Origin of the sequence: Mucilaginibacter sp. SG564 (assembly GCF_013149275.1) — a bacterium.
In the GTDB taxonomy this organism is placed as follows: domain Bacteria; phylum Bacteroidota; class Bacteroidia; order Sphingobacteriales; family Sphingobacteriaceae; genus Mucilaginibacter.
This window is the reverse complement of sequence record NZ_JABGNA010000004.1, coordinates 230,686-346,028: the sequence shown is the minus strand read 5'-3', so window position 1 is coordinate 346,028 and position 115,343 is coordinate 230,686. Positions and strand designations below refer to the sequence as shown.

Sequence of the window (115,343 nt, the reverse complement as noted above, 5' to 3'; positions counted from 1 at the left end):
ACCGAAGGGATCAATTATACCTATCTTGATGCTGGCGGCGAAAGCCTGACCGCTTATTTGACCGCTAAAACGGGTATCACTACGTATATAGATAACGACTCCAGCCTGATAGCCCTGGCCGAACAGAAGTTTGGTATAGCTAAATCACAAAACGAAGTTATGGTGATCAACCTGGGATGGGGTATAGGTTTGGGGATGATTGTGAATGGTAAATTGTTCCGCGGTTATAATGGTTTTGCCGGCGAACTAAGCCATATACCCTTATCGGAAGATGGGGCGCTTTGCGAATGCGGTAAGCGCGGCTGTTTGGAAGCGGAAGCATCCATGCTGGTAGTAGCCCGGAAGGCGATTGCGGGCATTCAGCAGGGGCGTATCACGAGTTTAAAATATAACAGTAACGATAATGACCATTCTAAGCTTATGGGTGATGCTGTACTGGAAGCTGCTAATAATGGTGATCAGTTTGCCATTGAGCTGCTATCAGACGCGGGTTATAAAATAGGGAAGGCCCTGGCTATCCTTATTCACATCATGAACCCCGCTAATATTGTGCTGAGCGGCAGAGGAGCTAAAGTTGCCAAGATACTGATGGCGCCAATACAGCAGGCATTGCACAAATATTGTATCCCGAGATTGGCCGGTGGTACCGAGCTACTGGTATCCGAACTTGGTTTTGATGCCGAACTGATTGGTGCAGCCGTGCTCGTAATGGAGAATTTTGACAAAAACTTAAAAGCCAAAATGAGCAAAGCGGCTAAGGCTTTGGCGTAATAGATATGTGGATAAGATCAGATGTGCAGATTTCAAATGTGCGGATGTACTGATTAAAAAATCAAATTATCCTTAAATCATTTCATTTGCACATCCGAGTATTTGCACATTTACCCAAAAACTTTTCCTGAATAATCTATAGCCTCCTGAAATTTGGCCAAATCAAGCCCCAGGAGCTCATGTTGTGATTGAAGGTATCTGATTAGGTTTTCGGTAGCGATATTGCCTGTGAGATCGTCTGCGGCCATTGGGCAGCCTCCATATCCTTTCAGTGCAACGTCAAAGCGTTTGCAGCCGCTTTCATAGGCTGCGGCTATCTTGGGCTGCCAGGTATCGGGCGTAGAATGTAGGTGGATGCCGAACTCTGTTTCCGGGAATTTACGGCACAAATCGGGATAAATACTACCGATTTGCTCTGCCTGGGCAATGCCAATGGTATCTGCAAGGGCTATGTTTTTGATGCCCAAATCAACAATCTGTTCTGTCCAGTGTTCAATAATGCCGGTATTCCATTCGTCGCCATATGGATTGCCGAAGCCCATAGACAGGTAAACCAACAACTTTTTACCGCTGTTATGGCATAACCCGTTGATCCTTTTTACATTTTCAAAAGCCTGAGGTAATTTGGTATTGGTATTACGGATCTGGAAAGTTTCGGATATGGAAAAAGGGTAGCCCAGGTAGGTGATCTCCTCGTGTTTAACCGCGTCCTCAGCACCGCGATAGTTGGCGATGATGGCCAATAGCTTTGATTGAGTGTTGCTCGTATCCAGCTTTTTTAATACTTCGGCGGTATCTTGGAGCTGAGGTATGGCCTTTGCCGATACAAAGCTGCCAAAGTCGATGGTATCAAAGCCCACTTGTAACAGCAGGTTGATATAAGCCGCTTTGATATCGGTAGGTACAAAATCATGCAGGCCCTGCATGGCATCGCGGGGGCATTCGGTTATTTTTATGCTCATTTCAAATGCTAAGTCTGAGGTCTATAGTCCAAAGTTAGCTTTTAAGTCTGAAACTTTGGGACTACTTAAAGACTTTTGACTTTCGGCTTAAGACTTAATAAATCAATCAACTGTATTGGGTAAATGTTCATCTTCGGTAAGACCCTCGCGTTCAAACTTGCGGATTATGAGCCTTGTACCACCGTTATAAGTGATATAGCTGGATACCCAGTTAATAAATACGATAACCTTGTTGCGGCCGCCTAAAAGCGATATCAGATGGACGAACAGCCATACCAGCCAGGCAAAAAATCCCTGAAATTTTATTTTACCCAGATCGGCCACGGCTTTGTTCCGACCGATAGTAGCTAATGAGCCTTTGTCGAAATATTTAAAGGGTACCGTTGGTTCATGGTTGATCAGCTGTGCGATGGTTTTGGCTACATGTTGGCCCATTTGTATGGCCACCTGCGCCACACCAGGATGTCCTTTAGGAGTTTCGTCAGTTATCATGGCGGCTACATCGCCGATGGCAAATATGTTCTGGGTTTCTATTACACGACAAACGCTATCCGTCCTGATCCGGTTGCCACGCTCAATAAAATTAGGGTCGATACCTTCAGGGACAACACCCATAACGCCGGCACTCCAGATCACGGTTTTGGTGCGGATAGTTTTACCGCCTTCAAATTTGATTTCCTCGCCATCGTAGCTATCTACTTTTACACCTAAAAGTACTTCCACGCCCATTTTGGTCAAAAACTCTTTGGTGGCGGCAGAGGCTTCCTCAGAAAAAGGCCCGAGTACTTTGGGCAGAAAATCAACCAGGTACACTTTCATATCCTCTTTTTTGAGTTCGGGATAATCTTTGGCCAGGATATGGTTGCGTAATTCGGCCAGTGCTCCGGATAGTTCCACACCGGTTGGACCGGCACCTACCAGAACAAAGGTGAGATAAGGGTCGCGTTCTTCTTTGGTGGGTTTTAGTAAGGCTTCCTCAATATTTTGCAGAATGGCATATCGCAGGTTAAGCGCCTCAGGAACTGATTTCATGGGCATCGAAAACTTTTCAATATCCTTATTTCCGAAAAAGTTGGTGGTTGATCCTGTGGCTATCACCAGGTAATCATAGACTATTTGGCCAATAGTGGTATCAATGGTGTTCTTTTCCGCATTTACCTTGGTTACCTCGGCAATCCTGAACCTAAAGTTTTTTTGGCTGGCAAAGTTCTTACGTAATGAAAAAGCGATGGATTCCGATTCAAGACTACCTGTGGCCACCTGGTATAAAAGCGGCTGAAAAGTGTGGTAATTATGTTTATCGAGCATTAAGACCTCAACGGGCTTATCCTTGAGATGTTTGGCTACCTGGAGCCCGCCAAAGCCCCCGCCTACAATAACTACCAGTGGAAATTTTGAGCTGTCTGTTAAGTTCATAGCACGGGTGTTTTAACCTCCTTTAAATCTCCCCCGATGGAGGAGGGTTTTAAAAATATTATTTTAAAACCCTCTCCCTTTGGAGAGGGTTTGGGTGAGGTGTTTTTTATATAACAAAAAAGGCCCCAAAAGTTCTTTGGGGCCTTGCAAATAAATTTATAGAGTTTATTATCTCAGATCTTTTTTACCAAAGTCAACTATAACCGGTGTGGCTACGCAGATAGATGAGTATGTTCCGAAGATCACACCGATCAATAACGCGAATGAGAATCCTTTGATCACATCGCCACCAAATATGAACAACACGATCAATACGAATACCACAGTTAAAGCGGTAATGATGGTACGGCTTAGCGTACTGTTGATAGCCTGGTTGATTACTTCTTCAGGATCATCAGTTTTGGCATGGTGAAGTTCCAGGAACTCGCGGATCCTGTCAAATACTACCACCGTATCGTTAATAGAGTAGCCGATAACTGTTAGTATAGCTGCGATGAATGCCTGGTCAATATCCAGGGAGAATGGAAGTAATCCTCTGAATAAAGAGAAGAATGATAGTACCAGCAAGGCATCGTGAGCTGTAGCCACCATCGCACCTAAGCTGAACTGCCATTTGCGGAAACGGATCAGGATGTAAGCCGAGATCACAAATATGGCGAACAATACGGTATAGATAGCTGATGTTTTTAATTCATCGGCAACAGTGGCACTTACTTTTGAGAAACCAACGATATCTTTATCGGTTATACGGGTGGCTTCTTTTGAACCCAAAGCCTGGATCAATGTATTCCTTACTTTAGCGTCGGTAGCTGCATTGTTATCCCGGATCAATAAGTTGGTAGTGATGCTCATTTTATCGGCACCAAATGTTTTAACCTCAGTACTACGACCCAATGTAGCGTCAACGGCATCATGAATAGCTTCTGTTGTAACAGCTTTGTTAGGGAAGGTAACAATATAATTACGGCCACCCTCAAAATCCACACCGTAGCTAAATCCGCGTGTAAAGATGGATATTAAACCTGCTAATATGAATATGCCCGAAAAAGCGTAAAACTTGAAACGGTTTTTAACGAATTTAAAATTTGCGTTTTTGAAGGTATGTGAGCTCCATGGGTTTGAGAATTTGATATCCCATCCTTTGTCAAGCATCCACTCAAATATAACCCTTGAGATCAGTAGTGAACAGAACAATGAGGTAATGATACCGATCATCAATGTGGTAGCGAAACCCTGGATTGGGCCCGAACCAAAGATAAACAGGATTACACCGGTTAAGAATGTACTGATCTGTGAATCGAGGATAGATGGTAAAGCGTGTTTGAAACCATCAGCTACAGCTATTCTTAATGATTTGCCTAAGCCCAGTTCTTCACGAACGCGTTCATAAACCAGTACGTTGGCATCAACCGCAATACCCAATGTGAGCACGATACCGGCAATACCAGGCAAGGTTAATACCGCGCCTAAGCTGGTTAATACGCCCATCAGGAAAAATATGTTGATGACAACCGCTACTACCGCTACAGTACCTGCACGATTGTAATAAGCAATCATAAATATCAATACAACAACCAAGCCTAATATACTTGAAGTAACACCGGCATTGATAGCTTCCTGACCTAATGACGGACCTACTACCGATTCTGATATGATATGCGCAGGAGCAGGTAAACGACCAGCTTTTAAAACGTTGGCCAAATCCTTGGTATCCTCAATAGTAAAGTTTCCAGAGATAGAAGATACACCACCAGAGATCTCGTTCTGTACGTTTGGAGCAGAGTATACGTTATCATCCAATACAATGGCTACCGCTTTTTTGTTGGTACCTGACGATGCCTCGGCTGTAACAGTACGCCATTTCTGGGCACCCTCTGAGTTCATGATCATCACAACCTCTGGATTCCCTTTTGGATCGTTATCGGCACGGGCGTCAGTGATCACGTCGCCTGATAATACCGGGCCATTGTCGGCGCCTGTTAATTTGATGGCGTATAGAGCAAATGCTTTGTCCTTGTTATTTTTTAATGGCTTTACCTCCCAAAGAAATTTCAGGTTGCGTGGTATTACCGCTTGTACATCGGTGCTATGGAGGTAAGCGTTAACTTTGGCGGTATCTCTTTGTGGTGAATAACCAACAACAGGACCCTGACCTAATTGCTGCTGACCGCTGGCATCCTGGCCAATGTTTGGAGATAACACAGAAAATAGTGGGTGTAACGCCGTAAATTGTGTTTTATTAGCCAATGCTGCTGCGGACGTATCTTTAGCGGCATTTTTTTGAACCTTGCTCAATAACGAACCTGCTTTGGCAGCGGTATCAGTTTTAGCAGCAGCTGTTGTTGCGGTAGCTTTAGCTTTTGATGAATCAGCTTTAGCTGTTTTGTTTTTTGCAGCCAGTAAGTTGTCAATATTGATCAGGTATTGATAAGCTTCGGTGTTGTCATAAGTTTCATAGAATTCCAACTTAGCAGAACCTTGTAACAATTTACGAACACGCTCCGGCTCTTTTACACCTGGTAACTCAACCAAGATACGGTTTGAGCTTTGCTCAAGCTGAATGTTAGGTTGTGTAACACCAAACTGGTTGATACGGGTATTTAAAACCGTGTATGATTGTTTTACCGCTGTATTAGCCTGATCTTTCAAATAAGCTGTAACCTCGCTGTTTGATGCGTTAAACTTTAAATGATCTTGGTTATCCTTTGTTGAAAAGATAGCGGCCAGCTTACCGTTCGGATTTAGTTTCTCGTACTCACTAACAAAAAGTGTGATGAAATCCTTTTGAGTGGTTTGGGCGTTCGCCTGTAATTTGTCGGCATTAGCCAAAGCTTGATTAAACGCAACATCAGGATTGTTGTTGGCAATTTTCTTCACCAACTCATCGAGCGAAATTTGCATGGTAACGTTCATCCCGCCTTTAAGGTCAAGGCCCAATGCAAGTTCTCTTTGCAGTACGTATTGATAATTGTGTTTAAACACCGGATATACCGGTTGTGTTGACATAGAATCCAGATACGCTGTTTCTCTCGCAGGGTCACCCTTTGAATATACCTTGGCATCACTTTGAACTTTGCGCGCCACCCACGTGAAAGATAGCTGGTATAAGCATACTACAGCCAGCAGAATGGCGAAAAATTTAATAACCCCTTTACCTTGCATCGAATTATAATATGTAATTAATTAGTTTATAAGCTTTTTTTAAATAAGACGGCAAATCTAATAAAATTTCGCAAGCATGAAATTTTAAATTAAAACAATTTGATGACAAAAAATGTTAGCCGCGTTCCAGCGTGATGAAGGAGTAGCTGTACTTGTTTTTTTCGTCGGGCTCAAAGTTTTCCCGTTCTGTCTCTTTCCATTCCTGCGGATCCAGCTCCGGGAAAAAAGTATCCCCATCAAAATCCTGATCGATCACGGTTAAATAGATACGATCGGTAAGCGGAATAGCTTGCCGGTAAATTTGGGCGCCACCAACAATAAATACCTCATCCTCGCCGGCGCAAAGCTCCAGGGCATCTTCTATAGAGCCTGCAACTTCACAGCCTTCAATAGTGATGGACTGCTGGGTTACTACTATGTTACGGCGTTTGGGTAATGGCTTGCCAACAGACTCATAGGTTTTACGCCCCATGATCACGGTATGCCCGGTGGTGACATCTTTAAAATGTTTCAGATCGTTGGGCAAATACCAAAGTAATTTATTGTCTTTGCCTATAGCGTGGTTTTTGGCTGTGGCAACTATGATGGATGTAGTCATTGGTTCATTAGTGTTATTAGTTCAGTAGTTCATTAGCCTTGGCAGCTTAATTTATTTTCTTAACTTTTTCAGTCAGCCATAATTTTATACCGTCGAAATTTAATTCTCCTTTACTTGCTGATATTGTCATATCATACTTTTCATCTTCAGTGGCAGTGAGATCAATTTCAAATTCAAGAAGTGTTAGCCTGAGTAAAGCATAAGCAGTTCTTTTGTTGCCATCAAGAAAAGGATGATTGATGATAATGCTTTCAAAAATAGCAGCAGCTTTGTCGATGGCTTCCGGGTACAGATCCTGTCCGTCAAAGGTTGCATTGGGGCGAGCTATAGCAGCCTCTAATCCCCCCTGGTCTCTTATTCCTTTAACGCCTCCAAACTTTTCAATTAAAATATTGTGGATTAAAAGGGTTGTTTGAATGTCGATCATTGAGCAAGTCTTTGCAATAAGCCTTTATCTTCAGAAAGGATTTTTCTTAAATTATTAGCAAGCTTGATTTGTTCGGGTGATTGTGTTTGTAATTCTTTTACAAAATCTAAAATATCCTGCAATACAGTTTCAGGTACCTGGTCAAGTACCTTTTGTATCTCGTTTTTTATTTGAACCGAAGTCATAGTCAAATTTACAAATTTTTAAAGTAACGGCAAGCAGTGCCCTAATCTACACTGCCACCTCAGCCTTGATGTGCGGCCACGGATCATAATTCTCTAAAGCGAAATCTTCAAACTTAAAGGCGAAGATGTCTTTCACTTCAGGATTGATCTTCATGGTTGGTAGGGGACGAGGTTCACGGCTCAACTGCAGGCGGGCCTGATCCATGTGGTTGTTGTACAGGTGAGCATCGCCAAAGGTATGAATGAAGTCGCCATAATCCAGATCGCAAACCTGTGCCATCATCATCGTGAGCAATGCATAGGATGCGATGTTAAATGGTACCCCCAAAAATATATCGGCACTGCGCTGATACAATTGGCATGAAAGTTTGCCTTTTGTTTCGCCCTTGTCCTGGTTGGGGGGCTCCACGTAAAACTGAAACAAACTATGACAAGGCGGTAAGGCCATCTGATTAACGTCGGCCACGTTCCATGCCGATACGATCATACGGCGCGAATCGGGATTGTTTTTAATTTGGTTTACCACCTGGGTTATCTGGTCGATATGACTGCCGTCGGGCTTTGGCCACGAACGCCATTGGTATCCGTACACCGGTCCGAGATTGCCTTCGGCGTCGGCCCACTCATCCCAGATGCGTACGCCGTTTTGTTTAAGGTAGCTGATATTGGTATCACCGCTCAAAAACCAGATCAGTTCATGGATGATAGATTTGAGGTGCAGTTTTTTGGTGGTCACCATCGGGAAACCATCCTTAAGGTTGAAACGCATCTGGTAGCCAAACACACTTACCGTACCGGTTCCTGTCCTGTCATGCTTCTGCGCTCCGGTTTCCATCACATGGCTCATCAAATCGAGATACTGTTTCATTTTTGTAGGTTGATTAAGTTACTTGTTGATTAGGTGAGTGGTTGGATTGGGTTGATTAAGTTAGAAGAACTTAATCAACTCATGAACCAGTGAACTAATGAACAATTTTAAAAGGCAAAGAAAAATAATCTAATTTTGACATCCTAATCGATGTGCAAAAATACACGCGGTGTTAGTCTTTTTTTCTATGATCCTTTTTCCCAACGCAAAAATAAACATTGGCCTTAACATTACCGAACGCCGGCTCGACGGCTATCATAATCTGGAAACCATTTTTTATCCTATCAACATCAAAGATGCGCTTGAAGTTGTAGAGAGTGATCAACTGAGCTTTGAATCCTCTGGTTTGGATATCCCGGGCAGGGCCGAAGATAATCTTTGCATCAAGGGGTATCATCTTTTGAAAAATGATCACAACCTACCGCCGGTGAGTATCCACCTGCATAAAAGTATCCCGATAGGGGCTGGTCTGGGTGGAGGCTCGGCTGATGCCGCTTATTTTATCAGGCTGATGAACCAGCAATTTGAACTTGGGCTGTCTGTGGAGGAAATGACGGGATATGCCCGCAAGCTTGGCGCCGACTGTGCTTTCTTTATCGAGAATAAACCGGTGTTCGCCTTTGAGAAGGGCGACGAGTTTGAATCGATTAAATTGGATCTGTCCAAATATAAAATTGCCCTGGTCATGCCGGATGTTCACATATCAACCGCCGAAGCTTACCGGGGGGTAAAACCTGCGCTGGTAAAAGAATCACTGTTTGATCTGATTGCAGAGCAGCCCATCACCGAATGGAAAAGATATATCAAAAATGATTTCGAGCTATCAATTTTCAAAAACCACGCTGAGATACGGGGCGTAAAAGCGGCCTTGTACGAAGCTGGTGCTATATACGCCAGCATGAGCGGGAGCGGTGCCTCGGTGTTTGGTATATTTGAGCAAACGCCCGATCTGCAGCATCTGGAAGCAGATAATGAAGTGTTTTATGATGTGTAGTTGAATTTTGAACATCCAAATCCGAAATAAAAAATCACACTCCCGCATCTTCGCTCACGCCGCGTCCAACAGCCTCTGCCCAGTCAGTCTCGCTCCAGCCTTTTGCCATGGCGCTTAATAAGCGGCTGTGTAAGGTGTTTACAATCGGCATGGGTGTCTGGCTTGCCTGGGATAGTTTAAATGCCAGACGCGCGTCCTTATAGCCTAATTTCGACTTGAAACCTACCGGCTCATATTGCTTGTTGGCGATGACCCGGCCATAGTTTTGAAAAATGGGAACGTTGAATAGCGTCGATCCAAAAAAGTTGGCCACCTGCTCCCTGTCTAGTCCGTTCTTCTCGGCAAGGGTATATGCCTCTGCCATCATCTCCATCGAGGCCATGATCATAAAGTTGCCCGCAATTTTTACCACGTTTGCTCCGCCTGCAGATTCTCCGAAATCTATCACACCCTGACCAAGGCAATCCAGTACGGGCCTGGCCGTATCCTTGGAATGCTGATCGCCCGATACACAGATCCAGAGTTTGCGGGCAGCGGCTGCTTCAGTCCGGCCAAAAACGGGAGCTGCCAGGTAGTGGCTGCCCGCCTCCTCATGAAGCTGGGCAAGCTGCTCTGAGGTTTCGGGCGAGACAGTACTCATGGAAATATGGAGAGCATGCTCGGGTAACTTCTCCAGGATGCCCCGCGTGCTCAAAGTTATTTCTTTCAGTACTTCGTCATCTGAAACTACGGTGATCACGATGTGGGCACCTTCGGATGCATCGGCAGGCGTTTGGCATTTGGTGACGTAGTCAGGATCGAGCTCATCTGTTTTTGAATGGGTACGATTATAAACCTGTAAGTGATAACCCGACTGGATAAGATTTTGGGCTATGGGCATGCCGATGTTACCAAGGCCGATAAAGCCGATTTTTTTTTCCATGGTTGTTAGGTGGATGTTAGCTGATGTACTCTCTGTCCTCGTCGCTTAGTGTATTGGGATCGTCTTTCTTATGGATATTGTCATGATAGCCTCCGATATCAAATTTTGCTTTTTTGGGTCGGCCGACAAGCCAGCCTAAAATAAAAGCCACGACAGCTACTACCGCCATCATCATTAATTTGGAAACATAAAAATTCGCGAATAAAAAAGCGAACGGAACCTTGTCTGTGTTTTGCGCCAATGCTGCTGTAAGCAAAATGGTGACGACTATTATGGTGATTGTTTTAATACTCATGATAAGTTGATTTAACAGTTTATACAATATCCGGTTTTTAAATCTTTATTAAAAATCAATTTCATTAAGCGCTTTGTGAAAACTGAAAAACATGGCGGGAGCGGATGATTAAAAGTAGGGTTCCTGGAAAAGTGATTTTTAATTTTCGTGAAGGATTGAAATGGATTTTTGATGGGGCCAAATTTTAATCCTGATAAAAAAAAATGAACGGAAGGAAATTTCAATTCTAAGAAATTCATGATCGCCAAATGGAAGCCTCATTCCATGAGTTATGGTTCTTCTGTTTTTTGGCTTTTTCTGCCTCTTATATTATCAAGTCCTGGGTCGAAAATCAACCATCGCTGCTCAGCCGAGAGTTCGAAAAATTTCATGGGATTTAGTTTTTTGTATACAAGTGGGAGGGATGTGCCTGTTTTATTTCATCCTGTATTTTAAGGTTCATAACACTATCATTAGATACCCTTTCTGAATTCATTATGTTTAGTATTTATTTATATAGTACTTTATATTTATCTGAATATGAAATATATGTATTCTGTATTTAAGGGTTGTAATTTTGATTGCTAATATTTTTAGTTTTTTGATGTTTTAGTTAACTCAATTTTGTTTAATTTTTACTTTTGGTAAACTATATAAATATTTCATTATTAAATTATTATAAAATTTAATTAATCTTTATTTTTAAAATTTAATGATAAAATTAAAAGCTAAAAAGTGGACAAGATAAAAACTTCATGTAATTGCTATGATTTTTATTTGGTACACTAACTAAAAAATGAATTTTGCGCCTGTTGTGTGAGGTGATGTTTAAACGGTGCTAAACCCGTTAAAAAATAATAATGCCTTACAGGGCTTAAAAATGGCCTTTAGAATTGTGGGCTTTCTATCCCCTATCGGGGTAGGTCTGTCTCAAAAACAGAAGGAATTGAGGGCGATTTTGTCGCGATGCGGAGGACAATATAAGGGGATAAATAACCTGGCAATTGACAGGAAAGGTGTCGTCTCAGGAAGCGGAAAAGAAAAAATTACAATCTTGCTTTTCGTTTGGCGATTTGCTTTTGAGCCACTGGATATAGAAATATTGTGGATAAAATAATGACCGCCCCAGCCCAAAAGCCGAGTGTCATTTTATTCATATCACCAAAAAAAATGAAGGACATCAGGATGCCATAAACTGGTTCGAGGTTGGTGATGAGGGCTACTTTGAATGCCGAAAGTTCGCGCATAACAGATACCCCGGCAACGTAGGCAAGTGAGGTGCAGATGGTGCCAAGCAGTATCAGATAGCCAATGTCTTTAGGTTTTAAAATGAGCGATTGGTTGAATCCGCCAGTCAATAAAAGGTATATCGATATCCAAAAAAAAGCTCCGGTTAGCTCATGAAAAGCAATGATCGGGGCTTCGTGTTTTTTTATGAATTTGGAATTAATGATCGAAAAAAGGCTTGCGCAAACCGCGCTTGCGAGGCCCGTTATGATACCCTTAGTGTAATGCGATTCAAATTTAAATATCAAAACGATGCCTGTTATGATCAGTAATCCAGCCAGGATCTCCAGTTTGGAGATCTTTGTTTTATTCAATAGAGGCTCAAATATGGCCGTAAATAAAGTGATGCTGGAGAGGCAAACCAGCGTCACCGGAACCGTAGATAATTTGATCGACGCGAAAAAAAGCACCCAATGACCGCCCACTAAAGCACCTGTTGATGCCATTTTCAGGAACGTTTTTCGATCAACCCTGATGGTTGTTTTGCTAAAATTGAAGTATAAAAACAACGAAATAACAGCAATAAGCACCCTATACCAAACCAATTGTACAGCAGAAATGGTTATCAAATTACCCAAAATGCCGGTAAATCCCCAGATAAAAACAGTGAAATGGAGTATGAGCAGGTTCTTGTTGAGGCTTTCTTTGTTGCTTTTTGTAACCACTATTTAGGCGCTTTTAGGAGTAAATAATAGCCGAGCAAACCAAATGTAGTATTAGGAATAAAGACCGTAAAGATGGGCGGAACGCCACCTTTTATAGAAAATACAATAGCAAAACGCTCTACAATAATGTAGGTAAAACAGAGTATAATGCCAATTCCCAAGGGTAAACCAACACCGCCCCGCACCTTACGTGACGACAAAGCTACGCCCACAACGGTTAAAACGTAGGCAGATAAAGGGTATATAAACCGATGGTATTTTTCGTAGTAAAGGTTGTTTAGCACCTCTGGCCGGCGTAGTTTTTCTTTATCTATATTCTTATTCAGGTCTTTTAAAGACATGGCCGCGTATACATTATCATATACAACAAAGTCGGTAGGGTGCATATCAAGCACCGTATCTTTTTGCGGAATATCCTTAAAAAATTGCTCTTTTAAGCCATTTATGTATTTAACAGAATAGTTTTTTAATGACCAGATCCTTTTAACCGAATCATAAGTAACCTGGTTGGCAATCAATTTTTCGCGAAGCGTATCGCCGTTAAACTTCTCCATAATAAACTGATAGCCAGTATGTACGGTAGGGTCGTAGTTTTGCAGATAAACAAATGTGTGCTTATCTATCTGCATATGTACCTCAATTTTGGTAGGGTCGTTATCGGTTATGCCATTGGCGTTCTCAAAGTCGTTTTTTAGGTGATTGGTATACGGAATGAGGTATACATTGGCAAAAAAGGATACCACAAATATAATGGTGGAGGCTATAAAATATGGCCTTAAAAAGCGGTTAAAACTAGCCTTACCACTCAAAATAGGTACAATCTCTGTTTGATTTGCCATCTTAGCAGTAAAGAAAATTACGGCTAAAAAATTAATCAAAGGCGATAGCATATTCAGGTAAAAGGGCACGAATCCGGCATAGTACTGGAATATGATATCGTGTAGCGACGCATGTTTATTGGTAAAATTATCCAACTTTTCAGACACATCAAACACAACAGATACCGCTGCGAAAATACCCATGGTAAACACAAAAGTGCCCAGGTATTTACCCATAATAAACCTGTCAATAACTTTCAGATGCCGGTGAATAAATGCCTTCATTTTTTGTTTATTAGTTCATTGGCTCATTGGTTCATTGGTTTCATGTGAGCTGTTATTAATGTGGTTAAGACTAATAAACAAATGAACCGATGAACTGGTGAACGGCTATAATCGTTGGCCAAGTTGCTTAACCATGCTATTTTTCCAGTTATAAAACTCGCCGGATATGATCTTTTTACGTGCTTCTTTAACCAGCCAAAGGTAAAAATGGAGGTTATGCAAGGTAGCGATCTGCGCTCCAAGCATCTCGCCCGAATGTATTAAATGGCGTAAATAGGCTTTGGTGTAATTCTTATCAGCAAAGAGATCACTATCACTTTCAATAGCCGAAAAGTCATTTTTCCACTTCTCGTTTTTGATATTAATGATACCATTTTTAGTAAAAAGCATGCCATTTCGGGCGTTACGGGTAGGCATAACGCAATCAAACATATCAATTCCTAAGGCTATATTTTCCAATATATTAACCGGTGTACCTACACCCATTAGATAACGTGGTTTTTGCTCTGGTAATATATTACACACAATTTCTGTCATGGCATACATTTCTTCGGCTGGCTCGCCTACCGAAAGTCCGCCTATAGCATTGCCCTCACGTTCAAAAGAAGCAATAACTTCTGCCGATTTTACGCGCAAATCTTTATAAACAGATCCTTGTACTATAGGGAAAAGTGTTTGGCTATAGCCGTATTTAGGCTCCGTATTATCAAAGCGGTCGCAGCAACGTTTTAGCCAGCGGTGGGTCATGTCGATAGATCGCCTGGCATAATTATAATCGCAGGGATAGGGGGTACATTCATCAAAAGCCATGATGATATCAGCACCTATAATCCGCTGAATATCCATCACATTTTCTGGTGTGAACAGGTGTTTTGAACCATCAATGTGCGAACGAAACGTAACACCTTCCTCCTTAATTTTACGTACTTCGGTTAAAGAATATACCTGATAACCACCGCTGTCGGTTAAAATGGGTCCGTCCCAGCCATTAAATTTATGCAATCCTCCTGCCTGTTCAAGCGTATTAAGGCCCGGTCTGAGGTATAAATGATAGGTATTGCCTAAAATAATCTGAGCCTCTATGTCATTTTTAAGTTCGTGCTGATGCACTGCCTTTACTGTGCCGGCAGTACCAACAGGCATAAATATAGGGGTTTGTATGGTGCCGTGGTCGGTGGTAATTTCACCTGCGCGCGCTTTCGAAAGCGAATCTTGTGCTGTTAAATTAAATTTCATTTTGAGGTTGCAAAATTAACAAATAAAGCGGATAAAGGACGAAAGGATAAAGGGGCAGGGATTAACAAACAAAAGATAAAAATTTGACAGGTTTACGTTTCGTGTATATTATCTTTTTTCATCGTTTATAATCCTTAATCTTTGTTCCTTTATCGTTACTCCGCCCCAGTGTGGAAAAAAACAGGCGAGTGTGTGTAATAATCACGAAATAAACCTATGTTGACCACTTTTATTCCGGCGATTTTTAACAAATTTGCCTGATATTAAAACTGATTGGAAACTTATATTCACAACGCCCTCTTCATTCTTTTTCAGCTGTGTTTTATCGTTCAGCTGTATTACCTGATAAGTAACCATAGCCGCCTTTCACGATATAAACCAGCGGATAAGTTACCCGAGGTATTGATACCTGTTTCGGTAATTATAAGCGCACGAAATGAAGCCAAAAATCTGCAGGAAAACCTGCCTTTTATACTCAAGCAAAACTATCCGGATTTTGAGGTAGTTGTGATCAATGATTGCTCTTATGATTCATCAAATGATGTTTTGGATGATATGCAGCGGGAGTATCCACATTTAAAAGTGGTAACCATAACCGAGCACGATCGCTTTAAAACCGGGAAAAAATTTGCTCTTACTTTGGGAATAAAAGCCGCCAAAAATGAATATATGCTGTTTACAGATGCCGATTGCAAACCCGCCTCTGAAAACTGGATAACGCGGATGGCGGTTAATTTTAGCACCAAGGCTCAAATCGTGTTAGGGTACTCTCCTTATTATAAAACCCGTAATTTCTTAAATCCGTTTGTGCGTTTTGAGACTATTAAAACTGCAATAAACTATTTATCAGGAGCACTCAACGGAGATCCGTATATGGGCATTGGGCGTAATTTGGGCTATACTAAAACCTTGTTTTTTAGTCAAAAAGGCTTTGCTTCGCACATGCATGTGATCTCCGGAGATGATGACCTGTTTGTAAATCAGCATGCTACGGCCGATAATACGATTATTGAGATACACCCCGATGCGTTTACTTATACCAGCGCGAAAACAACTTTAACCTCCTGGTACAGGCAAAAAAAACGACACATGGGGGTAGGTAAATTGTACAAAAACAAACACAGGCGAATGCTCAGTTTTGATGCTATGAGTGGATTTCTGTTTTATATTTTACTTATAATATCTTTTGTTCTTAAATATGAACCTCTACTGGCACTAGGTTTGTTTGGTTTCAGGCTGATATTGCAGCTTGTTATATATAGTAAGATATTTAAAAAGCTTGATGGCAAAGATTTGATATGGTATTTGCCATTTTTTGATATTATATATTATATGTATTTAAATGTTTTTGGGCTGATCGGGACATTTTTAAAAACAACCCAATGGAAATAAACGCCAACTTTACCGATAACGCGAAGAATGATTTTCACCTGGTAGTTAGGGCTCGCGAAGGCGATCAAAAGGCCTATGCCGATTTGATGCACCGGTACAAGGACTCTATTTATTTTATGGTTTTAAAAATGGTTAACAATAAGGAAGATGCTATGGATCTTACTGTTGAAACCTTTGCCAAAGCTTTTGAAAAATTGGATAAATACCAACCCGATTATGCCTTTAGTACCTGGTTATTTAGGGTGGCTACCAATAACTGTATCGATTTTATCCGTAAAAAGAAACTGAATACCCAGTCTATCCACGGGATGACAGACGATGATGGGGATGAAAAACCGTTGCAAATAAAAGCTGATGTGTTGAATCCCGAGGAAACATCGATCAAAAAACAACAAACGCAGGAGCTTAAATTATTAATCGAAAGCTTACCGCATCGTTACAGAAATCTGATCACTCTGCGTTATTTTGATGAGTTATCATATGAGGAAATAGCACAGCAACTCGATCTGCCGCTGGGGACAGTTAAAGCACAATTGTTTAGGGCCAGGTATTTACTGGGTAACATTATTAATCGTTTTAACAGGGATGACATCTGATATCGTATTCAAATATTTTCCGGAACTGACCGATAGACAATGCTCTCAAATTGAACAATTGCCGGAGTTGTATAACCTATGGAATAGCCAGATCAATGTGATATCACGTAAAGATATCGACCTTTTGTATGAGCGCCACGTATTGCACTCGCTCGGAATAGCTAAAATAATGTCCTTTTTACCGGGTGAAAATGTATTGGATGTAGGCACAGGAGGCGGTTTCCCAGGTATCCCGCTAGCTATTTTATTTCCCGGAACCCGGTTCCATTTGGTTGATTCTATTGGTAAAAAGATAAAAGTAGTACAAGAGGTAGCTAAAGCTTTGGGTTTAAGCAATGTGAAAGCGTCGCATCTGCGGGCCGAGCAACTGAATGAAAGGTTTGATTTTGTAGTATCTCGTGCGGTTACTCAACTTAAAGATTTTTATCCCTGGGTGAGGGGTAAATTCAATAAAGACTCAAAAAATACTTTGCCTAACGGAATCCTGTATCTAAAAGGTGGTGACCTGCTGCAGGAAATCAAGGAGTCGGGCCTGAAAGTGCAACAATATCATCTTAAAGACTATTTTACCGAAGAGTTTTTTGAAACCAAACAGGTTATCTATGTGAAGGGATAGGACTATAATGCCTTTACATGGAAAAATGCCGAAGCGGTTTTAGCCGTTCAGCAATTTGTTTAAAGGGTGCAATATACCTGGGCAGGCTTATTGTTTTGTAGTTACATAGCCAGTTACAACAATTTGATTCATAGATGATTTTGGCGAGTGGTCTTTGTCAACATAGTCATCTTTGTTTTTTAGCGTATAGTTTTCAGGTGCGTGCGCTACTTGGTTGTCATGCTCATCAAGAAGCGTAAATGCAACAGGCAAACTATAATATCCAGATTTTATACCTAATGGGCCATCATAATTTTTAAGCACTCTTATAACTTCTGCATCAGTTTCATTGGTTAGCGACCTTGCAAGTTTTACATCGTCTATTTTTCCATTGTTAATAGTAACTGCGAGTATAACGCGACCTCCTATCCGATTATCATGCGCAACTTTCGGATATCTTACATGTCTTGCGATGTATTTATACAGACTATCAAATGGGCTTTGTGGCGGCGGTGGTGGCGGCATAAGTTTGGCATCCACCATTTTAGCCGGTTTTGTAGGCGCAGCAGGTGGTGGCGGCGGTGTTTTTTTATCTATTATATAAGTAGGTTTTTTTACCGCCGGAGGCGTTTTACCTAATCGAGGGGCAGGTGGTGGGGGAGGCGGAACGGTGTATCCAAGGGCCCCTATCACGAAGGTATTAATTTCGACGCCTGATTTTTGTATATCGGCTTCATATTTAGGTGCTTGGGCATAATAATCGGTAAAAAAGCTGATGGCAAATTTGTGTTCACCGGCTTTGTCGGTAACTGAACCGTTAAATGATTTGAATGACGCTAGTACCACTTCGCTAAAAGCGTTGCCGGTACTTTTTACGATACGTGTGTTGGATATTTTATGGTCTGAACCTACATTAAATGCTACGATAACCAAGCCTGGTTGTTTGTTTTTTAGCTCTGCTTTAGGGTACTTTTCAGTCTTATTCAAGTGAGCAAAAAGATCATCGTATCCATTTTTTACCATGATAGGCGGCGGTAGATACTGCATTTTTGATTGCTTTACCATGGCCGATGAGTCGACAGCATAGCGCTGTGGTGCCAGATCAACCAGTGCATAAGTTTTGCTGAAACCCAGCGTGGAGGCGCAAAGGGCCGCCGTACAGATGGGCACTGCTACGAGGTATTTTAGCCTGGCTAAATTCCCCGAACGTTTTTGGTTTAACATAATGATCCTCTTTTTTAGTAGATTATAATTGAAAAATGAATGTGTAACTGACGAGCCATTTAGGCCATAGGCATTATTTACCAGGAACGAAGAATAGGAAAGAGTATCACTTTCAAAAGCCGCGGTTTGTTCATCCGCGATGTATTCATGTACCGTTTTTAGGCTATTTTGAAGCAGGTAAACAAAAGGATTGAACCAATTAATGATCTTGATGAACTCCAGAAACAGCACATCCAGCGTATGTTTTTGACGGATATGCACCATTTCATGCCTGATAATGATGTCGGTGCCTTTCATTTTTGAACCAATAAACAGGTAATTAAAAAAGGAAAATGCAGTATTGGAATCCTCAATAGGCACAATTTTATACTTGTCGTCGGCTATTTTATTAGCTGTTCGGGTCATTTGCGCCAGTTTGTATAATTTGAAGATGAGTATCGTTATCAATACAATAACGCCAAGGCAATAGGCATAAATCATTAGATCCTGGAAAGTAACTGAAAAGCTTGATACTTGATTTATAGTTGGTTTTAATCCACTTGGTACAATATAAACCGCGCTAACTGACCCTTGCTCTACTGGCTTTAGCCTACCTATTTGAATTAATGGCAAGACAAAAGATATAATACAACTTAGTAACAGATAAATCCTGTTTAGTGTATAATAGGTTTCTTTATTCAGAAATATGCAGTACCCTGCATAAAATACAGCAAGGTAGATGTTTGCTTCGAGCAGATAATGCAGCCAATTCATGATTTTTGGTTTTTAAGTTGATCAATCAGGGAAGTTAATTCGTCAAGCTCTTTTAAACCCAGCTTTTTTTCATCAACAATAAATGATACCAGGCTTTGGTATGAATTGCTGAAGTAGTTCTTCATCATCTTATCAAATGTGAACTTTTTGTATTGATCTTCGGTGATAAGGGGGTAATAAACATGTGAGTTACCGTAGGCTTTATGGTCAATAAAACCCTTTCCCTCCAACACCCTTACCACCGTTGATACCGTATTATAAGCGGGTTTGGGATCAGGCATTTGCTCAATAATATCTTTCACAATCGCTTCTTTAAGTTGCCAAAGTATCTGCATTACTTGTTCTTCGGCCTTGGTTAGTTCTTTTAAATTCATGGTAAACTATTTTTATAGTTGGGTTAAATAAAGGTATAAACTATTTTTATAGTTTGCAAACTATTTTTATAGTTTTTTATTTATGCTAATTTTTTTAGGATTATTTTTATACTTTAGGTGTAAATTGAATGACGGACCTCAAAAGAGAATCTAATCGTTTTAGAACCGGAATTTGCAACCTATTCATATGTCATTATTACACAGAATCGCTTTATCATTAGTGAAAAACCTGGGGCCGGTATCGGCTAAATCCTTGATCGCTTATTTAGGCAATGAGCAGGAGGTATTCAGATCCTCCGCAAGGAAAATGACCAGGATACCCGGTATCGGCGATAAAAAAGTTGCCCAATGGGATTTTGATATCGCACTTAAACAAGCAGAAAAGGAGTTGCTATATATTGAGAAACACAATATAGAACCCATATTTTATACCGATAGCAGGTATCCGAAACGACTAAAAAACTGTGGCGATTCGCCTATATTATTATATGCAAAGGGCAATATGGACCTAAATCCGCAGTATGTGATAAGTATTGTAGGTACCCGTAATGCTACTGATTATGGGCGGTTGCTATGTAAACAGCTAATAGAGGAATTACAACAATATAATGTTTTAATAGTAAGTGGTTTAGCATTAGGCATTGATGTAGCTGCCCACAAAGAATGCCTGAAAAATAATATACCCACAGTTGGTGTTTTAGGGCACGGGCTCGACAGACTTTACCCCAGTCAAAACCGGGCGACAGCCGATAAAATGCTGGAGAATGGTGGTTTGCTTAGCGAATATCCATCAGGGACTATACCCGACAGGGAGAATTTTCCGCAACGCAACCGCATCGTAGCGGGTATTGCCGACGCCACCGTGGTGATAGAAGCTGGTATAAAAGGAGGGGCATTGATAACCGCCGAAATTGCTAACTCCTATAACCGGGATGTATTTGCTTTCCCCGGACGCCTGGATGATAAATATTCTGAGGGGTGTAACTTCCTGATACGTAATAATAAAGCGGCTTTATTAACCTGTATGGCTGATCTGGCCTTTAGTTTGGGTTGGGAAAAAGCTGATAAAGCCAAACCCGCTGATCAGTTTGTATTACCCATTGATCTTTCGAGAGATGAACGCTTGATATTTGACATTTTGCAACAACACCAATCACCATTGGCCATTGATGATCTTACCATAAAAGCCAATATGCCCATGAGTATGTTAGCGATGAATTTATTGAATATGGAAATGCAGGGCTATATCCAATCCTTGCCTGGTAAAACTTATAAAGTAAGTTAGCTTTTTTCCTTAAACTACCCCTTCGGCGAATCATAGAACGACAGATGTCCGTCTTCGCTGCTGATGGAGCGCCAGTCATCATTATCAAAGCTGATCAAAGCGACAGCGCAGGTAGGCACATCCCGTAGCTGGCCTGTCAGATAATGTAATAACTGGCTTATACCTGGGTTATGGCCAACTAAGCCTATGTAGCCATGCTCATTAGGCAGATTATTGACTACGTTTACCAGAGTACGTTCACTCGCCTCGTATATTTTTGTATCGGTTTGGGATGGAGGCAATTGCAAATGCTCAGTAAATATTTGCGCCGTAGTTAAAGTGCGTAGGGCCGGACTGGTTACTACTATTTCCGGAACAATGTTTCTATCTTTTAAAACGTCGGCCATTAATAAGGCATCCTGCATTCCGGATTGTTTTAGTGGGCGATCAAAATCAGCATAACCGCTTTCATGAGTTGCCTTGGCATGGCGAATTAAAATTAGTTTTTTCATGGTTTCAGTATAGGTCTATATATAAAGATAACAGCTAATCTTTAATAAGTTTTTGATATTGTAAATAAAAAAGAGGGTCTGAATAAACCCTCTTTTTTGTCAGTTTTTGGATAGACCGGCTTAAAATGCGTAGCCTATCGAAACACCAAATACGCGGTTTGTAAGTTTAACACCGCTTAAATTGGTAACATTGGTTAAACCCCAATCATAGTTAGCATTGATCAGGAAGCCGGTTTTAAATTTAAAGCCAACAATAGCGTTTACACCGGCATCGGTTCTTTTGAGGTCATCCTCGCCGCTGCCGAATTTAATGTCCCCGGAATTGCCCTGGTCATCCTTAGCTTTACCCGAAATACCCATAGCAAGATAAGGGCCTGCGCCAAAGTAAAAGTCGCCAACAACTGCCGGTACATGATAAACAAGGTTTACAGGCACCTGTAAATAATAAAGTCGCACTTTACCCGATGACACGCTTTCGTCATCAATAGCTGTACTTGATGAACCACCTTTACCAGTAAAGTTTAAGGCCGGCTGAAGGGATACATTGCCAAATTTAAAATCGACAAAAGCGCCAACATTAAAAGTAGTTAAAGAACCGGAGCTTCCTGAACCACTTATACCATCAATGCTTGCATGGAATTTAGCAAAATTAGCACCACCTTTAATGCCGAATGTTGGTAACTGGGCAAAGGTTACGAGAGATGTACCCGCGAAGAGCAGAGAAAGTAGGAGTTTTTTCATAAAACTGTGATAAGATTAATAATTACCAACAAATGTAAATAAATTAATCAATCACCAAAACATTTTATCTTTCGGGTGCTGTTTTAAGTATTTGATTAATAGGTGTTTATTATTTATTTGAAAATTGAATGATATCATCTTCGGGCATATCATTCATGCATTTGAAATGACCCAGGGGACATTTTTCCAGGCCGAATTTAGAACATGGGCGGCAGGGTAACTCAATACCAGCTACCAGTACATCCTTAACCATATAGGGTTGTACACCCAGAAGATCGGGAACAGTACCTCCCCAAACAGATACGATGGGTTTGTTAAAAGCCTCGGCAATATGGGTAAGTCCGGTATCAAAACCAATAATGCTTTTAGCCTCAGATACCAGGAAAACGGACTCATCAAGCGAGGTAATACCACAGGCATTATAAACTTTAGGGCCAATTGCGCCTGTTATAATCTCGCCATTAGCTTTTACATCATTACCTCCTAATAATACTACTGGTTGGCTCAGTTGCCCGCAAATGCTGATGATCTTATCATTGGGCATACGTTTGGTGAAATGTGTTGCGCCAATTACAAATGCCACATATCCGGCCTGATGCGACGGTGGTAGTAAACTATTTAACTGATGATCGGCCTTAATATAGTAGTCAATAGGTTGTCCGTCATTAACCACGCCTAAGAATTTAACCGCTTTGAGATAGCGATCCACCAAATGAGTAGGGGGTATCAGCTTGAGTTTAAATTTAAGGCTAAGCCATTTTTTTAGGGGCTGTTTTTTATAGGTTGACGACCTGACACCAGTGCGTAATTTGATAATAGCAGTACGCAGATTATTGTGAAGATCAATGATATAATCATATCGTTCAGCTTTTATTTCATCAATAGTTGCTGATAATGTATGTTTTAGCAGCAGAAGTTTATCTACATAAGGGTTATTATCATAAATGTACTGGAAAGCCGGTTTGGTCAAAAAATGGATCTCCGCATCAGGAATCTGCTTTTTGAGACAGCGCACAACCGGGGTAGTATAAATAATATCCCCCATAGAGCTAAAGCGGATCACCAGTATCTTCATTTAATTAGTGCATTAGTGAGTGGTGAGTTGCCAGTAGTGAGTTTTTGACTTTTAACTTTTGATTTTTCACTTGTTCCCCGCCGCTCTCTTTTTCTCAAATACCTTGGTGATCTCTGGTAATGATAAGGCGTTGAGGCACATTTCTTTATACAAACCACCTTTGCGTGCGGCTAAAACACCAAAACGCATATCCAGGAAACCATCCACACGATGGGCATCGGGGTTGATGGACAGCCAAACGCCTTTTTCCAAGGCATATTGGTGCCAGCGCCAGTCGAGGTCGAGCCTTAGCGGGTTGGCATTAATTTCGATCACCACATTGTTAGCCGCACAGGCATCGATTACTTTTTTATAGTTGATAGGATATCCACCACGGCTTAATAATAAGCGGCCGGTAGGGTGACCGAGTATTGTTGTATACGGATTTTCAATAGCTGTTATCAGTCTTGAAGTAGCTTTTTCCTCATCCATTTTAAGTATGGAGTGCACGGATGCCACTATGAAATCAAACTTTTGAAGTATTTCGTCTGGATAATCAAGTGAACCATCATACAAAATATCCGATTCGATACCTTTAAATATATGGAAACCATTAAGCTTTTTATTCAAATGATCGATCTCTTCCTGTTGTTGCAAAACACGCTCAATACTCAGGCCTTTTGCATAAAACGCGCTTTTACTATGATCGCACATGCCCAGGTATTCTAGTTTTAGGTTATCGCGGCAATAAAGCGCCATTTCTTCTACCGTGTTTACACCGTCGCTCCAGGTACTGTGATTGTGCAGACTGCCTTTCAGATCATGTGTAATGATCAACGTAGGCAGCTCATTTTTCTCGGCCTTTTCAATAAAGGTAGTACCCTCCCGCAGCTCGGGCTGTATCCAGGCTAAGCCAGCTTTGGTGTAAATGAGTTCCTCGGTTTCAGGTTGTTCCAGGGGCACATTAATACGTTCTAATACGGCCTGAACATGGTCGTCTGTACCCGTGTTGATGAACAATTCTTTAAAATAATCGGCTTTATCAACGCAAACAATATCAACCAGTAAGCCATTTTGAAGTTCGCCTGCTATATGGTTTTCATTCAATGAAACGTTATTCAGGATCTTTGATTCTAACAAAGCATTATAGGCAACTTCCTGGTTTATGCTCCCTACAACTATCACGATTTCGGTGATAATCTCACTTAACCGGCGAAATTCCCCGGCAAAATGTTTCAGCGCATCGGGGAAAATGGCTTTTATTTCGTCCATTAGCTCATTGGCTTCCTGCTCTACCTGGGCAAACAAGAACTTGCCGTTGCTGGCCATCCTGAATTCGATAGCCTTGCGTATTTCTTCCTGGGTTTTAAGGCCAAAGCCTTTGGCTTCAATAAGGCGGTTCTCGTTGCAGGCGTAGAACAATTCACCCGTATTTTCAATGCCCAGGTCTTTCCAAATAATGGCTACTTTTTTGGGGCCGATACCTTTGATCCCCATCATTTCAACCACGCCAGCTGGTGTATTATCCAGTAATTCCCGCATTTCGGCAATGGTACCGGTTTCAAACAGTTCAACGATCTTAGATGCGATGCTTTTACCTATACCATCCACTTTTTCCAATTGCTCCAGCGTTTTACCGGCAATAGGGAAGGGTAGTTTATCAACTTTAAAAGCAGCATTGGCTACCGATTTTATTTTAAAAGGATTGCCCTCATGCAGTTCCATGAGTTGCGATAGTAAGCGAAGCGTACGGGCTATGGGTTTATTTTCCATAATAGAATTGAGATGGTAAAAATACAAAAAGCCATTGGAAATATTGGTTCACTGGTTCATTAGTTCATTTGTTTATTAGTGGTTTATTCCATAGCTACTCGCCGCAAAATACCGCTGAACTAATGAACCGCTGAACTAATGAACCAATACTTTTTAAACCTTAAATTTTAACACTTTTTTACTCAAAAAGGGACTAAAAACGGTTCAAAAATATTTTAAAACCCTCGTTTTAACATTTTTTAACAAATTTTAGCGTGGTTTTTAGTGTGTTTTTGAAACTTTAAAAAGTATTAATTTGCTAACTGTCAAATAACTATATGCCAAATGGCCAGTTTTTGTTCTGTATTTCTCTTTAACTAAACAGCCCGGTTTTTCTTTTTGAGGAGAAAAACCGGGCTGTTGTATAAACAAAGATACGGAATATTAGCGGGGATACCTACTCATACCTGAAATAGAAACCTGGTTTGCGATCAGTTATAATTATATGGGGTGTATATTTTCAAAACCTTTTTTGTCATATTTTTATCCGGCCAAATTTCTATCCGGTAAAAATCTTCTCCTTCATCACCCTCTACCGATGCAAGGTTTGAAGAATAAATCCTCGCCCTGTAAAAACCTGGATCAACTTCAACCTCCAATTGTACCGTCCAATCGGGGCAATTAATAATTTGAATAGTACCAGATTTGACCTCGATACCTGCTTCCACAATATGATCATAGCTATCCGGATCTGTAATATTTACGCTCGTGTTTAAAATTTCCAGTTCTGCTTTAACCGGGCCATAGCATTCAGTTCCAACGCCAAGTACGCCTGTTTCAATCGCTAACCTGTCATTAAAGGCATCGTTAGTCCAAAATGTATCAGAAGCGGTAGCCCCTTCTGAATCTTTATCATAAATATAAAACTGGGAATATGAGGTGTAAAAGTCTAATGGGAATTTCATCTTTTTACTCTTTATGCTAAAAATAAAAAAAGCTGCCCATACAAGCAGCTTGAAATTAAAATATAAACTGGATAAGAAAAGTTTTGAAAACTATCAATGCCTTAATAGCCGGCGATAGTTCCGTTTTCGTCAATTATTAATGGTTTTGATGTTGTTATGCTGTTTGCCAACGGAAATTTCCAGCTTTCGTTTCCTGTATTGGCATCCAGTGCATAAAAGAAACGACCGCCGCCGCCACCCGGAAATACGTTTCCGTTGGCAACAGTAGGTATGGCCCCATTGGCGTAGATCTGTTTTTTCCAGATAGCACCTCCTGTGGCAGCATCAACAGCATATACGTTTCCATCATCGCTATTAATAAATAATTTGCCATTAGCATATGTTGGGCCCGATGTGAAGCCCTGATCATTAAGACCTTTCCAGATCTGGCTTCCATCACTTTCTTTGATGGCGTAAAGACTGCCTGGTTTCTTATCGTTATCAATATCATACCAGCTTGCTACGTAAACAACGCCGTTATTGATTATTGGTCTTGAGTGTTCCATCGATATTCCTCCGGTACTGAAACTCCATTTTAACTGGCCATTAGCGGTGTTTACCGCGTATAGATTTCCATTCCTGGCGCCAACAAATACAACACCATTGGATATGACCGGGCTCGATTCAACTATCAGGCTGCCGGTGTAATACATCCATTTAATGCTCCCTGTGGCACCATCAAATGCATAAAGATAGCCATCGGCGCTGCCTATATAAACGATACCATTTTCGGCAACCGGACTTGAGTCGACATTTTGGCTGGTGAGGTATTTCCATTTCAAATTTCCCGAAACGGCATCAACCGCGTATACATAATGATCGTCGCTGCCAAAATACACCGTACCATTGGCAACTACCGGGCTTGAAATGGTAGTGCTTCCGGTTGCAAATTTCCATTTTACAGCACCGGAAAGCGGGTTCAGCGCATATAGGTTATGGTCAACATTGGTAGTATATATGGTACCGTTTACCAATGTTGGCGTTGAATAAGAGAAATTGCCCGGCGAAGCGTATTTCCAAAGCACTGTGCCTTTTTTGGCATTCAGGGCGTAGAAGTTATTATCCTCGCCGCCAAAATAAACAACATTCTTTAACTTATCTAAACGTACCGAGAAGATGTAGGTTTTAGTGATACTGCCTTTTGTAACCGTAAAAGTAACCGGTTTAGAAAAATCTTGCCGCACACCGCTTTTAGGAGTAATGATAGCACCATCGGCTTTAATGTCAGGTATCAGTTTAGTAACATCGGTGGTGGCGGGTAAAGTTATTTTAACACTGTCGCCAACGGTATTAATAATAATATCATCGTTATCAAATAAAGTACTATCTGTTTTTCTGACAGAATAAGTAGCTGTGATTTTGTCTGTGGGCGTCTCCGGATTTTTTGGCGTGGATTCTTTTTTGCATGACATAGCAAAAGAGATGAGTAGTAAAACGGCAACGGTAAAAAGGGTCTTGTTTAAAGGTAGGTAAGGTTTTTTCATTTGTGATAGATAGTTGTTTTTAAAACTGTTTCTTCATCAATATATTGTGGTATTTATAAAATATACGACTAATAATAAATAGGAGGGTTTAACGCAGTTATGAATAAAAAAAGCTGCCCATACAAGCAGCTTTGATTAAAATATAAACTGGAAAACTTATTTTATTTCGATGCTATAAGGCATGCGTGCCTGTGGGGTGCGCATCATTTGGGTAACGCTTTTTATTTGTTCGTAAACTTTGTAATTATCACCCAGTTCCGATTGTAATATCCGGCAGCGTGCCTCGGCGGTTACATCGCCGCTGAGCTGGTTCAGGAAACTTTTTTGCTCGGGGTAGGCTACCAGGTTGTAGTTTTTAATGTTGGCTTTTTTGGCGGCTGATGCTATAGCATCATTGATATTGCCTAAACGATCAACCAGGCCATTTTTTAATGCTTGTTCGCCTGTCCATACCCGGCCCTGGCCTATGCTGTTAATATATTCCTGGGTTTTGTGTCGACCTTCGGCAACTGCTTTGGTAAAATCATCATAACCCCGGTTCACATTATTTTGTAATATCAGCCTTTCTTCGGGAGTTAGGGGGCGGCCAATATTACCCAGGTCGGCATATTTTCCGGTTTTTACACCATCAAAGGTAACACCCAGCTTATCGTTAAAAAGTTTTTGCATGTTGGGCAAAATGGCAAAAATACCTATAGAGCCTGTAATGGTATTGGGTTGTGCTATGATAGAATCGGCCGCGCAGGAAATATAGTAACCGCCGGAGGCCGCCACATCGCCCATCGAAACAATGATGGGTTTTACTTTTTTGGTGAGCATTACCTCGCGCCAGATAACATCCGAAGCCAGTGAACTACCCCCGGGAGAGTTTACACGAAGCACCACTGCTTTTACCTTATCATCAAGCCTTACTTTACGCAAGGCTTTTGATATCCTTTCGGATCCGATAGTGTTATCATCACCTTCGCCGCCCGAAATTTCGCCCGAGGCATAAACAACCGCTATACGGTTTTTAGAAGAAGCGGCATCATCTTTATTATCTTTATCAGAGCTGCTCTTGGTATAGTCGGCCAGTTCAACGCTGTTCAGGTCGTTTTTATTTGGGGTGCCGGTGCGTACTTTCAAATCATTCAGTATCTCGTCTTTGTATTTTAATCCGTCAATCAGCTTTAATTTAACAGCATCCTCTGGTAATTGTACCAGGCCGTTGTTGGCGTAATTAAACAAAGAATCCTTATTGATACCCCTGCTTTTGCTGATGCCGGTTAAAAAATGATCATATAACGACCCCAGATAAGAGGTAACCTGCAGCCGGTTGGCATCGCTCATCTTAGTTAGAAACAGAGGTTCCACAGCACTTTTGAAGGTGCCTACTTTAATAATCTGCACTTCGATGCCCAGTTTATCAAGCGCGCCTTTTAAAAAAGTAACTTCAGAATTAAAGCCCTTGAGCTCAAATATGCCTTTGGGGTTCATATAAACCTTATCGGCCACGGATGCCAGGTAGTAAAAGCCTTGCGTATATATTTCTGAGTAAGCGACAATGAATTTGCCCGACTTTTTAAAATCGATGAGCGCGTTGCGGATCTCTTCGGTAGTAGCCTGGCCCGATACCATATAGCTTTCGTCCAGATAGATGCCTTTGATATTGCTATCGGTTTTTGCCTTTTTTATGTTGGCCAGTATGTCATTAAGTCCGGTTGATTTATCCTTATCTAATCCTAAAATTCCTAAGCCAGCCAGTGGGTTATTGGGGGTACGCTCTGTTATCGGTGCGGTAAATGCCATATGTAACACCGAATTGGGTTCAACATCTACTGTTTTATCACTGCCAGCAGAAGCGATAAGACCACCTATGATAGCAGCTACTATGATAACGATGACGATACTGGAGACTATTACACCAACAATGGTGGCCAGAACGAATTTGAAGAATTGTTTCATTAATGTTATAAATCTTTTTATCTATGCAAACTTAGTAATTAGGTATCGATAATGGTAAGAGCCGTTTCTATAATATTTGTTACAACATGAATAACATTTTTTTGCTTTTAGGTAGTAATCTTGGCGACAGGAAATTGTTTCTGAAACAAGCGATTAACCATATTGAAGCTGAAATCACCCCGGTTGTAAAGTTATCGTCGGTATTTGAAACACAATCATGGGGCAAAACCGATGCGCCCGACTATCTGAACCAGGTAGTGCAGCTGCATACATCATTATCAGCAAGGGAATTATTAGAAAAAATACTGGCTATTGAAATTATGCTGGGGCGTGAGCGTAAAGAAAAGTGGGGGGCACGTACTATTGATATCGATATTTTATTTTATGGTGATGAGATTGTTGATGAACCCGATCTGAAAATTCCGCACCCCGAACTACATAAAAGGCGGTTTACACTGGAGCCATTGGCCGAAATTGCCGCGGCTTTTGTCCACCCGGTGCTGCATAAGGATATTTTACAGCTAAAAAATGAACTTGTAGACGACTTGATTGTAAAAAAATATAAATTAGGTGAGTATTAGGTGAGTGGTTGAATAAGTTTTATATTAGGATGGGAAACCAGTCAACATAATCAACCACTCAATCAACTACTCACAAAGCAACTTTTAACAAATATGGCCGATATTTCACCAAACCAGGATCTTGATCTTTCTTTTTTGTATGAAATTGCCGATGGCAGTACAGAGTTTATTGTGGAGTCGATAGGTATGTTTCTGCAGCAGACCCCGGAATTGCTTGGTGATATTGGAAGTGCCTTAGCCGGCAAAGACTGGAACGCGAGCGGGCAAGCCGCGCATAAGTTAAAGCCCAATCTGGGTTTTTTTGGCATGCCCATAAGCCAGGAAATTATACAGGAGATAGAAATAGCCTGCAAGGAAAGCGCACCCAACGGCGACGAGATTATGAAGAAATTTAACCGGGTAAAGACATTAATAAATGCCAACCTGATAACTCTTCAGCAAATAAAAACCGAAAAAGAAGGGGAACTATAAAGGGAGGCGAAAGGCAAAAGGTTATTTTGAATGCTTAATAGCAAGGTAAAAAGATAAAGGTGAAGGGTAAAAGGTTTGTTTTGAAAATATCGAATTCAAAATAAAAAGTTAGTTAGTCGGCCTAGTGCAGATCAAAAAACCTTTAGCCTTTTACCTTTCAGCTTTTACCTGATAATTATACTGCTTGTACAGTAAAAGTATAGCTTTCCATGATCAGGTTGGCTAGCAGATTTTTGCAGGCCTGATCTACTTTGGCGTGTGCTGTTTCGGCGCTGTCGGCTTCAATTTCGAGGGTAATGTGTTTACCGATGCGTACATTTTGTATTTCGGCTAAACCAAGATTTTTCATGCTTCCGGTTACTGCTTTTCCTTGAGGATCAAGAATTTCTTTTTTGGGCATTACGTCTATTTCAGCCTGGAACTTTGTCATTTGTGAATTTAAATTGAATTAAAGATAAAGTGATGTATATAAATATCACCACCGGAACTGCCACAAATTTAAAAAATAGAATCAGTATTGCCGAAAACAAGAGCAGTAAATAACGGAAAATGTTTTTATTAAAGTCGCGATTCTTGAATTTAAGCGACATCAGCGGTATTTCGGATACCAGCAATACACACATTACTACTACTAAAACAGTAAGCACGTAAGGGTTCAGTATATAAACATCCAAACCGTGATATTGCTGCATAATTAATGGCAACGACGCAATAAATATAGCATTGGCTGGTGTTGGCAGGCCAATAAAACTATCAGACTGGCGGGTATCATTGTTGAATTTAGCCAGGCGTAAAGCCGAAAATACCGTTATTAAAAATGCGACATAACACAAATAAGGGCTTATGTGGTCAATTTGCGGTGCTTTTAAATATAACTCATATAATATGGCCGATGGTAAAAAACCAAAGCTTACCATATCGGCAAGTGAATCCAGATCTTTTCCTATAAATGAATAGGAGTTAAGAACCCTCGAAGCCAGTCCGTCAAAAAAATCGAATATAGAAGAAAGAAAGATAGCGTAGGCAGCTATGATGAGGTTGCCCTGAAAAGCAAATACTATTCCTATACAGCCGCTAAACAGGTTGGCACAGGTAATGGCATTGGGGAGATGTTTCTTAACGCGCTTCTTCATTATCAGGCCATGAAGTTATCAGGATTTTATTAAGTATTTATGAAGTTACAGATAATAATTTTATTTGCGGAATCAAGTATCAAGTAGTTAGTATCAAGTATCAAGATTTTTTAAATCATTATCGCCTTTCGGGAAACTGTCTTGATACTTGATACTAACTACTTGATACCGTCCATATCTATAACTTCATAAATGCTAAAATATTACGAGTTCATGGAAATCAAAAACTCTTCGTTGGTTTTGGTGCCTTTTATCTGGGCCTGTAAAAACTCCATTGATTCCTGTGAATTCATATCGGCAAGGTGGTTACGTAGTATCCAGATGCGTTGCAGGGTTTCACGATCAAGCAGCAAGTCGTCGCGGCGTGTGCTTGACGCGGTAATATCGATAGCCGGGAATATACGTTTGTTTGAAAGCTTACGATCCAGTTGTAACTCCATGTTGCCTGTACCTTTAAACTCTTCAAAGATAACCTCATCCATTTTTGAACCGGTTTCGGTAAGTGCTGTAGCAATGATGGTTAATGAACCGCCATCCTCGATGTTACGGGCGGCACCAAAAAAGCGTTTAGGTTTGTGTAGCGCATTGGCATCAACACCACCAGATAATATTTTACCGGATGCAGGAGCAACGGTGTTATAAGCACGCGCTAAACGGGTGATAGAATCAAGCAGGATCACCACATCATGACCGCACTCTACCATGCGTTTTGCTTTTTCCAATACGATGTTGGCAATTTTTACGTGACGCTCGGCAGGTTCATCAAAAGTTGATGAAACCACTTCGGCGCGTACGCTGCGGGCCATATCGGTTACCTCCTCAGGGCGTTCATCTATCAGTAATATGATCAGGTAAACTTCTGGGTGATTTTTAGCTATAGCGTTTGCCACATCTTTTAACAACATGGTTTTACCGGTTTTTGGCTGGGCCACAATTAAACCGCGCTGACCTTTACCAATTGGCGAAAACAGGTCCATGATGCGGGTTGAATAGTTGCCGGCATCTGTAAACAGGCTCAGTTTTTCTGACGGGAAAAGCGGCGTAAGGTGATCAAATGGCACACGGTCACGTACTTCGGCCGGGATACGGCCATTAATCGCTTCTACACGTACCAGCGGGAAATATTTTTCGCCCTCTTTTGGCGGACGGATGCTACCACGAACAGTATCTCCGGTTTTAAGGCCAAATAATTTTATTTGTGATTGTGATACATAAATATCATCGGGAGAGGTAAGGTAGTTATAATCTGACGAGCGTAAGAAACCATAACCATCGGGCATAATTTCCAGTACGCCTTCATTAACGATTACATTATCAAAATCAAGGTTAATGGCAGGTTCCTGGCTTTTTTGCTGGGTTTGATTGCCATTACCATTGGCACGCCTGTCAAATTTTTGCGGGCGGCCTTCAGTAGCGGGCTCTTCGCTTCTGGTTGCACTTTCGCCTGGCTGAACCAGTGAAGCATCCTCGGCAACTGCTACTGCATGTATTTCGTTCTCGGTTTCTTCAGCTGGTTCTTCATCCTGTACATCAAACAGGTTGGTGTCATCTAAAGGTACCTCAACGCGTGGTTGTGTTTTTGGTTTTAACACACGGGTTCTTTTGCGTGTTTTATCTCCTGTTTCGGCGGCCGGGGCGTTAGTAGGAGTATAGTTTGACTCAACAATGTTTTGTTGGGCTCGGGCAGCCTCAATAAGCTGTTGTTGTTCAATGATGCGGGATATTAGCTGTGGCTTTCTGAGCTCGTCGGCCTCGGCAATACCTAAATTTTTTGCAATTTCGCGCAACTCAGAAACGAGTTTGTCGTTCAATTCTATTTTATCAGACATGATATGAATTATAGTTCAATGGGATTTTTAATGTTGTAATTTGTTTTCTTGACGGTAATAAAGCCCCATGCGCATTTGGTGGTTAAACATGAAGAATTATTAAAAGAAATTATCTTGAAACTTTGTATAAGTAAACATCCAAATCCAGGTAAATATTGTTGTAATAAATAACGTGGGGTTTTAAATTGTTTCTTTAGTGCAAGAAAAATTCAAAGGAAAACGCTGCAATTGTAATCAATTAATTTATAATTTCAAATTAATTGAAATAAATATCTCATAATTGACCATATATAAGCTAAATTTTTAGTTTTTTTGACATTCAAAATAGTAAAGCATTAATGATTTCACGCGCCCGGTTAATAGAACAGATCAAACAAAAAAAATCATTTTTATGTGTTGGTTTGGATACTGATATTAATAAGATCCCCGAATTTTTAAAAGATTACCCCGATCCGATACTGGAATTTAATAAAAGGATCATTGATGCCACTAAAGATCTTTGCGTATCCTACAAACCCAATGCCGCGTTTTATGAGGCCTATGGTATAAAAGGGTTGCAGAGCCTCATTGATACCTGGAAATATTTACCCACGGATACTTTAAATATAATAGATGCCAAACGGGGCGATATCGGTAATACCTCAGATAAATATGCGCAGGCTTTTTTTGATGAAAAAGCATCGGGTATGAGCTTTGATGCCATCACCATTACACCTTATATGGGTAACGACAGCGTAACCCCGTACCTGGCTTATGAAGGTAAATGGATCATTTTGCTGGCGCTTACCTCATCTGTAGGCAGCAAGGATTTTCAATATCTGCAAACCGGCGATGGCTATCTGTACGAAACCGTGATACAAAAAGCTAACACCTGGGCCGGTGCCGACAGGATCATGTATGTAGTTGGTGCCACCAAAAGCACAGAATTTACCAATATCCGCAAATATGCGCCTGATAATTTTTTACTGGTGCCAGGAGTTGGCGCGCAGGGCGGTAGCCTGGAGGATGTTTGCCGTTATGGTATCACGAAGGATTGCGGTTTGTTGGTAAATGCGTCCCGCTCTATTATCTATGCCGGAAACGGAAAAGATTTTGCCGATGCCGCCCGTGCCGAAGCACAACGTATGCAGCAACAAATGCAGATAGAGCTGGAGAAAGCAGGAGTGATATAAGAATAGGAGATTTTGTCTGAACCCGATAAATTCGGGTTCAGATAAATTATGCTTTGGTCAGAATCATGTAAATCATTAAATCCTGATAATTATGGTTCAGACAATTGTTCGGCATAATTACTAAATTACGTCCGCTATATGGCTATACCGTATGAAAACAACCTTCTTATCCCTTGTTGCCCTGTCTATTTCCTTTTGCGCGTTTGCCCAACAGGGAAAAAAGCCCCTGAAGCCCATTGATTTTTACCGCATACCCGCCGTGAGCGATCCGCAGCTTGCTCCCGATGGCAAGTGGGTAGCTTATACAGTATCAACCGTTGATACGGCTAAGGATAAACGTGTATCGCACCTTTGGATGCAAAGCTGGGATGGCAAAGAGTCTATAGAGCTGACGCATGGCGACGAAGCCGCTTCATCACCCAGGTGGAGTCCCGATGGTAAATACCTGGCTTTTCTTTCGTCGCGCGATTCCAAAAATGGGTCGCAGCTTTGGCTGATAGACCGCAGGGGAGGTGAAGGCTTTAAGCTCACTGATGTAAAAGGCAGCCTGGGCGAGTATGCCTGGTCGCCAGATAGTAAGAAAATAGTGATGGTGATAGGCGATCCCGAAAACAAAGGCAAGGAAGAACCTAAAACCCCCAAACCAATTGTGATCGACCGTTATCATTTTAAGCAGGATGTGGAAGGTTATTTACAACAATTGCATGATCATTTATACTTGATTGACGTAAATACTAAAAAATTAGATACCCTCACCAAAGGCGATAAGGATGAAACCTCGCCGGTATGGTCGCCGGATAGCCGGACAATAGCCTTTGTAAGTAACCGTACCGTTGATCCGGATAAAAACCAGAATAAGGATATTTTTACTATCGATGCTCACCCTAATTCTACCATGTTACAGCTAACAGATTGGAAAGGGCGCGATAGCAATCCACAATGGAGCCCCGATGGCCGGTATATCTCATACCTGCGCAGCACAAGCGATGCCGATTATATGATGTATGATCAAAATGTGATATGCATCATGGATGCTGTCGGCTCCAACAACCGGGTACTGACAGCACAGCTCGACCGACCTGTTTCTGCTCAAACCTGGGCCAGGGACAATAAAAATATCTCATTTTTAGTAACTGATGACAGGCAGCGTTACCTGGCCAGTATCAATATCAACAATGGCAAAATAGCAACCATAAGTAAAGGAATGTTCGGTATTACCGATATCAATGCCAATTTATCCGGCAATTGGGTAGTAAGCAAAAGTGATCCCTATACGCCCGCTGAGATATTTGCTTTAGAAGGTGAAAAGCTTCGCCGTTTAACCTTTCATCATCAGAATTGGTTAAATACGGTAAAGCTGGCCCATGTATCCGGTTTTCAATCGCGCAGTGCCGATGGTACGGAGGTATCAGGTATATTGTTTACACCAGATAGCGTTGCCGGTAAAAAATGGCCATTGATATTATTTATACACGGCGGTCCGGTAGGGCAGGATGAATACACCTTTGATGCCACCCGGCAAATGCTTGCCGCGGCCGGATACGCGGTAGCCGCTGTGAATTATCGCGGCAGCAATGGCCGGGGACTTGATTATTGTAAAGCCATATACGCCGACTGGGGCAATAAAGAAGTAAAAGATCTGTTGGGTGCTGTTGATCACCTGGAAAGAATGGGCATTGCCGATCCCGATCATTTAGGCATTGGCGGATGGAGCTATGGCGGTATCCTTACCGATTATACCATCGCTTCTGATACCCGTTTTAAAGCGGCTGCCAGTGGTGCAGGCAGCGCGTTGCAGCTATCGGTTTACGGAACCGACCAGTATGTATTGCAGTATGAAAATGAAATTGGCCAGCCCTGGAAAACCGCTGATAAATGGATCCAGATATCGTATCCGTTTTTTCATGCCGATAAAATAAAAACGCCGGTGATGTTTATGTCGGGTTTGAGGGATTTTAATGTGCCTACCGTTGGCAGCGAACAAATGTACCAGGCGCTGAGATCGCAGGGCATACCAACAGAATTGATATTGTACCCTAACCAGTTTCACGGTCTTACCAAGCCAAGCTACCTGGTAGATAGGCTGCAGCGCTATGTAGACTGGTATAATAAATATTTGAAATAGGTCCCCCTGCCCCCTGAAGGGAGAGTTTTGATTTGCAATACGATATTGAAGTATCCGAATAGTTGATATAATGAATACGAAGACTTTATTATTTATTTTAGTTGGGCTCTGCAGCAACGCTTTGGCCCAAACGGTTAAAAAGCCGTTTAAACCAACCGATTTTTATCATATCCCCACTTTGGATGAGCCGCAGCTTTCGCCCGATGGTAAATGGATAGCCTATAGTTTGGCCGAGGTTGATTCGGCTAAGGACAAAAGGGTATCACACATCTGGATGCAGAGTTATGATGGCAAACAATCTATTCAGCTTACTTTTGGCGATGACCCGGCTTCGACACCAAAATGGAGCCCCGATGGTAAATATGTATCCTTTATATCCGAAAAAGATTCCAAAAACGGCGGACAAGTTTGGCTAATGGATCGCAGGGGCGGCGAAGGGCATAAGCTAACCGATATAAAAGGGGAATTGCAGGATTATGTATGGTCGCCGGATAGTAAAAGATTGGCACTTACCATTAAAGATCCTGAAAATGGTGGTAAACCCGAACCCAAAACGATCGCTCCCATCAAAATAGACCGTTATCATTTTAAGCAGGATATTGAGGGCTATCTGCAGCACAGACATACGCACCTGTATGTTTATGATATCGACACTAAAAAGTTGGATACCCTAACCCGGGGCGATATGGATGATGATTCGCCGGTTTGGAGCCCGAATGGTAAAACCATAGCTTTTGTAAGTAACCATACCGATGATCCGGATAAAAACGAAAACTCAGACATTTTTACCATTGAAGCCAAAAGCGGAGCAGAAGCCCAGCAACTGACCACTTTTACCGGGCACGATATTAAACCACTATGGAGCCCCGATGGTAAGTATATCGCTTATCTGCGCTCAACCAGCGATGCCGATTATTTTATTTACCAGCATGATGTGCTTTGTATTATGGATGCTGATGGTAAAAATAATAAGATACTTACCGCGCAACTGGACAGGCCGGTGAGCAACCATGCCTGGAGTAAGGATAGTAAGAACATCATTTACCTGGTAAGTAATGACCGGATCCGGTACGTGGCCCAGTATAATCTGTTGCTCCGTAAATCTACTATAATTAATAAAGGTAACCAATGCAGTTTTGAAACTCTGATAGCGCATTCGCCGGGCAATTGGATAGCTAAGATGACCAATCCGTATATGCCGCATGAATTGGTGGCTATTGAAAACGGAAAGATCCGCCGGCTTACTTTTCATCAGGATAAATGGCTTAGCAAGGTGAAGCTGGCTTATGTAAAAGGTTTCCAATCGTTCAGCAGCGATGGTACGCTGGTATCGGGGATATTGTATACTCCGGATAGTTTAGTAACCCAAAAACTGCCTTTTATCTTATACATACACGGCGGCCCAACAGATCAGGATGAGTTTGAGTTTGATGCCACCAGGCAAGTATTAGCGAGTTCTGGTTATGCCGTTGCCGCAGTTAATTATAGAGGGAGTACAGGCCGTGGATTGGAGTACACCAAGGCCATTTATGCCGATTGGGGCAATAAGGAAGTGAAGGATCTGCTGGGTGCGGTTGATGAATTGGTGAAAACAGGCATTGCCGACCCGCAACGACTGGGGATAGGCGGCTGGAGTTATGGGGGCATATTAACAGATTATACCATAGCTACCGATCCCCGTTTTAAAGCCGCGGCAAGCGGGGCGGGCAGTGCCTTGCAACTATCCATTTATGGCAGCGACCAATGGGTGGTTCAGTATGATAACGAGTTGGGTGTTCCGTGGAAGAATGCCGATAAATATATTAAACTATCGTATCCGTTTTTTCATGCCGATAAGATCAAGACCCCAACTCTGTTTATGTCGGGCTTAAAGGATTTCAATGTGCCAACCTCTGGTGGCGAGCAGATGTATGAGGCACTCCGTTCGCAAGGCATACCAACGGAGCTGGTGCTTTACCCGGGACAATATCATGGCATCAGTATACCGAGTTACCAGGTAGACAGGGTGCAGCGTTATATTGATTGGTTCGGGAAGTATTTAACCCCCCAGCCCCGATTTTAGATGTGGGTCTGAGATGTGCGGATATGTAAATGTGCGGATGTGCAAATTGAAAAATTAAATCATCAATAAATTATCCTCATCTGCACCCCCGCACATTTACATATCTGCACATCTGAGGCCCATTGTTAATATGTTAAAAATATCCATATTAAATAACTATTGGTTAAGTATAATTTTACTTCATGACTAAACACCGCCATCTGTTTTACCTGTTTGCCATGTTTTTTGTGCCGCTGGTACTAACATCCTGCCATTCGCGTAAGGCAGCAATGAAAGGGCAGCCCGGCGAAATTGTGAAACCGAAGACCGAAATGGCCGATAAGTATTCACAAATTATGGGCGTGGATAGGAGTGATATTCAAAATGGCAGGTTATATACATTCATTGATCAGTGGATGGGGGTTCCCTATAAATTTGGTGGCCTGGATCAGAATGGTGTTGATTGTTCGGGGCTTGTTTTTTTACTGGAACAGCAGGTTTATGGTATTACCATCCCGCGGATGACCAGCAAGCAAATCACCGTGATCAAACGTAAATACGAAGAGGATCTGAAAGAAGGAGATCTGGTTTTCTTTGATTTTGATGGCAAACAGTTTAGCCATGTGGGCGTATATCTGCAAAATGGATATGTGGTGCATGCCAGTTCCAGGCGTGGAGTGATCATCGTTCGCCTGCGCGATCCTTCCATGTATAAATATTTTTCGCGTGCGGGTTCTATTATAGCAGATACGAGCGTTACCGACGCCAGTGCGGGTAAATAATCAGTCGGTTTAAGATTTTCTTTTGGTTATGCTTTTCTTCTTAACCGGTTGTGCCGCGGTTTTTCTGCGGGATCTGAGGAGCCGGAAGAGTATAGGTGCAGAATTGTTTTGATCCGGATAGTATTTCCTGTTCAACCCGGCTACCAGTATGCCATACACACCTACAAAGTACAATAATATTTGCGAATCTAATTTAAGCCAGATGATGAGTGCCATACATGCAAAACCCAAAGGCACGATAACAAAATTCAGACGTTGTACCTTCCATCTCAGTACAGCTTCCATATTATTGGTATTTAAGCATAATGAGGCTTTATTTATAATGAGATAATAGCCGATCATGGTTTGCGAGAGATTCACCAGGAATATAATGCCGATATAGGAAAATAGCCCCCAGCTGTACTTTATAATGTCAAAGCCTGCGGTTACAAAAGTTACCGCGAATGGAAACATGGAGACACAAAAGAGAAAGAGCAAGTTCAGGATGATGAGGTTAAGATTGTAATCTTTCAGAAAACTGAATAGCTGTAAATGCCTGTACCAGTAATTACCGATTAAAGCAAAACTAAATGCGTAGCCTAAAAATTTGGGTACCAGTTCTTTAAAAGCCTCATTTATTTGTTGGGCATTGGAATGATGCAAACCTTCGGGCAATTTTATCTCCAAAACCATAATGGTAATGATGATAGCGAATACGGCATCGCTAAAAAGTATAACACGCTCTAACTGAAATTCTTTTTTTATTTCGTTTTCTTCATTTACCATATCTGTATCCCGTAGTTTTAATTTAATTGGTAATTTTGCCGCATTATGTCAGATCAAAAAGAGAATTACTCCTTCTGGACTAAATATAAGCGTTTTGCAGGTAACGAAATTTTGCTTTACCTGGTGATGATCATCGGCATTATACTCGGTATTGTGATATTTAGTTACCTTTAACCAGGGTTACATTATTATCGTCACTCTCTACAATAGCCTGGTAAAAATCTATCAGATCCTGATAAATATCCTTACTGTAAGTTCCGTCAATAAGCTGCACACGGCGTTTATAAACCAATTCGTTTTCCTTTACGGTTATAGTTGCCGAAAATTTGCCAAATGGCTTGTTAATGGAAACATCGGTTGGCCGCAGGTCTACGTGATAACCTGCCGGTAGGGCATAAACTATCTCGTCTTCGTCGGTATAACCCCGGTTAATGTACACCTCGTTACGCCGGTTCCGAACCTCACGCGGAACGGTGTGGGCCCTATTGGTGGCATTGGCCAGGAAAGTTATTTTACCATCGTTTACAGACCCATACTCACCGGCGCTCAGTTTAATGGTTTCGGTAGTTACGGGTTGCAGGCTCTTATCTTGTTTAAAATCGGCCTTTTCAATATTCATATTGTTGATGGCATATTCTTTTTGCAGGTTTTTTACCCGCTCTTTGGGGGCCTCTTCAATTATACCTTCCCGGTTATCATATTGAGTGCCTTTAAAAACGGTTTGCATCTGGCCCGATAAATTGCCTTGCGCATCTAAAATGAAAGAGGCTTTACGCTCCTGCAGATTATTTTGAGCAGTGTATTTGGGGGTATGCAACAATTTGCCACCCTCTGGTGTACAGGCTAATACGTTACGATCGTCGGTAAAATCACTCAGGAAGCCAAAAGGTATTTTCTGGCTGGTACATTCTAAAAAAGTAGTATCATTTTTAAAAGGCAGGCATAAAATAACATGGTTGAACTGATCCATGCTGGCAAAATCATTTAAGGGGCTCTTTTTGGTACTGCCCGCTTTTACAATACAGTAATAGGAGTCGATGTTTACCGTTTTGAGCAGGGCCTGGGTATAATTTACCAGAGCTTTGCAATCGCCATAGTTTTGTTGATCTACATCGGCAGCCAAAAAGGGTTGATAGCCACCAATACCCACCTGTACGCTGATGTAATGGGTTTTATCCTGCATATACTCGTATATCTTTTTGGCTTTCAATTTAGGGTCTGTAATGCCATCGGTGAGCTGTTTCATGTATGCTGCTGTAGTAGCAGGTACCTGTAAACGGCTAACCAGTAGTTTATCATACATCCATTTTCCCATCTCTTTCCAATTGCTGAATGCGCCGGTAACTCCTTCATAGCTGAATTTTTGGGGAGCTATCCTAACGCTGCTTAGATATTTATCAGCATTAGGGCTATAAGGTTCATCCTTAACGGCTTTTAAGTTATTGATTTGCCAGGTATAGGTTTTATAGCCATCCTTGTTTGTACCTATGGCTACTTTGGTGGGTATATTGGTCTCTTTATACCGGATACCAAAATCGGGTTTGCAGCTAAAAGTGTATGAACTTTTTTCAACGGCTTGCCCGGTGGTGGAGTTAGGCTCCCAGCTCTCAAAGAAAAGCGATTGTTTTGATTTTACTTCATATTCATAAACAATGGTGTAGGGGTAATCGGTTACCGCGGGGTTGTAATGTTTAACCTTCAGATCCCAGAATAACGAAAACCCGTCATGAGCGTTTACATCTTCAAAATCACTTTCCGAAAACTTTTTAACCGGTTTGCCAAACTGGTTGTAAACTATGCCTTTAATGCCTTTTATGATATTGGTTTTATCATGCCAAACCACTATGTCGGCTATATTATTGCCATTTTTATTTAAAATAGTAACCGCGGTTTTGATGTGATAAAGTGTATTATCATAATCCTTTACCTCAACGTTCACTTCGTTATTACGCACCACCGCGCTGGCATAGGGCAACAGATCTTTGGAAATCAGTGAAACATCATAGTTATCCTGTGCCCCGGCAGCCATGCTTATGATCAGTAAAAAAAATAGTAATAAACTTGTTCTCATTATTTTTTCTTGAAAACCATGTCCGTTTTTTCGGTAAGGACAATCTTGTTATATAATTCTTTGAGATAAGGATATTCTTCGGGGAAATAAATAGCCTTGGTAAACCGTGTGATATTTGAAAAGGAAAACTCGTTATCGTGGCTATCAAAATTAGTGGCAAACATACCGCCGTTATTGGGTAAGGCAAAAGCCACTACCTGGGGTGGGGTTTCAATGGCATATTGTGCAGGCAGGTGCATATTTAATACCATCCTGTTGTCGCTCGCCATACCCCAGTCAACCGGGTAGTCACGTTCGGCAAGTTTAAAGGGATTGGTAGTTCTTTTTTCCCAAAAGAAAGGATTAAATACCAGGCGGGCCTTGTTCATATTTTCAAAAGCATCTATTTCAACTTCAAGTATTTCGCCCAGCGGTTGATTAAGGCTATCCAAATTGCTGATATTTGATTTTAATATCTTGATTTTGGGCAATTTCGCGTCAAGATCCTCTATATATTCATCAACCGAGTTGAATTTTTTGATCGCTTTACGATGCGTATATGCATTATAGCCATTATAATAATTGGTGATGGTGCCTTTGATCTTCCCGTTATCAAGCAGGGTAAGATCAAGTGTGTGGATCTCACTGGTTTTTTGTAACGAACTTAGTTCAACCCAGTATGATGGTTTGTCAAGACTTATCACCCGGCCTTTATCATTCAAGCATTTAAGTTGAAGCAACCCGAAAGACAACAGAGGATCAGTAGCATCCAGATAATAGGATTTTCCATCAATATTGGCTTTAGCTATTACATAGTTAAAATCGCTTATTACAGGATAAAGCGTATTGATATTACCATGTTCGCGGGTTGATAACAGCACGGCTTCGGTATTAACACCAGCGGCATTTAAGGCAGTGATCAAGGTTAGGTTGATATCAGCTATACTGCCTGTGTGGGCATCCATGGCGCGTTTAATACCATCGGGACTATAAATTCCCCAATAGTCGTTCCATTTATACCATTTTTGCAGATAGGCATATATGGCTGTGGCCTTGTCCAGTTCGGTGGTTTTACCGGCTATTACCGCTGCCATGCGCTCTTTCATCAGGTCTTTTCGCTTTAGCTGTGATCCAAACGCGTCTTCGATCTTAAGCTGGCGGTCTATATCTTTCCATTCCTTACTCACCAAAGTTTTAACACTGGTATAAGGGTTTGTCCACTCTACTAATTCAAAATATATGGCCGATAAAAAATTCTTTGGCGAGGTCATGTAATCCTCGGCCACAAAAGCCGGAATATCTTTCATGGCATAAGTCAGGTGAGAGCAATCGCTTTTTGACCCGTGCGAGGTAAAGCATTCGCGTTCCAGTTCGGAGGTGGTTTTTGTGAGTTTATACGGGCCTCTTAGTGAGGCATTGAACGTCCAGAAACCAGGGATATGCACTTCGTACTGGGAGTAGATCTTGGGTATCTCGTCCTGGAATTCCCATTTACGGAAGCTGTCCCAATAAGGCGATATCAATGTATACCTAAACTCAATAACACAGCCGTTACGCAGGCCAGGCAGGGCGAATTTAACGGTACTACCATATTTATAGTCTTTTGTCTTGAATACCTTTTTAGGGTCAAGCTCAATTTTTTGCATTAGTCCATTGTCATCCTTATAATAAGTAGTACCGGTTATATCCGTCACTTCTTCGGATACATCGTCACTATTGTGTATAGGGATCTCGATAGTGCCATTAGAGAAACCCTTATTGTCGAGTATTTTTATTTTGGCGTGGTATTTATAAATAAGCCTGATGTGGTCGTCACCGGCGATATCGATCCTCGAATTGCCAAATTCATTTAAGTACACGGCGTGTGCAGCGGTATCTTTATCATACCGTTGCATGTCTACTTCTTCCTGTACAAAACCTTCTTTAAAGTCTTGTGCCGAAGCAAGGTGTTGTAAACCAATGAATAAAAGGGTAATAAGTAAAAGTTTCTTCATGTGCTATTGTGATAAAATAGGAAGGTATTAAATTAAAAATAAAACGTTTATATTAAATAAATTAAAAAATTTATTCTGCTAATTCTTTTTAGGACATTTGCGACCTTTGTACTATCTACCATTGATACTTTTAAAATGAAATTAAATTTAAAACGCCCTCTTGCTTTTTTCGACCTGGAAACAACGGGTACCAATATTGGCGCCGACCGTATAGTTGAAATCTCTGTAATAAAACTAAACCCGGATGGGAGCGAGGAGGTAAAAACCTGGCGCGTTAACCCTGGAATGCCTATTCCCCTGGAGTCGTCGCTGGTACATGGTATCTATGATGAACACATCAAAGATGAATTGTTATTTAAAGAAATAGGGCAGGCTGTAGCAGAATTTATTGGCGAAAGCGATTTGGCGGGTTATAATTCTAATAAATTCGATATCCCCATGCTGATGGAGGAGTTTTTGCGTGCGGGAGTTTCATTTAACCTGGACGAGCGTCATTTTGTGGATGTGCAAAATATATTTCACCAGATGGAGCAGCGTACATTAAAGGCCGCCTATCAGTTTTACTGTAATAAAGTTATTGAGAATGCTCACTCTGCCGAAGCGGATACCCGCGCCACCATGGAGGTATTACTGGCACAAATAGAGCGTTATGAAAATGTTCAGTGGGAGGATAAAAAAGGAAATGTTACTGTACCGGTTGTGGGTAATGTAGAGGCGCTGCATAATTTTACCAATTTAAGCAAACCGGTTGATTTTGCTGGTCGTATGGTTTTTAATGACCAGGGCGAAGAGTTGATCAACTTTGGTAAACACAAAGGTAAACGCGTTGAGGACGTATTTAATGTAGAACCAAGCTATTATTCCTGGATGATGCAGGGCGATTTTCCGCTGTACACCAAACGCAAACTCGAGGAGATTTATACCCGTTGGAATGGTAAAAAAGCGGCGGAACGCCAGGCTAAAGCGGCAAATCAGCCAAAATCAGAGCAACAAATCCCTAAAGCGGATACCCCAAGAACCGATTACCCTAAAAAAGAATTTACCAAGCCCGATCATACCCGTACACAATATCCTCCTAAACCTTTTAAAAAGAAGGAGGAACCCGCTAAGCCCGTTGATGACGATATGCTGCAGCAATTAGCTTTGAAGTTTAAAAAGGGATAAGCTGTCTGAATCAGAATTCACAGAATTAGAGGATTTTCAGAATTAGAAATACAGAAGTCTCCTACAAATTTAATTTATAGGAGACTTTTTTTGTCACATTCAATATGTTTTATAATTCTGTGAATCCTGATTCAGACAAATTACTATTTACTCAAAAAATCAATATTTCGTTTGAGTCCGGTGAACTTGGTACGCTTTACAGCAGAGTTTTTAAACACTTTTTGAAAAACGTCCTGGGTTATTTCCTGCCAGTCATCGGCTTTAAGGTGCAATAGTTCGGGGTGAGGGGTAAAGGCTGGCTCATTGTTCAATATCGAGAACCTGTTCCAGGGGCATACATCCTGGCAAATATCACAACCAAACATCCAGTTATCCATTTTGCCTTTAAATTCGGCCGGTATCTCATTCTTTAGCTCAATAGTGAGGTATGAGATGCAGCGGCTGCCATCAACCACATATGGGCCAACAATGGCATCAGTAGGGCAGGCATCGATACAATTGGTACAGGTACCGCAATGATCCATCGTCGGGGCTATATCATATTCCAGTTCCAGGTCGATGATCAGCTCTGCCAGGAAAAAGAACGAGCCAACTTTCTTATTCAACAAGTTGGAATTTTTGCCTATCCAGCCCATGCCTGCCTTTTTGGCCCATGCCCGGTCTAAAACCGGGGCCGAATCAACAAATACACGCCCGCCAACTTCGCCTATCTTTTCGTTGATGATCTGTAAAAGCTGGCGTAATTTGTCTTTGATGATGGTATGGTAATCCAAACCATAAGCGTATTTGGATATTTTGGGAGCGTTGGGATCTTGTTGTTTATTATCGGTATAATAATTAACTCCTAATGATATCACCGATTTGGCTCCGTCGACCAGCAAACGCGGGTCGAGCCGCTTATCAAAATGGTTTTCCATGTATTGCATTTCGCCATGCATGTTCTTTTTTAACCAGGTTTCTAAGCGGGGAGCTTCCTCTTCAAGAAATTCAGCTTTGGAAATACCACAAAACAGAAAGCCAAGCTTTTGTGCTTCGCTTTTAATCAGTTGACTATATGTTGTCCTGTTTTGTGTCATTTGATGCAAAGATACTATAAAATAAAATTCATAAATCAGCAAGGATTTACCCATCTATTCAGCATCAGAGACAGATGCTTATCGCATTTTTAATAAAAAGTGTAGTTTTTTTAATTATTGGTGTGGTATTTGTAACTAATCGTTATAAAATATTACAAATAGATGCTTGAACACATGAATTATCTGCCTTCACATGTGTTAGGCATGCATGCAGTTGGCGACGTAACTATTAACGATTATCAGAAGGCCCTTTTACCACTGCTTCAGGAGCAGGTGAAAAAAACTGGGAAGATCAATTTTTTATTAGTTCTGGAAACCAATATTCAGAATTTTACGGCTGGGGCCTGGTGTGGCAATGTGCAGATAGGCCTTAAATTTTTTATGCGGTGGAACAGATTGGCCATAGTAACCGATCAAAAAGGAGTGAAAGAATTCAGCCACCTGTTTAAATACATTATTCCGGGTCAATATAAAGGCTACTCCTTAGAACAGCTGGATGAGGCGGTGAAATGGGTTACGGGGAAATAGCGTCAATATAAAAGTCTTTAGCCTTAAATCAATACTTTTTTTTAAGGAGATCAGTTGAAAAACTGTCTATTAAAAATCACGATTTATATTACCCATCAGATTTTTAGCATTCCAATGCCCGCTATCAATGATCCTCCTGATGGTCATTAGAGGATCGCCGGGATAACGTTTCGTGGAGAGTTGAAAAGCAGCCTTAAACCCTCTTTTATGCAGTTCTGGCAGCCCTTTTTTATCCCATAATCCAAAAGGGTAGGCAAAATACTTAACCGGTTTGCCTGTTATTTCCTCTAGTTTTTTTGTAGGCTTATCCAACTGAATCTCCCAGTCTTTACCGCTAAGTTTGGTAAACGGATGATGATCCCAGGTGTGGCTTCCTATAATATTGCCTTCATCAGATAATTGTTTGATCTGGGCCTTGGTCATATAATGCGGCCGGCCGATAGATACCGTCATGATAAAATATACAGCCTTGAAACCGTATTTCTTCAGCTCAGGTGCAGCTATAGTGAACTGATCAAGGTCTGTATCGTCAAAAGTGAACATAATGGGTTTAGATGGCAGCGGCGCACCTGTGGTGAGATAATCATATAACTGATCGGGCAGGATACTGTGATATCCCTGGTCGGCCAGCATCTTGATATGCTCTTTAAATGCCGCTATTTGTACAATATCATCTTTTGCGCTTTTAGAATCTGTAGAGCGCCAATCCCTTATCTGGTGATAGCATAAAACGGGGATCTGCTTGCGTTTCATAATAGCAGCAGTATCAACAGGTGGTGTGCCTGTTGATACTGCTGGTTTTGCAGCCGGCTGTAGAACTACAGCAGCTTTATGAGTTGAGTTTGACTGACATGCTATAATGCCCGAAGCAAGTAGCAGAAACAGGGGTTTTAATAACATGTTGATAAGGTTGGTTTAGGGCAGGGCGACTAAAAGCTATTTCTTACGCTATTGCTGAAAGTTTTAGTGGTCCAGTAGCCGCTGTCTAATATACGTCTAACGGTCATCAACGGATAATCCGGATCGCGTTTATCGGCCAATTGGAATGCTATTTTGAAGCCTTTTTTCTGGATCTCTGGTAAAACCGGTTTTTTCCAGATACCGAAAGGATAGGCGAAATAATCTATTTTTTTACCGGTAATTTCTTCCAGCTTTTTGGTAGGCTTGTCTATCTGGGTAACCCAATCGTCAACCGGACGGGTAGTTACTTTACCATTTTTACCGATGATCTTCAGGGTTGAGTTATGAGAGTATTTATCAACCCGGTGATGATCCCAGGTATGTGAACCGATCACATTACCTTCATCAGAAAGCTTTTTAACCATATCGGCAGTCATATAATGCGGGCGACCGATAGATACCGTCATCACAAAATAAACTGCCTTAAACCCGTATTTTTTTAGTGTTGGGTTGGCGATAGTGAACTGGTCCAGATCGGTATCATCAAACGTCAACATAATAGGTTTTTTAGGCAAGGGGGCACCGGTTGTCAGGTAGGCGTACAACTGATCGGGCAGGATAGTATGGTACCCACTGTCGGCCAGCATTTTGATGTGTTCTTTAAAAGCAGCTATTTGTACAATATAATCCTTGGCATTTTTTGAATCAGTCGCTTTCCAGTCGCGTATCTGGTGATAGCAAACAACAGGCACCTGTTTGCGGGCCATAATTGCGGCGTTATCAATTTTACCGCCGATTGGAGCGGTAGGATTACTTACGTTTTTATCAGCAGCCGCAGCTGTTTTATCGGTAGGTTTAGACTGGCATGACATTGCGCCTAATGCACAAACGGTTAACCACACAAAAGCTTTTTTTAACATATGACAGTAATGATTTTAGATTATAACTAACGGCGAAATTAATATTATAAATGTGCAGGTTTGCAATTTTATAAATAAATTATTTAACCAGCTATTACAAAACTATCCTTTTACCTTCTTTAATGGATCTTTTGGCGGCATCCAATATCTGCATCACGATCATGTTATATTTTAATGATGAGCGGTCATTGCGTACCTTGATAGGGTTTTTAAGCGCTGCGGTAAAGTAGGGTACAGGTGCACTCTCCATTAAGGCAAGCGGCGGCGCTTTAAATTCTTTTACATCGTTGTTAATACGTACCTGAACCTTATCCGGATCAAAGGTATGGATGTAACCTTTAGCCCCGAATATTTCCATATCCTTAATGCTGAATGGCCAGTTCCATGATGCTTCGATCATGCCGGTTGCATTGGCATATTCTACTATAATAGTGGCATCATCCTCAACTTTTGGATATACCGATGGCTTGTAATGGCGGGCTATGGCCGTAACCGCGATGGGGCGCTGACCCTGCATGAACCAGGTCATCATGTCGGCGCCGTAGCACCCAAAATCGTTTAGTGCGCCTGCTCCGTTAAGCTCAGGATCGGTTAGCCAGCTTAAAAAATCCTCACTACAACCAATCTCCCGAGGGCCCTGGTGACCATCATGGAAAACCATTTTACGGATAACGCCTATGCTATCGGTTTTTACCGTGTTATAAGCACTTTGTACCGACGGGTACCAGGTGGTTTCATAATTGGTGAGCAGGTTGATATAATATTTAAGTGCCAAAAATTCCATGCGTTTGGCTTGATCCAAGGTAGCTGCCAAGGGTTTTTCGACCATTACGGAGATACCCAGTGGTGCGCAGGTTTCCACAACGTCAATATGTTTGCCAACGGCGTTGTAACCCAGCACAATGGTTGGTTTACGTTTCTGGCACATGGTTTTCAGGTCCTCAAAAAATAATGAATCTGGCAGGTTATATATTTTACCAAATTTTTGCCAAAGCTTTTTATCAGGTTCGGCTATGCCCACAATGTTCACATTGCCATGGCGGTACTCATTTAATATCAGGTGTATATGGTCATGATTCAATCCGGCAATACCCACTTTGGTGCCGGTAGCTATTCGCCGCGTGGCAAGGCTATCTGCTGCTTTGATTTTAGCCAGAGAGTCGGCTTGGGTAGTCTGGGCTTGGGTATTAAAGGAGTAAAGTGTGCAAATAACAATAATTGCTAAAAGCATTTTGCAATGAAAACTAAAGCTTTGTTTGGGTTGTGTTCTCATGGTTTAATATGGTAATTTGGTGGTTTACTAAAATAATGACGGGTTGCCGCCCAGTTTTATTTTGCCTAAATGTTTATAGGCACTTTCTGTAGCTTCGCGCCCGCGGGCGGTACGCATCAAAAAGCCTTCCTGTATCAAAAAAGGTTCGTATACTTCTTCAATAGTGCCTTCATCTTCGCCAACGGCCGTAGCAATGGTTTTTAAACCTACCGGGCCTCCTTTAAACTTATCAATAATGGTAACGAGTATCTTGTTATCCATCTCATCCAAACCATGTTCATCTACATTCAGGGCGTTCAGGGCATATTGTGCTATATCGGTATCGATATTGCCGGTGCCTTTGATCTGGGCAAAATCACGTGTGCGGCGTAGCAAAGCATTGGCAATACGCGGGGTGCCACGGCTGCGGCGGGCAATTTCGTAAGCACCCTCGTCTGTAATAGGGGTTTTGAGGATAGATGCAGAGCGCAATACAATAGTTGTAAGCAGCTTGGCATCATAATATTCCAGACGCGAATTAATGCCAAACCTGGCCCTTAGTGGTGCAGTAAGCAAACCCGAACGTGTGGTAGCACCCACGAGAGTAAATGGATTGAGCGATATCTGCACCGAACGGGCATTAGGGCCGCTCTCCAGCATAATATCGATTTTAAAATCCTCCATGGCCGAGTATAAATACTCCTCAACCAACGGACTTAAACGATGTATTTCGTCAATAAACAGGATATCGCCGGTTTCCAGGTTGGTCAGCAATCCGGCAAGATCGCCGGGTTTGTCCAGTACGGGGCCCGAGGTGATCTTTATGCCCACGCTCATTTCGTTGGCGATGATATGTGATAGGGTAGTTTTGCCTAAACCCGGAGGGCCATGTAATAAAACATGGTCAAGCGCCTCGCCGCGCTGGCGGGCGGCCTGTACAAAAACTTTTAAATTGGCTAATATTTTATGCTGACCGGTAAAATCCTCAAATTGCTGCGGACGCAATACCCGCTCAATATCGCGCTCGGTATTGGTTAATCTTTCTGCTCCGGGGTCAAGATGCTCGTTCATTGCCAACGAAATTAGCTTTTTTATTTCGGAATTCGGATTTTCGATTTCGGATTTAAAGAATTTTTATCGGGATTGTTACAGTGCCATTATATGGTTGGACTTATAATGATGTGGCGATCAAAATTGAAAATAGTAGATCAAAATAAATCCGAAATCGAACATCCCAATTCCAAAATCAATATCATCCTTCCGGGTACTTCCTGAAAATACTGTTGATCTTCATTTGGATCACCCCAAAAAACGCTTCTTTAAATATACCGGTCGACATTTTGGAAGTGCCTGCGGTGCGATCGGTGAAGATGATGGGGACTTCAACCAGTTTAAATCCGTGTTTAATACTGGTATATTTCATCTCTATCTGGAAAGCGTAACCTACAAATTTGATCTTATCAAGGCGTACGGTTTCCAGCACTTTACGTTTATAACACATAAAGCCGGCTGTAGAATCGCGTACGTCAATACCTGTGATGAATCGTACATATACCGATGCGAAATAGCTCATCAGTACGCGGCTCATAGGCCAGTTCACCACGTTTACACCATTACTGTATCGCGAACCGATAGCAGCATCCGCACCGTCGATACAGGCCTGACGAAGTTTGAGCAGATCTTCGGGATTATGCGAAAAATCGGCATCCATTTCAAAAATATAGTCGTAATGGCGTGCAATGGCCCACTTAAAGCCATGTATATAGGCTGTGCCAAGGCCTTGTTTACCCGCTCGTTCTTCTATAAAAAGACGCTCGGGGAAGGAGTTCATTAATTCCTTAACGATGAGGTTGGTACCATCTGGTGATCCATCATCAATAATAAGTAAATGAAAATCATGAGGCAGGGAAAACACTTTGCGAATCATTCGCTCAATATTTTCCTTTTCATTATAGGTGGGTATTATAACAATGCTATCCGGCACTTAAAAAATATCAGGTAAACAAAAGGCAAAAATAATTGATTTAAACCCGGTTTTAAAATAAATAAAGCAGTTAAATAATATTGTTACCTAACTGCTTTATCATATGGTTAAAAATTATAAGTTAGTACTATCAGCAATAACCTGATTATCTACATAAGGATCTGTAATGTAGTTGCGCTCTTTTAACCGTGGTGCAACAAAAAGAAATACCAGGATAAATACGCCAATGAAAATAACAAAGAACCATTCATAGTTTGCGCCTTTAAGGTTACGTGCCCACCAGCCGCCGTCTTCTATTAAGCCATTAACAAGCGCGGTAATCAAATTACCGAACGATACGACCAGGAACCAGATACCGGTCATGGTACTTTTCATTGATTTTGGCGAGTGTGTATAAGCATATTCCAGACCGGTGATAGATACGAGGACTTCGGCTGCCGAAAGTATCATAAACGCAAACACTTGCCACCAGATGGTAGGTTTACCGCCATGATCCAGACTGGTGTGTATGATGCCGATTACCACGAATGATAAAGCGGTTAAAATCAGGCCGACACCAAGTCTGCGAAGCGGGGTTGTTTTTAAACCAATCTTGTCGAACCATGGATATACTACATAGTTGAAAAATGGAATGAACAACAGCAGGAACACCGTATTAACAGTTGATAACTGACCAGGCAGTACAGTGAACGAGGTAAAACCCAGGTTAATTACACGGTCCATTCTATCGGCATATAAGGTCCACTCAGACAAGCACTGATCCCAAACAGCCCAAAATGCCAGTGCGAAAAAGAATACCGACATCACCCGGTATACTGCCGTCACACCTTCAACGCGTTCGGGATCATAGGAATCTTTGGCAACATCAAGCATGGATTGACCAGGTTTGCGCTGACCTAAATGCGTTAGGGCATACCAGGTTATAAATACCAGGTTATTGCGATTAACGCCTTGTGGAGGAACCTTTACGTATTTTTTACGGCCCGAAAAAAATATGATGGTAGCCAGCGCCATAAGCAAACCGGGGATACCAAAAGCCCACCTGGGGCCAAAGTGCTCATAAGTCCATGGGATGGCAACGGTTGAAATCATTGAACCGGCATTGATACTAAAATAAAACCAGCCGTAAACTTTCGAAAGCAGATCCTGGTTGGTAGCATCAAACTGATCGCCCACATTAGCAGACACGCATGATTTAATACCGCCGGCGCCGATGGCTACCACAAGTAAGCCTAATTCAAAGCCGCCAAGGCCACCATCAAACATGGCCAGCATTAAATGCCCCAAACAGTAGATCATCGATACATATAATATCAATTTATATTTGCCGGTAAACCAGTCGGCTATCATACCGCCTACAAACGGCAAAGCATAGGCTACCATCACAAACAGGTGGTGAAGCTTATTGGCTTTAGCGTTGGCCACGTCGTTTAAAGTGTCGATATGGTTGGGATTAAAAAATTGGTTTACCAAAAAAAGCGTCAATACGGAACGCATGCCATAGAAGCTGAAACGCTCCGCAGCTTCGTTCCCGATAATATAGGGAACGCTCTTGGGAAATCTTGATTTTGGAGTAGCCTTTACGGCTGGGCTTTCTTGCATTATTATGTTTTGTTAAAAATAGTATAAATATTGTAAATCAGAATTTTATACTTAAAAGTGTTACAAATGATGGGTTAATTATTTCGATATATAAATTATTAGTTGGAGTGTATCAAAGTCTTGTCTTTCGCGGCCTGTTTTTTAGGGTCTACGTATTCTGCATCACTATTACTGGGGATGTTGCGCATATCCAGATTTTCTACATACGCCCAGTGGCCATCTTTTAGCTTATAGCCATCGTAGGTGAGGTCGGGGCCAAAAGTTTCGGGTTGGTCTTTCATCTTTTTATCAGGCGGAGCCAGGTGGTCAAACACGATGAGGTTTTGATCAGATACATATCGCAACAGCATAGATACCTGGCGGGCATATTCAAATATTACCCTTTTGCGGCTTTTTCCATTACCCTCAAAAACGGGCATACCAAATGAAGGCTTTTCGCCATTATTAAATGACAATACCTCCAAAACTTTTTTAGTTGATTTTACGGTATTGCCCTTCCAGCCCAGTAACACATAATATGGTTTTTGCGCGTACACCGGGATGATTTTATAATACTGTGCTCCATACCATTTGCGGTTATCGGTTACCGAGTCCTCCGGGTTTTTAAGCAGGGGGGAGTAATCCTCTAACGGGAACATTTTAAGCGGCCCGCCGCTATTAAGCTGAATAGTGCCATAGAAGCGGTAACTGCCATCCTGGTTCATCACATGCCAGCTCATGATCCGGAAACGATTATCGGGCGAATTGAGGATGCTGATACTTTTAACCGAATCAAAAGGAAAAAGGAACGAATTATTGATCTTGAGTGCACTTACCAATGTTTTGATAAACCGGTAATTGGCGTTTTTGCGCTCCAGGTCGTTTTCATCATTCACCATTTTTTTACCCAGCGAGGCAAGGCTATCCTGGTAAATATGTAATTGTTTTATGCGTGAACCCTCGTCTGCCTGCCCAAAAACATGGCCGCAAATAAGTAGGGAGGTTACGAACAGAAACATGCGCCTGGCTACCATACCGGGTATTTAAAAATTAACATGATGTTGCCGCTAAATTAAATAATTTATCCTAATAGCCGTTGTAACTTATAGTTGAACAGCCGGTTTGTTTAATTTAACGTAAATTTTCAATAACCATTGCGCTGGCGCCACCGCCACCATTACAAATTCCGGCAGCGCCGTATTTGCCTTTATTTTGCTGTAAAACAGAAAGTAAGGTAACTATGATGCGAGCTCCTGAAGCACCCAGTGGGTGACCCAATGAAACCGCGCCACCATTAACATTAACCTTAGCCGGATCGAGCTTTAAAAGCTGGTTGTTGGCTATGGATACTACAGAGAATGCTTCATTAATCTCAAAAAAGTCTATCTGATCTGCTGATAAGCCCGCACGGTGTAAAGCCAGTGGGATAGCTTTAGATGGGGCAGTGGTAAACCATTCCGGGGCTTGCTGTGCATCGGCATGGGCTATAATTTTGGCTAATGGCTTAATGCCCAGTTCATCTGCTTTTTCTTTGCTCATAAGCACTAAAGCGGCTGCGCCATCATTTAAGGTAGATGCATTGGCGGCCGTTACGGTGCCATCTTTTTTGAATACAGGTTTTAATGTTGGTATTTTCTCAAACTTTACTGCTTTGGGTTCTTCGTCTTCGGCAAATAAAGTGGTATCGCCTTTTTTATCTTTAAGTTCAACGGGAGTTATTTCATCGTAGAATTTGCCTGCAGCTTGTGCTTTTTGGGCACGATTGTAGGATTCAATGGTGAAGGCATCCTGCTCCACGCGACTGATGTTGCAGTCAACAGCACACAGTTCGGCCGCTGAGCCCATGTGGTAATCATTGTAAACATCCCACAGGCCATCTTTTACCAGTCCGTCGGTAATTTGGCCATTGCCCAGGCGATAGCCATTGCGGGCTTTATCCAGGTAATAGGGTGCATTGCTCATGCTTTCCATACCGCCGGCAACCACGATATCATTTTGACCTATGGCGATGCTTTGCGCGGCCAGCATAATAGCTTTCATGCCCGATGCGCATACTTTATTTACGGTAGTAGCGGGTAAATAGGGCAACCCGGCAAATATAGCTGCCTGGGTAGCTGGTGCCTGCCCCAAATTGGCCGACATAACATTACCCATATAAACTTCCTGTATCTGGTCGGGCTTGAGGCCCGATTTTTCGATTGCTGATTTGATGGCTAAAGCACCCAGTTGCGTGGCGCTTAAGGCGGCTAAACTACCTCCGAAACTGCCGATAGGCGTGCGTGTGGCAGCTACTATTACTACTTCTTTCATGTGTCCCTCATTAAATTGGTGTGGCAAATTTAATTATTTTGACGAAAGGAAAAAGCTATGCATGCATAATAATTTATAATCGGTCGGGATGTTAAATTAAGGGATATTTTTAGCGTATTGATTTTTAGAACAGGGAGTAGGGTTTTTCTTATTTATGCAAACTACACCAGTTCGTGCGAAGGAGGCTTAAATGGAAGAGAATGAACGATGTGAACTTAAAAAGAATGGGTTCGGGAATTTCTTCTTAGCAATATCAGCATGTGTTCTGCCAGAAAACATAATAAGGCGATGGTGTCTGCAGGCATGTCCTTCCTGATAATGGTGATGGTATCGGTTAAAGAAAACACTGGACTTTTTATATGAATTAAGCGGCCTAATTCAGCCGATATCCATTCACATTCGCTTGAAAACGCAGCCACATCAGAAAATGTGGCTTTAAGTCCATTGGTCATTGTCAGTACCGGAGGATTTGATAAATAGCCGTAACCTCTAATAACATTGCCTAATAGGTTATTGCTTTCATCATATATCAGCACCTCTCTTTTGCCGATGGGCTCAAAATCATAATCAAATTTCCAGCTTTTACCCGCTATATAAGCGGTACCCATTTCCAGCTCCAGGCTATCATAAATAAGTTTTCCGAAGTTAGCTGTATGATCAGTTAAAAGATATTCCGGATCAAACAGACTTTCTTTAATTAAGTATAATGTACCTGTTGTTTGACCAATTTTCTGAAACTCCATTATTCTATTACTTTTCGCATAAGTTCAATTGTTGAGCCAGAAAATCCTTGCCCTTTGTTTCCAAAATGATTACTCAGGAGAATCCTTTTTTTTCTTTGCGTTTTTTTTGCGCACAAGCAGGGCTTGTTGCAGCAGATATTCTACCTGTCCATTAGTGCTCCGGAATTCCTCGGCCGCCCAGGTTTCTATCTCCTTCAACATATCCGGATTAATGCGTAATATAAATGCTTTCTTTTCGGCCATATCAACCTCCTCCTGCTGCTGCCGCTGCCTGTTTCCGCCTTAGCAAAATCAGGTTTATACCTAATAAAGTTAACAGTGGCAGGTCGTCTGTGCGTTTTAATGCATCGGGTTCAATAAATACTTTAAAAAGTGTTTTTAATTTCCATACTTCTGCTTTGATATTCAGCAAGTCGGTACCCTGTGAACTGATTAAACTAAAGGTACGCGTAAAGAGCTTTTTATTTAAATAAACAGCCTCGAACCCATTGTTCAAACTCAGTTTTATTTTGCCCGACCACACTTCGGGTATTACTGTGCCCGCTTCCATTTCATCGGTATCATAGATGAGCATTACCCGGCTAAATAAGCCCTTGCGTTTGATGATCCATGTTTTTTTATCCGCCTCCAGAATCATGGCGGGCTTCCACACGCCTTCGTACCTCAGTTTACCATAGCAAAACAGACCATCGCTGAGTTCAAACCATGGACGCCAGAACCCATGCCGTATTACCGATAGCTCATTAGTACGCAGCTGATCAAAGCTTCTGTAATCGTTCATATGATCAATGATATAATGTACCTGTGTTCACTACCGGGTTAACGGCTTTGTCGCCGCAAAGCACTACCAGCAGGTTGCTTACCATAGCGGCCTTACGTTCTTCGTCAAGCTCTACAATATTTTTTTCTGATAGTTTGTTCAGGGCCATTTCAACCATGCCCACGGCGCCTTCTACAATGAGCTTACGGGCAGCTATAATGGCCGATGCCTGCTGAACCTGCAACATAGAGTGCGCTATCTCTGGGGCATAAGCCAGGTGCGATATACGTGCTTCCAGTACTTCAATACCAGCACGCTCCAATCTTTCGTTCAGTTCTTTCTCCAGCATCTGGCTTACCTGCTCGGCGCCGCCGCGCAGGGTAATGGTAGCGTTTTCATCTTCCAGGTTATCATAGGGAAAGGAGTTGGCCAGGTGGCGTACAGCAGCTTCACTCTGGATATTTACGTATTGAATATAGTTTTCAACTGCGAACACAGCTGCGGCGGTATCTTTGATCTGCCATACAATTACCGCGGCAATTTCAATAGGATTACCTATACTGTCATTTACCTTGAGTTGCTGGCCATTAAGGTTAAAGGCCCTTAAGGATACTTTCTTTTTGGCGGTGAACGGATTCACCCAAAAAAAGCCGTCTTTTTTCACACTGCCGGTATACTGTCCAAAAAGCGTGAGTACTTTTGATTCATTCGGATTGACGATGATTAAGCCGGGAAGCACAAATATAAAGTCGACCACGATCAGGATAGGTGCTAAAAATACCTGTTCAAAGGAAAATAAAACAGCGGCAACAACTAATAAGACCAGGAACAGCGCAAACGCGGTGAAGCCTGATGGCGGATTGATAATTTTTTCTGATTGCATGATAAGATGATTTTAAAATGATATCATAAAGATATCAAATTTAAAATGATAAAAGCAAATTTAGTATCAAGTAGCGAGTATCAAGTATCAAGATTTTGCAATGCCGGATGCCGCGTTTGAGTTGTCGTGATACTTGATACTAGCTACTTGATACTATAGATAACAGAAACTTATATTATTTTTGAGCGGTTATTTAATTAAATGGCAAAACTATCCACTTCGCGCCAAAAGGCATTAATGCGTAAATACTCCCGCAATGTTAAGTTTTTAATGATGCTGATGAGTATCGGCCTTATTGTGTTTTTTTTACCCAAGCAGGCAAAATTTAGCTATGAATACGAAAAGGGACGTATCTGGAATCAGAAGGACCTGGCATCGCCCTATAACTTCGCCATTCTGAAAACACAGCAGGAAATAAAAAATGATCAAAAAACGGCCCGCGAGAGTATCCCACCCATTTATCAGTTAGATGCCGCTGTTGAAAACCAGCAGCTGGAGGGTTTTAAAAGCGATATAGAAATAAAATGGCATAACTCAGGTATAAGCGATAAATTGAAGCCCAGGTATATCAATACGGGTGCCGACCTGTTACAGGAAATATATGAAACTGGTATTTTGAAACTTAACCCGCAATACCAGGTAAGTTCAGAAAACTACCCGCTTACGGTTTTAAACAAAAATGTGGCCTCGGCTAAAAATACCAACGAGCTTTTTACCAAAGAAAAAGCGCTGGCCTATTGCGATAAAACACTAAGTAAATATACCGATCTGGATAAAGCCTTTTTGTTGGATATGCTGCAAAATCGCCTGCAAACCAATTTGAGCTATGATAATAACCTAACCTCGCGTCTGGTAAATGAGGCTGTTGATGGCCTGTCTATTACCCGGGGCATGGTTCAGAAGGGGGAGATCATTGTATATAAAGGTTCGGTGATCAATGATGATGTTTTTCAGAAACTGGAATCATATAAACAAGCCTTTGAGGATAATGCTCGTACCAACGGCAACCGTAAACTGGTATTGCTGGGTCAGTTTTTACTGGTAGCGGTAACCATATCGTTGCTGATGATATTCCTGCGCCTTTTCCGTAAGGATATTTATGCCGACAACCGCCTGGTAAGCCTGATATTGCTGGTTATGACGGCTATGCTGGCCGCGCTTTCGCTGGCTATTAAGCTTCAGCTGCCCAATTTATACTATATCCCTTACTGTATAGTACCTATTATTATCCGCATTTTGTTTGATACCAGGCTGGCCCTCAATATACACCTGCTGGTGGTATTAATAGCCGGTTTTTTTGTGCCCAATAGCTTTGAGTTTGCCTATTATGAGATAACCGCGGGCATGGTATCCATCTATAGTATTAAAAACCTGCTGCGCCGCGAGCAATACTTTATTTCGGCCGGTATGATCATTTTAACCTACCTGATAGCTTTTTTGGGTATCACCTTTACCAAGGAGGGGACTTTTGTTGATATCGACTGGATGGACTTTTTGCCATTTGTGGTAAGTGTTTCGCTCACCCTGCTGGCTTATCCGGCTATTATCATTTTCGAAAAAATATTTGGCCTTACCTCTGATATTACGCTTATTGAGCTTACCAATACCAACGCGCCGCTATTGCGCGAACTGGCCTTTAACGCTCCCGGAACTTTTCAGCATTCATTGCAGGTGGCCAACCTGGCCGAGAATGCCATATACAACATTGGCGGCAATGCATTGTTGGTAAGGGCAGGGGCGCTGTACCATGATATTGGTAAAATGGAAAACCCGCTGTTTTTTATCGAGAACCAAAGCTCGGGCTTTAATCCACATGATAAGCTGCCTTATGAAGAAAGCGCTCAGATCATCATCAGGCACGTAAGCAAGGGCATTGAAATGGCGCGTAAGGCCAACCTGCCCGAGGTGATCATTGATTTTATACGTACCCACCATGGTAATACCCGGGTTGATTATTTTTACCAGTCGTCATTAAAAAATTTCCCCGAAAAATTCATCAACGAGAACATTTTCAGGTACCCGGGACCTATTCCTTTCACCAAAGAAGCGGGTGTTTTGATGCTGGCCGATTCGGTGGAAGCCGCTTCGCGCTCATTAAAAGAGCCCGATGAAGAATCGATCAGTATTTTGGTTGACAGGATAGTGAAGTATAAGCTTGATCAGAACCAGTTGAAAGACAGTAATATAACTTTAAAAGATATTGAAACCATCAAAACTATTTTTAAGCGGATGCTGGGAAGTATTTATCATGTGCGGATAGATTATTAAAAATATAACTTTTTTTTTGACGGGAGGCTTGAATTACTATATTTGCAATCCCGAAAAACGGGGAACATATTGAAAAGAACACGGTGAGGTGCCTGAGAGGCCGAAAGGATCAGTTTGCTAAACTGACGTACGGGAAACTGTACCGAGGGTTCGAATCCCTCCCTCACCGCTGAAAACAAAAAAGTCCCGACAATTAATTGTCGGGACTTTTTTGTTATGTTATTGTATTGTGATAATACCTACCATAAGCCGAACATAATACTAGCCTTTACTACCAGATCTTTATTCGCTGATCTTCGGACTTATAATTTTTATCGCCGGGTTGTACATTGAATGCTTTATAAAACGGGCCGAAATTCATCAGGGGGCCATTTACACGCCACATGGCTGGCGAATGTGGATTGGTGTTCACGTAAGTACGCAGAAACGCGTCTCTGGTTTTTACCCGCCATATCCTGGCAACAGATAGAAAAAAGCGTTGATCAGGTGTAAAGCCATCAATTTTATCAGAACCTTTTCCCTGTTCGGTCATCTTAAATGCATCGTAGGCTATGGCCACGCCACCGTTATCGGCGGTGTTTTCGCCCAGGGTGAGGGCTCCTTTTATATGAACGGTATCCAAAACGGTAAATGAACTATATAAGTTAACTATCTGTTTTGTTTTCTCTCTGAACTTTTGGTAATCCTCCTTTGTCCACCAGTTTTTTACGTTACCATCTTTATCAAACTGTGCACCCTGATCGTCAAAGGCATGCGTCATTTCGTGGCCAATCACCATCCCTATGCCGCCGTAGTTGATGGCATCGTCTGCCGCAAAATCAAAATAAGGGAATTGCAAAATACCGGCCGGAAAAACAACCTCATTAAACGATGGATTATAGTAAGCAGTAACTGTTGATGGCGTTGTGCCCCATTCTGTTTTATCAACTGGTTTGTTTAATTTTGCCAATTGAAACTGATAGTCGTTTTGGTTAAGCGCGAGTACATTTTCAAAGTATTTGGTTCTGTTTATCTGTACTTTATCATAATTCTGCCATTTATCGGGGTAGCCTATTTTTTTGGTGATGGCGTACAACTTTTCTTTTGCTTTTTGTTTGGTGCTGTCACTCATCCAATCCAAATGATTGATCCTGTTTTCGAATGATTTTTGGAGGTTGTTTACCAATACCAGCACCCGTTTTTTGGCGTCCTCATTAAAATACCTTTTTACATATAGTTGCCCCAAAGCCTGCCCTAAAAAATTGTCGACGTTTTCAGTCATGATCTGTCTGCGGGATTTTTGCGTGGCCTGGCCTGATAGCACTTTATTAAATCCAAATGAAGCATCCACAAATGGTTTGCTAAGTGTTTCGGCGTAGTTTTCGAGGGTACTGGCTTTTAAGTAAATTTTCCAGTCATTTAAAGCAATGGATTTAACCAGTACGTTTAATTTATCATAATAGGCGGTTTGAGCCATGTCAACAGAGTCGGTTTTTGCACCCAGGTTAGCAAGTATGGTAGTCCAATTTAAATTAGGCTGTATTTTGGTGATGCTTGTTATGGCTGTTTTATGATAATTTGCATTAATGTCCCTAAGCTCAACATTGTTTTTATGCGATGCCGCGATTTGTTTTTCGATGCTGTAAACAATTTCCGCATTCTTCGCGGCGGTGGCAGGAGTATTCCCTGTTAACTGAAATAAGGTATTGATGTATTTTTTATAAGCTTGTTGAATATGGAGCGTGGATGAATCTGTTTTAAAATAATAATCCCTATCAGGCAAACCGATACCTGTTTGGTAAACATGGGCTATGTTAATGCCGCTGTTCTTATTGTCGGGAGAAATACCAAAGCTAAGAACCGAGTGGTTGCCTGTTTTTAGTTCAGTTGATACAAACTCAATGAGCGATGGCGTGTTATTAATGGCATCAATGCGCGTAAGTATCGGCTTTATGGGCTGGTATCCACGATTGTTAATGGTGGCAATATCCATGCCCGAAGCATAAAAATCACCGACTTTTTGGCCAATGCTTCCCATCACGTTTTTGGTTTTTGAAACACTATCCAGGATATTTTGCAACAATTGTTTTTGCGGGATGTTGAGGAAACTATAAGAACCTACACCTGACTGATCGTTGGCGATTTTTGCGGTGTCGTACCAGCGTCCGTTAACAAAGCGGAAAAAATTGTCGCCAGGTTTTATCAAGGAGTCAATTCCGGCTACGTCAACAAATTTTTTTTTGTGATCATCGGGATTATTCCATGCACAAAAAAAGACTAACGCTAAAAGCAAGTAAAGTAATTTATTCATAAAAGCAGATTTGCTTAAAGGTAATGATTTTTTTTGCGATGCAATAGCAGGCTATGAAAGGGAGGAATTGTGTAATACCGGATCAAAACAAAAAATTAATGCAATAACATTTAGAAGAAGATCTTCAACTACCAAAATTCAGCCATAACATGGTTCTGATAATTAGTATCAAGGTTTACTTCAATTAATAAATAGTTATGTTCTTCTCCGTATCTCCAGAAAGCGATTCCGGGAGGATATGTAAAAACCGAGGCTGCATCATTTGATTTATGATACAGCCTCTTTTTCTTTTGGATACTCGGGTGAATGGTGGAGAGTACTTTTGTACAGGTGATTCTCAGAGCCTCCATTTTACAAATAAAACTACCTCGTTAACTTTAAGGAACTTTTTCAGTGCCTTCTAATATTACCGGGAGCTTTTTTACTTTTCCATCTCCCTTAGCTCTTAGTTGAAAATAGGTTGATTAAACTCAGGGAGCTTCAAATTTCCAAAACTGAGGATCCGCGCCGTTCCATGTCCATGACCGTACGTCGGCGCCTGGGGTGGGGTCGCCGTTAATGATATCGAGTACGTTATTACCGGCTTTAGCCATAATGCGGTACCAGCCCCCGCCTAATGATTCAATGCGCCACTGCTGGCAATCGTTAGGGAAAACATCCCAAACCTGGATATTTGCACCACGGTCAATGGTACAGGCATCCAGATCCAATGATTTGTGTGTGGGCAATTGCGATATGATCTTGTAAAAGCCGTTGTTTTGATAAGTGAGGTTCCATTTTTGCCCATCGCAAGTGGTACGGGTCCAGGTTCGTACATCGGCGTTACCCGTGGCGCATCCGGCAATATCAAGATATAAGCCCGCGCCTGCTGTGGTATTTATTTTTGACCTTATAGCATACTGACCATCTGGTATAGGGTTAGGTACATAACACGGTGTTGTGCCCGATGATTGTGTTACACCCGAAGTAGTGATGTTGATAGGCATAATATTACCTGCCGAATCAAAAAATAATCTGTCAATAGCCACCTGGCGCTCATCTACGTTGGTACTGGTGCGCCGGTGATAAACAAAAAAATACTCATCACTGCAACCCGGCTTTCTCAATACCGCGTTGTGCCCTGGGCCTTTTATATTGTTGATGGGCGATGTGATACGGCCTTTGGTGTTCCATGGCCCCATTGGGCTTGATGATGTGGCATATTCTACATGGTAATCATCATTGCGATAATCATTAACAGAATACATCAGGTAATAAGTGCTGTTCCGTTTTATTACGTATGAGGCCTCAAAATAATTAGATGGTTTATTGTGCCCCCTGGTTCCGGCCAGCGATATCATATCGGTATTGAGCTGCTGGATATTGAGGGTTGTGTTTCCCCAGTAGAGGTATGCCTGTCCGTCGGTATCTATAAACGCCATCGGGTCTATCGGGTCGGTACCGTCTCCCGTTGCCAGGGCGCTGCCTTTATCAACAAACGGGCCGGTTGGACTGGTACTTACCGCTACACCTATCTTTTTAGCGGCGGTAAAATAAAAATAATACTTTCCGTTACGCGCGCATACAGATGGTGCCCAGCCGTCGGTGTGCGCCCAGCTTACGTTGGCCAGGTCTAAAACAATGCCTTCATCGGTCCAGTTTAATAAATCGGTTGACGAGTAGGCATGAAACTGACTGGTATTTGGCCCTGTGGCGGTGGTGTAAATGTAATATTTGCCATTGGCATAAATAATATCCGGATCGGCTGTTGGAACGGGTAAAACAGGGTTACCGCTCATTTGGTCAATAGCATCTGTATGCTTACCACGGGAATTTTTTAAAGAGTCTGTTTGTAAAGCAGATGTGCCCCCTTTTTTGGTGCATCCGGCAAAATTGCATGCCATCAATACAGCGAGGGTCAGCAACCCGGCTGCTTTTGTAAATTGGTTTCTCATAGGTTTTCAGATTGATATTCATTAATTGGTTTATGGAGAGAGTGATAGGTATTAGCAAAAATCTGATCGATGATGCCTGGCAGAACAACGTTTATAAGCGCGATCAATAGGTCGGACATATGCTGCTGCATATCCAATATCTTATTGTATTAACCATCTTTATCAGACTGGCCGACGAATCTATATTTTAAAATATTAGGAGGTGTATCCCGAAAAGCGATCAGGTACGCTTTATAATTGTGTTACCAAAATACACGTTCCTGTTTAATGCTGCCTGCGCAGATCATATCATTGTTTAGTTAAATCGTCTCATTTTTGGGTGAGAGTACTATTTTCAGATCTTCTGTAAATGAGTGTATTATGCGAAATGTGCTGAATGGGTGAAAAAGACTCGCTAATCATTTAGTCCTTTGCTGACGCAGGCGTGCCGTATTATAACAGGCTACAAGCATGCGCCAGAAATCATTGTTTAGGGAACCAGCGACGATTATGTGAGATAATATCAATATTTGGCAGCGCCTATATCAAAAGTACTCACAAGTGGGCGTGGATTGCTAAAATAATCAAAACTTACACCGTAAGCGCTGGTGTTTTGTCCCGCCTTAATCAGGGGCGATGACGATAATAGATGGAAATCACCTCCATTATAATTTACATATTTGATATTAGCAACATTGGTAGTAATGTAATTATTTGAGGCTGTAAGTTTAACGCTGCTGCTCTTTTTGATGATAGCAAGGCTTGCTCCTTCCGGTTGTACAATAACGTTATTGATAACTGTATTCATGGGGATAGTTTCTGAATTTAGTTTTATACCACCCAGTTTAGAAGCGATAATAGCATTATTAACAAACTGAAAGTAGGGGCCCGGTGTGTATCTTGAATCGGCAAAAATGCCATAACCCTTTGAATTCAGGATATAGTTATTAAACACCTGGTTGTTTCCCAGGCCCAGAACAATAATGCCGTTACCGGGCGCATTACTGATCAGGTTGTTATAACACTTGCCCCCGGTTCCTTCGCCTATTTGTATGCCATTATCCTGGTATGCCGAAAAAGGGCTCATGCCTGAGTTAATAACCATATTATTATAGATCTCGCACCCCGAAACAGCGCTGCCCACCTGGATTCCTTCAGAACCGGTAGAATCAACAAAGTTGGCGTATATTTTAGCATTTACGATATCGTGAGGGAAAACCGTACCGCAGGAGAGTGATACCCCGTCGGCATAAAAAGAATTGCCTATGTAAAGACCCTCGCCACCCGTTTTATGAACGTAATTGTTGTGAACAAATATATTTTTCATGGTAAAATGCCCACGCCATGTTGCTGCATCACAGGATGGATCTGTTTTTGCCATAATACCTGCAAAACCGCTGTTACAAACTTCAACCCCGGCAATCTCAAAATCTGTGCTCAGGTCGTCCATAGTCATACCGATGTTGCCGCCATTTACAACCAAACCGTTCTTGATCGACGCAGTGCCTTGACCAATTACTTTAAAATTGCTGCAGTTTTGTGTTTTAAATCCGTATGAAGCCGTAACCGATGTTGATATAATTGCTTTACCGCCTTGATTGGTAATAATAATAGGAGCTGCTGTTGTTCCTTTGAGGTTTTTAAACAGCAACGATCCTCTTGTTCCGGCAGGTATAAATATAGTAGCCCCTGGGGGTATATTAGTGCCATCGACCATCCAATCCGAAGGTTTAACCGTGTAGGTAAAGGTAGAAACCGCTTGAGCTTGTACGTTGGAGGAAGTAGCAGCTGTAGAAGGGCTTACAGGTTTTTCAACATTGTTCTTAGTACACATCGCGAAGGACGATATAGCCAACACTCCGGCTATTATGCGAATCCAATGATTTTTATTTTTCATGCATGAAATTTCAAGGACGCAGTGAAATGCATAGGGTTTATATATCAAGTTTCTTAGGGGCTTGTATAGTGGTTTTTTATACGGGTTTTTTGGGATATTGTTACTTTACCGTTTAAAAATTCCTGTATGTTTTAGGTTTAATAAGTTTCCTTATAGATAATGGTTATCTAATTGATTTAGTCCGAAAAATTTAAAAAAAAAGAGCCCGCTAATCAGTAATTAGCAGGCTCTTTTTATACCATTTATGCTGTTAAACTAATGATTTTCGTTTTAAAGTAAGTACAGCTATCTCGGGCCAGATGCCTATTCTGCCTTTCAATCCCAGGAAGCCAAAGCCCCGGTTCACATAAAGGTAAAGCCCACTTTTTTGATAAAGGCCCGCCCACTGTTTATAAACATACTTGATAGGGCTCCATTTAAAGCCAAATAGCTCAAAGCCAAACTGCGCGCCATGCGTATGACCCGACAAGGTAAGGTGGATAGGCTGGTGGTGACCAAGTGTTACGGCATCCCAGTGCGAGGGGTCATGCGACATCAGGATCTTAAAAGCCTTGTCAGGCACACTGGCGGTTGCTTTTTTAAGATCGCCGTATTTATGAAAGCCGCCCTTGCCCCAGTTTTCAACCCCAATAAGCGCGATGGCCTGGTTGTCTTTTTGAATAGGGGTGGCTTCGTTCAGTAATAGTTTAAACCCGATTTCCTGGTGCACCTGTTTCAGGCGGTTAAGGTTGGCCTGCTGATCAGCCTCATTTTCCCATCTTATATAGTCGCCATAATCGTGATTGCCCAATACCGAATATTTGCCGTAAGGCGCTTCCAGCCCGGCAAATGCCGGTATCCAAGGATCCATTTCGGTTGCCTGGTTATTCACCAGGTCGCCGGTAAATAATATCATATCGCTTTGTTGCGCATTAACCAGGTCGAGCCCTTTTTGTACGCCCTTAGCATCGCTAAAACTGCCTGAATGCACGTCGGATAATTGTGTGATCGTAAAACCATCAAATTGCTCCGGAAGATCGTCAAAAAAGAGCGTTTCCCGGCGTACCTTATAGTAATGGCGCCCGCGTGTGATACCAAACAGCAGAATCCCGAAAAACATAACCGCTATAACCAATGCCAACTCACTCACGGCATAACTGCGCGGGGGGAAGCCACGGAATAGGCGGGTGAAATCTTCCAGTACCAATATGATGGAACTTACCAGCTTGGGGATAAATGATAACAGCATCAGGGCCATAAGCCATGATACCAATTTGGTATTGCGGGTAAAAGCACTGAATATGATGGTACCTGCCAGTAATGCATCAAACAACCAATAAGCCAGGTATACTGATGTATTGACGGTAAGCGTGGCAACTGCCGAAAAAAAGTAAATGTCAATAAGGAGCCATAACAGGATGATGGCAGAAATTCGTGTCTTCATATACGGCTATGACGAACATCCTCCTAAAAGATTTTAAAAGAATTGGCATGATGGCAATTGGATGACAAAAGGGCTTTGCATGTAACAAAAATGTTATGTTAGAAACTATAGCGATCAAGTAACGATATTGGTTTAATCGCTGTCTTATAGCTATGAAACTATTGTACTTGTCTTTTTTAACCTTATTCACGCTATTTCTATTCAATGTTGCCAATGCTCAGACAAAAGATGGCAAAATTTCAGGGACCGTTTTAGATGATGCTAAGAAACCGCTTGACGGGGCTACTGTAATTTTACTTACCGCAAAAGACTCGGTGGTTTCAGCTACCAAACTGGCCAATCCCGATGGCAGTTTTGCTTTCCAAAACTTAAAGGACAATAGTTATATCATCAAGGTAACTTACATAGGTTATAAAAATTATAAAAGCGGTGTGGTATTAATTAGCGGACAAAGGCCGGTTAATCTGCCGCCTTTTATTTTATCGTCGGTAGGCAAAAAGCTGGATGAGGTAAACGTAACCGCTAAAAAATCATTTGTACAACAAAAGATTGACCGTACGGTAGTTAACGTTGGTGCCCTGATATCCAACACCGGCGCCAATGCTTTGGAGGTATTGGCGAAGAGCCCCGGTGTGCAGATAGATGCCGATGGTAATATTACGTTTAAAGGTAAAAGCGGTGTAATGGTGATGATAGATGATAAACCTACCTATCTTTCGGCAGCTAACCTGGCTACCTACCTGCGTTCGCTGCCATCATCGGCACTGGATCAGATAGAGCTGATGGATAACCCACCCGCCAAGTATGATGCCGCTGGAAATGCCGGTGTGATCAACATCAAAACAAAGAAAAATAACACCAGAGGATTTAATGCTGTAGTATCGGCAAACCTGGCCCAGGGTTTTTACGGTAGGATGGATGAAAGCATCAACTTTAATTACCGTATAGATAAGGTTAACTTTTTTGCCAACGTTGCTTATAACAAACAAAAAACCTTCAGAAGGCTCGAAATAGACCGCAATTATTTGGATGGTAGCGGCGATATTGAGTCTTCTTTAAAAGATATTTCCTATTTCAGGCCATCCAGCAACAACACCAATATTAAAGCAGGCTTAGATTATTTTATATCACCAAAAACAACATGGGGCGTTGTATTTACGGGCAACATATCCCGCGATCATGACAGCAGTCCGGTATACAGCTTGCTATATGATAAAACCGGTGGCCTGGATTCAACTGTTAACTCTCTCAATACATCAAAAAATAAATTCGACAGCAAAGGTATCAACCTCAATTTTACTCATAAGTTTGATAGCACAGGCAGAGCGCTTACGTTCGACCTGGATTATATTCATGACGTATCAGGCAGTAACCAGCTGTTTGTAAACAATACTTTTTTACCTGATGGTGGTTTAACCAACACACAAATCATAAGCGATAATTTGCCATCTACCATCAATATTTACTCGGCAAAGGTTGATTATACGCATCCGCTTAAAGGCAAGGCAAAACTGGAGGCCGGTGTTAAAAGCAGCTATGTGAATACAGATAATGCCGCTAATTATTTTAATGTGATTGATGGTGTAAGCACTATCGACTATAATAATACTAACCGGTTTTTATACAAAGAGAACATAAATGCCGGGTATGTTAACTTCAATAAAACTTTTGGCCGGTTCTCGGTGCAAACCGGCCTGCGCTTAGAGAATACCAACGGCGATGGGCACCAGCTGGGGAACGCACAAAAGCCCGATTCGTCATTTGTTAAGCATTACACTAACCTTTTCCCAACGGCTTATTTGTCTTATAACCTGGATACTGCGGGTCATAACGTATTGGTTGCTTCTTATGGCCGCAGAATAGGCCGGCCGAGCTATGGGAGTTTAAATCCATTTACATTTTTTGTAGATAAGTTTACATACTTTTCCGGTAACCCCTTTCTGAAGCCGCAGTTTACGGATAATTATAAACTGGCTTATAGCTTCAGGAGTTTATTTACCGTAGCCCTTACTTATAACTACACCACCGATGTTCAAAATGAAACCATTCATAAGGATGGTAATGTGTTTGTGAGTACCACCGGTAATATAGGGCAACAAAAAACATGGGACTTTTCGGTCAACAGTAATCTTCAGCCTACTAAATGGTGGTCGGTTAACCTGTATGCCGAAGTATTTAACAATACCTACCAGGGGCAATTTTACAATGGCTACCTGCATCAGTCAAAAACTACTTTTAGTGCCAACGGCAATAACCAGTTTACCATATCAAAAACATGGAGCGCCGAGCTAAGCGGTTGGTTTAATGGCAGTGGTACTTATGGGCAGTTTGTTTCGATACCCACAGGTATGCTGAATGCTGCTGTTCAGAAAAAAATACTGAACAACAAGGCTTCCATTAAGTTCAATGTGCGCGATGTATTAAAAACATTTAGCCCAAGCGGCACCATTACCAATATTACCGATGCTACTGCAACCTACCACAACTTTGTAGATACACAGGTGGCAACCCTTACCTTTACTTATAGTTTTGGTAAATTAACCAATGTGCCGCATAAACGGGATACCGGTGGCGCCGATAGTGAACAGGGCAGGGCGCATTGATTTTACCCTTGCTTTCAGGACTCTTCCTGTAAAACGTCAACTTCCATTATTTACAGAAAGTAAAATAATCGTAAATTATTGCGAAGTTTGTAGTGATGACGGAATTGAACGAATACGAGTGCGAAATGCTGGATGCGATGCTGGAGGCCTTTGGTATACCAGACAGCCTGACGCGCACGCAATTGCTCAAACTTTTTGATGGCGACGAGGCCACCGCTTTTGCCATGGTACAAATATTAACATGGGAGGGGCTGATCAAAGAATCGGGCAGTCATGGCGATTATGAATTGCCCGAAAAACTGATACTGAAGCCAAAAGGCGAGAAGTTTCTTAAAGACGGTGGCTTTAGTAAACGTTACCAGTTGGAGCAACAAAAACCGGTAGAGGTTGGTGGCACGCTGGTTAAACTACAGCAGCAAAATATGCGCCTGCAAACCGAAAAACTGGCCAACCAGTCTGAAATTTCCCGGCTCGAAAAGCAGGTCAATAGCTATAAAACCCGTCAATATATTTGGTGGGCATTAATCGTTGTTGCCTTAATCCTGGGCTACTGGCTGGGTCATAAGTAAGCGCGTTCACCCGGGAATTAATATCTTTATTCAGTAGGTTCAACACCTTTTTCGGTATTGTCGTCATCCTCTCTTTCAACGGTAATGGTGCATTCGGTTACCAGGGCAGCCAGTGTACCTACAGCCGCGAATACCGGCGCCAGTATAGCACCCAGCAGGCCCACACTTAATGGAAAGCTCATCAGCTCTTTACCATGTTTATCATTGATAGAGATGCGGCTCACGTTACCTTCATGAACCAGCTCTTTTATTTTTCCCAGCAGGGCCTCGCCACTGATGGAAAATGTTTCTTTTTTACCCATTGCAGAATTTTGTGATTTGCTTATTGGATGGTGATCAATGGGTTTTGTTACAGAACCGGGTCAGAACTAATTTCAGCCCGACTTAGATCTGTATACCATTAAATCTTTACGATCATCTTACCTTCATTCCTGCCTTCAAACAAACCAATAAAAGCCTCGGGAAGGCGGTCAAAGCCTTCCAGGATAGTTTCTGAATAAGTTATTTTTCCCTCCTTTAGCCAGGAAGACAGCCGGGCGGTACCTTCCAGAAATCTGGGCGCATAGTCGGCTATAAGAAAGCCCTGAATGGTAAGGAATTTATAAACCACCAGCGGCAATAAGCTGGGGCTCATTTGCTCTGCAGCATCGTTGTAGTTGGATATAGAACCGCAAACCGGTATGCGGCCATAGTTGTTCATATGGGCAATTACCGCATCAGAAACAGGGCCACCAACATTATCAAAATAGATGTCAACACCATTGGGGCATGCTTTAGCTATAGCAGCCTTCATATCCGGAGTTGTTTTATAGTTGATAGCCTCATCAAAACCGAATTTGGTTTTTAACAGCTCCACTTTTTCGTCTGTTCCGGCAGTGCCAATTACCCTGCAGCCCATCAGTTTGCCTATTTGCCCGGCTATACTCCCCACGGCGCCTGCCGCGCCCGAAACAACCAGGGTTTCCCCGGCTTTGGGTTTACCAATATCCAGCAAAGCAAAATAGGCCGACAAGCCTGTTATCCCTAAAACCCCTAAATAAGCGCTCAATGGTGCATCGGTTTGTTCAACCTTGACAAGCCCTTCGCCGTTTGATACCAGATATTCCTTCCAATCAAGATAATGGCTCACATGCTCACCCACGGAAAAATTTTCATTTTTTGATTCCATAACCTCGGCAATAATTTTTGACGATAGGGGAGCACCCAATTCAAAACGTGGTGTTTTGGTGCCCGACATTTTGCCCCGCAGATACGGATCTACCGAAACATATACCGTTTTTAGCAAAATTTCACCATGGCCAATTTGAGGTATGGGTTCAGTTATCAATTTAAAATCACTTGCTGTTGGCATTCCTGATGGCCGGTTGTTTAATATAATTGCTTTGTTGTTCATGATGATATGGGATAATTTATAAGTCATGGATTTATATTCCATGGATTATATTTGATTAAATTTTTTTACTTCCTTGTTTTTTCTAAAAGATCATTGAGCAGATCTGCCTCTTTATCATTCAGCCCGTAGTGGATCTGGTCAAAAAGCTCACGGCCTTTAACCGCTGCCTTTTCTCCATCAGGGGTTAATTTGATGTATACCACCCGCTGATCCGAAAGAGCCCTGTCCTTCTGAATAAAACCCTTGTCCATCAGTTTATTCAGCATCCGGGATACGTTCGGCATCCGGTCAATCAATCGCTCCCTGATCAGGTTTACGTTTGCGGTATGATTGGGCTGGCCTTTCAAAATGGTTAACACGTTCAGTTGCTGTAAAGACAGATCGATAGGCTTTAGCGCGACGGCAATTTCATTCAGGAGCCAGTTGGCGGTGAAAATGATATTCATGCCCGCCCTATGCTGGGGTGCATTGAATTGCTGCTGTTTGATCTCATCTTCTATTTTCACACCACAAATATATACCATGGATGATAATTTTTATCAGATCCATTACGATTATTACTCAAGGCCGACGGAAGTTCCGGCTAATCCGTCTATTGTACCTTAGTAAAGGTGATATTTCTTGCCCGGTTAACAGATATTTTAAACCCGTTAATTTTATCGCTGGCGTCCCTTGTAAAATATATATCAGCACCTCCATCGTCGCTTTTAAAGCCGTCGTAATAAGTTGGATTAATAGATTGATCGTTTACCGGGTCGATATGGAGTGTGAGTTTATCGTTTTTGATTATAACTGCATACCTACTTTCTGTTTCGGACGAATAATATGTGCCGGTATAGGCTTTGAGATAAGCCTCACCATTGCCTGGTTCTTTTACTTTTTTGTAAATGGTAGTGTCCTTTGTTTTTGAGATGTGGATAAAACCTTTATCATTAAATATCGCCTGTTCCCCATTAACACTAAAAGAATTGCGCCCAACAGGCCGGAATTTAAAGCGGGCAGTGCACAACGTATCATTTTTCAGCATCAACTGCAGACCACTGCCGTTTTTGGAGTTTTGATACCATCCTGTAAATGCTTTTAACTGATCGGCTGAAATAGGGTAGGTTTTAGTAGGTGTAGCTTTTGGCGATGCGTGTTTTTCATTATCCGGAACTAAGAGAGCCTCCACCCGTCGAACCAGACCAAAGTCGGCATTGGACACGTTGCTTAAAAAAGCGACCGACAGATGCAGCTGAGGATAGTGAAACAACAACGAACGGTAACCCGCCGTAGCGCCATCATGCACAATATAATCCCATCCACGGTTTTTTTGTATAAACAAGCCCATCCCGTAAGCATTTTCTGCGCCACTATTCAGATGATCAACAGCTATTTGTTGTGGTAGCAGGGAAGGGCTGCCAAATTTGCCTCCCCAGTAATACGCGTTCCATTTTAACAGATCTTCGGCGGTAGTCAACAAGCCGCCGTTGCCATAGGCATATTCATTGGGCATATCGGTTTCGTAGCCGATATCTGTTGTATGATAAGCCATGGCCCGGTTAGCAACGATGCGTTTAAAATTGTCGCGCCATTGAGTATGGGTCATCCCGGCGGGCTCGAAAATATATTTACGGGTAAACTCAGCCAGTTCCATGCCGGTGATACGTTTAACGATCAATGCCTGCAGATTAAAATTTGAATTGCTGTAAATAAATTCATCACCGGGTTTATTATTCAGGGCTTTTTGATGCGATACAATATATAATACATCATCATTGCTGTATGTTTTTGTCGATCGTGGCCAGCCGGCCACATCCATCACAGAGCCCCAATCGCGCAACCCGCTGGTATGATGAAGTAAGTTGCTTATCCTGATCACCGTGCCGTAATCGGGTATTTCGGGCAGGTATTTGCGGATATCATCATCAAGCGAAAGCTTACCCTGTTGCGCCAGCAGCAAAATAGCCGCTGCAGTAAATTGTTTAGATACTGATCCGGCCTCGGTTACGGATGTTGTGGTTAAGGGAACCTGGTGTTCCAGATCGGCCATTCCCCATGCCTTGGAATAAATAACCACCCCATTCCTGCTGATAGCCAGTTCGTAGCCCGGGTTTTGAGGCTGACAAGCGCTGAATATTTTATCTATTTGCGCCAGCGTATCCTGCAAGGTTTGGGCCTGTGCAAAGGAGAAAACAAATAAAAAGGCGATAAAGAAAAGCAGTTTTTTTATGCAAAATGCGGAGTGGTTCATTTTGTATTCAGTTTTGTATAGATGACACTAATTTATTGTACTTTGTTGCAGGTGGGGTTAAATTTAATGCTCCCTTGCCACTCGCGATAATAGCAGTCTAATCCTTTAAATTTTTAATTCAGTGCGGGTATATTGTTCCCACTCATCTAATACCGCTTTTCGGTCATCGCTCCAAAGTAACCTTTCGGTATTGTTATAGGTTTGGCTTACATGCTGGCCACTTAGATCCTCGTTTTTTCTGATATAGGCCAATAGATTTTTTAATTCTTTGTCTGCTCTTTTTGATCCCGAATAAGCCAACGAATAGGCCACTGCTTCAAAATAGCGGAAAGTATTTTTTTTATCCCATCTGTAATACTTGTAAAAATCGGCAGCATTATTTATCCGGGACAAAAACTTCTTTTCGGCCTGGTTCATTACCGCTGCGAGTTGCTGGCTAAGCTGTTCAACCTGGGCCGCGTCATAATCCCACCGCTGGCGTTTGTTCGGAGGGCGTAGCGTATCACCAAAAGATAAACCCAGGTAACTTTTGGGAACATATAGCGGGCAAACAAAGGCAGTCAGATCAAATATGTCATTACCATAAGCTGAGCTGTCAAAGCAAAACCCTTTTAATATACCCGATGTGATCTCCGAATAAACAAGGGAACTCTTGTATTGCCATTTATCTGTGTGTAATTGCTGCTTTAAATGATTATTAAAAATCGATTTGAAAATGGCGCCTTTCATGTTATTATAATCCCTTGGTTCGCATGTATTTAAATTTATTTCATCCTATGAGTGGCTCAGGATTTTGAAGACTATCCTGATCCAATATGACTTCCGGCTGGTAGGAAATAGCAGAAACTTTTTTATGGATGATCATACACCCGCTAATAAAAATGAGCACTGCAAGCACACATAGTATGATATAGTAGGGCTCGCCCAGTAAGGATAAGAAATCTTGCTTGCTCTTCGGCAAAAATAATAGCACGGCTGCTGTACTGTTAATTGTGGCATGTATGATCATTCCCGGAATAACAGATCGTGTTTTGTAGAAAACCCAACCCATGAATAATCCTCCAAAAAAAGCCGGTATGGCCTGCCATGGGTTCATGTGTATAGCCGCAAAAAACAGGGCCGAGATCAGGATAGCTTTTTGAGGTGCATAGTTTTTTAACAGACCATTTAAAATTACACCGCGACAGAGTACTTCTTCTATAACCGGGGCCGCGATAGTTAATGTTATAATAGAAAAAACATCTTTTTTGATCATATTTTCAAAAAACTTCTCCACGGAGTCGGGCATAGGTAATAGATCTGATACCCGCTCTAATCCAACAATTAGTGCCAACGCACTCATGATCAATACTGGCACCAACCAACCTGGTATTTTATTAAAACTGTTATGGAAAGGAGAAATCCCTTGTTTTTTGCTTTTTTTGATCGCGTATCGGATAGCCAATAATAACCCCGTGGTATAAGACAGTAGCTCTATGAACGATTTGAGTACGGGTGATTTAAAGCCCCAATATTTAAGCGCTTCCAATAAAATGCCACCTAATATCCCACCAACCAACATAAAACCGATGGTTACAAAAAATAGTGTAAAAATCGATCTTACATCGGGGTAAGCAAATTGGAGAAGAATTGGTCTGTCTGTAACAGGATGGTTAACTAAAGGGTTTTCTGGTTCAGGCTGGTTCATATACCAATATTATGAAAAAATTATAGCATATAATATAGTTAGCCTAATTCAACAGCGCGTTCTGCATTTACCTGTTTTAAAAAATATTCATCGTGTGATATAATTAAAAGTGTGCCTTTGTACTCGTTGATAGCGTTGGTTAATATTTCGATGTTTTGAATATCCAGGTTATTGGTTGGTTCGTCCAGCACCATAACATCAGGTGCCTGGTTGCTGATGGTTAGGGAGCAAAGCATCAGGCGCATTTTTTCGCCGCCACTTAAAGCTTTGCAAGGTTTGTCCCAATATTCCTTGGTAAATAAAAAACGATTAAGGCGTATCTTGATGTCATGCTCTTGCAAGGCGCCCGAGTTGAATTGCTGTGCCTGTTCGTAAACGCTGATGGTATTATCGATGAGGGAATAGTCCTGGTCGATGTAAATGGTTTTTACCGTGGCTCTGTCAAGTGTTCCCGAGGTAGGCTGCAGCTCTCCCAGCATCATTCTGATCAATGTTGTTTTTCCCGATCCATTGGCTCCCCGGAGCACCAAACGCTCGCCACTTGTGATCTGAAATGTTAAAGGCTGTTCCCAAAGCGGTTTATCATCGTATCCGAAATTAATATTCCTGGCATTGATCAATATCTTCCCGGTATGCAGGGCCGAATTGTCAAAATCCATTTTCATTTTATCAATCCCGGGCAGCTCTTTCCGCAGCTGACTCAGCTCCTGCGAAATATTACCCACCTTTTCGGCGTGAATGCCTTTCATTTTTGAGGTACTGTTCTCGGCGCTGTTCCTCAGGGTGTTCATCATAATGGTGGGCACTCCGGCCTTTTCCTGTTTCTTTTTGCCCCGGGCGTCCAGCTTTTGTTGCCGCTCTATAGATTCTTTGGCTGTTTCTTTTGCTTTGCGGAGTGCTTTTTCTTTGCTCTTAACATCCTGGTTCAGGGCATTGCTTTCCAACGTTTTTTGCTCTGCGTAAAAATCATAATTGCCGCCATAAGTGGTGATGCCCCGTTTACTCAATTCGCAAACGGTATCAAGCAGGTTCAATAATGTTCTGTCGTGGCTTACTACTATCAGGGTATTGGATGTTGAGGTGATATAGTCATACAGGAGTTTCCGGCCGTTTGTATCCAAATGATTGCTCGGTTCGTCCAACAAAACAGTTTCCGGTCGGTGTATATCTATCCCGGCCAGGAAAATCTTTGTTTTTTGTCCGCCGCTCTGGGTCGCCATTTTTTGCGTCAAATCAAGATCGCCCAATCCCCAGTGGGCAAGGGCTTCCCGGCAGCGTTCTTCAATAGCCCAGTCATCATTCAGCAACTCCATGTTTTCGTCGGTTACCTGACCTTCCAGGATTTCTTTTAGCGCGTTCAGTTTGCCATCTATCGCGAGTGCCTGGGCTATACTCTGGTCGTTAAACTGACCAAAAAGCTGCGGCACATAATAGGGTTTCGGATCGGCTTTTACCAGTCCGCCCAAAGGTTGCAGTTCTCCGGCTAAAATTTTTAAAAGGGTCGATTTTCCGGTGCCATTATTGCCAACCAGGGCAATTTTTTGATGTTTATTGACGATGAGGTCCAGATCTGCAAATAACAGATCCTTGTTGGGATGTATATACGTAATATTTTGTAGGGTAAGCATAATTCCTTTCCTTAAGAGGTGAATAATTGAAGCCAGCTGATGCGTCGCTTGTGTTTATTTGTCCTGGAAGAAATTATTAATTACATAGAGGGGGTATGGGTTTTTTATTGCGACAAAGATATAAAAAATAAAAAACCTGTCCGCAAAATTTCGCAACTTAGCGTAACGCGCTGCGTTTAAAAAGAAAACCTAATCACCTTTTATCATGATCATCCGTTATGCCCGTTTGTCTTTACCGTTTGATTTAAAAGCCATGCAGGCCGAAATTGCACAGCTCGGCCATCAATGGCAAGCGCATTTCAATACTTCTTATTACGAAGGTTCCTGGACAGCATTGGCGCTGCGGTCGCCGGGTGGGAGCCATACCAACATTACGCCCGATCTGATGACCGATGCCGACTTCAGGGATACGCCACTCATGCCGCATTTTCCTTCGGTTAGCAAGCTCATTTCCACTCTCGATTGCCCGGTGATGGCGGTACGTTTTTTAAAATTAGAGGCTGGTGCGGTGATCAAACAGCACCGGGATAATGAGCTGGCCTTTGAAAAAGGGGAGGCCCGTTTGCATTTTCCGGTGATAACCAATCCGCAGGTGTTGTTTTATATCGAGGATGAACGCGTGCCCTTGCAAGAAGGCGAAGCCTGGTATATCAATGCCAATTTGCCGCACCGGGTATCCAACGAAGGGCAAACTGACCGCATACACCTGGTGGTGGATTGCACGGTGAATGATTGGCTTAGCCGGGTTGTGGATGGATCGGACAAGATATCCTGCAAAGAAGAGCATACGCGGGACGATCTGCCCCGAATCATCAGCGAACTGCGTTTGCAAAACACAGCCGCTTCCCATAAACTGGCGGTAGAACTGGAACAGCAACTGAGTGGTAACCATACGGTCATTTAGATGGACATGGCTGATTTTGCACTTAAAAACTGGATCCCCTATAAATTGGTAAACCTGGATGGGCAATTGCAATGCCATTGGTTAAATGCCCGGCAAATACCCTTTGCCGAACCTTTTTTTGATGAAAGCATTGTAAAGCTTAAAGGATTGAACGGTGAACATGCGGGTATATCATCGGTAAGTGATCTCTCTTTATTTGAAGAATGGAGCCATGACCTAAGCGCTATTGAACCATCTGCCTTTATTTTTCATATTTCGCGCTGCGGTTCCACATTGGTTTCGCAATTGCTTACGGAATCACCCAGGCATCTTGTGCTTCCGGAAGTTCCTTTTTTTGATGATCTGCTGCGCTTGCCCTATCAGCTCAGTGATTTTACTGCTCAAACGACTTCCCGCTTACTAAGGGCGGCCATGAAATACTATGGGCAAAAACGAAGGAGCACCGAGCAGCATTTGTTTGTGAAGACCGATAGCTGGCACCTGTTTTTTTATGAACAATTAAGGCAGCTTTACCCCGATACGCCTTTTGTGCTCATCTACCGTAACCCCAACGAGGTGTTTAGCTCACTTAGGCGGGTTCCTGCATTACAATCAGTTCCGGGCCTGATAGAACCCGAAGTGTTTGGGTTTGAGCGAGAAGCAGTACCGCAGGCACAGGGTCTGTACATAGCGCAAGTGCTCGAAAAATATTTACAACGATACCTGGAGATCATAGCGACTGATAACAAGTTCCTGTTGCTTAATTACAGCGAAGGACCTATGCCCATGATCAAAAAAATAGCTGCTTTCAGCCTTATAACCCTTGACCCACAGGATATATCTACCATGGAAGAAAGGAGCCGTTATCATTCCAAAAGGCCCGATACCGTTTTTTCCGAACCGGATGCCGCGCCCATACCGCAATGCCTGCACCAGGCGATGAAGCTTTATCATGAACTCGAAAAAATACGATTGGTAGTCTAAACGGCTGGTTGATGATCACGCAAACGTTTGTTTGAATCTGATTTATCCGGCTCATAATTTGGATATTAGGCAACGCCAATGCCCGGTTTAAATCGTTACGGTTTAAGCTGTGATAACCTATTTGAGAGCTATGAAAAACAGACTTATCCTTCGCAGGGATTTTATCAAGAAAAGTAATTTCCAAACATTAAACAATAGTAGGTCCGTACCAAAACTATCGCATCTTTCCAAAGCGCTGTTACCCGCAATACTCCTTGTGGGGCAACTGGGCTTTGCCCAAACAAACACTAAAACCGCCCCGCCGGTGCCCGAGGTTCGCACCATACAGCCCGGCGATAAAAGGATCTTTGCTCCGCAAGCTCCCGAAGGTTATCACCTGCTATTTAAAGGCAGCGACCGTTCGCCCATTATTGATAGTACAGGCGCGATTGTTACCCCTTTGGTGGAGAGCAAGGTAAATCTGTATTTTCAACTCATCAGCAACCAGATAGATACACTTAAATACGATGTTTCTAAACAGGTAACCGTTCCCGGAAAGTTTGCCGATAAGGGCAGCAATCCACAACCTTTTGTTATTCCCGCTTTGCGCGAATGGCACGGCGGTGTGGGAAACTACGCGTTAACAGCCTCAAGTAGGATCGTAGTCAATATGGTTAACAAAACGGCTCTGCAAAAAGTGGCCTCCATTTTAAAAAGAGAGATCAAAGAACAAACGGGACTAAGCTTAGCCATTATAAGCGGCAAACCCGAAAATGGAGATATTTTTTTAACGCTGCAGGAGCCCGATAAAAGTATTGGCGAAGAAGGTTATTATTTTAAGGTTGATCAATATGTCACCATCAGCGCGCTCCGGTATCAGGGCTTGTTTTGGGGTACGCGTACCTTATTGCAATTACTGGAACATCAAACCAGCATTCCCAAAGGCATAGCCCGCGATTATCCCGAATTTAAAGTACGGGGTTTTGTATTGGATGATGGTCGTAAGTTTTTTAGTCTGCAATTTTTGAGAGACTATGTGAAACTGATGTCCTACTACAAGCTGAACGATTTTCAGATCCATTTGAATGATAATGGTTTCAAAAAATATTTTAATAACAGTTGGGATAGCACGTATTCGGCCTTTCGGTTGGAGAATACTACCTATCCCGGTCTTACGGCCAAAGATGGCTCGTACACCAAAAAGGAATTTATCGACTTACAGCAATTGGCCGACGATTATGCCGTACGCATCATTCCCGAAATAGATGTGCCCGCGCATGCCCTCGCCTTCACCAAAGTAGTGCCCGCGATAGGAAGTAAACAATACGGCATGGATCACCTCGATCTGCACAATCCACTTACCTATACCGTTATTGAAAATGTACTGAAAGAATACCTGGGCGGCGATCACCCGGTATTTACGGGTAAAGAGTTTCATATCGGCACCGATGAATACGCCAAACAGGAGGCGGAAGCTTTTCGCGCCTTTACCGATCATTTTATCAAGTATGTACAGGGCTTTGGTAAAGATGTGCGGGTTTGGGGCGCGTTGACGCACGCGAAAGGTACCACGCCCGTGACTGTCAAAAATGTCACCATGAATACCTGGTATAATGGTTACGCCAATCCCGTCGACATGAAAAAGCTGGGCTACAGGCAGATCAGTACACCCGATGGCTGGCTATACATTGTGCCTGCCGCGGGCTATTATTTTGATTACCTGGATTGTAAGAATATATACGATAACTGGACACCATCCATGATCGGTGATGTGCGCTTCCCGGCAGGTGACCCCACCATCATCGGCGGTTCCTTTGCCGCATGGAACGATATCGTGGGCAATGGCATCAGCGAAAAAGATGTGAACGATCGGGTATTCCCGGCGATGCAGGTTTTATCGCAAAAAATGTGGGATGGAAATCATACCGAAAATGATTATGCAGGTTTCGCGACAGCAAGTAAACAAATTGGCGAAGGCCCGGCTGTAAATATCAGGGGGAGGATAAGCGCTGACACCACCTTTACAACCCGTTTTACATTCAACAAACCCGACCCTAAAGTACAGCTCCACGGCGCTACTTATACCCAAGGTATAAAAGGGCAGGCCCTGGCTTTTTTGGGCGACAAAAGCTGGGCTACGTTACCGTATCCCGAGATCGGTTATAATTATACCATATCTTTTTGGATCAATCCCGCTGGTAACCCTTCCGGCGATGTTACGCTGTTTAAAGGTCCTAACTCGGTTGTGAAATTAAAACAGGGGAATACCGGTAAATTAGGTTTCTCCCGGGATGGTTATAACCTTGATTTTGATTATACCCTTCCTGAAAATGTTTGGACGCACGTGGTCATCTCCGGTACCAATAAAGGCACCAGCCTGTATATCAATGGTCAGCTGCAAAAGAAATTGTACGACAATTGGATCCAGTTTACCGATAAAGAAAAAACCAAGATGCGCAAGGTTGAGACCCTGTTTTTTCCTCTGCAGCAGATAGGCGGCTTCCACGGTAAAATAGACGACCTGCAAATCTGGAACAGGGTATTATCCGATCAGGAGATCGCAAACGACAAATAAGCGCTTAGCCTAAATACAATTAGAAGAATACCATGATCAAAAGAATTACTGCCACCTTATCCTTTTTCCTACTCGGAGGCCTAACAGCTCTTCAGGCGCAAAATATCAAATTAGTCGACCCTTTAGAGCCCATATATCCCGATACCAACCACGTAGAACAATATAGCGCCAATTACCGCGAGGATTTCCCCCTGAACACCAATGCCGATGTTCATCTACTGATCGAAACTGCCCCGGGAAGCCCGATATCTGTATCCGCAGATATCAACAAGCGTCCTGTGCCGCTATCGGCCTGGAGCCAGCTGCTCGATGTTCCTGTAGAGCGGAATACCGGTTTAACCGGCCGTACCGAGATCTACAATCATCAGATCAACCCTTATGTTATCCGTCGTGCGCCTTTTCGTATTTACGAGGCCATACAGCCGCTTAAGCAAAATATGGTAGTAACCAGCAATAAGTTTACCGCTTTAAGGCTGAGCGTAGACCGGTCATTAATAGCTAAAGCAGGCGAATACACTTGCCATATCCTGGTTAAAGGAAAAGGCTGGCAGCGTAAGGCTTTGTTCACCATAAAAGTTTACCCGGTAAAGCTACCGTCTGTGGCCGATCAGCAATTTTTCTATACCAATTGGTTCAACATTGTACAAATGGAAAAACGGCAGCATGTGGAGCGCTGGACGAAAGACTGGTTTGCCATGCTCGATAAATACGCGCGCTTGATGGCGCATGGTCGCCAGAATTGTATCAATATTCCGGACGAACTATTGAGCTATCAAAATAACCATATCACCCTTGACGAAAAACGCTTACTGGATTTTATAGCTGTTTTCCGGAAATATGGTTTTAAATATTTTGAATCGCCACACATCATGTACCGCGGCGATAATGACGACTGGAACGATCCGGAATTGAAAGTTTTCCTCACCAAAAGAAGGTACCATACGCCCGAAGCCAAACTGGATGTGGATACCATGGTGCATCTGATCAAAAATTTCTGCGTTAAAAATAATCTGGAACACAGCTGGCTGCAACATATCTCCGACGAACCCAAACAGGTACAGGCCAAATGCTACCGCGAGATAGTGGCACAGATACGATCCATATATCCAACTATAAAAATAATAGAAGCCACAAACGATAGGGACAGCCTGGCAGGCAGTGTGGACCTGTGGTGCCCCACTATTGATGATTATCAGGAAAATCAGTCGTTTTTTGATGAACGGAAAAAGCACAACGAAAACGTATTGGTTTATACCTGTTTAACCCCCGGCGGCAAATGGCTCAACCGCACGCTCGATGAGGAAAGACTGCGGCAGGTATACTTTGGCTGGGCGGCCGCCAAATACCATACTTTAGGCTTTCTGCACTGGGGATTGAATCAGTACCATGTTCCCGATCCTTTGCAGCAAAGCGTGGTGCACCATTTTGCACCGGGCGCGGCACTCAATAATGAACTGCCGCCGGGGGATACCCATATTATTTATCCCGGTGCGGACGGGCCATTGTCGTCGCAGCGTTTTGAATCGCACCGGATTGGTGTTGAAGATTATGAACTCTTGCGGATGCTGCAAAGTACGGACAGCACAGCCGCGGCAGGTATCATCGCGCAGACTTTTACCAGCTATAATGATTACAACACATCTGTAAAAAAATACCGGCAGGCAAAGACCGGATTATTAAAAGCCTTATCCGTAAATTCAACTGAGCTTATCTCCAAATAATTGACTACCATGACGATATACTCCTGTAATCTGAAACGCGTATCCAAAGCCATGATCAGTTGTTTTATGCTGATAGGGCTATGTTTACCGGCTAACGCCCAAACCAAACCCCAGGCCGACTGGCTGCTTAACTCAAAACCTTATAAAGCAGTGATCAAACCCTCTGCTTCTGGCAAAGAGATCGTGCTGAATAATGGTTTAGTTAAAAGAACTTTCAGATTGAATCCTAATTTGGTTTGTACCGATTATACCAACCTGGTTAACGGGCAGCAACTGTTACGGTCGGTAAAGCCCGAGGCCCGTTTAACCATCAACGGCAAAAATTATAATGTGGGTGGATTGATCGGCCAGAAAGAGAACGCCTACCTTTTGCCTGAATGGATAGATAATTTCAGAGCCGGTAAAAATGATTTCCAGTTCAAACGTTTCGAGATCAAAGCGCTGGCTCCCAGGCTCAACTGGAAAAGTAAATTCTGGGCAAGTAACCACCAACAGCCCGGCGGTCAGCAGATCGATTTTTATTACCAGTCCAGCGCACCTGAGCTGGCCGGGCTGGAAGTTACCGTGAGCTATGAACTGTATGATGGTTTGCCCCTGATCATCAAATCGCTTAGCATCAATAACAAAGGTGATCGCTCATTTAAGATCAACCGGGTGGTTAATGAGATATTAGGTATGGTGGAAGAACAAAGCGCGGTAGTAGGTACACCCGCCAATATGACCAAGCCACAGGGCATATATTTTGAAACGAATTACGCCTTTAACAATGCCATGCGGTACGATCTGAGCGACCAGACCACACACTGGAAAGCCGATTCGACCTATACCTCGCAGGTAAACTTTGACTACCAGACGCCATGCCTGCTGGAGATCTACCCGGATAAAGCGCCCGGCATCGATCTGCAAAAAGGAGAGGTCTTTAACTCCGTACGCACCGATGAACTGCTGATGGATAGTTACGACCGGGAGCGACGGGGATTGGCCATCCGTACCATGTACAATACCGTAGCGCCCTGGACAACCGCCAACCCCATATTTATGCACCTGGTGAGCCGTAATGATGAGGAAGTGCGCACCGCGATTGACCAGTGCGCGGCAACCGGCTATGAAGCCGTAATCCTGAGCTTTGGCAGCCATTGCAATATGGAGGATACTTCTGCCGCGAATATCAAAAGATGGAAACAACTGGCCGCTTACGCGCACAACAGGGGGATATTTATAGGAGGATACTCCCTGTTTAGCTCGCGCAGGATAAGTGATGAGGATGATGTGATCGACCCGAAAACGGGTAAGCCGGGCGGTGCTTTCTTTACCAATGCGCCTTGTTTTGGCAGTAAATGGGGATTGGCTTATCGCGATAAGATCAAAACTTTTTACGCGCAAACCGATTTCGACATCTGGGAAAATGATGGTCCGTATCCCGGCGACGTATGCGCGTCGAATACCCATCCCGGGCATAAAGGACTGGACGATTCGCAATGGCGGCAAATGGAGATACAGAAGGAACTGTATCATTCCCTGCATCAAAAAGGGGTATACATCAACGCGCCCGACTGGTACTTTTTAGATGGTACCAACAAAATAGGCATCGGCTACCGCGAAGTAAATTTCTCGCTGCCCCGCGAAAACCAGATGATCCTGAACCGGCAGAATATTTTTGACGGCACCTGGGAAAAAACGCCATCCATGAGCTGGGGATTTGTACCCCTCACCAAATACCAGGGCGGTGGTCCGGAAGCGGTCTTAGAACCCTTGAAAGATCACCTCAAAGATTATGAACAACTGATGGCCCAGTATTATGGCGCAGGGGTACAGGCCTGCTATCGCGGTCCACGGTTGTATGATACCGAAGCCACGAAACAAACCGTTATCAAAGTGATTAACTGGTACAAAAAATACCGCGGCATCCTCAACTCGCAAATCATCCACCTGCGCCGCGCCGATGGCCGCGATTGGGACGGTATTTTACACGTAAACCCCAACCTGCAAACCAAAGGCATGCTGATGTTATACAACCCACTCAAGCAGACCATCACCCGTACTATTACGATTCCGCTGTATTATACCGGGCTAAGCAGCACGGCTATAGTGCAGGAGCAGGATGGTCCTGCTAAAAAGTACACGCTGAGCCGTGACTATAAAATAACCACCACTTTTACCATAAAACCCGAAAGCTACACCTGGGTGCAGATCAGGTAATTTTAGGAGTAAGGATTCGGGGAACAAGGAGCAAGGGCTTTTGGAATAAAGATAAAAGGTGTAAAGAGCAAAGGCTACTTTCATTTATGTTTTTATTGAGTTCTTTAATTTTTGTTCCCAAAGTCCTGGTTCCAAAAAATACTTTTTAAACTTTTCAAAACCCATCAAAAATTTGTTAAAAAGTGTTAAAATGGCGTTAAAGTTTAGTTAAAGTGGCCAAAAAGCAAGCGTTTTTACCCTGTTTTTAACTAAAAAAGTGTTAAAATTTAACGTTTAAAAAGTTCTCCTCAGCTGATCAGGATAAGAACGATGGCCAGCAATGCCGGCACCGCCTGAATAAAGAATATCTTTTTGGTTACAGTAAGTGCTCCATAGATACCGGCTACGGCTACACAAATCAGAAAAAACAGGGCAATATTGTTATGCCACTGTAAATCACTGATAAAGAATGTCCAAATCAAGCCTGCTGCCAAAAATCCGTTGTATAAACCTTGATTAGCGGCTAAAACTTTGCTCTTTTCCAGTTCTGCAAGAGGTTTATTGAAGGTTTTAGGTCCACGGGTTGTCCAGGCAAACATTTCCAGCCACAGTATATAACAATGAATAAAGGCTACCAGGCCAATAACTACCTTAATAATAAGATCCATAGGTTTAAATTATTTAAGTATAAATGTAGTAAAATGTGCATGATATATTACTCTGGGATTTTCGCTGTACCAATGTTACCCTTTACATTTATTCGGCTAGCCTTTTCTATAAAAATGAGTATATAGCTTATCTTTTTGCTAAATAAGCTTAATTATTGTAAGTATTATAATTGCTGCTGATAATTATCGAAATTTTTATTGGAAAGTATTATTTATATCAATCAAATTTGAAAATTATTTCATTTGTTCAAATACTTATTAAAAAAAATAAAAAAGATTGCTTAAAAATTCAAAATTAATTAATTATGTTTGAATAATAAGCAATTATTTATGGAAGATAGGCATAAGCAAATTAAAAGTGCCCAATTAAAGAGTGATATCTTAAAACAATTGTATTTTAAAAAATCGCTTTTATATAGCGAATTAAGCGCCATTTATAACAAAAGCATTCCTGTAATAAATAAAATAATAAATCAATTAATTAAAGAAGGGCTTGTAGCCGAGATTGGTTATGCTGCATCAAGTGGAGGAAGAAGGCCTTTGATGTATGCCGTAAAACCGGATGCCATGTATATCATGGCTATAGCGATGGATCAGTTTTCTACCCGTATGCTAATTGTGGATATGCATAATGACCCGGTAACGGAAGTTGAAATGATAGCATTGTCGTTAAATGCCAATCCCGATGCGTTGTCTCAATTGATCGGTCACATTAATGATTGCATCATAAAAAGCGGGCTCGATAAAGCTAAAATATTAGGTATTGGAATTGGCATGCCGGGATTTGTGAGTGTTTCTGATGGTATGAACTACTCTTACCTGGATACCGGTGGTGAAAAATTGACCGAGCATATTCAAAACGCAGTTGGTTTACCGGTATATATTGATAACGATTCGAGTTTAATTGCCCTCGCCGAACAAAAGTTTGGTGCAGCGCAATCAAGAGATCAGGCGATGGTTATTAACCTGGGGTGGGGTATTGGTCTTGGAATGATAGTTAACGGTGGCATTTTCAGGGGGAGCGATGGCTTTGCCGGAGAATTTAGCCACATTCCCATATCTGAAGATGGAACGTTGTGTCTTTGCGGAAAACAAGGGTGTCTGGAAGCCGAAGCATCCATGCTGGTTGTAACCAAAAAAGCGATTGAGGGGATTAAACAGGGCAAATTATCTTCCTTAAAATCATTCATTAACGAGCCCCTGGAAGTGATTGCGAAGGCCATATTTGATGCAATCAACATCGGTGATCAGTATGTTATAGATCTGCTTTCAGACGCTGGCTATAAAATAGGAAAGGCGCTGGCCATACTGATACATATTATGAACCCGCGCGCTATAGTTTTAAGCGGACGGGGTACAAAAGCTGCTAAAATAATGCTGGCTCCTATACAGCAGGCATTAAATAAATATTGCATTCCGCGTTTGGCGGCAAAAACGGAGTTGCTCATTTCATCGCTCGGTTTTGATGCTGAACTTTTAGGGGCAGCCGCTCTGGTCATAGAATATTTAGACGATCATATTTTAACTACACATTTTAATCAACAGCCTATGGATAAAACAAGCTAAGAAAAAACAACCCCAAAAATTCAAAATTACTATAACCGCTTAATCATGAAAAAAACATTACTCGCATTAATAATGCCTTGCTTGGCTATTGGAGTCAACACCCGCTCAATGGCAGGTGTTAGGGCAGCAGATTATCTGCATATTGTTAAAAATAATACCGGAGCCTTAAACGCGATCGACGCTATTAAAGGAACCGTGAAAGACGCCAGCGGACAACCGCTTATAGGCGTTAATGTACAGGTAAAAGGAACCAATCGCGGTACCCAAACCGATGTAAACGGTGCATTTACCGTTCAAGCCAGCACAGGCGAAATATTAGTTATCAGTTATATAGGCTACGCAAAAAAAGAAGTAACCGTAGCAGGCCCGGGAGTAGTTCTCAATATCGTACTCGCTGAAGATTCCAAAACACTGGGCGAAGTTGTGGTAACGGCTTTAGGTATCAAAAAATCCGAAAAATCAATTACTTACGCATCGCAACAAATTGGCGGCAGCGAACTTACCCGGGTAAAAAGTGATAACCTGATGAACTCCCTGAATGGTAAAATTTCGGGCGTTACCATTTCTCCAAGTGCTTCTGGTGTAGGTGGTTCGGCTAAGGTTATTTTACGTGGTAATAAATCGGCCGCGGGTAATAACCAGCCTTTATATGTAATTGATGGTATACCTATCTCCAATGGTTCCAACGCGAATGGACAACCCAATAATACTTTTGGAACCAGTATTGGACAAGGCGGTATGGCATCAGCGGCGTCTACCAATCAGGACGGCGGCGATGGTATATCAAACCTGAATCCAGATGATATCGAAAATATTACCATATTAAAAGGAGCTTCTGCTTCTGCATTATACGGTAGCCAGGCACAAAATGGTGTTATTCTGATCACCACCAAAAAAGGTAAGGCCGGAAAAACATCTATTAGCTTCACTTCGTCGGCCTCGGTTGATCATATTGCTTATAAGCCAGACTTTCAAAACTCATACGGACAAACTCCCGGGGGCGCTGATAGCTGGGGTGCAAAAATATCAGGTGGTCATGATAATCTTTCAGAGTTTTATCAGAACGGTACTAATTTTACTAATTCCATAAATCTTTCTGGTGGTTCCGAAATAGCGCAAACTTACTTTTCGTATGCAAATACAACCGCCCGAGGTGTTGAGCCGGGGAATAAGCTGGTTCGTAACAACCTTAACTTCCGCGAAACTGGTCACTTTTTAGATAATAAATTAACTGTTGACGGAAATATTACCTACGTTGACCAGAAAATAAACAATTCACCAGGTCTGGGTTTGTATTTAAATCCTTTAACCGGCTTGTATCTATTCCCGCGCGGGCGCGACATCCTTCCCTATAAAAATCAATTTGAATTGCCGCCGGTAGCAAATGTGGGTAATGGTGCGCCAACCCAAAACTGGCCTTTTAATGAAGATATCCAGCAAAATCCGTGGTGGACAACCCAAAGGGATCCAAATACGGCACAGCGTAACCGCATCCTGATAAACGGTAGTGTTAAATATGATTTCACCAAATGGTTGAGCCTGCAGGTTAGAGGAAATCTTGATCGTTTTAATGATGTTTATGAACAGGATCTGTATGCAGGTACTAATCCTGTTTATGCAAAGGCAAACGGGCAGTTTTTGTTAACCAATCAAACTACTGAGCAAAAATATGGCGATGCATTGTTAACTTTTACTGTGCCTGGTAAATCTGATTTTAAGGTTGATGGTATTTTGGGTGCAAGTATCACCGATTCCAGAACATCCGGCACAATTATAGGGCCCAATTCGTTAAATACATATAATGATCCGGGGCTTTTAATACCGAATGTGTTTTTACCAGAAAACCTTACCTCTGCTGAAGGAGCCCCGCCTGTTAATACGCTTCAGGCAAATCATAATCAAATACAATCGCTATTTGCTAACGCTAATATATCTTATAAAAACTGGGCTTTTTTAACGCTTACCGGCAGAAACGACTGGTCATCAAACCTGGCATTTACGCCTAATAGCTCATATTTTTATCCCTCGGCAGGTTTATCGTTTATCTTAAACCAAATGTTTGAATTGCCTAAAGCTATTTCTTACGCCAAAATCAGGGGTACCTATGCAGAAGTTGGTAATACTGTACCTCCATATGTAACTAATCCGTTAACACATATCAGCCCAGGTGGTGTAATTCTGAATTCTGTGGCTCCTTTTCCGGAGTTGAAACCCGAACGCACAAAATCGTTTGAATTGGGCTTTGATTCGCGCTTTTTTGAGGATGCCTTAACGGTTAATTTTACTTATTACAAATCCAATACAAGAAATCAATTTTTTAGTATCTCACCCTCCAGGGTAACTACTTATTCATTGGGTTATGTTAACGCTGGTAATATTCAAAACTCGGGTGTTGAGTTTATGGTGGCTTATGATATAATCAAAAACAGTTCCTTTACCTGGAATACTGCCTTCAATGGATCTACCTTTAATAATAAAGTGATTGATGTTGATTCAAAAGATGGTATCGATCAGTTTATCCTAACCACAAGTGCCAATAACTCCTATGAGTCTATATTGGCCAAAGGGGGCTCATATGGCGATATTTATGGTGTTACTTTAAAGCACGACGCGCAGGGCCGTATTATGGTTGGCACCGATGGAAAGCCAATAACAGAAGATGGGTTTAATTATATCGGCAATCCAAATCCTAAATTTCAATTAGGATGGAACAATACTTTCAACTATAAAAAATTCACTTTGAGTTTCCTAGTTGATGGCAAATTTGGCGGGCAAGTATTGTCATTGACACAGGCTGTAATGGATAAGTATGGTGTTTCGAAAGTAACAGGTGATGCGCGTAATGCAGGCAGCGTGCCAATTAATGGTGTTGATCCAACAGGTAAAGCAGTAAGCAGTGTTGATCCGAAATTGTGGTACACTACAATTGGTGGCCGTGATGGTATCTCAAGTCAATACATATACAGTGCTACCGTGGTACGTTTGCGTGAAGCTTCAATAGGTTATACCTTGCCGCTTACCGGTAGTGTATTTAAAAGTTTAAGACTTGCGTTAACGGGCAGGAATATATTGTACTTCCACAAAAAAGCGCCCTATGATCCGGAGGTTACCATGTCTACAGGTAATAGCCTTTCTGGTGTGGATACCTTTAACCAGCCGGCAACACGTAATATTGGTTTTAACCTGAATGTTACTTTATAAAATATTCAATTTAAAAATGAAAGTAATGAAAACACATTATAAATTAATTGCACGCTCAGGCTTTAACTATGGGATAGTCGGGCTGTTTGCAATGGTAATACTTACTTTTACCAGTTGTAAAAAGAATTTCGAAAAGTATAATACAGATAATACTGGTGTATCCAAATTTTCATCTGGTTTAATATTTCCCGGGTTGCAATACTCTGTTTTTAATGAAGAGGGAGGTTATCAGCTTGATCAGAACCTGAATGCTGACTGTTATGCGGGTTATATGATGTCGCCGAATCCATTCAGGGGAAATATTAACAACCTGAACTATAGTTTGGTTGATGGCTGGAACCAGCAGATTTTTATTGACTCTTACACTACGTCATTATTTGCAATAAATGGCATTGCCAAAACAGGGGCAAAGGCGAATCTCCCCGATTTCTGGGCAATAGCTTTGATTTTAAAGGTGGAGATTATGGATCGGGTAACCGATAAATTTGGACCAATCTCCTATAGTAAGGCCGCAACTTCCATATTGACTACGCCTTATGATAGTCAGCAAAGTGTTTATAATCGCTTTTTTATGGAACTGGACACCGCTACGGCTAATTTAAATACTTTTATAGCTGCTAATCCGGGTAAAACGCCATTTGCAACCTATGACAGGGTTTTTGGTGGCGATTATACCAAATGGCTCAAATTTGCCAACTCATTAAGATTGCGTTTAGCAATGCATCTTACCAAGGTAGATCTTGTAACAGCCAGGGCTCAGGGAGAAAAAGCACTAATAGCTCCCGGAGGGTTAATGACTACCAGCGATGATAACGCAGGTATTTCTGGCTCGGGGTACCACAACCCTCTTAATGTAATCACCACCGGCTGGACTGATATCGCGGCGGGAGCTTCATTACAATCATACCTGGTAGGTTATAAAGATCCACGATTGGCTAAGTATTTAAGTCCCGTAGTTACAGATCCTAAAGTGTCAGGCTCGCTGCCGGCAAGCTATGCCGGGCAGTATATAGGTATCCGTATTGGATCGGCTGTTACAGCAAAACCGGGTTATAATAGTTTTTCTACTTTAAATCCAAATACCGTTGTTGCATCAGGATCGCCTATGTTAATGATGACTGCTGCCGAAGCCTGGTTTCTGAAAGCAGAAGCTGCACTGCGTGGCTGGACAGGTGCCGGTGATGTGAAAACAAACTATGAAACTGGTATCAATACATCATTAGCGCAATGGGGTGTTTCAAATGCCGCTTATGTTAATGATGCTGCCAGTAAACCAAGTGATTATAAAGATCCTGTGAATTCGGCTAATAACGCCACTGCGGTTTCTAATATTACGATTGCCTGGAACGCAGGTGCTACCGATGAGCAAAAACTGGAGCGGATCATTACTCAGAAATGGCTGGCCATGTTCCCGGAAGGTCAGGAGGCGTGGACCGAATTTAGACGTACCGGCTATCCTAAATTGTTTACTGTTGTAAATAACAATAGTGGCGGAACAATTGATACGCAGACGCAGATCCGCAGATTGGCTTATCCCCGGGATGAGTATACTAAAAACGGAGCCGAAGTTCAAAAGGCCGTTACACTACTTGGTGGACCAGATAACGGTGGTACAAGGGTTTGGTGGGATGTCAACAAATCCAACTTTTAATCAAGGAGTTAAAGTTTATATAAAAAAAACAATGTTTAAAAAAGAGGCTGTATCATATTTTATGATACAGCCTCTTTTTTTTATTCAGATGTTTAGGTGATGTATACTTTTGGGTAGAATTGATTCTGAAAGTGGGTTTACATGGTTTACATAATTTAGGGTTAACATGTTATTATATTATTGATAATCAATTGATTGTGTATTTTTTCGTGCAAAAAGTGTAAACCCATTTTTTGTATACATGTAGTGGGTTAAAGTTTAGTTCAGCGCCAAGAGAAAGCTGTGGCACGGTTCCTTTTTTATGAAATGAATTTCATGTGTGTATTCTTTTTTTTGTTTCGTTTTATTTTAATTGTGTTTCGATTTGTGTTGTTTTGGTGCGAATTTTATTGAAAATGGAATTCTTTGTTCTCTTTTCGTGAAAAATTAATTATTAATCAGTTTTGTTTTGTTTCTAATTGTTATTATTTATAATTTTGATATGTGAATCGAAACTGATTGACAAAATAACGATAAAGATCATGACTGCAATTAACAGAAGCGATATTGTACAATCTATAACAGACTCTAATAAAATTTGGGATGTGGTTATAGTAGGCGGCGGAGCCACCGGTTTAGGTGCCGCAGTTGATGCCGCCGCTAGGGGCTATAAAACATTGCTATTGGAGCAAGCCGATTTTGCGAAAGGCACCTCAAGCCGAAGTACTAAACTGGTGCATGGTGGTGTGCGCTATCTTGCACAGGGTGATATTGGCCTGGTACGCGAAGCGTTGTATGAACGTGGTCTGTTGCTTAAAAATGCACCGCACCTGGTAAAAAACGAGTCGTTTGTTATTCCAAACTATGAATGGTGGGGTGGAGCTTTTTACACTATCGGCCTAACCATGTATGATCTGCTGGCCGGCAAGCTTGGTTTTGGCCGGGCAAAGCATATCTCCAAAAAAGAAGTGATCAGCAAGCTGCCAACCATCAATCAAAAAGGTTTACGGGGCGGGGTTGTATATCACGATGGCCAGTTTGATGACTCCCGGCTTGCTGTTAATCTGGCGCAAACCGCGCTTGAGCAGGGAGCTACCGTATTGAACTATTTCCGTGTAGTTAGCCTGATCAAAAACGATCAGCAGAAAATATCGGGGGTAATTACTACCGATATGGAAACCGACCAAACCTATACCATTAAATGTAAAACCGTTATTAACGCTACAGGTGTATTTGTTGATGACCTGCTGCAGATGGATAAACCCGGCAAAAAGCCCATGGTTAGGCCAAGCCAGGGCGTACACCTGGTGCTCGACCGGTCGTTTATGCCCGGTGAAGATGCCATCATGATCCCTAAAACAGAAGACGGTAGGGTGCTTTTTGCCGTTCCGTGGCATGATAAACTGGTAGTAGGTACAACAGATACTCCGCTGAATGAACATAGCCTGGAACCACGAGCCCTGGAAGAAGAGATCGACTTTATTATCCGTACGGCCGAAAAATATCTGTCTAAAGCCCCAACCCGCCATGATGTGCTCAGCGTATTCGCCGGTTTACGTCCATTGGCCGCTCCGGATGGCGATTCATCCAAAACAAAGGAAATCTCCCGTAGTCACAAATTATTGGTTTCCGATTCTGGCCTGATCACTATTACCGGTGGTAAATGGACAACCTACCGCAGGATGGGGCAAGATACCATTGATAAAGCGATTGAGGTAGGTAAATTGGATCCGAAGCCAAGTGTTACCAAAGACTTGTCGATACACGGCAGTAAACTCAATGTTGACAGGAACGATCATTTATATGTGTACGGCAGCGACGAAGCTCAACTGCTGGCCTTGGTAAATGAAAATGCCGAATGGGGTAAAAAAATGCACCCGGATATGCCTTACATACAGGCCGAAGTGGTATGGGGGGTAAGGCATGAAATGGCCCGCAATGTGGAAGATATCCTGGCTCGTCGTGTTCGATCATTATTCCTGAATGCCCGTGCCGCTATTGATATGGCCCCAATTGTAGCCAGTTTGATAGCTAAAGAACTCGATAAAGACGCCGCCTGGGAGAAGGAGCAGGTAGCATCTTTCACCGTTTTAGCCAACGGCTACCTGCTGGAGCCTTATCAGGCCAAAAAAGTATAAATAAATCAAGCCTCACCTAAACGGCGAAGCCCTCATGTAATAAAATCCTCTCTCCCGATAGCTATCGGGATGGAGAGGGCAGAGTGAGGCTAAATCAATTATTAATTATAAAACCAATGAAAAACGTAAATTATGGAAGATTACATTTTAGCATTAGACCAGGGAACTACCAGCTCAAGAGCTATAGTATTTGATCACAAGGGGCAAATTAAATCTGTTGCTCAAAAAGAATTTAAACAGATATTCCCGCAATCGGGTTGGGTTGAGCATGACCCGAACGAGATCTGGTCGACACAGGCCAGTGTAGCAGCAGAAGCCACCGTTAAGATGGGCATAAACGGTACCAATCTGAAAGCTATTGGCATCACCAACCAACGCGAAACGACTATTGTTTGGGATCGAAATACAGGTGAGCCGGTGTACAATGCCATCGTTTGGCAGGATCGGCGCACCGCTGCTTTTTGCGATAAATTAAAACATGATGGTCACGAAGATATGATCCGTTCCAAAACAGGACTCGTAATCGATGCCTATTTTTCCGGCTCAAAGATCAGGTGGATACTGGACAATGTAGAAGGCGCCCGTGCCAAAGCAGAGAAAGGCGAACTGGCTTTTGGTACCGTAGATAGCTGGCTGGTATGGAAATTTACCCGCGGACATGTACACATTACCGATGTTACCAATGCCTGCCGTACCATGCTGTTCAATATCCAGACCCAGGAATGGGATGATGAATTGATAGCTTTATTGGATATACCTAAAAGCATGCTGCCGGAAGTGAAACAATCCAGCGAGACATACGGCGAAACAGCAACCACTATTTTTGCTTCTAAAGTTCCGATCGCGGGTATTGCCGGCGATCAGCATGCCGCGCTCTTTGGGCAAATGTGTATCGAAAAAGCCATGGTTAAAAATACCTACGGAACAGGCTGTTTTATGCTGATGAATATCGGCGATCAGTTTATCGAATCAAAAAATAACCTGTTAACCACCATCGCCTGGAAAATTAACGGGAAAATACAATACGCTTTTGAGGGCAGCATATTTATCGGTGGGGCAGTAGTGCAATGGCTGCGTGATGGATTGGGTATCATCAAAACATCGGCAGATGTAGAAAAACTGGCTTTAGCTGTTGAAGATACACAGGGCGTATACTTTGTACCAGCCTTTGCTGGTTTGGGGGCACCCTACTGGAAGCCTGATGTGCGCGGAACTATAGTCGGTTTGAGTCGCGGAACTACGGCGTCGCACATTGCCCGTGCAGCATTGGAATCTATAGCTTATCAAACTATGGACGTACTCAAAGCGATGGAGGCTGATAGTGGGATGGAAATTAAAGAATTAAGGGTTGATGGTGGCGCTACAGCGAATGACCTGCTGATGCAGTTTCAATCGAACCTGTTGAATTGTAAGGTGATCAGGCCAAATGTAGTTGAAACGACAGCCCTGGGTGCTGCATACCTGGCAGGTTTAGCGGTTGGATATTGGGAGAGCGTAGAGGAGATACAACAGCTATGGAAATCAGAAAAAGAATTTACGCCGGAGGCTGATCTTTCTGAGATCAAAAAGGGTATCAAGGGTTGGAAAAAAGCGATTCATGCCGCGCAATCCTGGACCGATGAACTGCCTGAGGCTTAATTAACTTGATTATTCACCATTAATTTTAATATCAATATGTCACCATTCATAGCTGAGTTGTTGGGCACCATGTTGCTTATACTTTTAGGCGATGGCGTAGTTGCCAACGTTGTTTTAAATGATACCAAAGGGAATAATAGCGGTTGGATAGTTATTACCACTGCCTGGGGGCTGGCTGTTTTTGTAGGTGTGGTTGTAGCCGGGCCATATAGCGGGGCGCATTTAAATCCCGCGGTTACCATTGCGTTGGCCATTGCCGGTAAATTTGCCTGGGCAAGTGTGCCAACTTATATAGCTGCACAGCTTTTAGGAGCATGTTTGGGCGCTTTTTTAGTGTGGTTGATGTACTACGACCATTTTCAGCGCACCAATAACCCAGGCGGGATATTAGCCGTTTTTTGTACCGGACCTGCTGTGCGTAATTATAAATCAAACATAGCCAGCGAGATCATCGGCGCATTTGTACTGCTATTCACCATTTTTTATATCTCCGGGGCCGAGATCACCCCAAGCAAAACACCCGTCGGCTTAGGATCGGTAGGTGCCATACCTGTAGCCTTATTGGTTTGGGTAATTGGCTTATCGCTGGGTGGTACAACGGGCTATGCTATTAACCCTGCCCGCGACCTTGGGCCACGCATCATGCATGCTATCTTACCCATCAAAAGCAAGGGTACCAGCGACTGGGCGTATGCCTGGATACCTGTTATAGGTCCTGTAATTGGTGCCGCGATAGCTGCTTTTTTATATACCAGCCTAGCTATAGGGCATTAACATATAAACCAATTATTATTTCTTTTTAAAACCAGAGTTTTATGAAAACGATTTATAAAGGTGGCCTTTTGGCCATACTTGGGCTATGCCTTTGTCTTCAAAGCAGGGCCCAGGATACCACAGCAAGGAAAAAAGACTCAGTTGTTGTAAAAAAATACCGTCCGTTTGATGTTAACTTACAGGTAAGGTCGTTATATATATGGCGCGGGTTTAAAGTATCAAATGCGCCTATTACAGACGTAGATATGCACTACACCACCCGCGATGGTAGTTTTGCCGTTGGCCTATGGGGCGGTGCCGGTTTTACAGGCGATTACAAGGAGTTTGACTATTATGTAAGCTATAAGGATAAAAAATCAGGCTTTAGTGCTTCGGTATGGGATATCAACAACTTTACCAATTACCCCAATGCCGATCTGTTTAACTATAACAAAGCCAGCACATCGCACTTTATTGATGTTACGGTAGGTTACCAGTTTAAGGATTCGTTTCCTTTGAGTATTAACTGGAGCACTATCGTGCAGGGCCGGGATACCTATGTTAAAAGCAATGGCGATTTAGGCAATGCCTACTCCAATTACGTGATACTGGATTACAGGCTATGGAAAGAAGGAACCTCCGATCTGCATATTTTTGCGGCAGGCGCATTTGCTTTTGGCCGTGACCAAAATTTTTACGGATCAAAGCCCAATATTGTTAATGCCGGTTTAACGCTGAATAAGGAACTGGTACTTTTTAACTATCACCTGCCAATTTCGGCTACGGCAATGTTTAGTCCGGAGCATAAATACGGGGCATTGCAATTGGTTATGAATGTTTTTTAAATGATTGAGGTCTGTTGAGAGTAATAGACATATACATTAATAATATCACAAAAAGGGTGACAGCCTTTCTTGGCAAATGTCTAATCAGGGGCTATTACTCTGTTGAGGGGATTAGAAAGACGGTGTTAATATTATCTCCGCTTTTGCGATGATGCCCGGGCAATCAGTTCGGTTTCTACCAGTTCTGTAGTAAACTCCTCAACAGGCCATTTACTTTCAATGGTCTTGATCAGCATTTCGGTAGCCAATTGCCCTATTTGAAATGCCGGTTGACGTACTACAGTTAGCGGCGGATCAAAAAGCTCGGCCACGTCGGAGTTGGTGAAGCCGGCGATGGCTATATCGTCAGGAACTTTAACACCCAGCTTTTTGAGTATATGCATGCAGCTGATGGTAAGGCGGTCGCTGCCGATGAAAATGGCTTCCGGGGGCTCGTTCAGGTTTAAGAGCTCTTTAATGGCCAATTCTACCTCATCTTGTATCATGCCTCCATGATTACAGTGTTTTAAATAACCAGGTTTAAAATCAAGATTATACTTGTCGAGGGCTGCCTTAAAACCATTGAATCTTTCTTTGCTGATGAGTAGGTTGTTAGAGCTGGTTATGTGAGCTATTTTTCTGAAACCCATATTGATCAGGAGTTCGGCAGCATCAAAGGATCCCTGAAAGTTGTTGGCTATTACTTTATGGGTGTCAACATCAGCCGCAACCCGGTCGAAAAATACAATGGGGAATCCTTTTTCATGCAGATATTTGTACTGGGAAGTATCAGTTGATTCGGCAGATAAGGAAACCAGCAGACCATCCACATGCCTGGACAACAGGTGCTTCACATTGGTGCACTCCCTGTCGAACGATTCATGGGTTTGTGTAATGGTAACATGATAGCCACGGTTATAAGCGATTGACTCAATACCATTAATAGCCTGCGAAAAATAGGTATTGGCCACTTCGGGTACCACAACACCAATAGAGTGACTCTTTTGTTCTTTTAAACTAAGCGCTATAGGATTTGGCCGGTAATTAACTTTTTCGGCATATTCCAGTACCAGTTTTTTGGTTTCGGCACCTATTTCATAGCTCCCGTTCAATGCTCTTGATACTGTTGATGTCGACAGACCCAGCGCCTTGGCTATATCTTTTATGGTATAAGATTCAAACATAATTTAGCTTACTGGTATTTCAAGAGGCCAGCTTAGTGTTGGTTTACAATAAGGGTACACTGTTAATTGGCTAAGTTAGTGTAAAATTACAGATCTCTCGTGTCAATTCAGATACATTTGAATTCACTAAACCGTGCAAACGTTTCCGGGAACGTTTGCACGGTTTTAATACCGCATATCTTTTTTTTATTAGCTACTTGTACTTAATCTTGTTTAGTAATTGAGCTTTACTGTTAATAGGAAATGCTCAGTATACCAATAGCAATAAACCAACTATAATCGATAAATTCATCTTTTTATTGAATACATGATCTTATCCAGATATAATTTAAACAAAATCAGTTTGCCGGTATCAGGCCTGCCGGATACACAAATATTTGAACTTCCTGAAAAGGTATTACAATTTGGTACCGGGGTACTTTTACGCGGCTTACCCGATTATTTTATTGATAAAGCCAATAGTAATGGTGTTTTTAATGGTAGGATAGTAGTGGTGAAATCAACCGATACAGGTTCGGCAAGTGATTTTGATAAACAGGATGGTTTATATACTATTTATACAAAAGGTATTGCAAATGGTCAGGAAATAAATGAGCAGGTTATATGCTCGGCCATCAGTCGTGTATTATCTGCTACAATCGACTGGGCTGCTATCCTGGAGGTGGCTCAGAGCCCTCATTTGCAGGTGATCATCTCCAATACTACAGAGGTTGGTATTAAATTGGTAAAAGAAGACATCAGCAAGCATCCCCCGGAATCCTATCCTGGAAAATTACTGGCTGTATTGTATAAACGATATCAGGCTTTTAATGGTAGTGCTGATAGCGGGCTGGTTATTATTCCCACGGAGCTAATAACGGATAATGGTAAAAAGTTAGAGTCCATAGTACTTGAACTGGCGCATCTGAACAAGTTGGAACCCGCTTTTATGGATTGGTTGGAAAGTCATAACCATTTTTGTAATTCCCTGGTTGACCGTATTGTTCCAGGCAGGCCAGATAAGGTATTGAATGATGAGCTGGAAGCAAAAAGTGGCTATACAGATAATCTAAGTATCATAGCAGAGCCCTATAGCCTATGGGCCATTGAAGGAGACGATCATATCAGGTTGGTGTTATCATTTCATGAGGTTGATGAAAGTGTTGTTATAACTTCTGATATTGAATTATTCAGGGAGCTTAAATTACGTTTACTAAATGGTACACATACTTTAAGCTGTGCCTGGGCCATTTTGCAGGGTTTTGCCACGGTAAAGGAAGCCATGAGCAATGAAACCTTTATCAATTTTATCACGCCCTTGATGTATGAGGAGATATTGCCCGCCATCCCCTATAAAATCGATGAAAATATAGCAACAGATTTTGCAGGTAAGGTGCTCGACAGGTTCCGTAATCCCTACATCAGGCATGAATGGTTGAGTATTTCAGTACAATACACTACTAAGATCAAAATGAGGGTGGTCCCTTTATTATTAAACTACTATAAGCTAAACAGTTCGATCCCCGAACATATGGTGCTTGGTTTTGCTGCCTACATCAGGTTCATGCAGATCAAATTAAGTAACGATGGCCATTACACCGGGAAAATGAACGGGCTGGAGTATCGGGTTACCGATAGCTTTGCCGAATACTTTGCCACGGTTTGGGCAAATTCTGAAACCAATGTAGCCATACATCAGATACTGACTAATACCGAGCTTTGGGATGCCGATCTTACCGCCTTATCAGGATTCGAAGATGCTATAATTGAACGGTTTCGCAGTTTCAAATAGGGTAGCGGGTCATGTTAATTTTTGCCGGGCTGTAACAAATTTTTGGCATACATCATCTAAGCGTTAAAGTAAAGGCAATCACCATACTAAACTGCATGAAGCTGAAAAAAATATCCTGGATTTCCATTGTTATTTTTGCCATCGTAATAGGCCTTTACCCGCTTGCCTATTACTTTACGGATATAAAGACCAACGGCTTGCTCAGCACCAAACCCCGCGAATTATTAAGTAATTCCGTATGGTATGCAGCGTTTTATACGCATATTACCTTTGGTGGTATTGCCCTGCTAACCGGTTGGAGCCAGTTTAGCAACAAACTGCGCCAAAAATATTTGAGCACGCATCGCCTGGTTGGCAAAATTTATGTTATTGCCGTTACGCTGAGTAGCATCAGTGGTTTATTTATCGCTTTTTTTGCAACCGGGGGCATTGGTAATGTGCTGGGCTTTGGCATATTAGCTATGTTATGGTTTATAAGTGTGTTTAATGCTTATACCAGCATCCTGAAAAGGGATGTATACCGGCATGAAAACTGGATGATACGCAATTACGCGCTCACTTTGGCCGCGGTTACTTTACGCATTTGGTTGCCTTTATTATCTGCTTTTGTTTTCCACGATTTTATACCCGCTTACCGTATAGTATCCTGGTTGTGCTGGGTACCTAATTTGATCATTGCCGAGATCATCATCAGCAAAAGATCCGCAAAACAAGAGCAGATCCTTCAGACTATATAAGCTTTCAACAATTAAAAACTGGCGTATGCCCTTACCGGGAATGTGCCCACGCCTTTAAATTTGGGTGGTACGGCATTGAACTTATAACCACTCTCGGGTAATTTGTCCAGGTTGCATAAGTGCTCTGTTATCAGTATTTCGGCGCCCAGTAAAATAGTATGTACCGGGCGACTTTTGCCCTTGGTATCATCAATGTTATGGCTATCAATGCCTACCAGTTTTACGTTACATTCCTTCAGATATTCAGCTGCTTCGGCAGTAAGGTATGGGTGGCCTTCAAAATACTGCGGTGTGTTCCAGTGTTTTGCCCAGCCCGTATAAACTAATACGGCTTTATTCCTGATCTCTTTACCGGTAAAATAGCTCTTGCCAATTTCGGTTGCATTTTGGGCGTTAATGGTGATAGCATCCAGATCGGCAAAGCGCTCCAGTTCTATTTCTGACAAATCTTTACCATGGGCAAAGCGGTGGAAAGGGCAGTCGATATAAGTACCGGTATTGGTTACCATTTCAATTTTTCCGATCTGAAACTCTGTTCCCGGTTCATAGTTGGCTTTGGATTGCTCCCGACTCAGGTAATCGCAAATGATAGGCGCGGGTAAGCCTTTATAAGTTACCAGGCCATTAAAAATGGTGTGACTCAGGTCGATATATTTTTCATCAGGTACGAGGTTAACCGCCTGGCGCTTGTGTTTTTCTTCGATGTAGTATTTGTTCAGAATGGCAACCTTACCAACCATAAGCAGTTGCATATCGTTTACAATATAGTCGGCCAGTTCCTGGTCGCTGATGGTATCGCCGGCAATATCCAGGCGAAAATCCTGGCCCTGGATGCCGCCGCCATTGGTGAAAGAAATATCAAAATCAAAAACTACTCTTTTATCGGGCATGGTTGTTTGGTCTGTTTTGGTGATGGGATCAATATGGCCAAAAAAACTTTTTAAACCTTAAATTTTAACATTTTTTTAGTCGAAACAGGGGCAAAAACAGTTTAAAAATTATTCAAAATCATTGATTTTAACAAATTTCAAGTCCGTTTTGATGCGTTTTTTAAACTTTAAAAAGTATTAAAGAGTATTAAAGAGTTAATTATAAAATAACTAAATGCTAAGCGGTCGGCTTTTTTGTCTGGGGTTATTCCTTAACAAAACAGCCCGGATGTCTGCTGAAAGACATCCGGGCTGTTGATTGAAATAAAGATACTAAAATTTGGTTGGAATATCCATAAAATTCAGTCATGCCGAACTTGTTTCGGCACCCCACGGGTAAGATATTCAATATGCTGGTTAACTCGTCCTGTGGGATCCTGAAACAAGTTCAGGATGACTCCTATGTGCTCCTCTCGTCCTTCGTCCAATGATCCTCTAATCTCACTTATCTATCTTCAAATACCTATAGATCAGCAAAAGGATACAAAGTATACCCGCTGCCGAGATAAGGGAGCTTATGGTTATGGCGTGTACTATGGCTTCGGGGCCGCCGTTGGTCATGGCGCCAAATACGGCTACGCCCATGGCTCCTGCAGCCTGCCGGGTGGTATTTAGTACTGCTGATGCCGTGCCTGATCGTGTTTTGGCCACGGTGGATAGGATACCTGTGGTCATGGCGGGTACGGAAAGGCCCATACCCAGGGGGATAATAATAAAGGGAAAGAACAGCTGCCAGTAAGGCGTATGGGCATGAGCGATGAGCAGTCCCGCATAACCGATAGCGCCAATGGTAAGCCCGGTGATGATGGGTACGCGTGTGCCATATTTGGCCATCAATTTAGCACTGATGAGGTTGGAGATGATAAATCCGGCGGTAAGCGGCAAAAAGGCCATGCCCGCGGTGAGCGAAGGATAGTGCAGTACATTTTGCAAGTACAGGCTCAGCACAAATACGGTACCGTAATAGGTAGCATTTAATACAATGCCTTGTAATACCAATACATTAAAAACGGGCGACTTAAACAGGTCAAGCGGTAGGATGGGGGCTTTGGCTTTCTTTTCTATCCGCAGAAAAATGATGAACATAATAGCGCTGAAAATCAACGCGCCATAGATGATGGGATTGTTAAAACCGAGGTGGTGTAATTCAATAATAGCGGCTATAAGCGCGGTAAGGGCCAGCATCCAGGTAAACTGACCAGGAATATCAAAACCTTTGTTTTCGTGCTTCTCGCTTTCCTGTAGCTTTATGCTTAGTAAGATGCCGACAAGGCAGATAGGTACGTTCACAAAAAATATCATGCGCCAGTTGCTCACATGCATCAGCAATCCGCCCAGGATCGGTCCGGCGGCAATGGATACGCCACCGGCGGCTGTCCACCAGGCAACGGCTTTGCTGCGCTGGGTGGCCTCGTGGGCAAAGCTCTGGTTTAGGATAGATAAGGAGCTGGGGATCATGGCTGCTGCCCCTATGCCCTGCAACACACGGAAAGCAATCAAACTAAAAGGATTCCAGGCAAAGCCGCAACCCGCAGATGCGATACCAAACACCAACAGGCCAAACTGGAAAAGGCGTTTTGAACCCAGCAGATCGCTCATTCCTCCTGCCGATAGCATCAGCACCGCAAAAGCGATGGTATAGGCATCAACTATCCACTGCAACTCGCTGATATCTGCTTTGAACGAGGCTGAGATCTGCGGTAGCGCGATATTCACGATGGATACATCCAGCTGCGATACCACAAAGGCCAGACTGGTGGTGCCTACTATAAAAATAAATGGTGATTTTGTTTGGTGTCCTTTGTTTACCGCCGTATCTGCCATGATTTGTAACTATTAGTTTACAACACAAAGATACCTCCCTCAAAAACATTACACTTCGGTTTTAAATGAAATATGATATTCATATCGAATATGAATAAATGTTTTTGTTGTTTTTGTCCACTTAGGGTATCCCGAAGATGATACCATGGGGATGGAAGTCATTTTTAATTTCCTCCCCACGGGAGGGGTGCGTAGGGTAGGTGTAATGGGAGGGAGGGGTTTCTACGCGCGATGATTATCCTTGTTCCATAAACCCCTTCCTCCCCTTCCCGAGGGAAGGAATCGCACAAAGCTTTCGCTCTTTTGATGGATGCCATGGAGCTCAGTCGAAGTATGACAACCCCTCGCTGGTGCACGTGACACGTGCGTCAGCATTAGCCAATTATACGCTAAATATCAGCTTTACGATCGTCCAGTCGTTTGAAGGATAGGATAAACAGGATTCCTAAAAATGAAAAGAGCATGCCATACATGATTCCATTAAAGGCACCCATTAAGCGTTTAGATCCCGCGTAAGCACATAGCCTGAGATAAAAAAGCCCGATAACAAATCCTATTAATTCCTGCATGTTTATTTAAAAGTACGAACAGTAAGCTAATTTAGCTCAACCTGGTTAATTTATTTCACCTCAGGCGGCACCATGCTCACCGCTGTACTTGTCGGGAAGTTTTTTGGTAGGGGAAAAGTCACTTTGCCGGTTCCAAGCCATTCCACGGCCCTGATCATGGTGGTTTGAAAACCTACGCAGCGATAGCCGGGCGGATAAGTATCACCTTTCCATAAATGGCCCATGCTGGATACATAAACCTTTCCCTTGCCATATTTCACTATCCATTCCACAGGCCAGTTGATGCCCGTGAGCGGATCGTTGGCGTAGGAGAGTACCTTGAGGTTTTGTGCTGGTCCGCGTGCAAATCGGTACAGCTCAACATCGGGGGTAAGCCATTGTTTAGGGTAGGCTGCATTTATGGGGTGCTCATTCAATACGCAGATCAGCAGGTTGCTCCGGTCGTTATGATAGGTATCCTGGCCCTGGCCGGGAGGTATGCTGTCTATTTTACCTAAGGAATCAACCCGGAGCGCGTAGCCAAAGTTTTTTGACCGCCAGCCTAAGCCTATCATTTGGTTATACCCGGGCCAATCGGGGTAAGCGTTATTAGCGGAATGCAGGATATATAAGCCGCCGCCATTTTTAACATAGTTTTCCAGTTCACGCTGTACGCGTAAGGGCCATTTTAGCTTGGGGTTCTGGATATTGTTGGTATTTTGAATAACTACATCATATTTTTTAAAGTTGGGTTCCCAGTTGGATTGCACAGTAGTATCCTGCAGGTTTATGGGTATGGTGGAAACTGTTATTTGAAACAGACCCGGTCCTTCCAGTATCTGCTTAACCATTTTGGTGGTCTGTTTCCAGTCGTGGTTGCTGAAACCATCTACAATAAGTACACGGATGATTTTTTTATGGCGATTTTTAGCGCACACTACAGCGCATAACAGGCAGGCGGTAATGATGAGGCTATATTTAAGATATTTCATGGAATTAATTTGCGGTATAAAGATAGGATAAGCAGCTACCTGTGTGGTATGGCAACGAAAGCCAAAACGTAAAAAAGTTGTTGTAAAAGTTTTATAAAAAGGCAGTGCTCATCGCCTTTGTATTCGCCTGCATTTTTCCCTTCACGCGTTATTGCGGGGAGCGAAGCAATCTCCTAAGTTGTGCAGAGTGGCTTTACAAGGCGTATACCCGCTCTTGGCCGCGGGAGGGCCAGTTACTTTTGTCGCCACAAAAGTAACCAAAAAGGCCTCAGCAGAGAGGCTTCTTTGCGCTCATAGCCTTTACCCTGCAAACCGGGCAGAACCACGGGCTGCAATTATTTGCCCTACTTCGTTCACGCAATCCTTATGTTTCTGCAAAACTTGCTATGCCCTTGCTGCCGCACCGGGCCACCATTGTTCTGCCCGCTTTCACCCGAAGCTTATCTGCTGACGGGGAAAGAAAAAACGCGCGTCATTTCAATGACTTGCTGGGGGAATGGGTTCCAACCCTCTTTCCGCCAAAGCCGGAGAGAGGGTGGTCCAGCGAAGCGTAGACCGGGTGAGTTGACTATGCGACATGCGAATATTCTTATATAACTTGTTTATAAAACCCTTTGTATAGTATATTTAGGTCTGTAGCTTATTGGGCTAAACTTCATTTACCTTATAAAACAACACAATGGCTCATATCAAACGAAGGGTATTTATCAAAGGCACCTTGCTGGCGGGTGCAGGTACAGTTCTTGGTCCGCAGATTATCAGGGCAGCAGAAGAGCGCGTAAGCATAAAATCTGCCGATAAGCCAATCATGGCAAGCGGTAAAAAAGTAATTGTCGCAGGTGCGGGGATAACGGGTCTTTGCTGTGCTTATGAGCTGATGAAGGCCGGGCACGAGGTAGTGGTACTGGAAGCAAGCGGTCGTTATGGCGGCCATGTATTTACCGGGAGAGATGGTTTATCTGATGGCCTCTATGCCGATTTTGGTGCCGACCATATTACCAAGCCCGGCTATGAACGTTTTTTTGAATATGTGGATGAATTTAAGCTCAAGGCCATCCCATACCCGCATGCCGAGGGCTCTGAGGCCGCGCCGGATAATCATACCCTGAAAATGATTGATGGTAAATTTTATACACCCGAAATGATGAAAGATCCAGCGGTGTTGGCCAAATTCGGGTTTAATGAAAAGGAGATCAAATTTCTGTCGCAAAATCCCATGTATGCTCTGAACGATTTCTACCTGAAACCGTACCTGGATAAATTTACCGATCCATATCAGCCATTTGGCGTTGGTTATGATGATTACGACCAGATAGCCATAAGCCAGATCTATAAAAAAGAAGGCGCTTCGCCGGGTGCGCTGCGGTTTTTGGGTGGCAGTACAACCAATGCCCTGTATGTGCTTTGGCGGTCGGCTTTGATGAAATCCCGTGGTATACCGTCATCAGAAGGGGATACCTATCACCTGAAGGACGGTAATGAACAATTGCCCATCGCTTTTGCCAAACGCCTGGGTGCAAGGGTTAAATTGAATCATCCGGTTACGGCCATTAAGCATGATAGTACAGGGGTAACAGTATCCTACAAAGCTTATGGTATGACACAAGTGCAGGAAATGAAGGCCGATTTCCTGGTGAATTGTATCACGCTGCCTATTTTTAAAAATATCCCGGTTAGCCCTCCATTGTCGCCGGCTAAGCAGTATGTGGTTAACCGTATGGGTTATTCTTCGCACCCTTTTTATGTGTTCGAGGCCAGTTCCAAATTCTGGCTCGAAGATGGGTTCAAAACCATCAATATGGAGTTTGAGCATCCGGATATTTCCTCCATATGGGAAGAAACCAACGAGGTAGATACTCAGCGCGTGATCCTGAAAGCTTTTGGCCCGGGCGGTATTTCGCCCGAGCGTGTCCTGGCTGCTTTCAGGTCCGTTTACCCGGGCAAACATGATACGATAGAACAAGCCTTAACTTTCGACTGGACAAAAGACCGCTTTGCCCCGGCCTGCGAAATGCAGCCTTTCCCGATAGGCACCATGCGCAAATTCTGGCCGCAGGTAATGCTGCCCGAAGGACACATCTATTTTGCAGGTACTTATGCCGATAATATGAGCCGTGGGATGGAGTCGTGCATCCGCTCGGCGCAGCGGGTAGCGCAGGAAATTGGCAAGGTATGACAGAACATTACTAACCGGGTGTATAGCCAACTCACCCGGTCTACGCTGCGCTGGACCGCCCTCTCTCCGGCTTTGCCGCAAAGAGGGCACACTTTCTCTTATTTTTTGTCATCCTGAGGAACGAAGGATCTACTCTGCAATTGAAAAGTTCAATAATAGATGCTTCACTCCGTTCAGCATGACAAATCTTTTCCCCCTCTATGCGCGAAGCGCAGACGGGTGAGTCGATATCCTACTTCATTTGATTTTACAATTTATTAAACATTTGTTATCCTTTTACAATCCGCTTTCTTTAATATCTTAGGCTCCTTAAAACCGGTATTTAAGCAACGGTTTTGCCCGATATATGAAACGCAGAGATTTTGTAAAAAACGCTACGCTTACCGCCCTTGGCGCATCGCTGATTGGTCCCTTAGAGGCTTTTGCTGAAGAACGGGTTACGCATCTGGACAGCGACGACGTATCGCCCCGGGCAGCGCTGGCCGATGAATTTAAGCTGCACTTTTTGGCCGTTGGCGACTGGGGCCGGAACGGCGAATATGACCAGGCCGAAGTAGCCAAACAAATGGGGCAATGGGCCACCGCGCATCCCAATGATTTTGTGGTATCGGTAGGTGATAATTTTTATCCCAAAGGCATCATCAGCGAAATGGATCCGCAGATACATTACTCTTTTGAAAATATCTATACCGCGCACTCCTTACAGTGCGACTGGTATCCCATTTTAGGCAACCACGATTACCTGACCGATCCCGACGCGCAGATTCGCTATAGCAAGGTAAGCCGCCGATGGAACATGCCTGCGCGTTACTACTCCAAAGAGGTTTCGTTAGGTAAAGATAAAGGCAGCGCTCTGCTGGTGATGATCGATACCGATCCTATGTTGCATGAGCATCTGAAAGATTATGTGGATACGCAGATGCAGTGGTTGCGCAAAACATTGAAAGAAGCATCTGCAGATGTGAAATGGAAAATAGTGATCGGCCACCACCCGTATTATACGGTTGGGCCGCGTATAAGCAATTTTGATACTTTAACTGTGCGGAAAATATTACCGCAGATATTTGAGGAGCATAAGGTTGATGTTTACCTGTCGGGCCACGATCATTCCCTGCAACACCTGAAACCGGAAGGTTTTACTCACCAGTTTATCTCGGGCGCAGGCTCGGAGCTCACGCCTGTAACTGCCGGGGTATCCTACAGCAAGTTCCAGGCATCTGAACACGGCTTTATGGCGTTCTCGGTAAATTCCAGCAAGCTCAATGTAAAAGCCATTAACCAGGTTGGTAAGGTGATTTACGAAACGGAACTGACGAAATAGTTTTTAGTCGATGGTCCATAGGCAATAGCTGGTGATTGGCTTGCCCCTCCCCACATTTGGTGATAGGCTATTTCAACGGTATACTTTATACTTGCCGTAAACATTTACCAAAACCCCAACATATGAACTTATATAGTGAAACAACAGGGAATGGTGGGCATTTCCTGATATTTGTACACGGAAACTCCCAATCTTTACATACCTGGGATAATGTGATAGCCCAGCCTGTGTTACAAAAGTACACCAAAGTAGCGGTTGACCTGCCCGGACATGGCTCGTCTTTTCGCAGTACCAATCCTGAAGAGGATTATACAGCAAAAGGGCTTGCAGCGCACCTGAATGCTTTTTTAAAGCATTATGCCGATAAAAAATACATCTTGATAGGCACCTCATTAGGCACCAGCATTATCAGCGAACTGAATCCGTTCCCGACATCGTGTAAGGGCGCTTTATTATCGGCCGCTATGCTATCGTCCAAAAACATTACGGTTAAAGATATGATACAGCCCAATATCGGGGTAACGGCAGCATTTCAGGCTCATCCATCCGAAGAAGAGATCGATTACCTGATAGACAGGTTTATTTACCTGGCAGGCGATGAAGTTAAAAAGCACTATAAAACGGTATTTAAACAAACCGATCCGGATATGCGGGGCTACCTGGGGCAATCATTGGGCAACCCCCCGGCAATTGATAAGGTAGCCAATATTACATCGGCCGGGATACCGGTAGCTGTAGTTTATGGTGAGCAGGAAGGCATAGTAAAGGCTGATTACCTGAACCGTACTATTTTGCCTAAATGGCGAGACCAGATCTTCAGGATCAGCGATGCCGGGCACTGTATCGAGCTTGATCAACCCGAAGCCATGTCCGCACTTATTGGAGAATTTGCGGAGGATTGTTTTAGGGAAAAATAGTTTTTGACCATGGCCGATGGTCTATAGACGATGGTCCATGATTCATAGACAATAAATAGTTCATTGACCATAGTCAAAAAACACCATGTCAATTGCGAGGAGGAACGACGAAGACAACCGACCGGAGGGCGCTTATTTAATACCTTTAAAACCAAACAAAATATTAATAATCTCGTGGCATGTATAAACGCGGGTAGGTTGCTTCACTAAGTTCGCAATGACATATTTTTTATTTTTATTCCTTGCTCCAAAAATCTCGCCGTTACGGTACCTGGTTAATATGTGATACGGAGAATTTTAGTCCCATGATGCCGATCATGATGAGGGAGATAAAGAAAACTTCCATCCAGGTAATGGTTTTATTAAAGAAAGCCATTTCGGCTATTTTGATGAACACGAGGGTAGCGGCCGTCCAGATGGCGTATGCAGTGGCTGTAGATAGCTCTTTGATAGCCAACGAGAAGAAATATACATTACACACTCCAAACAGGATATAGCCCAGCAATGGCGCCAATAACGGGAAGCTTACATCAACGCGGTAAAAGTTGTGCCAGGTAAGCAGTTTCAAATCGCTTAGTTTAAAGTATTTTACCGAGAACGTCCACGCGGTTTCAAATACTGCTGCTATGATGATATATATCCAGGCCAAAGGTTATGGGATTATTGCAAAATCTCTTCTTGCGGGTGAGTGGTTATGGTGGTGTTGATAGCTTGTGCCGTTATATTGGTAGTTGCTTTTGAGTCTTTTTTATTAAATGGTGACAGCAATATCGATAAAATATTCGGTCGTAGATTATAGTAGCGCTCAAACCATTTGTATTTCAATAGTTTTTTTTCGTCGAAGCGCTTCACCGAAAAGGCGTGCTGCATAAAATAGTCACGGGGATATTCGTAGCCAAGGCCCCAGTTTTCGCGCTCGTTGCCGGGTGCATGCCCCGGGTCATAAGCGCTGCCAAACAAGTGATCCCAGATGGCAAATTTGGTAGCGAAATTGGCATGGAAAACTTCGATGTAATTGGCATGGTGCCATAAATGCAATTCAGGAGTGTTGAGGATGTATTTGAGCTTGCCCAGTTTTACATTCACATTGGCGTGGATGAACATACCAAACATAGCATCCAACAGGGCTTTGATGGGAATTACTGCCGGATCGGCACCTAATAAAATGATAGGTGCGAATTCAATGGTTTGGTTGATGATGATCTCGATGATGTGCGAGCGAGATCCAGACAGAAAATCAACTTCTTTGCCCGAATGATGGGCCTCATGTGTACGCCAAAGGAACTTGCTGCGATGCTGTAAGCGATGGAACAGGTAGATGTACAGATCGTGCGTCACCAGGAAAAACAATACCTGCACAGCTATTGGCCAATGCGTTACAAATTGAAAGGAAGACCAATCAAAATGATGTTGAACAGGGGCGATGATGTAATCAAATATCAGGATCTTTAAGAAATAGCTTTGTATCAGCGTATACCAAACCAGGTCGATCCAAAAACCTTCCCTGAAAAATTTTAATCCCTTGCGATAGGGCGATATCCGTTCCCAGGCAATGATGAATATGATCCACAAAACCAGTATAGTGGTTGTAACAGTAAGTAGTTTTTCCTGTGGCATTTTTTAGTTTGTATCAAGTAGTTAGTATCAAGTATCAAGTACCAGGATATCGTTTATAGACGGTTTTCAAAAGTCTCGATACTTGATACTAACTACTTGATGCTAAAGTAAACTATATCGCTGTCCAGCCGCCGTCAACCACGAGATTGGCGCCAGTCATGTATGCGGATGCTTCGCTGGCTAAAAATATCAGCGCGCCCTGGTAATCGTTTGCTTTGGCCATACGGCCCAATAATGTTTTGGCCGAATAGTTCTCAACAAAAAAATCATTCTGGTTATTCTCTACACCACCCGGCGAAAGAGTGTTTACCCGAACCCCTTTATTACCCCAATAGGCAGCCAAAAAACGGGTAAAGTTGATGACCGCACCTTTGGTTACCGGGTAGGCGGCAGATTTATAAAAATCCTGCTCGCCCTGAGGGTTTTTGTATATAGACTGATCGGGTCCTACCATACCGTAGGTAGAAGCTACGTTGATGATACTACCCGAATGCTGTTCGGCCATCACCGTACCAAATACCTGCGAGCAAAGGAACACCCCTGTTACGTTTACATTGAGCGATTGCTGAAAGGCCGTAAGCGGGTAATTTTCAAATGCCGAAAGCTCTTTAGCCATAGCGGGGTTCTCGAACATATCGTTAATGGCAGCATTGTTCACCAGTATATCGATGCTGCCATAGCGGGTCAGTATTTGATCGCGGGCAGCTTCCAGGGAATGTTTATTGGTTACGTCGATCTTCAGGCCGCCATGCTGTTCGCCCAGATTGGCGGCAAAGGCTTCTACCTTTTTTTCGTCTATGTCGGCAGCTACCACATTGGCGCCGGCCATGGCCAATGCTTCGCAATGCTTTTGCCCGATAAGCCCCAGTGCCCCGGTCACGATAGCCGTTTTTCCCTGTAATGAAAATAGTTCCATATATTTTTATAGGAGAATCAAGATAATAAGAGTCAGGATAGTACGAAGCAAGAATCAAGACAAAACCTTTGTTGGATACCTTTTATCATTCTTACTTTTTTTAATTCCTGGCTCTTGATTCTTACTATCTTGATTCTCTCCTCTTATTTATAGTGCCGCTGTTTTTGGCTTAATGTTATAATTGCTCACCTTGCGGAAAACGGCTTCCAGTACTTCGCCTTTTAAATAGCTTTTTACATCGCCGCTTAAAATGGCTTCTTTAACTACCTGCAATACGTCGCGGTAGGCTAAAAGGGTGTAGTCGATATCCTCAGAGGTATGGCTGAAACACATGTTATGGAAACCGGCCCAAAGGATACCGCGTTTGATCATTTCCTGCTGCATCAGGGTTTTCAGTTCCAGTGCGTTGCCTGCTTCGGGGGTAAAAGTTACCATGCTGCGGCAGTTGTAACCAATACAGCGGGTATACTGATCCATACCTAATGATATGGCGATCTGGTTATAGCCATCTTTTAGCAAAGCACCATGCTGATCAAGGTATTGCGGTACGTTCTTGTCGCGCAGCTCGTTGATGGTAGCTATACAGGCTGCTAATGATAAAGCCTCACCGCCAAAGGTGGTATAACTGAATACTTCGGAATTAAAAAGCTCCATCACATCCGCTCTGCCTGTAAGCAGGGCTATCGGCATGCCATTGGCACATGCCTTGGAGAATACGGCAAGATCGGCCTTTACGTTAAAATATTCCTGCGCACCGCCTAAAGCAATGCGGAAGCCTGTCCACATTTCATCAAAAATGAGCAGGGTGCCGTTTTCGCGACATGCCTCGGCCAGTTCCTGTAAAAAGCCGGGTTTAGGAGCTTCAAAAATAAAAGGCTCTAATATTAGGGCAGCCACGCTCTCGTCTAAAGCTGCTTTTATCGAATCGATGTCGTTGTATTCAAAAGTATAGGTAAGATCCTGAATAGCTCCGGGGATACCTGCGTTACGACTGGTGATACCGATGTACCAGTCATGCCAGCCATGGTAACCACAGCAAAATACTTTATCCCTGCCGGTAAATGCACGGGCAACACGGATGGCTGCCGAGCACACATCAGCGCCTGTTTTGGCTATCTTAACAGCCTCAGCATTTGGGATCACTTGTTGTGCCAGTTCGGATAGTT

95 protein-coding genes and 1 tRNA gene (2 of these 96 only partly in view) are annotated in these 115,343 nt (G+C 42.6%); 36 read left to right on the top strand and 60 right to left on the bottom strand.

What is annotated here, in order from left to right; all coding sequences use genetic code 11:
* Positions 1 to 771: the 3' portion of an ROK family protein gene (locus tag FHW89_RS11390; protein WP_172335157.1), read on the top strand. It extends 465 nt beyond the left edge of the window; 771 of the gene's 1,236 nt are visible here — the last part of the coding sequence; its start codon lies off the left edge, out of view; it ends in the stop codon at positions 769 to 771.
* Between the two features lie 110 nt (positions 772 to 881).
* Here FHW89_RS11390 and FHW89_RS11385 read toward each other — a convergent pair whose 3' ends face one another.
* From FHW89_RS11385 to FHW89_RS11355, 7 genes are all read right to left on the bottom strand, one after another.
* Positions 882 to 1,733, bottom strand: coding sequence for a hydroxymethylglutaryl-CoA lyase (locus FHW89_RS11385; protein WP_172335156.1), 852 nt, complete (start codon positions 1,731 to 1,733; stop codon positions 882 to 884).
* Positions 1,734 to 1,835: 102 nt separating this feature from the next.
* Positions 1,836 to 3,149 carry an NAD(P)/FAD-dependent oxidoreductase gene (locus FHW89_RS11380; RefSeq protein WP_172335155.1) on the bottom strand — a complete coding sequence of 438 codons (1,314 nt, stop codon included), beginning with the start codon at positions 3,147 to 3,149 and terminating at the stop codon, positions 1,836 to 1,838.
* A gap of 168 nt (positions 3,150 to 3,317) precedes the next feature.
* Positions 3,318 to 6,311, bottom strand: a complete 2,994-nt coding sequence (gene secDF, locus FHW89_RS11375; RefSeq protein ID WP_172335154.1) for a protein translocase subunit SecDF — start codon at positions 6,309 to 6,311, stop codon at positions 3,318 to 3,320.
* Between the two features lie 115 nt (positions 6,312 to 6,426).
* Entirely contained in the window at positions 6,427 to 6,909 is a 483-nt protein-coding gene (locus tag FHW89_RS11370) for a dihydrofolate reductase (RefSeq protein WP_172335153.1), read from the bottom strand.
* Positions 6,910 to 6,955: 46 nt separating this feature from the next.
* Positions 6,956 to 7,336, bottom strand: a complete 381-nt coding sequence (locus FHW89_RS11365; protein WP_172335152.1) for a type II toxin-antitoxin system death-on-curing family toxin — start codon at positions 7,334 to 7,336, stop codon at positions 6,956 to 6,958.
* Entirely contained in the window at positions 7,333 to 7,521 is a 189-nt protein-coding gene (locus FHW89_RS11360) for a hypothetical protein (RefSeq protein ID WP_166093936.1), read from the bottom strand. The genes FHW89_RS11365 and FHW89_RS11360 overlap by 4 nt, the downstream gene beginning before the upstream one ends.
* A gap of 46 nt (positions 7,522 to 7,567) precedes the next feature.
* Complete coding sequence (locus tag FHW89_RS11355) at positions 7,568 to 8,389, bottom strand: thymidylate synthase (RefSeq protein ID WP_172335151.1); 822 nt, start codon at positions 8,387 to 8,389, stop codon at positions 7,568 to 7,570.
* 187 nt (positions 8,390 to 8,576) lie between these two features.
* Here FHW89_RS11355 and ispE point away from each other — a divergent pair, with 187 nt between their 5' ends.
* Positions 8,577 to 9,383, top strand: a complete 807-nt coding sequence (gene ispE, locus FHW89_RS11350) for a 4-(cytidine 5'-diphospho)-2-C-methyl-D-erythritol kinase (protein WP_172335150.1) — start codon at positions 8,577 to 8,579, stop codon at positions 9,381 to 9,383.
* 34 nt (positions 9,384 to 9,417) lie between these two features.
* Here the strand turns inward: ispE and FHW89_RS11345 are convergent, their stop codons facing one another.
* The 5 genes from FHW89_RS11345 to tgt all read right to left on the bottom strand — a co-directional run bounded on the left by FHW89_RS11345 (position 9,418) and on the right by tgt (position 14,870).
* Entirely contained in the window at positions 9,418 to 10,305 is an 888-nt protein-coding gene (locus tag FHW89_RS11345) for an NAD(P)-dependent oxidoreductase (RefSeq protein WP_172335149.1), read from the bottom strand.
* Positions 10,306 to 10,321: 16 nt separating this feature from the next.
* Positions 10,322 to 10,600, bottom strand: coding sequence for a hypothetical protein (locus tag FHW89_RS11340; RefSeq protein ID WP_172335148.1), 279 nt, complete (start codon positions 10,598 to 10,600; stop codon positions 10,322 to 10,324).
* A gap of 1,025 nt (positions 10,601 to 11,625) precedes the next feature.
* A complete protein-coding gene (locus FHW89_RS11335) occupies positions 11,626 to 12,534 on the bottom strand; it encodes a DMT family transporter (RefSeq protein WP_371742446.1) in 909 nt (302 codons plus the stop codon).
* Complete coding sequence (locus tag FHW89_RS11330) at positions 12,531 to 13,634, bottom strand: LptF/LptG family permease (RefSeq protein WP_172335146.1); 1,104 nt, start codon at positions 13,632 to 13,634, stop codon at positions 12,531 to 12,533. The genes FHW89_RS11335 and FHW89_RS11330 overlap by 4 nt, the downstream gene beginning before the upstream one ends.
* Before the next feature lie 105 nt (positions 13,635 to 13,739).
* Entirely contained in the window at positions 13,740 to 14,870 is a 1,131-nt protein-coding gene (tgt, locus tag FHW89_RS11325) for a tRNA guanosine(34) transglycosylase Tgt (RefSeq protein WP_172335145.1), read from the bottom strand.
* A 273-nt stretch (positions 14,871 to 15,143) separates the two neighbouring features.
* Here tgt and FHW89_RS11320 point away from each other — a divergent pair, with 273 nt between their 5' ends.
* From FHW89_RS11320 to rsmG, 3 genes are read left to right on the top strand one after another with little or no spacing between them, the layout of a single operon-like run.
* A complete protein-coding gene (locus tag FHW89_RS11320) occupies positions 15,144 to 16,262 on the top strand; it encodes a glycosyltransferase (RefSeq protein WP_172335144.1) in 1,119 nt (372 codons plus the stop codon).
* Positions 16,253 to 16,858, top strand: a complete 606-nt coding sequence (locus FHW89_RS11315; protein ID WP_076375015.1) for an RNA polymerase sigma factor — start codon at positions 16,253 to 16,255, stop codon at positions 16,856 to 16,858. The genes FHW89_RS11320 and FHW89_RS11315 overlap by 10 nt, the downstream gene beginning before the upstream one ends.
* Positions 16,848 to 17,474 (top strand): 16S rRNA (guanine(527)-N(7))-methyltransferase RsmG, encoded by a 627-nt coding sequence (gene rsmG, locus FHW89_RS11310; protein ID WP_172335143.1) that lies wholly within the window; start codon positions 16,848 to 16,850, stop codon positions 17,472 to 17,474. Before FHW89_RS11315 ends, rsmG begins: the two co-directional genes overlap by 11 nt.
* Positions 17,475 to 17,561: 87 nt before the next feature.
* Here rsmG and FHW89_RS11305 read toward each other — a convergent pair whose 3' ends face one another.
* Positions 17,562 to 19,430 carry a M56 family metallopeptidase gene (locus FHW89_RS11305; RefSeq protein ID WP_172335142.1) on the bottom strand — a complete coding sequence of 623 codons (1,869 nt, stop codon included), beginning with the start codon at positions 19,428 to 19,430 and terminating at the stop codon, positions 17,562 to 17,564.
* The gene (locus FHW89_RS11300; RefSeq protein WP_172335141.1) at positions 19,427 to 19,804 is read right to left on the bottom strand and encodes a BlaI/MecI/CopY family transcriptional regulator; all 378 of its coding nucleotides are present in this window, start codon (positions 19,802 to 19,804) and stop codon (positions 19,427 to 19,429) included. The genes FHW89_RS11305 and FHW89_RS11300 overlap by 4 nt, the downstream gene beginning before the upstream one ends.
* A gap of 187 nt (positions 19,805 to 19,991) precedes the next feature.
* Here FHW89_RS11300 and dprA point away from each other — a divergent pair, with 187 nt between their 5' ends.
* On the top strand, positions 19,992 to 21,089 hold the full coding sequence (gene dprA, locus FHW89_RS11295; RefSeq protein WP_172335140.1) for a DNA-processing protein DprA: 1,098 nt from the start codon (positions 19,992 to 19,994) through the stop codon (positions 21,087 to 21,089).
* A 14-nt stretch (positions 21,090 to 21,103) separates the two neighbouring features.
* Here the strand turns inward: dprA and FHW89_RS11290 are convergent, their stop codons facing one another.
* From FHW89_RS11290 to sppA, 7 genes are all read right to left on the bottom strand, one after another.
* Complete coding sequence (locus FHW89_RS11290; protein ID WP_172335139.1) at positions 21,104 to 21,580, bottom strand: histidine phosphatase family protein; 477 nt, start codon at positions 21,578 to 21,580, stop codon at positions 21,104 to 21,106.
* A gap of 120 nt (positions 21,581 to 21,700) precedes the next feature.
* The gene (locus tag FHW89_RS11285; RefSeq protein WP_172335138.1) at positions 21,701 to 22,321 is read right to left on the bottom strand and encodes a porin family protein; all 621 of its coding nucleotides are present in this window, start codon (positions 22,319 to 22,321) and stop codon (positions 21,701 to 21,703) included.
* A 109-nt stretch (positions 22,322 to 22,430) separates the two neighbouring features.
* Complete coding sequence (locus tag FHW89_RS11280) at positions 22,431 to 23,396, bottom strand: glycosyltransferase family 9 protein (protein WP_172335137.1); 966 nt, start codon at positions 23,394 to 23,396, stop codon at positions 22,431 to 22,433.
* Between the two features lie 66 nt (positions 23,397 to 23,462).
* Entirely contained in the window at positions 23,463 to 25,148 is a 1,686-nt protein-coding gene (locus FHW89_RS11275; RefSeq protein WP_172335136.1) for a DNA polymerase/3'-5' exonuclease PolX, read from the bottom strand.
* A 470-nt stretch (positions 25,149 to 25,618) separates the two neighbouring features.
* Entirely contained in the window at positions 25,619 to 26,092 is a 474-nt protein-coding gene (locus FHW89_RS11270; protein WP_172335135.1) for a hypothetical protein, read from the bottom strand.
* A gap of 101 nt (positions 26,093 to 26,193) precedes the next feature.
* Positions 26,194 to 27,615, bottom strand: coding sequence for a PQQ-binding-like beta-propeller repeat protein (locus FHW89_RS11265; protein WP_172335134.1), 1,422 nt, complete (start codon positions 27,613 to 27,615; stop codon positions 26,194 to 26,196).
* Between the two features lie 156 nt (positions 27,616 to 27,771).
* Positions 27,772 to 29,559: a signal peptide peptidase SppA gene (gene sppA, locus FHW89_RS11260; RefSeq protein WP_172335133.1), complete on the bottom strand. Its 1,788-nt coding sequence runs from the start codon at positions 29,557 to 29,559 to the stop codon at positions 27,772 to 27,774.
* 86 nt (positions 29,560 to 29,645) lie between these two features.
* On the opposite strand from sppA, the gene folK reads away from it, so the two are divergent.
* Both folK and FHW89_RS11250 read left to right on the top strand, forming a co-directional pair.
* A complete protein-coding gene (gene folK / locus FHW89_RS11255; RefSeq protein ID WP_172335132.1) occupies positions 29,646 to 30,140 on the top strand; it encodes a 2-amino-4-hydroxy-6-hydroxymethyldihydropteridine diphosphokinase in 495 nt (164 codons plus the stop codon).
* A gap of 93 nt (positions 30,141 to 30,233) precedes the next feature.
* Positions 30,234 to 30,611 carry an Hpt domain-containing protein gene (locus FHW89_RS11250; RefSeq protein WP_172335131.1) on the top strand — a complete coding sequence of 126 codons (378 nt, stop codon included), beginning with the start codon at positions 30,234 to 30,236 and terminating at the stop codon, positions 30,609 to 30,611.
* 175 nt (positions 30,612 to 30,786) lie between these two features.
* On the opposite strand, the gene purS is transcribed toward FHW89_RS11250, so the two are convergent.
* The 3 genes from purS to rho form a co-directional block, all read right to left on the bottom strand.
* Positions 30,787 to 31,041 (bottom strand): phosphoribosylformylglycinamidine synthase subunit PurS, encoded by a 255-nt coding sequence (gene purS / locus FHW89_RS11245; RefSeq protein ID WP_166093972.1) that lies wholly within the window; start codon positions 31,039 to 31,041, stop codon positions 30,787 to 30,789.
* Positions 31,022 to 31,744, bottom strand: a complete 723-nt coding sequence (pssA, locus tag FHW89_RS11240; protein WP_172335130.1) for a CDP-diacylglycerol--serine O-phosphatidyltransferase — start codon at positions 31,742 to 31,744, stop codon at positions 31,022 to 31,024. Before pssA ends, purS begins: the two co-directional genes overlap by 20 nt.
* Positions 31,745 to 31,947: 203 nt before the next feature.
* Entirely contained in the window at positions 31,948 to 33,573 is a 1,626-nt protein-coding gene (gene rho / locus FHW89_RS11235; RefSeq protein ID WP_172335129.1) for a transcription termination factor Rho, read from the bottom strand.
* Between the two features lie 341 nt (positions 33,574 to 33,914).
* Between rho and pyrF the strand changes: the two genes are divergently transcribed.
* The 4 genes from pyrF to FHW89_RS11215 all read left to right on the top strand — a co-directional run bounded on the left by pyrF (position 33,915) and on the right by FHW89_RS11215 (position 39,693).
* Positions 33,915 to 34,745 (top strand): orotidine-5'-phosphate decarboxylase, encoded by an 831-nt coding sequence (gene pyrF, locus FHW89_RS11230; protein ID WP_172335335.1) that lies wholly within the window; start codon positions 33,915 to 33,917, stop codon positions 34,743 to 34,745.
* A 151-nt stretch (positions 34,746 to 34,896) separates the two neighbouring features.
* Positions 34,897 to 36,870: a S9 family peptidase gene (locus FHW89_RS11225; RefSeq protein ID WP_172335128.1), complete on the top strand. Its 1,974-nt coding sequence runs from the start codon at positions 34,897 to 34,899 to the stop codon at positions 36,868 to 36,870.
* 70 nt (positions 36,871 to 36,940) lie between these two features.
* Positions 36,941 to 38,932: a S9 family peptidase gene (locus FHW89_RS11220; protein WP_172335127.1), complete on the top strand. Its 1,992-nt coding sequence runs from the start codon at positions 36,941 to 36,943 to the stop codon at positions 38,930 to 38,932.
* Positions 38,933 to 39,114: 182 nt separating this feature from the next.
* A complete protein-coding gene (locus tag FHW89_RS11215) occupies positions 39,115 to 39,693 on the top strand; it encodes a C40 family peptidase (protein ID WP_172335126.1) in 579 nt (192 codons plus the stop codon).
* 9 nt (positions 39,694 to 39,702) lie between these two features.
* Here the strand turns inward: FHW89_RS11215 and FHW89_RS11210 are convergent, their stop codons facing one another.
* Positions 39,703 to 40,458 (bottom strand): TMEM175 family protein, encoded by a 756-nt coding sequence (locus FHW89_RS11210; RefSeq protein WP_172335125.1) that lies wholly within the window; start codon positions 40,456 to 40,458, stop codon positions 39,703 to 39,705.
* A 45-nt stretch (positions 40,459 to 40,503) separates the two neighbouring features.
* On the opposite strand from FHW89_RS11210, the gene FHW89_RS28960 reads away from it, so the two are divergent.
* On the top strand, positions 40,504 to 40,632 hold the full coding sequence (locus FHW89_RS28960; RefSeq protein ID WP_256367780.1) for a hypothetical protein: 129 nt from the start codon (positions 40,504 to 40,506) through the stop codon (positions 40,630 to 40,632).
* Here the strand turns inward: FHW89_RS28960 and FHW89_RS11205 are convergent.
* Together FHW89_RS11205 and FHW89_RS11200 are read right to left on the bottom strand one after the other, a co-directional pair.
* Positions 40,619 to 42,529: a DUF3857 domain-containing protein gene (locus FHW89_RS11205; protein WP_172335124.1), complete on the bottom strand. Its 1,911-nt coding sequence runs from the start codon at positions 42,527 to 42,529 to the stop codon at positions 40,619 to 40,621. The genes FHW89_RS28960 and FHW89_RS11205 overlap by 14 nt on opposite strands.
* Complete coding sequence (locus FHW89_RS11200) at positions 42,529 to 44,502, bottom strand: DUF3857 domain-containing protein (protein ID WP_172335123.1); 1,974 nt, start codon at positions 44,500 to 44,502, stop codon at positions 42,529 to 42,531. Before FHW89_RS11200 ends, FHW89_RS11205 begins: the two co-directional genes overlap by 1 nt.
* A gap of 135 nt (positions 44,503 to 44,637) precedes the next feature.
* Here FHW89_RS11200 and FHW89_RS11195 point away from each other — a divergent pair, with 135 nt between their 5' ends.
* The gene (locus FHW89_RS11195) at positions 44,638 to 45,666 is read left to right on the top strand and encodes a 3'-5' exonuclease (protein WP_172335122.1); all 1,029 of its coding nucleotides are present in this window, start codon (positions 44,638 to 44,640) and stop codon (positions 45,664 to 45,666) included.
* 143 nt (positions 45,667 to 45,809) lie between these two features.
* Here FHW89_RS11195 and queG read toward each other — a convergent pair whose 3' ends face one another.
* A complete protein-coding gene (gene queG, locus FHW89_RS11190) occupies positions 45,810 to 46,742 on the bottom strand; it encodes a tRNA epoxyqueuosine(34) reductase QueG (RefSeq protein ID WP_172335121.1) in 933 nt (310 codons plus the stop codon).
* A 174-nt stretch (positions 46,743 to 46,916) separates the two neighbouring features.
* Between queG and FHW89_RS11185 the strand changes: the two genes are divergently transcribed.
* The gene (locus FHW89_RS11185) at positions 46,917 to 47,270 is read left to right on the top strand and encodes an STAS/SEC14 domain-containing protein (RefSeq protein WP_172335120.1); all 354 of its coding nucleotides are present in this window, start codon (positions 46,917 to 46,919) and stop codon (positions 47,268 to 47,270) included.
* Between the two features lie 69 nt (positions 47,271 to 47,339).
* Here FHW89_RS11185 and FHW89_RS11180 read toward each other — a convergent pair whose 3' ends face one another.
* From FHW89_RS11180 to FHW89_RS11125, 12 genes are all read right to left on the bottom strand, one after another.
* Positions 47,340 to 48,170 (bottom strand): polysaccharide deacetylase family protein, encoded by an 831-nt coding sequence (locus FHW89_RS11180; protein ID WP_172335119.1) that lies wholly within the window; start codon positions 48,168 to 48,170, stop codon positions 47,340 to 47,342.
* A 29-nt stretch (positions 48,171 to 48,199) separates the two neighbouring features.
* Positions 48,200 to 49,090, bottom strand: a complete 891-nt coding sequence (locus FHW89_RS11175) for a polysaccharide deacetylase family protein (RefSeq protein ID WP_172335118.1) — start codon at positions 49,088 to 49,090, stop codon at positions 48,200 to 48,202.
* 94 nt (positions 49,091 to 49,184) lie between these two features.
* Positions 49,185 to 50,363: a Gfo/Idh/MocA family protein gene (locus FHW89_RS11170; protein ID WP_172335117.1), complete on the bottom strand. Its 1,179-nt coding sequence runs from the start codon at positions 50,361 to 50,363 to the stop codon at positions 49,185 to 49,187.
* 27 nt (positions 50,364 to 50,390) lie between these two features.
* A complete protein-coding gene (ruvB, locus tag FHW89_RS11165; protein WP_166094004.1) occupies positions 50,391 to 51,413 on the bottom strand; it encodes a Holliday junction branch migration DNA helicase RuvB in 1,023 nt (340 codons plus the stop codon).
* Between the two features lie 181 nt (positions 51,414 to 51,594).
* Positions 51,595 to 52,326 (bottom strand): polyprenol monophosphomannose synthase, encoded by a 732-nt coding sequence (locus tag FHW89_RS11160; RefSeq protein WP_172335116.1) that lies wholly within the window; start codon positions 52,324 to 52,326, stop codon positions 51,595 to 51,597.
* Positions 52,327 to 52,440: 114 nt separating this feature from the next.
* Positions 52,441 to 53,928 carry an MFS transporter gene (locus tag FHW89_RS11155; RefSeq protein WP_172335115.1) on the bottom strand — a complete coding sequence of 496 codons (1,488 nt, stop codon included), beginning with the start codon at positions 53,926 to 53,928 and terminating at the stop codon, positions 52,441 to 52,443.
* Between the two features lie 98 nt (positions 53,929 to 54,026).
* The gene (locus tag FHW89_RS11150) at positions 54,027 to 54,941 is read right to left on the bottom strand and encodes a hypothetical protein (RefSeq protein WP_172335114.1); all 915 of its coding nucleotides are present in this window, start codon (positions 54,939 to 54,941) and stop codon (positions 54,027 to 54,029) included.
* A 97-nt stretch (positions 54,942 to 55,038) separates the two neighbouring features.
* Positions 55,039 to 56,217 carry an acetyl-CoA C-acyltransferase gene (locus FHW89_RS11145; protein WP_172335113.1) on the bottom strand — a complete coding sequence of 393 codons (1,179 nt, stop codon included), beginning with the start codon at positions 56,215 to 56,217 and terminating at the stop codon, positions 55,039 to 55,041.
* Positions 56,218 to 56,432: 215 nt separating this feature from the next.
* Complete coding sequence (locus tag FHW89_RS11140) at positions 56,433 to 56,960, bottom strand: hypothetical protein (protein WP_172335112.1); 528 nt, start codon at positions 56,958 to 56,960, stop codon at positions 56,433 to 56,435.
* Between the two features lie 69 nt (positions 56,961 to 57,029).
* Positions 57,030 to 57,203, bottom strand: coding sequence for an Arc family DNA binding domain-containing protein (locus FHW89_RS11135; RefSeq protein ID WP_172335111.1), 174 nt, complete (start codon positions 57,201 to 57,203; stop codon positions 57,030 to 57,032).
* 1 nt (position 57,204) lies between these two features.
* Positions 57,205 to 57,741 carry a hypothetical protein gene (locus tag FHW89_RS11130; RefSeq protein WP_172335110.1) on the bottom strand — a complete coding sequence of 179 codons (537 nt, stop codon included), beginning with the start codon at positions 57,739 to 57,741 and terminating at the stop codon, positions 57,205 to 57,207.
* A 4-nt stretch (positions 57,742 to 57,745) separates the two neighbouring features.
* Entirely contained in the window at positions 57,746 to 58,603 is an 858-nt protein-coding gene (locus FHW89_RS11125; protein ID WP_172335109.1) for an SPFH domain-containing protein, read from the bottom strand.
* 201 nt (positions 58,604 to 58,804) lie between these two features.
* Between FHW89_RS11125 and FHW89_RS11120 the strand changes: the two genes are divergently transcribed.
* A complete protein-coding gene (locus FHW89_RS11120; protein WP_172335108.1) occupies positions 58,805 to 60,871 on the top strand; it encodes an HD family phosphohydrolase in 2,067 nt (688 codons plus the stop codon).
* An 82-nt stretch (positions 60,872 to 60,953) separates the two neighbouring features.
* Positions 60,954 to 61,040 (top strand) — tRNA-Ser (locus FHW89_RS11115).
* A gap of 102 nt (positions 61,041 to 61,142) precedes the next feature.
* Here the strand turns inward: FHW89_RS11115 and FHW89_RS11110 are convergent.
* From FHW89_RS11110 to FHW89_RS11095, 4 genes are all read right to left on the bottom strand, one after another.
* A complete protein-coding gene (locus FHW89_RS11110) occupies positions 61,143 to 63,161 on the bottom strand; it encodes a M13 family metallopeptidase (RefSeq protein WP_172335107.1) in 2,019 nt (672 codons plus the stop codon).
* Between the two features lie 470 nt (positions 63,162 to 63,631).
* The gene (locus FHW89_RS11105; protein WP_172335106.1) at positions 63,632 to 65,095 is read right to left on the bottom strand and encodes a family 43 glycosylhydrolase; all 1,464 of its coding nucleotides are present in this window, start codon (positions 65,093 to 65,095) and stop codon (positions 63,632 to 63,634) included.
* Positions 65,096 to 65,597: 502 nt separating this feature from the next.
* Entirely contained in the window at positions 65,598 to 66,971 is a 1,374-nt protein-coding gene (locus FHW89_RS11100; RefSeq protein ID WP_172335105.1) for a right-handed parallel beta-helix repeat-containing protein, read from the bottom strand.
* A 250-nt stretch (positions 66,972 to 67,221) separates the two neighbouring features.
* Positions 67,222 to 68,394 carry a metallophosphoesterase gene (locus FHW89_RS11095; protein ID WP_172335104.1) on the bottom strand — a complete coding sequence of 391 codons (1,173 nt, stop codon included), beginning with the start codon at positions 68,392 to 68,394 and terminating at the stop codon, positions 67,222 to 67,224.
* 152 nt (positions 68,395 to 68,546) lie between these two features.
* On the opposite strand from FHW89_RS11095, the gene FHW89_RS11090 reads away from it, so the two are divergent.
* Together FHW89_RS11090 and FHW89_RS11085 are read left to right on the top strand one after the other, a co-directional pair.
* Positions 68,547 to 70,997: an outer membrane beta-barrel protein gene (locus FHW89_RS11090; protein ID WP_172335103.1), complete on the top strand. Its 2,451-nt coding sequence runs from the start codon at positions 68,547 to 68,549 to the stop codon at positions 70,995 to 70,997.
* Positions 70,998 to 71,092: 95 nt separating this feature from the next.
* Positions 71,093 to 71,566, top strand: a complete 474-nt coding sequence (locus tag FHW89_RS11085; protein WP_172335102.1) for a hypothetical protein — start codon at positions 71,093 to 71,095, stop codon at positions 71,564 to 71,566.
* A gap of 26 nt (positions 71,567 to 71,592) precedes the next feature.
* On the opposite strand, the gene FHW89_RS11080 is transcribed toward FHW89_RS11085, so the two are convergent.
* From FHW89_RS11080 to FHW89_RS11050, 7 genes are all read right to left on the bottom strand, one after another.
* Positions 71,593 to 71,868 carry a DUF4342 domain-containing protein gene (locus FHW89_RS11080; RefSeq protein WP_172335101.1) on the bottom strand — a complete coding sequence of 92 codons (276 nt, stop codon included), beginning with the start codon at positions 71,866 to 71,868 and terminating at the stop codon, positions 71,593 to 71,595.
* 98 nt (positions 71,869 to 71,966) lie between these two features.
* On the bottom strand, positions 71,967 to 72,959 hold the full coding sequence (locus tag FHW89_RS11075; RefSeq protein WP_172335100.1) for an NADP-dependent oxidoreductase: 993 nt from the start codon (positions 72,957 to 72,959) through the stop codon (positions 71,967 to 71,969).
* A gap of 65 nt (positions 72,960 to 73,024) precedes the next feature.
* Complete coding sequence (locus tag FHW89_RS11070; protein WP_172335099.1) at positions 73,025 to 73,483, bottom strand: MarR family winged helix-turn-helix transcriptional regulator; 459 nt, start codon at positions 73,481 to 73,483, stop codon at positions 73,025 to 73,027.
* 68 nt (positions 73,484 to 73,551) lie between these two features.
* Positions 73,552 to 75,192: a serine hydrolase gene (locus FHW89_RS11065; protein WP_172335098.1), complete on the bottom strand. Its 1,641-nt coding sequence runs from the start codon at positions 75,190 to 75,192 to the stop codon at positions 73,552 to 73,554.
* 105 nt (positions 75,193 to 75,297) lie between these two features.
* Positions 75,298 to 75,921, bottom strand: a complete 624-nt coding sequence (locus tag FHW89_RS11060; RefSeq protein WP_172335097.1) for a hypothetical protein — start codon at positions 75,919 to 75,921, stop codon at positions 75,298 to 75,300.
* Between the two features lie 40 nt (positions 75,922 to 75,961).
* Positions 75,962 to 76,879, bottom strand: a complete 918-nt coding sequence (locus FHW89_RS11055; RefSeq protein ID WP_172335096.1) for a CPBP family intramembrane glutamic endopeptidase — start codon at positions 76,877 to 76,879, stop codon at positions 75,962 to 75,964.
* Between the two features lie 38 nt (positions 76,880 to 76,917).
* Positions 76,918 to 78,507, bottom strand: a complete 1,590-nt coding sequence (locus FHW89_RS11050) for an ABC-F family ATP-binding cassette domain-containing protein (RefSeq protein WP_172335095.1) — start codon at positions 78,505 to 78,507, stop codon at positions 76,918 to 76,920.
* A 205-nt stretch (positions 78,508 to 78,712) separates the two neighbouring features.
* Here FHW89_RS11050 and FHW89_RS11045 point away from each other — a divergent pair, with 205 nt between their 5' ends.
* From FHW89_RS11045 to FHW89_RS11025, 5 genes are all read left to right on the top strand, one after another.
* The gene (locus FHW89_RS11045) at positions 78,713 to 79,411 is read left to right on the top strand and encodes an aspartyl/asparaginyl beta-hydroxylase domain-containing protein (protein WP_172335094.1); all 699 of its coding nucleotides are present in this window, start codon (positions 78,713 to 78,715) and stop codon (positions 79,409 to 79,411) included.
* 6 nt (positions 79,412 to 79,417) lie between these two features.
* Positions 79,418 to 80,374 carry a sulfotransferase gene (locus FHW89_RS11040; RefSeq protein ID WP_172335093.1) on the top strand — a complete coding sequence of 319 codons (957 nt, stop codon included), beginning with the start codon at positions 79,418 to 79,420 and terminating at the stop codon, positions 80,372 to 80,374.
* Between the two features lie 130 nt (positions 80,375 to 80,504).
* Positions 80,505 to 82,928, top strand: coding sequence for a family 20 glycosylhydrolase (locus tag FHW89_RS11035; protein ID WP_172335092.1), 2,424 nt, complete (start codon positions 80,505 to 80,507; stop codon positions 82,926 to 82,928).
* A 32-nt stretch (positions 82,929 to 82,960) separates the two neighbouring features.
* Positions 82,961 to 84,649 (top strand): DUF4091 domain-containing protein, encoded by a 1,689-nt coding sequence (locus FHW89_RS11030; RefSeq protein WP_172335091.1) that lies wholly within the window; start codon positions 82,961 to 82,963, stop codon positions 84,647 to 84,649.
* A 9-nt stretch (positions 84,650 to 84,658) separates the two neighbouring features.
* Positions 84,659 to 86,848 (top strand): alpha-galactosidase, encoded by a 2,190-nt coding sequence (locus FHW89_RS11025; protein WP_216650540.1) that lies wholly within the window; start codon positions 84,659 to 84,661, stop codon positions 86,846 to 86,848.
* 287 nt (positions 86,849 to 87,135) lie between these two features.
* Here FHW89_RS11025 and FHW89_RS11020 read toward each other — a convergent pair whose 3' ends face one another.
* Complete coding sequence (locus FHW89_RS11020) at positions 87,136 to 87,495, bottom strand: DUF1304 domain-containing protein (protein ID WP_172335090.1); 360 nt, start codon at positions 87,493 to 87,495, stop codon at positions 87,136 to 87,138.
* A gap of 330 nt (positions 87,496 to 87,825) precedes the next feature.
* Between FHW89_RS11020 and FHW89_RS11015 the strand changes: the two genes are divergently transcribed.
* The 7 genes from FHW89_RS11015 (at position 87,826) to FHW89_RS10985 (ending at position 99,266) form a co-directional block, all read left to right on the top strand.
* Positions 87,826 to 89,061 carry an ROK family protein gene (locus FHW89_RS11015; RefSeq protein ID WP_172335089.1) on the top strand — a complete coding sequence of 412 codons (1,236 nt, stop codon included), beginning with the start codon at positions 87,826 to 87,828 and terminating at the stop codon, positions 89,059 to 89,061.
* Positions 89,062 to 89,106: 45 nt separating this feature from the next.
* A complete protein-coding gene (locus FHW89_RS11010; protein WP_172335088.1) occupies positions 89,107 to 92,262 on the top strand; it encodes a SusC/RagA family TonB-linked outer membrane protein in 3,156 nt (1,051 codons plus the stop codon).
* A 25-nt stretch (positions 92,263 to 92,287) separates the two neighbouring features.
* A complete protein-coding gene (locus FHW89_RS11005) occupies positions 92,288 to 93,913 on the top strand; it encodes a SusD/RagB family nutrient-binding outer membrane lipoprotein (protein WP_172335087.1) in 1,626 nt (541 codons plus the stop codon).
* A gap of 521 nt (positions 93,914 to 94,434) precedes the next feature.
* Positions 94,435 to 96,030, top strand: a complete 1,596-nt coding sequence (locus FHW89_RS11000) for a glycerol-3-phosphate dehydrogenase/oxidase (RefSeq protein ID WP_172335086.1) — start codon at positions 94,435 to 94,437, stop codon at positions 96,028 to 96,030.
* A 132-nt stretch (positions 96,031 to 96,162) separates the two neighbouring features.
* On the top strand, positions 96,163 to 97,668 hold the full coding sequence (glpK, locus tag FHW89_RS10995; protein ID WP_172335085.1) for a glycerol kinase GlpK: 1,506 nt from the start codon (positions 96,163 to 96,165) through the stop codon (positions 97,666 to 97,668).
* Positions 97,669 to 97,704: 36 nt separating this feature from the next.
* A complete protein-coding gene (locus FHW89_RS10990) occupies positions 97,705 to 98,442 on the top strand; it encodes an MIP/aquaporin family protein (RefSeq protein ID WP_172335084.1) in 738 nt (245 codons plus the stop codon).
* 41 nt (positions 98,443 to 98,483) lie between these two features.
* Entirely contained in the window at positions 98,484 to 99,266 is a 783-nt protein-coding gene (locus FHW89_RS10985; RefSeq protein ID WP_172335083.1) for a hypothetical protein, read from the top strand.
* A gap of 131 nt (positions 99,267 to 99,397) precedes the next feature.
* Here FHW89_RS10985 and FHW89_RS10980 read toward each other — a convergent pair whose 3' ends face one another.
* Positions 99,398 to 100,429, bottom strand: a complete 1,032-nt coding sequence (locus tag FHW89_RS10980) for a LacI family DNA-binding transcriptional regulator (protein ID WP_172335082.1) — start codon at positions 100,427 to 100,429, stop codon at positions 99,398 to 99,400.
* 307 nt (positions 100,430 to 100,736) lie between these two features.
* Here FHW89_RS10980 and FHW89_RS10975 point away from each other — a divergent pair, with 307 nt between their 5' ends.
* Both FHW89_RS10975 and FHW89_RS10970 read left to right on the top strand, forming a co-directional pair.
* A complete protein-coding gene (locus tag FHW89_RS10975; protein WP_172335081.1) occupies positions 100,737 to 102,200 on the top strand; it encodes a tagaturonate reductase in 1,464 nt (487 codons plus the stop codon).
* Between the two features lie 95 nt (positions 102,201 to 102,295).
* Positions 102,296 to 102,937, top strand: a complete 642-nt coding sequence (locus FHW89_RS10970; RefSeq protein WP_172335080.1) for a DUF2306 domain-containing protein — start codon at positions 102,296 to 102,298, stop codon at positions 102,935 to 102,937.
* A gap of 11 nt (positions 102,938 to 102,948) precedes the next feature.
* On the opposite strand, the gene FHW89_RS10965 is transcribed toward FHW89_RS10970, so the two are convergent.
* The 3 genes from FHW89_RS10965 to FHW89_RS10955 all read right to left on the bottom strand — a co-directional run bounded on the left by FHW89_RS10965 (position 102,949) and on the right by FHW89_RS10955 (position 107,230).
* A complete protein-coding gene (locus FHW89_RS10965) occupies positions 102,949 to 103,827 on the bottom strand; it encodes a cyclase family protein (RefSeq protein ID WP_172335079.1) in 879 nt (292 codons plus the stop codon).
* A gap of 480 nt (positions 103,828 to 104,307) precedes the next feature.
* Positions 104,308 to 105,690, bottom strand: coding sequence for an MFS transporter (locus FHW89_RS10960; RefSeq protein ID WP_172335078.1), 1,383 nt, complete (start codon positions 105,688 to 105,690; stop codon positions 104,308 to 104,310).
* A 619-nt stretch (positions 105,691 to 106,309) separates the two neighbouring features.
* Complete coding sequence (locus FHW89_RS10955; RefSeq protein WP_172335077.1) at positions 106,310 to 107,230, bottom strand: ThuA domain-containing protein; 921 nt, start codon at positions 107,228 to 107,230, stop codon at positions 106,310 to 106,312.
* 679 nt (positions 107,231 to 107,909) lie between these two features.
* Between FHW89_RS10955 and FHW89_RS10950 the strand changes: the two genes are divergently transcribed.
* The 3 genes from FHW89_RS10950 to FHW89_RS10940 all read left to right on the top strand — a co-directional run bounded on the left by FHW89_RS10950 (position 107,910) and on the right by FHW89_RS10940 (position 111,644).
* Entirely contained in the window at positions 107,910 to 109,406 is a 1,497-nt protein-coding gene (locus FHW89_RS10950) for an FAD-dependent oxidoreductase (RefSeq protein WP_172335076.1), read from the top strand.
* A gap of 346 nt (positions 109,407 to 109,752) precedes the next feature.
* Positions 109,753 to 110,727: a tartrate-resistant acid phosphatase type 5 family protein gene (locus FHW89_RS10945; protein ID WP_172335075.1), complete on the top strand. Its 975-nt coding sequence runs from the start codon at positions 109,753 to 109,755 to the stop codon at positions 110,725 to 110,727.
* Positions 110,728 to 110,849: 122 nt separating this feature from the next.
* The gene (locus FHW89_RS10940) at positions 110,850 to 111,644 is read left to right on the top strand and encodes an alpha/beta fold hydrolase (protein WP_172335074.1); all 795 of its coding nucleotides are present in this window, start codon (positions 110,850 to 110,852) and stop codon (positions 111,642 to 111,644) included.
* 262 nt (positions 111,645 to 111,906) lie between these two features.
* On the opposite strand, the gene FHW89_RS10935 is transcribed toward FHW89_RS10940, so the two are convergent.
* The 4 genes from FHW89_RS10935 to FHW89_RS10920 form a co-directional block, all read right to left on the bottom strand.
* On the bottom strand, positions 111,907 to 112,293 hold the full coding sequence (locus FHW89_RS10935) for a multidrug efflux SMR transporter (protein WP_172335073.1): 387 nt from the start codon (positions 112,291 to 112,293) through the stop codon (positions 111,907 to 111,909).
* A gap of 11 nt (positions 112,294 to 112,304) precedes the next feature.
* Positions 112,305 to 113,261: a sterol desaturase family protein gene (locus tag FHW89_RS10930; protein ID WP_172335072.1), complete on the bottom strand. Its 957-nt coding sequence runs from the start codon at positions 113,259 to 113,261 to the stop codon at positions 112,305 to 112,307.
* 112 nt (positions 113,262 to 113,373) lie between these two features.
* The gene (locus FHW89_RS10925; RefSeq protein WP_172335071.1) at positions 113,374 to 114,177 is read right to left on the bottom strand and encodes an SDR family oxidoreductase; all 804 of its coding nucleotides are present in this window, start codon (positions 114,175 to 114,177) and stop codon (positions 113,374 to 113,376) included.
* 147 nt (positions 114,178 to 114,324) lie between these two features.
* Positions 114,325 to 115,343: the 3' portion of an aminotransferase class III-fold pyridoxal phosphate-dependent enzyme gene (locus FHW89_RS10920; protein WP_172335070.1), read on the bottom strand. Its footprint extends 325 nt past the window's final position; the window shows 1,019 of its 1,344 coding nt (coding positions 326-1,344); its start codon lies beyond the right edge, outside the window; the stop codon is at positions 114,325 to 114,327.

Excerpts from the sequence above, each read along its gene's own strand:
- FHW89_RS11040 (WP_172335093.1), top strand. The coding sequence starts at position 79,418 with ATGGCTGATTTTGCACTTAAAAACTGGATCCCCTATAAATTGGTAAAC.
- FHW89_RS11330 (WP_172335146.1), bottom strand. The coding sequence starts at position 13,634 with ATGAAGGCATTTATTCACCGGCATCTGAAAGTTATTGACAGGTTTATT.
- queG (WP_172335121.1), bottom strand. The coding sequence starts at position 46,742 with ATGACACAAAACAGGACAACATATAGTCAACTGATTAAAAGCGAAGCA.
- FHW89_RS11365 (WP_172335152.1), bottom strand. The coding sequence starts at position 7,336 with ATGATCGACATTCAAACAACCCTTTTAATCCACAATATTTTAATTGAA.
- rsmG (WP_172335143.1), top strand. The coding sequence starts at position 16,848 with ATGACATCTGATATCGTATTCAAATATTTTCCGGAACTGACCGATAGA.
- FHW89_RS10970 (WP_172335080.1), top strand. The coding sequence starts at position 102,296 with ATGAAGCTGAAAAAAATATCCTGGATTTCCATTGTTATTTTTGCCATC.
- FHW89_RS11090 (WP_172335103.1), top strand. The coding sequence starts at position 68,547 with ATGAAACTATTGTACTTGTCTTTTTTAACCTTATTCACGCTATTTCTA.
- FHW89_RS11250 (WP_172335131.1), top strand. The coding sequence starts at position 30,234 with ATGGCCGATATTTCACCAAACCAGGATCTTGATCTTTCTTTTTTGTAT.
- FHW89_RS10950 (WP_172335076.1), top strand. The coding sequence starts at position 107,910 with ATGGCTCATATCAAACGAAGGGTATTTATCAAAGGCACCTTGCTGGCG.
- FHW89_RS11055 (WP_172335096.1), bottom strand. The coding sequence starts at position 76,879 with ATGAACCAGCCTGAACCAGAAAACCCTTTAGTTAACCATCCTGTTACA.
- dprA (WP_172335140.1), top strand. The coding sequence starts at position 19,992 with ATGTCATTATTACACAGAATCGCTTTATCATTAGTGAAAAACCTGGGG.
- FHW89_RS11065 (WP_172335098.1), bottom strand. The coding sequence starts at position 75,192 with ATGAACCACTCCGCATTTTGCATAAAAAAACTGCTTTTCTTTATCGCC.
- FHW89_RS11045 (WP_172335094.1), top strand. The coding sequence starts at position 78,713 with ATGATCATCCGTTATGCCCGTTTGTCTTTACCGTTTGATTTAAAAGCC.
- FHW89_RS11140 (WP_172335112.1), bottom strand. The coding sequence starts at position 56,960 with ATGGAGTTTCAGAAAATTGGTCAAACAACAGGTACATTATACTTAATT.
- glpK (WP_172335085.1), top strand. The coding sequence starts at position 96,163 with ATGGAAGATTACATTTTAGCATTAGACCAGGGAACTACCAGCTCAAGA.
- FHW89_RS11155 (WP_172335115.1), bottom strand. The coding sequence starts at position 53,928 with ATGCAAGAAAGCCCAGCCGTAAAGGCTACTCCAAAATCAAGATTTCCC.
- FHW89_RS10975 (WP_172335081.1), top strand. The coding sequence starts at position 100,737 with ATGATCTTATCCAGATATAATTTAAACAAAATCAGTTTGCCGGTATCA.
- FHW89_RS11355 (WP_172335151.1), bottom strand. The coding sequence starts at position 8,389 with ATGAAACAGTATCTCGATTTGATGAGCCATGTGATGGAAACCGGAGCG.
- FHW89_RS10990 (WP_172335084.1), top strand. The coding sequence starts at position 97,705 with ATGTCACCATTCATAGCTGAGTTGTTGGGCACCATGTTGCTTATACTT.
- sppA (WP_172335133.1), bottom strand. The coding sequence starts at position 29,559 with ATGAAACAATTCTTCAAATTCGTTCTGGCCACCATTGTTGGTGTAATA.
- FHW89_RS11315 (WP_076375015.1), top strand. The coding sequence starts at position 16,253 with ATGGAAATAAACGCCAACTTTACCGATAACGCGAAGAATGATTTTCAC.
- FHW89_RS11075 (WP_172335100.1), bottom strand. The coding sequence starts at position 72,959 with ATGAACAACAAAGCAATTATATTAAACAACCGGCCATCAGGAATGCCA.
- purS (WP_166093972.1), bottom strand. The coding sequence starts at position 31,041 with ATGACAAAGTTCCAGGCTGAAATAGACGTAATGCCCAAAAAAGAAATT.
- FHW89_RS11225 (WP_172335128.1), top strand. The coding sequence starts at position 34,897 with ATGAAAACAACCTTCTTATCCCTTGTTGCCCTGTCTATTTCCTTTTGC.
- FHW89_RS10945 (WP_172335075.1), top strand. The coding sequence starts at position 109,753 with ATGAAACGCAGAGATTTTGTAAAAAACGCTACGCTTACCGCCCTTGGC.
- FHW89_RS10955 (WP_172335077.1), bottom strand. The coding sequence starts at position 107,230 with ATGAAATATCTTAAATATAGCCTCATCATTACCGCCTGCCTGTTATGC.
- FHW89_RS11035 (WP_172335092.1), top strand. The coding sequence starts at position 80,505 with ATGAAAAACAGACTTATCCTTCGCAGGGATTTTATCAAGAAAAGTAAT.
- FHW89_RS11305 (WP_172335142.1), bottom strand. The coding sequence starts at position 19,430 with ATGAATTGGCTGCATTATCTGCTCGAAGCAAACATCTACCTTGCTGTA.
- FHW89_RS11285 (WP_172335138.1), bottom strand. The coding sequence starts at position 22,321 with ATGAAAAAACTCCTACTTTCTCTGCTCTTCGCGGGTACATCTCTCGTA.
- tgt (WP_172335145.1), bottom strand. The coding sequence starts at position 14,870 with ATGAAATTTAATTTAACAGCACAAGATTCGCTTTCGAAAGCGCGCGCA.
- FHW89_RS10985 (WP_172335083.1), top strand. The coding sequence starts at position 98,484 with ATGAAAACGATTTATAAAGGTGGCCTTTTGGCCATACTTGGGCTATGC.
- FHW89_RS28960 (WP_256367780.1), top strand. The coding sequence starts at position 40,504 with ATGTCAGATCAAAAAGAGAATTACTCCTTCTGGACTAAATATAAGCGT.
- FHW89_RS11180 (WP_172335119.1), bottom strand. The coding sequence starts at position 48,170 with ATGTTATTAAAACCCCTGTTTCTGCTACTTGCTTCGGGCATTATAGCA.
- secDF (WP_172335154.1), bottom strand. The coding sequence starts at position 6,311 with ATGCAAGGTAAAGGGGTTATTAAATTTTTCGCCATTCTGCTGGCTGTA.
- FHW89_RS11085 (WP_172335102.1), top strand. The coding sequence starts at position 71,093 with ATGACGGAATTGAACGAATACGAGTGCGAAATGCTGGATGCGATGCTG.
- FHW89_RS11280 (WP_172335137.1), bottom strand. The coding sequence starts at position 23,396 with ATGAAGATACTGGTGATCCGCTTTAGCTCTATGGGGGATATTATTTAT.
- FHW89_RS10965 (WP_172335079.1), bottom strand. The coding sequence starts at position 103,827 with ATGCCCGATAAAAGAGTAGTTTTTGATTTTGATATTTCTTTCACCAAT.
- FHW89_RS11360 (WP_166093936.1), bottom strand. The coding sequence starts at position 7,521 with ATGACTTCGGTTCAAATAAAAAACGAGATACAAAAGGTACTTGACCAG.
- FHW89_RS11215 (WP_172335126.1), top strand. The coding sequence starts at position 39,115 with ATGACTAAACACCGCCATCTGTTTTACCTGTTTGCCATGTTTTTTGTG.
- FHW89_RS11135 (WP_172335111.1), bottom strand. The coding sequence starts at position 57,203 with ATGGCCGAAAAGAAAGCATTTATATTACGCATTAATCCGGATATGTTG.
- FHW89_RS11340 (WP_172335148.1), bottom strand. The coding sequence starts at position 10,600 with ATGAGTATTAAAACAATCACCATAATAGTCGTCACCATTTTGCTTACA.
- FHW89_RS11150 (WP_172335114.1), bottom strand. The coding sequence starts at position 54,941 with ATGGTAGCCAGGCGCATGTTTCTGTTCGTAACCTCCCTACTTATTTGC.
- FHW89_RS11050 (WP_172335095.1), bottom strand. The coding sequence starts at position 78,507 with ATGCTTACCCTACAAAATATTACGTATATACATCCCAACAAGGATCTG.
- FHW89_RS11290 (WP_172335139.1), bottom strand. The coding sequence starts at position 21,580 with ATGAAAAAACTAATTTTAATTCGCCATGCCAAGGCAACTCATGAAAGC.
- FHW89_RS11370 (WP_172335153.1), bottom strand. The coding sequence starts at position 6,909 with ATGACTACATCCATCATAGTTGCCACAGCCAAAAACCACGCTATAGGC.
- FHW89_RS11130 (WP_172335110.1), bottom strand. The coding sequence starts at position 57,741 with ATGAACGATTACAGAAGCTTTGATCAGCTGCGTACTAATGAGCTATCG.
- FHW89_RS10960 (WP_172335078.1), bottom strand. The coding sequence starts at position 105,690 with ATGGCAGATACGGCGGTAAACAAAGGACACCAAACAAAATCACCATTT.
- rho (WP_172335129.1), bottom strand. The coding sequence starts at position 33,573 with ATGTCTGATAAAATAGAATTGAACGACAAACTCGTTTCTGAGTTGCGC.
- FHW89_RS11220 (WP_172335127.1), top strand. The coding sequence starts at position 36,941 with ATGAATACGAAGACTTTATTATTTATTTTAGTTGGGCTCTGCAGCAAC.
- ruvB (WP_166094004.1), bottom strand. The coding sequence starts at position 51,413 with ATGAACGAGCATCTTGACCCCGGAGCAGAAAGATTAACCAATACCGAG.
- FHW89_RS11070 (WP_172335099.1), bottom strand. The coding sequence starts at position 73,483 with ATGGTATATATTTGTGGTGTGAAAATAGAAGATGAGATCAAACAGCAG.
- FHW89_RS10980 (WP_172335082.1), bottom strand. The coding sequence starts at position 100,429 with ATGTTTGAATCTTATACCATAAAAGATATAGCCAAGGCGCTGGGTCTG.
- FHW89_RS11185 (WP_172335120.1), top strand. The coding sequence starts at position 46,917 with ATGAATTATCTGCCTTCACATGTGTTAGGCATGCATGCAGTTGGCGAC.
- FHW89_RS11200 (WP_172335123.1), bottom strand. The coding sequence starts at position 44,502 with ATGAAGAAACTTTTACTTATTACCCTTTTATTCATTGGTTTACAACAC.
- FHW89_RS11020 (WP_172335090.1), bottom strand. The coding sequence starts at position 87,495 with ATGGATCTTATTATTAAGGTAGTTATTGGCCTGGTAGCCTTTATTCAT.
- FHW89_RS11060 (WP_172335097.1), bottom strand. The coding sequence starts at position 75,921 with ATGAAAGGCGCCATTTTCAAATCGATTTTTAATAATCATTTAAAGCAG.
- FHW89_RS10925 (WP_172335071.1), bottom strand. The coding sequence starts at position 114,177 with ATGGAACTATTTTCATTACAGGGAAAAACGGCTATCGTGACCGGGGCA.
- FHW89_RS11385 (WP_172335156.1), bottom strand. The coding sequence starts at position 1,733 with ATGAGCATAAAAATAACCGAATGCCCCCGCGATGCCATGCAGGGCCTG.
- FHW89_RS11030 (WP_172335091.1), top strand. The coding sequence starts at position 82,961 with ATGATCAAAAGAATTACTGCCACCTTATCCTTTTTCCTACTCGGAGGC.
- FHW89_RS10940 (WP_172335074.1), top strand. The coding sequence starts at position 110,850 with ATGAACTTATATAGTGAAACAACAGGGAATGGTGGGCATTTCCTGATA.
- FHW89_RS11275 (WP_172335136.1), bottom strand. The coding sequence starts at position 25,148 with ATGGAAAATAAACCCATAGCCCGTACGCTTCGCTTACTATCGCAACTC.
- FHW89_RS11080 (WP_172335101.1), bottom strand. The coding sequence starts at position 71,868 with ATGGGTAAAAAAGAAACATTTTCCATCAGTGGCGAGGCCCTGCTGGGA.
- FHW89_RS11095 (WP_172335104.1), bottom strand. The coding sequence starts at position 68,394 with ATGAAGACACGAATTTCTGCCATCATCCTGTTATGGCTCCTTATTGAC.
- FHW89_RS11120 (WP_172335108.1), top strand. The coding sequence starts at position 58,805 with ATGGCAAAACTATCCACTTCGCGCCAAAAGGCATTAATGCGTAAATAC.
- FHW89_RS11145 (WP_172335113.1), bottom strand. The coding sequence starts at position 56,217 with ATGAAAGAAGTAGTAATAGTAGCTGCCACACGCACGCCTATCGGCAGT.
- FHW89_RS11380 (WP_172335155.1), bottom strand. The coding sequence starts at position 3,149 with ATGAACTTAACAGACAGCTCAAAATTTCCACTGGTAGTTATTGTAGGC.
- FHW89_RS11195 (WP_172335122.1), top strand. The coding sequence starts at position 44,638 with ATGAAATTAAATTTAAAACGCCCTCTTGCTTTTTTCGACCTGGAAACA.
- FHW89_RS11015 (WP_172335089.1), top strand. The coding sequence starts at position 87,826 with ATGGAAGATAGGCATAAGCAAATTAAAAGTGCCCAATTAAAGAGTGAT.
- FHW89_RS11300 (WP_172335141.1), bottom strand. The coding sequence starts at position 19,804 with ATGAATTTAAAAGAACTAACCAAGGCCGAAGAACAAGTAATGCAGATA.
- FHW89_RS11110 (WP_172335107.1), bottom strand. The coding sequence starts at position 63,161 with ATGAATAAATTACTTTACTTGCTTTTAGCGTTAGTCTTTTTTTGTGCA.
- FHW89_RS11000 (WP_172335086.1), top strand. The coding sequence starts at position 94,435 with ATGACTGCAATTAACAGAAGCGATATTGTACAATCTATAACAGACTCT.
- FHW89_RS11265 (WP_172335134.1), bottom strand. The coding sequence starts at position 27,615 with ATGAAAAAACCTTACCTACCTTTAAACAAGACCCTTTTTACCGTTGCC.
- FHW89_RS11125 (WP_172335109.1), bottom strand. The coding sequence starts at position 58,603 with ATGCAATCAGAAAAAATTATCAATCCGCCATCAGGCTTCACCGCGTTT.
- FHW89_RS11100 (WP_172335105.1), bottom strand. The coding sequence starts at position 66,971 with ATGAAAAATAAAAATCATTGGATTCGCATAATAGCCGGAGTGTTGGCT.
- folK (WP_172335132.1), top strand. The coding sequence starts at position 29,646 with ATGAATAACATTTTTTTGCTTTTAGGTAGTAATCTTGGCGACAGGAAA.
- FHW89_RS11210 (WP_172335125.1), bottom strand. The coding sequence starts at position 40,458 with ATGGTAAATGAAGAAAACGAAATAAAAAAAGAATTTCAGTTAGAGCGT.
- FHW89_RS11105 (WP_172335106.1), bottom strand. The coding sequence starts at position 65,095 with ATGAGAAACCAATTTACAAAAGCAGCCGGGTTGCTGACCCTCGCTGTA.
- FHW89_RS11170 (WP_172335117.1), bottom strand. The coding sequence starts at position 50,363 with ATGAGAACACAACCCAAACAAAGCTTTAGTTTTCATTGCAAAATGCTT.
- FHW89_RS11205 (WP_172335124.1), bottom strand. The coding sequence starts at position 42,529 with ATGAGAACAAGTTTATTACTATTTTTTTTACTGATCATAAGCATGGCT.
- FHW89_RS11025 (WP_216650540.1), top strand. The coding sequence starts at position 84,659 with ATGACGATATACTCCTGTAATCTGAAACGCGTATCCAAAGCCATGATC.
- FHW89_RS11005 (WP_172335087.1), top strand. The coding sequence starts at position 92,288 with ATGAAAACACATTATAAATTAATTGCACGCTCAGGCTTTAACTATGGG.
- FHW89_RS11010 (WP_172335088.1), top strand. The coding sequence starts at position 89,107 with ATGAAAAAAACATTACTCGCATTAATAATGCCTTGCTTGGCTATTGGA.
- FHW89_RS11175 (WP_172335118.1), bottom strand. The coding sequence starts at position 49,090 with ATGTTAAAAAAAGCTTTTGTGTGGTTAACCGTTTGTGCATTAGGCGCA.
- FHW89_RS11270 (WP_172335135.1), bottom strand. The coding sequence starts at position 26,092 with ATGAAATTCCCATTAGACTTTTACACCTCATATTCCCAGTTTTATATT.
- FHW89_RS11345 (WP_172335149.1), bottom strand. The coding sequence starts at position 10,305 with ATGGAAAAAAAAATCGGCTTTATCGGCCTTGGTAACATCGGCATGCCC.
- ispE (WP_172335150.1), top strand. The coding sequence starts at position 8,577 with ATGATCCTTTTTCCCAACGCAAAAATAAACATTGGCCTTAACATTACC.
- FHW89_RS10930 (WP_172335072.1), bottom strand. The coding sequence starts at position 113,261 with ATGCCACAGGAAAAACTACTTACTGTTACAACCACTATACTGGTTTTG.
- pssA (WP_172335130.1), bottom strand. The coding sequence starts at position 31,744 with ATGAAGAAGCGCGTTAAGAAACATCTCCCCAATGCCATTACCTGTGCC.